Consider the following 115,343-nt stretch of genomic DNA (forward strand, 5'->3'; position numbering starts at 1 on the left):
TGGCAGCCCTCGTTCATCGCGAAGTAACTTAGATTCATCTAAAATCCAGTGGTAAATATTTTTGCTGTCCCTTATTCGGTAACGACGGCTAATTGAGCCTGTGCGTAACAGCTCTTTTAATCCCTTATAATAACCTTCACTATCATCTGGATGAACAAGCGCACCTAGCGGCATCGCTTGTAGCTGCTCATAAGTCCAACCCAACATTGGCTCAAGGCTAGCGCTACAAAAGCTCAGATGAAAAGTCTCATCTTGATAGCCTAAAATGTACACAATCGCAGGTGCGTTATAGATCAACCCTTCTAACCGCTGCCAAGCATCATCAACAGCTGTTTCCATCTGCTTTAAGTCATTAATATTCATCGCATAGCCGAACAAGCGTTGGTTATCGCCATCACCCTCAATACGCTCAGCCATCATCCGATACCATGTGCTATGACCATTGACTCGAATACGCAATGCCATATTAAGCTTAGTACCAGTACTCATCGCCTGCGCTAACTGATCCCTATACTCAGGCAGGTCTAAGGGGTCAACGGCCTGCATCGCCGCTTCAAAACTGATACAGCCATCATCGCTTAGCAACAATCCTAAAATATTTGCAAGATTGGCATCCATGTATACTTTATTTAGATTGGGATAATACTCCCACCAGCCCGATGCCAAGATCTTCTGCAGATAAGTCTTGCGCTCGATCACCCGTTGCATATTTTTTTGGCTTAATGCTAAATGTAAGGGACAGCTAAACAAATAAAGAATGGCAGTCCAATCGGTATGATCTAGACCGTAAAGTTTATTCTTATCCTCACTAGCTGGCATCATCAGCCAAAGATACACACCATCATGCTCAGCATAAGGGAGTAACACTACCGACGTCTGATGTACGCCTATTACCAATGGAATGGGACTACTTGTTCTCGGATTTAGCCCTTGAAGAACATCTCGAGCCTCTTCAACAACACCGGCAATCGAGCTCGCTTCCGGTAAGGATGCTTGCGCATATTGCTGCCACTGCTTCGTCTGTCGTGTGAGCAATAAAACCCAAGGCAAGCGCAAACGTAACATCAGTCCTTCCAGCCATTCCTCGGTAAGATCTTTTAATGACGTAGAAGATGAAGCACGCAGCTGAGTAGACTTCAGAATGGTAAAATCCAAAATTTTGCGTCGTAGCGCCTCTTCTGCGCTACGCATCACAAGCGTTGTATTATCAATCAAAACAATATGCCAATGCGGGGTCTGCGCAAATAACGCACCTTGCATATGCAGAGAGCGGCCATCTCGACCAAGAAACACCAAGGATAACTGGTTGGGCCACTCATCTACCGGCAAGCTTATTTCAAAAAATGGCTGACACAAAAAAGCTGACAGCGCTAAGGGTAATTGCGCTTTAGAAATAGCGAGCAAAGATTTTAATTCTTGACTGATGCAAACAACCTGTCCTTTTTTATCAACCTCTAAGCTCAAACCTACTAGCGCCTTCTGAGCGGGCAGGTCTAGAGCTATTTCCTTTTTTGAAGTATCTCGTTTACGCCAAAATATTTTCATTAAAATCTCACATTGCAATAATTATCTGAATATAATCAAGAGAGCTTTTATGTAAAACGCGCCATCTGAGCATATAAATATAATCAATTGTGAGCCTCCGCAAGCATAGAGGCTTCAGTGTTGTATTTGACGCATACCCACACAGAACGAATACATTGTAGACTTTATAGCAACAACTGCAAAAACATAATTAATATATAAATAACCAAGAATCATAACGGTACTTACATGTCTTATTTGTTAATATCAATTGGCTTGCTGATATGGGGTTTAATATGCGCCATTCAAGATATGCGCAGAAAGAAAATAAACAATCTACTTACACTCGGATTATTTTTTATTGCTCTTTCTTATATTTTCATTACAGGTAATACACTAACGCAATCAAGCATAGGACAAGCTATATTCGGTCTATTTTTAGCAATAGCCTTAAGCTTACCAGGCTATATCACTGGAAATATGGGCGCCGCCGATGTAAAAATGTTATCGGCAATAGCAATAGCAACTAACAGTAACTATGTACTTATATGCTTTATCGGAGCAGCAGTCTCAATAGCGATTTGGACATTATCAAAACCACTGTGGCCAAAACTACCTAGTGGCGTGCATAAAGCAGTTCCTCTGATGAATCCGACCACAGGAAAAGCACTACCTTATGCACCATTTTTATTTATAGGTATGTTAATGGCAACTTTATCAAAAGCGTTATTGACTAGCGCTTAAACTTACCACCATCAGCTTCGCCATAATACTCTGGAATGGGATGTTTATAACTGTCTAACAACCGCTGCATCGCTAGCTCTCGCTCAGCGGGTGTTGCAGTTTGCACTTTTTTAGAGGCGGTATTACCCTCTCGCTGCAATTGCAGCCACATTTCAGTTTTTAATTCTGGACTATCTAATATTAATGGTTGTGCAGAGCCAGCGAAAACATGAGTTCCAGCTAAACTTAATATAACAGCCGTATAAAGTACCTTTATGTTCATAACACTCTCCAATGTAAATACTCTTAGCTATTAATAACCAGTGATGGGCTCAATACGTCTAGGACCTGAAGAAGGCGCTCTTTTAACGCCACGAACGGCACTACTACCCGTAGAGTTAATAGGCGGCTGACTGACTTGAACTGGAGTTGGCTGTGCCGCTACAGCACTGGGACGAGACACTGGCGCACTGGGCTGTGCCGCTACAGGGCTAGGACGAGACACTGGCGCACTGGGTTGTGTCGCTACAGGGCTAGGCCGCGATACTGGCGTACTGGGCTGTGCCGCTACAGGGCTAGGACGAGACACTGGCGTACTGGGCTGTGCCGCTACAGGGCTAGGACGAGACACTGGCGCACTGGGCTGTGCCGCTACAGCACTAGGCCGAGACACTGGCGTACTGGGCTGTGCCGCTACAGGGCTAGGACGAGACACTGGCGCACTGGGCTGTGCCGCTACAGGACTAGGCCGCGATACTGGCGCACTGGGTTGTGCCGCTACAGGACTGGGACGCGATACTGATACGCGAGGTTTTACAGGCGCCGGCCGAGGAGTAGAGACAGAGGCATTTACATTTTTTTGTTGCGACTGAGCTTTTTTCGCAACCTTAGCTGCTGTTTCTTTATTTAAGCCACTAGTATCTGCAGCAATAGCTTCTTGTTCATTGTTTTCAGCTAACAACGTACGGGCTCTTTGCTCCGCTGCACGGAAATGAGCAGTCGTTAGCTTTTTTCGTGCAACTAAGTCTCGTGCATGTTGCCATTTATCTTGATAGATCAATAGAGTCAGCATATTTTGCGCAGCTCGAGTATCCGTCTCATTAAGCTCCATAGCCGTCATCAGCTCAAAGTGAGCTTCCGGTAATAACCGTAAATTGAGGTAGGCAACACCTAAATCATTGCGCATGGCATCATTGGCCGGTGATAGACGAGTTGCTATACGCAAATGGTGAAGTGCTTCATTATAGTTTTTACGTGCCACTTCAATTTGGCCTAAACCATGATGGGCATCGGCAGCTAAACAGCTGTTAACAAGGTCGGCATACAACTGCTCGGCTTCACTACGGCCCAACATACGTAACAGCTGAGCTTTACGTAAACGTGCTTCAGGCAGATTCTCAGGAAGTCGCTCAAGATTGGCCAAAGCAGCATGCAGACGGCCTGAGCTGGCTATTTCTTGCGATAAGCCAAGCACTAACTCTTGGTCACTGGTTAACGGCTGACAACTTTTCGGCTTGCTATTTTCACGCTTCACAAGCCAGGGTGAAGATGCTTGTCCCGCACACCCAACTAAACTTCCAGCGAGTAACATTATCACTGCGATATGTTTCATCCCATATCTCCCAAGGCTTGAATAATTGCAATAAAACCCGGGCCTGCTAAAACAATTAACAGCGCCGGAAAAAGAAAAAGCATCATAACGATAGACATTTTTGCTGACATTTTTGAAACTTTCTCTTGGAGAGACGTCATACGTCTATCATCAAGAAGCTCCTTCAAAGAGAGTAACGAACTCATTCCGCCGCCGCCTTGATGTATCAACTGTTCAAGGATAGTAAAACAATCTGTCAGCTCATCAACCTGCATCAAAAAAGCAGTATCACGCAACTCATAACCCAGCTCTAGACCTGCATCAACACGCTGTAAAATAAGCTTTAGTTCATGGGCCAACTCAGGCAACATTTTTTCACCACCAGTAGCCAGCACACGCAAAGCTTGCTCAACGGTCATACCCACTTCAAACAGCATGCGCAACAAAGGTATCATCGTTGATACCTCAACCGCGAGCCGCTCTTGTCTTGCCTTAGCCATTTTTGCAAGCACGCGCTTAGGGATTAAATAACCGATCCCCACAGCAAAAATTAAAGCAACCCAAGGCACACTCGCCTCTGCTTGTTTGCTAAGAAATGACTGCATTAATATTACAGCGAACGCTAACACTATCGGCAACGCGATTTGTATTAGAAAGAAAACAGTCCGATGCTGAGCACTGCGCCAGCCTAATTGGTTTAAAAGCTGAACGGCCTCGCTATCAAAATACTTACTATCTGATCGTATGACATGACTCGTGAGCGCATTAAAAGTATGCAAGCGCATATCACCACCTAAGCGGCCAATCACACTACGCATCGCCATCTTCTGGCGTATCACTAAGCTTAATAACAATCCAGCAGTAGCCAATAACAGGAGAGCAGCAATTATCAAAGGATTCATATTTAAATACTCCTCATCATACGCCAGAGCAAAATGCTGCCAATCAACTGCAAAGCAAAGGCCGCTAACAATGTCCACTGACCACTGCTTTGCTGCCACATACCCAGCAGTAACTCAGGACTTGTTATAAACATATATCCAGCCATAGCCACTGGCAAACCACCCAGCACTAACGCGCTCACACGTGTTTCACCGGTTAAGGCGCGCAGTTGTCTTGAGGCATGATCACGATCACGAATCAGTCCTATAAGGTTCTCAAGCACGTTGCTGGCATTACCACCATAACGATCATTAACTGCTATCGATAACGCTAACATATGAAATTCTTCGCGATCATACAGATTAGCAAAATCGTTAACAGCATCAGGTAATGACATCCCGCGCTGAATACTATTGCGTGTACGTAGCAAAGCACCATGCAAAGGTTCCTGAGCATTCTCAATCGCCAATAAAAAACCATCGCCTAAGGTGCGGCCAGATTTTAAACTACGAATCATATGATCAAGAAGCTGAGGCAACTGACTAATCATACGCTGTAAGCGACGATGGAACCTTATGACTAAGTAAATACGCACCAGTATAATGGAGCCCACAGTTACCGCTAAAAACAACAACCAACCACCGATAAAAAAACACAATGCTAGCGCTATAAACCAGCCCGAGAGTAAGAGGACTACTTGCCAAAAAGCCAGATTAACGCCCGCTCTAAGCAACTCACGTTGCAAGAAACTAATATTAACTTTTTCATCAGCGATAAACTCATTACTCAAACGCCCTATAACTTTTTCAGAAGCGCCTTCACGTGCACTACGCCGCAAGAAATAAAATCCTGCAGCAAGCAACAAAATTGAGAAAATAATTGGGAGATTTATCATCTCAGCTCACCTTTCATCCATGATGTTGGAATTTCGACCCACCAGTAGCAGAGATATGGTTAAAAGAGTTACGTAATTTCTCATTTCGTAACTTATCACCTGCCATATTATTAGACTCACGTATAAAACCAATCTGCGTGCCCGGCTCAGAGCGAAACAAAGTGTTTGTTATATAATGGCCATCTCGTAAGCCAACAACTTCTAAAATTTCTGATACATGGCGACGGCCTTCGGAGTTACGAGTGAGCTGAACGATAATATCAATTGCCGAACATATCGTTTCCCGTAAAGTACTGGCTTGTATTTGCATACCAGTAAAGCCGACTAAAGTTTCCAGACGCAACAAAGCATCCGATGCGGTATTCGCATGCACAGTCGTCATCGAGCCATCATGCCCAGTGTTCATCGCCGTAAGAACATCGAGCACTTCCATGCCGCGTATCTCACCCAAAATCAAACGGTCTGGACGCATACGTAGAGCATTGCGAACGAGGTCACGGGCATTTACTTCACCATGGCCATCAGCGTTTGGCGGTCTCGTTTCTAGACGAACCACATGCGTGTGCTTTAGCTGTAATTCCGCAGTGTCCTCAATAGTGACAATACGCTCGCGCTCATTAATCAATCGACTGAGCATATTGAGCATGGTTGTTTTACCCGTGCCGGTACCGCCGCTTATCACCACATTGCAACGTTTCTTTACCATCAAAGTAAAGAATTCAAGAATATTATGGTCAATAGAACCTGAAGCAATAAGGTCATTACTGCTCATCATATCTTGACTAAACTTACGTACAGATAGGCACGGACCATCCAGAGCAACGGGAGGAATAACAGCATTGACACGACTGCCATCCGGCAGACGTGCATCAACCATGGGAGATGATTGATCGAGCCTCCGGCCTAAGGGCGCCAAAATACGTTGAATCACCCGTAATAGGTGATTGTCATCCATAAAGCGTAGCTCGCTTTGATATAGAACGCCGTGACGCTCAATAAAAATACGATGTGGACCATTAACTAATATTTCAGTGATCGTTGGGTCACGTAACAGAACTTCTAATGGACCAAAACCGATCAATTCGTCGACCAGCTCTTCAGTCAAGCGGTCCACTTCATAACGCGATATAGGCATTTGCCGCTGGCGCGTATAATCATGAACTTTATCGCCAACAAAATGAACTAATTGCGCTCGAGGACCTTCTAGGAGATTATCTCCATCATCTTCTAGAGCATCAATAATGTACCGATGCAGCACAGATTTAAGATCTGTGTCTACGCCGCCAACTTTTATGGTCATTGACTGACGCTTCACTTCGTTAACTCCAAGAGACGTGAGAATAAACCTGTAGGGGACGACGTTTTATGACTGACGCCGACCTCCAACAAACTCATTAACTCTTTACTTAAGGAATCACGCGGCGCAAGTACAAATATTGACTTACCTTGATTGATTGACTTTAAGCGCAGCTCAGGATTGTGCGATAAAGTCCCGCGCAAACTCATGCCAAAGGTTTTACTGAGTGTTCGCGCATCAGGGGCAACTTGCGCAACATAGCGGTCAACGATTAAACGCGCTTGATCAAGCTTCATGCCGCTATCACGCCAATGCGCTAATAAATCAAGGTTGCGACGGCAAGTCGAGATACTGGTATTCGAGTACCAGTTAATATCGTCGGCATAGCCAACCAAGGTACGCAAAGCCTCGCAATCAGTCTGACCGCAAATATTAACAATAACTTTCTCAAAGTTCTGTCGCAAAGCTGACATCAGTAGAAAAAGCTCAGAAGAGTTATAGTGATCTAAGCTTGCCCCAATATTGCCAATAGGCAGAACAGTCAACCCAGTTTCTTCATGTTTAATAAAAGCATTATCAATTAGGCTGCGATCAATTCGGCGTAAGTTACGCATCGCATCATCAAAGGTAAAGCCTGGTTCCAAGCCTAAAATATCAAGACTTTCACCATTAGGAATACCAAGATCCACTAAGAGGACTCGATCACCTTGTTTTTGCATTAATAAAGCTAAATGTACTGCGACAAATGCGGCATCAGCATCAGGTTGATTACCGACAATAACACTGAGCTCGCCTCGCTCGCGGCGAGAAGGCAGTTGAGGTAACCGATCAGTTATGCGTCGGACTAGACCCAGAACTTCACTGCTGCGCTGCCCATAAGTAATAAAATCTCTTGCCCCTGCTCGCATTGCGGAAATAACAAGCTCATTATCAAAACCATCACCCACCACCACCACAGCAGTTAATGGCCGTGCTTCCAGCAAGCTTTCAATCAATGCACATTGACTCATCAAGTTAGTGCGATCAATATTTACGAATATAAGTGTTGCACCTGTTGCCTCAATTAATCCAATTAAGGAGTCTAGGTTTTGTGGCGTACGTAACACCTGGCCCATTGTCGAAAGGCTGCTTTGTAACCAGTTGATATCTTCATCATCGGCTACACAGGCGAGAAAAGTCTGTTCCATCATTTTTTAACCCTCACCATGACAATCCATTACGACGGTCAAAACTACCATCTTCTAGCAATAACATTTCGAATGCTGAAGGATCATATTCACGTAGTGCCTGACCCGGTAACTCAGGCAAATTTGCATCTGCTGCGAAGGGATTTACCAAATGCGGGGTCACAATCATTAACAGCTCACGCTCTTCAGTGCGATTTTCTGTATTACGGAAAAAAGCGCCAAGAATTGGAATATCACCTAAACCTGGAAGTTTATTTACCACAGCACTGTTACGTGTGCTCATGAGACCACTGATGACAAAACTTTCACCATCCGCTAAGGACACAGTGGTATCAGTGCGACGCACAGTAAATGACGGTACAGGAATACCATTAATGACAATACCATTACTCGGATTAGTGTCTATCTCACTCACTTCAGGAGCGACTTTTAGGTAAATGCGATTTTTGTCGATTACCGTAGGGGTTAGGTTTAGCTTTACACCATAAGGTTTGTATTCAATAGAAATAGAATCGCTGCTACCTGAAGGAACAGGCACTGGAAACTCACCGCCGGCTAAAAAGCTAGCCGTTTGACCACTCATGGCAACTAAGCTCGGACGCGATAAAGTATAAGCAAAACCACTCTTCTCAAGTGCATTCAATGCGCCTAAATATTTTTTACTGCCACCACCCCAAGCGATGTTAAAACCATCACCTAATACATTTGAGCCAAGTATCGAACCGGTTGCGGCATCAACAATAGCGCTGCCAGGACTTGTGATTACTTTACTATTAGATCCTTTACCATACAGCGATATACCAATTTCTTTCAGCTTGGTGCGGTTCACCTCAACAAAACGAATATCCGTCTGTACCTGACTTGGCAAAGGTGCTTGAGCATCATTCACACCAACAGGCTTAGTCAATGCTGTTAATGCTTCACCTTCAATAAACAACATACTTTGCCGTGGTGCTTTTGCGCACTGCGTCCAGACGCTTATATTAGTTACGCCACTGGCTAACCCTAAAACAAGAAAGCTATTACGGCTGGTCACTTTAACATCAGCTATTTCAGGATTGCCGACCGCAAGCCTGCGAATCGGCACAGGTAAATTAAACTCTTGATGAACGCCTTGGCGTAACTCTAATACAGCGGGGGCAGGCTCTAATGTAGAGCAAAGCGATGCTGCAAAAAGCGCTGGGGATACCAGCAAGCTAAGCGCTGCAAGCAGCGCTGCGCAGCCTAGATTGTGGGTGATCTTACACTTCATGATCTGCTACCTTGCAATTCAGGGATTTTGACGGGACATGGAACGGCCACTATAAACAGGTATACCTGCTGCTTGACGCGACGGCGAAGCGGCTAATCCTGACTGAGGACGCTTTCCCTGTCGAACCGCTATTTTTTCAAATTGAAATAATTGGCGCTTAAGCTCTTCAACCTTGGCGCTAGGTGCTTCGCCACTTTGATAAGCTGCCAGTAACTTCTCATCAACACTACGAACGGCTAGACGTAAGGTGCCGGCCTGCGTAGCCAGCATAAAACGCGTTAACAAGCTTTCAGGGATAGCCAACACCACCGTACGCGGGAGATCAACCCGTCTTGAGCGTGCGGTTTTATTACTCTCGTCGTCAGTCTCAGGCAAAGTAAGCGGTTCACCTTGCGTTGATGCACCTAAAGTACTACCAACACTTAATACCCGCAGTGCCGGTATCACAACCTGCGCGGTACGATCACTATTGAGATTATCATCACGCAAGAATAATAATGCATCAACGTAGTCACCGGGCTGCAAATGCCCACCCGCAGAGGTCACTTCATCAATATTAATCGCTAAAGCACGTTCATCTGGTCTGATCATTCGCCCTAGCGGACCACCCACGGCAAAACTGGCTTCATTGAGCACAGTCCCAGCACTAAGATCGCGCCATACAACCGAACCTTCTAATTCCTTAGCATTAGTAAAACTACCAGGAGGCGCGATTCTAAGCATCTCTTCAGCAAGATCATCTGCTTCAATTTTAGCCATTGCTTTCACATCGCGTACCAACACCACCACCGGTACACGTTGCACCTCATCAGCTCTGCTATTCAAGAGCTCATTGAGCGCTTCATTTTTGGCAATACTGGCAAGCAGCTCAGCCTGGGTGTTAGACGCCGTTTGATCAGTCGCAACTACGTGCTCAGCAGCAGGCTTACTCATCATTACGCCCCAGTACCCAGCAGCGATTGCCGCAAAAAACAAAACGACCGCCAAGATCATGGTTAAACGACTACTCATGTGCCGCTCTCCTTAGCCCTAGATTTAAGTTAAAAAAATATTTTACACTCATTATAAAAATCAGGCACATCAGCCAAAATAAGCCTTGAATACTAGCACGCAAAAACCACTCAAGAAACACCTATAACTACTTAGCCTGACTATACAGTTATTACTAACACTTAATGTATATAGACAAGGATAAAGGTTATCTTTACTATAAAATCATAACATGATCATTAAGAGAGGGATCCTACGATGTTAAGTAAATTAATTTTATTACAACTAAAAATCAGCTCATTTTTCAAACGCGAAGATGGTGCTACGGCAATTGAGTATGCGATTATTGCGGGATTGATTGCCGTGGTTATTATTGCTGGTGCAACAGCTCTTGGGGGAGGGATAGATAAACTATTCACAGATATAGCTAATAAACTTGGATTAATTTCAGTTGATTAAACAAAATAATCCATAAAAACCAGTAACAAAGTCAGAACCCACCAGACTTGGAATGCTCCGAGGTTGTTAGGAACAATTGATTTTAGCCTAGCTCCAAAAGAGTAGAGTGACGACATAACTTGATAGCACGCATACTTAGTATGCTACAAGCAGATGATACTTAGCCAATCTTTTAAATAGTTGTCCCGCTCAAGCTTAATTAGAAAAAACAATCCAAACAAAAAGGACCTTATATAAGGTCCTTTTTTATTACATATAATTTTGATAAAACCTACTAGCCAAATAATGTAAAACACAGAACTAAGACAGCAAGCTTTATCCAAATAACAATCAGTCCAGGCGCGATCAGTTAAAGACTATAACTCATTATCACGCCATAACGCATGCTTCGATCTTTACTATCAATCGCAGCTTCACCAAGCGGACGCGCGACTTCAAGACCCAGATTATAGAACTTCTGATCAGCTAAGCGCACACCCATCGCCGCAGAAGACAAGTTTGAGGAAGCACCGCTGAGGTTATACCAAGAACGCGCAGCATCAACCGCAGCATACGGCTGCACCAAGCGTAGCCAGTCTTCATCAAGCTTAATACTGTAGTTTAGCTCATAACCAATACCCCAACCTTTATCACCATAAGCTTGGTCACTGGGGTAGCCTCGGCCAAAGTTGCGATCACCAAAGACCACTTGCTCACTTTCAGGCAACGTATCTTCTGACCAATATAAGGCACCAGACGCCACACCCTGCCAAGCCTCAGCAAATCTATTACTCTGCATACCACTCAAGCGTACACGGGTGAAATCAATATCAGTTGGATCTTTAAGTTGAGTGCCAAGCGCATTCAAGCTAGTTTTTGCACCGAGCGCATTTAAGCCTTGATAAATACCGGCACTTAACAAGCGCATTTGCTGCTTTTCAGCTTGGCGCCAGTCACCCTCTAAAGCGAGCGCCCTAATCTTGCTGGTTTGATGATAGGCATTCTTAAAGACACCCACCACCGGCAACGTAGACAGCAGATTATACTTACGCTCATCATCAACAGCATAAAGCCTTGCAGAACCGGTAATAATTTCTTTACTGGATATTCTAAATGGATGCGTCAACCCTATAGAAGCACGATCATTTTTACGCGAAGAATAATCTAACGCATTATTAGGTGTTAATTGAATAAGGCGCTGCGTAGGATCGCTACGATAACCTGACGCATAAGCCTCAAGTCGAGTGCCATTATTTGTCACATATTGGCTGTAATCTACACGGACATAACGCTCATTATCCTTGCCCGGCGGCAGCAAAGCGGTTACCGCAACCTGCTCACCCACAGACGTCTGTGAGTTACTGATAGCTGAAGCAATAATTTGAAAATCATCACCCTTATCTTTCACTAAACTCGCAGTAGCATCAAAAGGTCGACGACGCGCTTCAGTAATAAGAGTCACCGCACCATCCGTTGTGTCCGGCGGTGCCACATTCGCCACCAAAGACACACCAGGAATCTGCGACATCAAAGAGGTATAGCGTTCAAACGTTTCACGTTTTAACGGACGCTCATTCAATAATGGCTGCACCATAGCGGTAATACGCTTTTCAACGGGCCCCACTGCACCTAGCATTTCGTGCTGGCTGATATAGCCTTCAACTAAAACAATAGTTATGTCGCCACTTAAAAGATTCTGTTGCGGTAAGTAAGCATACGACAACGCATAACCATCTGATTGATAGCGCCTGGTGATCTGCTCAGTAATAGTCAGAATATCTTTTAACGTCACTGTACGATTAATTAAACTAGAAAATAATTCAGCGATCTCATCAAACTCATAAACAGTACCACCCTCAATCTGCACACCTTGTAAATAAATCAGCGAGGCGAGGGGTAGTTGCTGCTGACGAGGCATTGAAATGTTCGTCTGAGTGACTACTGGTTTATAAGAGTCTGCGGGTAAATTAGGTTGTGGCAATGCGTTATCAACGTCGTTGCTATTTAGAAAAGCTGGCATTTGCGCCGAGACTGGAAGTGACAACAGCATAAGCATCGGAAGGACCTTGTTACGCATTCCCTTCTACTCCGTTTTAAATATCATTGGTATTAGCAAGGTAGTATTAACCAAAACTATAATTAACTAAAGAGTTAACATTGAAATCTTTAGCACACCATATAAAAAACGCCCACTTTCGTGGGCGCTTGACAGAAATTTATTCTGCTTTAGGAGTGCGCTGACCGCCCAGCAAGCCACCACCCAGTAGGCCGCCTAGCAAGCCGTTGTTAGCCGCGCCGGTCTGCCCAGCCGCGGTACCACCGGTTAATCCACCCAGCAAACCACCTTCGCCACCGACCAAACCACCGGTTAACCCAACGACTAAGCCATTAACAGTGCCCACTACTGGCGTAAGCACACCATTTTGACCCAGTAAACCATTAGTTAATTGACCGACTGGTGCTAACGGACCACCCGCACCCGTCAAACCATCCACCAAGCCTGTGACGGGGGCAAGTACACCCACCTGTGGATCAACTAAACCATTGACTAAACCACCAACAGGCGCCAAAGCTGTACCATTCACTAATGTGCCCACTGTACCTTGAACATGAGTGATAGTGCCGTCTACAGATCCTTCGCCACCACCCAGTAGGCCACCTTGACCACCGGTCAAACCGCCGAGTAAGCCACCTTCACCACCAGTCAAACCGCCGAGCAAGCCACCTTCGCCACCAGTCAAACCGCCCAGTAGACCGCCTTCACCACCGGTTAAACCACCGAGCAAGCCACCTTCGCCACCCGCTAAACCGCCTGTTAGGCCGCCGACCAAGCCATTAACAGTGCCCACTACTGGCGTAAGCACACCATTTTGACCCAGTAAACCATTAGTTAATTGACCGACTGGTGCTAACGGACCACCCGCACCCGTCAAACCATCCACCAAGCCTGTGACGGGGGCAAGGACACCCACCTGTGGATCAACTAAGCCATTGACTAAACCACCAACAGGCGCCAAAGCAGTACCATTCACTAATGTGCTCACGGTCCCTTGAACATGAGTGATAGTGCCGTCTACAGATCCTTCGCCACCACCCAGTAGGCCACCTTGACCGCCGGTTAAACCGCCGAGTAAGCCACCTTCACCGCCGGTCAAACCGCCGAGCAAGCCGCCTTCACCACCGGTTAAACCGCCCAATAGTCCACCGTTACCACCAGTCAAACCACCGAGCAATCCACCTTCGCCACCGACTAAGCCACCCGTTAGGCCGCCCAACAGGCCATTAACAGTACCCACTACTGGAGTAAGTACGCCTTCTTGGCCTAACAAACCATCAGTCAGCTGACCCACTGGCGCTAATGGACCACCCGCACCCGTTAGACCTTCAACCAAACCTGTTACCGGCGCAAGAACTCCGCTCTGCGGATCCACTAAGCCATTGACCAAACCACCGACAGGTGCCAAAGCGGTACCATTCACTAATGTGCCCACGGTCCCTTGAACATGAGTGATGGTGCCGTCTTCCGAGCCTTCACCACCCAATAGACCGCCACCGGTTAAACCACCCAGCAAGCCACCTTGGCCGCCAGTTAAGCCGCCAAGCAAACCACCTTCGCCACCAACTAAACCGCCCAACAAGCCGCTTTCACCACCGGTTAAGCCACCCAGCAGTCCACCTTCGCCGCCTACCAGTCCGCCAAGCAAGCCACTTTCTGGGCCAACTAGACCAACCAAAAGAGTATTGGTCACATTCACTACAGGAGCAATTAAGCCTTGCTCGCCGATCAACCCATTCGTTAATTGACCCACGGGTTGAAGCGCACCACCATGACCGGTTAAGCCATCAACTAGACTCGTCACAGGCTGTAAAAAACCATCTTTAGGATCAACGAGACCATTCACTAAGCCGCCGACTGGTTCTAAAATCGTACCGCCAACCAATGCTCCAACAGTACCTTGCACCTCATTAATGGTTCCAGTACCAAGCTCACCGCCAGCTAATCCTGTAGTGACGCCAGCAACCAATGAATTAACACCACCCACAACAGCACCAACACCATCAGTCACCGGTGCTAAACCAAGTTCACCTACCACTTGATTAACCAAGCCTACAACCGGTCGCAATGCACCGTCATCACCAAGCAACGCACCCGTTAACTCGCCAACAGGTCTTAAAACACCTGACTCACCGGTTACACCATCAAGTAATCCACTAACAGGTGATAATAAACCTGTTGCTGGATCAATAAGGGTGCCTACCAACTCGCTAACTGGCGCCAGTCCGCCCTCAGTACCCGTTATCGCACTAACGGTTCCTTGTAGGTCAGTCACCGTACCTGTTCCTACTTCACCGCCCACTAAGACGCCATTCAAAAGACCAGTGACAGGGGCTATCGCGCCACCAGAACCCAGCAATCCGTTCAATAAACCGCCAACAGGAGCAAGCGTACCTTGCTGTCCTGTCAGGCTGTCAACAAGACCGGTAACTGGGGCCAAAAGCCCAGTCGAAGGATCAACGACATTGTTAATAAGGTCAGCACCTGGCTGCAAAATAGTATTACCAGCAACATGACCTACAGTTTCTTGAACCGCACTGACTACACCACTGCTAGCACCAATACTGCCGCCCGTACTACCTGTAGCGCCGCCAACAGATCCAGTACCAGTACCGCCGCCACCAACACTTCCGGTACCAGTGCCAGCCCCAGTCCCAGTGCCGCCCGTAACACCACCAATACCGCCAGTAGCATCATTAGTGCCGCCAGTACTAGGATTGTTTGGTAAGACAGGATTGCTGGGTAGCGATGGCCCGCCTGACATATAGTATTTTTTGCCTGATCCGCTGCAACCAGCAGCAATAGACAAAGACACCACTAGTGCCAGCGCTGTTAAGCTATGCACTACTTTCTTTTGCGTTTTCATGATCTAGATATCCCTTAGAGCAGTGATATTAATTTTGTGTTCAGGTACTTTCTTTTCTTACTGGTTATTATATTTAATAGAAGTAAAAAAAAATTCACAACGCTCTAATTAGTACTAGGCTTTACTTTATAAAAATATTCACAGGGTATTAGCTTTAGATTAAAGCATACTAAAGGATGAGAATATACGAACAAACTACATACAAGTATATATAGTTCAAAATCACTAAATAAGCTAAAATACTAGATTCTTTAGTATCTCATGGAAAGGTTTACTTAATGCCTATAAGCACTAAAAGACAAGAAGGAGCAGCAAGCATCGAGTTTGTGATTGTTTTTGTTCTTTTTTTTATGCTGTTTTACGGCATGGTAACTCTAGCCTTTCCACTGCTGTTAAGCGCCACCTATGAAGAGCTGTCCGCAGAAGCTCTGCGTGAAGCTATAACATTTCACCCTTATGAAGACACTCCAAACCTTGAAGAAACAGTAAATAGCGCAGTCAATGCAGTTATTGAAAATAGCTGGCTACCGAGTCAGTGGGCTCAACATTGTAAAGAATCTGATAGCTTTATAAAAATAAACGGTCCTGTTTGGAGTGTATGCATCAGTCATAATAATCCATCGAGCATACTGCCAAAAATATCATTGCTTGGTTTTGATATAGTCAATTTACCCGCTGAAATACGCGGCGAAGCTATTATATCTTTTTAAATGTTTATATATCTGCAAACAAGGACAGGTGATCATTATGAGGCTTTCTTTAAGCTCTAGCAGACAAAGTCAGCACGGTGCCTTTAGCATTATGGCCGCGGCAACATTACTGATGTCTCTACTTTTCCTTGTTCTCGTCCTTGATAGTGGCCGGCTTTATCTAGAGCAGCGTCACTTACAAAAAATAGCAGATACTGCAGCACTAGAAACTATAGCGAAAGTAACCAACGGCAATTGCTCCAGTGATGACATCAGTGTTGTGCAAGGATATGCTAAAGACAATGCCAATCGCTATGGTTCTAGTGGCGAAACACCTCTTGTCCAATGCGTAACAGTTTCCAGTATCAATGGTTTACGACAAGCACAGCTGGATAGTGCAAATGGTCGCGCTGTAAAAGTCACCACAGCCAAAACTGTTCCAGCAAGCTTGGTGATCAAGGCACAAAGCCTCGTCGGCAACATTCCCTCTACAATTAGATTACAGGCCACTGCTGTTGCAGAACGCGGAGAGCCAACGGCGAGCTTTACTGTTGGCTCGCAACTTTTGCGCCTAGAAAATAGCAAGCTGCTTGGGCAACTGCTAAAAGCTGTCGGAGTCAATCCTGAGCGCCTGACTGTTCTAGATGCTGATGGCTTAGCCAATGCAACCATCACGCCTGCCGGGTTACTCAAAGCATTGGGTGTTAACCTAGGTATTCATGAACTTAAAGCATTAACTCCGCAAGGCTTGATAGACCTCGTTGACACTAAAGTCGGGTTGCTGGGTATTGATGAGATTCTAAAAGTATCAGCAGAGGTTGTTAGCGACTCAATACTTCGTGCCGATCTAGACATACTTCGTCAAGAAATTCTGGCAGCGCCCTTATTGAAAGATATAAATATCAACTTATTTGGTGATGAAAATAGCGCTGGACTAGTGAGCCTTATGTCAAGCACTGATGGATCATTAGGATCGGCTCTTGATGCAAGCATTAACCTTGGTGATCTTATTTCAACGTCTATATTGCTTGGTGTCCACGAGACAGGGCAAGGCTTATTGATACCGGGATTAAATTTACTCGGACAAACAGTTGAATTAGGTATCGTTGAGCCACCCTCAATCGGGGTCGGCCCGGTTGGTACTCAGGCTTACAATGCACAAGTTAGGCTCTACCTTGGCGTAGATACAAGCAATCTTCTAGGTGGTGCACTGAAGTGGCTCACTGAAACAATACTTGGTACTCGTATTAATCTACCCATCTGGATTGATCTAGTCTCTGGGCATGGTACTTTAGAAAAAATAAGCTGTAACGTTCAGCCACCCTCTGTAGATATTGCAGTCGAATCAAAAATTTTAAATGTGTGTATTGGTAAGCTGCCGGATGAATTAAAATGGTCTGGTTCAGCAAGTTGCGAATCCAATCTGCAAAATGATGAACTTATTAAACTACTACATATTCCTATTCTTAGTGGTAAAACACATATTCCTGCATTACAACACGATGTCCTACTGACCGACATGCTTGCCGGAAGCATGGAATCAACATCACCCAATAAATTAGCTCTGGGTAATACTGTTGAAGGTGTAGTCAGCGGACTACTTGATCTGCTCAGCGGATTATTTCGTCGACCTGATGCTGTGAACAATTCTAATCTAGACTACAGCCAAGCAGGACAAGATAGGTTGATAGAAAGCCTTGCAATACAGTACCTAGAAGAAACCGCATTGCCAGGCGGGTTATATCATATTGAAAACGTGACTAATTTAATATTATATGGTGAAAGTGAAAATGATATTAACGGTCAAAAAGTCATCCCCCCTTTAGTAGATCACGATTGGTTTATACCCAACAGCATACCTCGATCCTGCCTATTAACCACATGTCCAACCAGTATGTGGAAAGATGGGACATTTACAGAAGCCTTTAAAGCTTATAGTGAGCCACATGGTCTTCTGAATTTGTTATTACCCTCTCAACGTGGCGGCTACCGTTTTTGTGGTAATTTAATAGATGCTCTTGTTGATTGGAACCCATGCGTTAAACATAACTTAACTAAGCTTTTACAAGAAAAGCCAGGTGGCATAAATATGAGCAGTAGTATTGATGGTGATAGTATTGCGAGCTCTAGTAGTACTGTAAAGTGCAGCGGTATTTTGTGCATATTACTAAAGCCCGTTATCCTGCTTCTTAAACCTATCCTTAATGGTGTTGGTGGTTTACTTAACACTATTCTTAATGATGTCTTAGGCATTGAACTTGGTCGCACCGATGTTACTGTCAGTTCAATTAACTGTAATAACCCTGTGTTAGTGAGGTAATCTCTCTTGTTCGGAAACTTAACTCAACAAGCAGGACGCTTGTCCAAAGGGAGAAGTGCAGCAACAATGAAAAAACAACAGGGCGCTATTGCTATAGAATTTGCAGTGCTTTTTGTGGTGTTCTTTGTGACATTGTATGCAATTATTGCCTATAGCATTCCACTATTACTGACCTTAACCTTTAAACAGCTAAGCAGCGATGCGGGACGGGCGGCAATTAAAGTTGACCCAAGCCTCGCTGATGATGAATATGCTCGAGTGATCAGTGCGGAAGTCGCGCGGGTTATCAACGCCAGCTGGCTTCCTAGCGATTGGAGGACAGGCTGCACAGAGGCTAAAGGTACAGCAAGTTTGCCTTGGGAAAAATTATCAGGCAGTTTAGGATCAACATCCTATGGTTTTCTCGCTAAAGAAATGTTAGATGAAAAATCTAATAATTATCGATATGTGTTGCAGATTTGTTTAGAACGAAAAAGAGAAATTATTCCAACGCTTAATATTATGGGGATACAGGTTCCGAACTTACCTAAAGAAAACGGAGAAGTCGTTATAAGAAGTTATACCACTGTTAGACTATAATTAATAACTCGATTACTAAAGCACCCACACTAACAACTCTCATATTTATTAACACTCTAAATAATTAAAAGTTGTTAGTTTGAAGTGAAACCAGCGCCCAATGCGATAGCCAGCTTAGTTCGGCTTGGCATACTTGTTGCCTTAAGCACTTGGGAGACATAAAGTTTAACTGTATTTTCAGAAATACCCAGTTCACATGCAATCTGATAATTAGTCATGCCCTTTGCGATAAGCAGTGCGACTTCGACCTGCCGCGGTGATAATAACGATAACCCAAGCAGTTGCGACTGTTGCTCAGCAAGCTCTTGACTGCCTGAGGTCGTATCATTTTTATCAGTATTCCACTTATCAACACCTGCCTGTAATTCCTGAAGGGTTGAAGTCATCTCTGACAACCTTTCAGTAATCAATTGCGCACTCAATACTTTACGTTGACTAGCAAGGTTTAACTGTAATTTCTTTACGCCTTCAAGTAACAAATTAAGATCTAGCGGTTTAGAGTAATAATCAGAAATTCCGGCACGAAGCGCTGCCACTATATCTTCTTTATCGGCATCACCAGTAAATAAGACACTGCCAAGAATACGCTCCTTGCGTTTCGATCTATTGAGCATTTCAATCAGCTGAATTCCATTTATCTCTGGCATTCTATAGTCACTAAGAACAATAATGATATTCTCATCTTCGTGAAAAAGTCTTATCGCCTCGCTTGAGCTTGTGCAGCCAATACAGGACAATCCAGCATTATCAAAAAATTCAACAAGCTCTTCAATAATAAAAGGCTCATCATCTACAATTAATATTTTATCCATATTTAAAAAGCACCCCTTTAATAGATAATAAAATTATTAAGACAGAAAAATTTATATTGTATTTTCAATAGTTTTAGCCGTCTAAACGCTGTATTACTCTATGCTAATGAAAAGAATAAATCACACAGTAGATGAAACTGCATTACCAAGTATTGATCCCATGCAACAATAGCAAATTTAAGCTGTCTTTGCTTGTAGAAAATTGAAATAAACAACGGAATCAAGCATCTACGCTTAGCTAATCAATAAAAATAGATTTAGCGCAACTCTACTATCGGCTTTACGAACACAACCTAAGGTGTAAGCAGATCAATCCACTATCAACGCAATAGGTTGATAGATTTGCAAGTCATTGAAAATGATCCATAAATTCACTTAGGTTTGAGTCAATGATTATTACTCATCACACTGTAATTTATTCATCGAGATGCACTAAAGCCTGATATTCGGATGCTTTTTTAGCAATGACGTAACACTCTTCAATGTGCGCTTGGCCAATCAAAAGTATTGCGCTAGCACTTAACGCTGCTGCTGCAGCTTGCCCAGCCAAAGGAATAAATTTTAAGGCTTGCTTAGCCGTTAGACGCACGCCCACTTTCTGTAACAGCATAAATACAACTTGCTTAGTCACCAGCTGACCTATCACTCGCGTACCCGTGGTTTTAATCACCCCATAAAGAAAGCTTTTAAACTGCGGATCTAGACGATTAATCTGTTCGGGCGTTAAGTTAAATTGACGGTTGATGGCGGGTAATAATTCAAGCAGCAGCGCCACATCGGCGGCGATATCGACGCCAGGTAGCGGTAGTAAAACCAATCCACCAGAGGCTAATGCACGCTTTCTCACCATGTTTTTACAGCGTAAGCGTACCGCGTCTAATTCTTCTATAGATGTGAGCAAAACAAACGACCTCTCTACCGACCCAGTGATCCTTCTTATCTAAACGACTGGCGCACCAGCCGTTAGATTGGCATATACCAAACGAGTGACTTAATGCAGCTTCATTCGTGGATGCGTACGCTTGCCAATACGGTCACTTAGCATGATTAATGCAGTACGAAATACACCATAGAGTACAACTTGATGCATGCGATATAAAGAAATGTAGAACATGCGTGCCATCCAACCTTCAACGCTAACCGTGCGCATAAAGCCACCCATGATATTACCTACCGCACTGTATTGCGACAGTGACACCAGTGAGCCGTAATCCCGGTACTGATAGTTGGGCAGTGCTTTACCTTGTAATTTCAGCGCTAAGGTCTTACTTAAAAATCCAGCTTGCTGATGAGCAGACTGCGCACGTGGAGGCACATTTTTATCGCTGCCTTCACTCATTGGACAGGCAGCACAATCACCTAAAGCAAAAATATTATCATCTAAGGTTGTTTGTAATGTCGTCCGCACCACCAGCTGATTAATGCGATTAGTCACCAAACCATCCAATTCGGTTAAAAACTTAGGTCCACGCACACCTGCTGCCCATACTTTTAAAGACGCCGGAATAAACCCACCATCTTTGGTATGCATACCTTCAGCAGTAATTTCTTGCACCGCTGCAGAAAGCTTAACTTGCACACCCAGTTTAAGCAGTTGCTGATGCACTTCAGCAGCAATTTTCTCGGATAATGCTGGCAAAACACGTGGCCCTGCTTCAATAAGAGTAATGCACATATTTTCAGGCTGAATATTATCCAAGCCATAAGCAGATAATTGCTGCGATGCATGACGTAATTCAGCAGCCAACTCAACCCCTGTCGCCCCAGCACCGACGATAGCAATATTGATCGTATTATTATCGTTCTCGTTAGCATGCGCACTTAAATACTCACCCAGTAAACGCCGGTGAAAATTGAGAGCATGCTGCGGGCTATCTAAGAAAATACAGTGCTCAGCAGCACCCTTAGTACCGAAATCATTAGTTAAACTGCCCACGGCAACAACTAGGGTGTCATAGTTAAGACTACGTGCAGGTACCAACTGATGGCCTTTTTCATCCAAAGTAGCGCTCAGTTCGATAGTTTTAGCCTGGCGATCTATGCCAGAAAACTTACCAATTTGAAACTCAAAGTGATTCCATTTGGCTTGTGCAACATAATTTAGCTCATTATCGGTACTGTTCAATGAGCCGGTGGCCACCTCATGCAATAGCGGCTTCCAAATATGAGTTAGGTTGGCATCGACTAAGGTTATTTTAGCCTGCTTACGTTTACCTAACGTACGCCCTAAACGTGTCGCCAATTCGAGTCCGCCGGCACCACCACCCACGACAACAATGCGATGTAACATGCTGTTCAGCCTATAAAGCAAAAAATAATTGCATCTACTATACGATGAAAGTCGCAGACAAAGCAGTGTTCTTTATGGCCCACACTAAAGCAGCACAAACACCGTCCTCCCTATACCTTGGACAGCATTGTGCTATAGAAGCCAGTCAGGGGATGACAGCAACCACTAAGTGCAGCGGTAACACCACTCACTTTTATTGTCGAGTTTCCACGGCGGTATTTAACGTACCTTAATCACAAGCTTACCCACTGCTTTACGCGCAGCCAGTGTCTTAATCGCTTTGCCGGTATCCTGTAACGCGAAGGTTTTCGACACCAAAGGCTTAAGCTTGCCTTGCGCATACCAAGTAAACAATTGTTGGAAGTTATCCACATTATCTTGCGGCTGACGCTGAGCAAACGAACCCCAGAAGACACCGATGACTGCAGCACCTTTTAATAATGGTAAATTAACCGGCAAGGTAGGAATAGTGCCACTGGCAAAGCCAATCACCAACATGCGGCCATTCCAAGCAATCGAGCGAAAAACTGTTTCAAATAAGTCACCACCCACTGGGTCAATAATCACATCGACACCCTGGCCTTTGGTTAAGGTTTTCAAGCGCTCGCGAATATCTTCGGTTTGATAATTAATCAACTCATCAGCACCCGCCTGACGCGCCACCTCTAACTTTTCTGCGCTACTTGCTGCAGCGATCACCCGCGCGCCCATCGCCTTACCAATTTCAACGGCGGCCAAACCAACACCACCCGCAGCACCCAGCACTAATAAAGTTTCCCCAGCCTGTAAAGCACCACGTTGTTGTAAAGCATGAATTGCCGTGCCGTAAGTCATACTAAAAGCGGCGGCTGTGGTGAAATCCATTAAGTCAGGCATAGGTAAAACATTATAAGCAGGCACCGCGACTTGCTCAGCACAACTGCCCCAACCGGTCAAAGCCATCACCCGATCACCGACTTTGAAATCGCTGACTTTTTCACCAACAGCACTGACCACTCCAGAAGCTTCTCCACCTGGAGAAAACGGAAAGGGCGGCTTAAATTGATATTTACCCTCAATAATCAGCGTATCGGGAAAGTTAATCCCCACTGCATGCACATCCAGCAGCACTTCATTTTTCTTAATTTCAGGGCTGCTCAACTCCTCAACCACTAAGGTCTCTGCAGGACCAAAGGCTTTGCACAATACCGCTTTCATAACGCACCTCACTTGTTGTTTTCTTGAGTCTAGGGCACAAAATACAGAGTTCAATCTGTATGCCTATAAGTGATAGTGCATTATTGATGAGCATAACCTTTAATCCAGAGCACGCTTTTATAGTCTAACGGCCTACGACCTGATCACTATGATTTGTAGCTGTTTTAAAAAACACTTAATCGATAAGGTACGGGTCTTGATAGTCTAAAAATATTAGGACGATAACAGCTCACCACTGCCGCCCATTTCGCTCGGTACATCACGCATTTTAGGTAGGCCATCATCCATACGTAACACTGTTTCTTGGTAATGCACATGCACACTGGGCTGAAACAGTAAATCAGGAAGAATAGCGGCATACACATCGGTTAAGCCCATCTCAGGATGTTCAGTTAACACATGCCCTCCGCATAACGAGCACCAACTGCGCGTGCTTTGTGGGGTCTGGTTATAGCGAGTTAAATGCTCGCTGCCTTTATTAATCTGTACCGCGTCTGGTTTCCATAGAGTAAAAGCATTCACCGGTCCAGCTGACCAATGTCGACACGATTGGCAATGACAATAGCCCATGGCTTGTGGTTCACCCGTGACCGTTAAACTTACCGCGCCACAAAAACACTGTCCGTTATACACCGCTGTATTTGTCATAATTCACCCCATCAATTAGCTAATCAATCATTACGCCGCAATATGACCCACCAGCACAGTGACGCCACCACTGGCAAAATTAGCAATATCGGCAACAAGAATCTGACCCGCAGCCGAGCACATGGCTGTATCCATCTGTGCTTGCGTTTCAAAGTAGAGCTCTGCCATGCGGTAGTAGGCAGGCAAAGAGCCATCTGCCTCGGCATTGAACACTGTGAGCTCTGCACGCTGGATCCCTTGTACATCAGTTACTAAAGGTAAATGCGTCGTGGTGTAATAACTTTCGAAGACTTCAGGATGGGTCGGGTGTCCGTATAAAACCGTCAACTTAATCATATTCAGTCCTGACAAAAGGAGCATAGATAGACTTAGCAGCAGAGAAAGATCTTGGAGTTCAACTTTTGCTACTGATAAATACAATGAATACTCTTTTTAACACTGGAGCTGACGCGGCAGCAATAGGCCGAATAGGGCTTAAAAGCTATCCAATAGTAGGGCAATACAAAGTACCTACAAGATAAAAAAGGGGCGTTAGGCTCGTGTATCAAACTGCAAAAAATACGTAAAAACAACTTAAACTGCAAAATAGGACACACATCCTATACCCTAGACAGAGCATCCATAGGGGAGAAAATATGGAGCATATTTATACTTTAGGTGGGAGCTGTCACTGTGAAATATTTATCATTTTTATTGCTGGTTTTATCACTCAGTAATGCAGCGTTTGCTCAAGAAGCAGCGCCAGCCATCGCTGCACAAACGGCCTACGTCAACTTAGTGCCAGCGTTAGTCGGTAATTACGGCGCAGGCACAAAATTGAAATACTATAAGGCCGACATTGCTCTACGGGTTAAGGCTGAGAACGTTGCGACAGTGGAGTACCATGAACCGTTGATTCGTGACCAACTGATCCAACTGTTTGCCCTGCAAACGGATGAAGACATGCAAGAGCAAGCGGGTAAAGAAGCAGTAAGAAAAGCGGCATTAAAACAAGTACAACAGATTCTGCATCAAGAAGAAGGGCAGGATCTGGTTGAGGATTTACTGTTTAATAACTTAGTAGTGCAGCCTTAGCGATAGAGCAGATCTGTCGTTATTAAAGTGACAGATCTGTATCACTATTTAGAATTTGTAGCGGATACCAACGGATGCAAAGTCGACGTTGTAGTCATCAGCAACATCTTTATAACGCTCATACTCAGCAATAACGTCAAGCTCCGTACTGAGCGCATAACCGGCGCCGACACCAACGGAAGGAACCCACTCACGCTCTTTTGCTGAACCTTTACCAAGACCAATAATATTGATCTTAACCTTGGTTTCCATTCTGTGGTAACCAACTTTCGCAAATAACTTAAAATCATCTAATGGTAAAGTACCTACCAAATTAGCACCTAAGCCTCTTGTTTGGGCGGTACCTTTTGCATTAAACGCATTGCCACGGCTATCAATTGCCAGAAAATTATCTTTAGGCTTGCCCAAGTCAGTATATTGTGCTTCAAGACCGACATATTGGTTTGCTTGCAAGCCGACAATAGCTTTGTGGCCAAATTTCTTATTGGTACTGAAGCCTTTTGAATCAGTCTCGCCTAAGCTATAGGCCGCATAGCCAGATACTTCATCAGCCTGAACTGCTGTCGTTGTAAATCCGAGTACAACTGCAGCTAATAATGTTTTCTTCAACATGGTAAAACTCCCTGAATAATACTTTTTATAAGCGATATTTAGTATACGCCAACAAGACATTATATCCAGTTATCAGCTGTACAACAGCTGATAAATTTTATTTATAAATACTTTATGTCCCAGTACACTTTGATCTCATATCTAGCGTAATGACAGGACTGCCGCTATTACAGCGACAGATCTGTATAAGACTTAGAATTTATAGCGTAAGCCAACTGAAACGAAATCGACATCATGCTTTAAGTTGTCACCGCTGACTTTTTTGTTAGCAACACCCTTATACAGCTCATACTCAGCAACTACAGCAAGCTCTTTAGTCATGTCATATGAAGCACCGATGCCTACGGAAGGTGCCCACTTGGTAACAGTTTTTCTCTCTGAAATATCAGCGATACTAGCGACGTTTGAGTGAAACGTGGACGAGGCTTTGGTTCTCATTGCGTGATAACCGGCTTTCGCAAAGACAGTAAAGTCGTCAATTGGATAGATTCCAACTACGTTTCCACCAAAACCCTGCGTTTTCAAATTAATTTTACTGTTTGCATTCACAGGAGGCTCTGAGAATGAAGCCTTATAATTTGATGAACCTAAATCAATATATTGTGCTTCAAGAGCAATATAAGGGTGTACTTTAAAACCGACTACAACTTTATGACCGGTACTTGAACGATCTGCAGAGGTTTGACCACCAATGCTTTTAACAATACTTTCAATTTCTTTAACTGTTTTTGGCTTATCCGCCATTGCATGCCCGATACTATAGGTCGCATAACCTGATATATCATTAGCCTGAACTGCAGTCGCTGCTAGTCCTAGTACTGCTCCAGCCAATAGTGCTTTCTTCAACATAGCCAATTTCCCTGAATAATAGCGTTTTATAATCGGCAGATAGTGTACAAAAATAAAGTCTTATATCTAGTTGTAAGATGTATATAAGCCCTCAGTAAACTCAATATAGACTCAAGTGATCTAGTTAAATCATTAGGATTTACGAATAAAAAACCTAGACATGAGCAAAGCAGGAATATTCGTGCGTAACTCGAAAAAACCACAGATGTTAGGTATGAAAAGACTTGCAGAAATCAAGCCAAAGAAGGTGATCCTCAGCCTAATTGAGCAAGGATCACCTAAGAGTATTAAGCGTTGAGCGTGCTACGTTTCCAAACTAATTTCGACACTCGAGCTTCAGATGTCCCTGCCTCTAAAGGCGCGGTGGTCAGCGACAGTGTATCGCCATCGAGCTCAGCATGGCGATGTTGCGTGCCATCGACCCAATTAGGAAAAATACTGTAATGCACATGGTGAGTGATGGTATTGCCCTCAACATCATAATCACCGGCATAGGTTAAATAGCTACTGTAGGCAGCGGCTTTCTCAGCATCATTGGCAGACCACTGACCACCACTGGTAAAGCTGTCTCGATTCTTTTTAGCAACAACACAAAACATGCCGAAGTCGCTGTACTCAATAAAGCCCTCAAGCTCAGTGCCCATCGGTAAAACGACACGACCATCGTCATACAGCTGTTCCCAGGAGACGACAGCCCAACGGCCCTTAATGGTTTCGCGATTCATCTTTATGCTCCTGTAGTGACGGATTGTTCGATTAGAAAGTTGACAAGTAACTGAGTAAACTCTTGGGCTTTTTCAATCTGCACCCAGTGGCCGCACTGACCGAAGACATGCAATTGTGAGCGTGGAATCAAGCGCAACATACGCTCGGAGGAATCAAGAGGAATAACCTGATCATCACGACCATGAATAAGCAGTGTCTCGTGTGGCAGCGAGCGCAAATCATCTTCGCTGAGCGCCAGCATTTCCACGCCTTGCTGGCGTGGCTCAGGAAAGAGTGCCGCAAAGCGTGTTTGTACATCGTCACGGATACTGGCTTGATAGCGCATTTTGACTAAATCGTCAGTGATGATGCTGTGATTAAAGTTAAACACTTCCATCAAATCACGCATGGCTTGCAAAGAAGGCTGATAGCCCCACACTTTGTCTAAACCATCAGTGATAGGGAATGACAAACCCGCTGAACCCATCAGCACCAGTCGACTCACACGCTCGGGATGCGCTTTAGCAAACGCTAAAGCAATAGCACCACCAAAGGAGTTGCCGACAATAGCAACACGCTGAATATCTAGCGCATCTAACAGTCCCACCAGAGAGTCAACCCAAGTCGCTGGATTCAGTTTTAAATCGGCAGGGCAACTGGTGTAGCCGAAGCCCAGCATATCAGGGGCAATAACCCGCGCCTGCTTTGATAGAACAGGAATCACCCCACGCCAGTTGGCCCAGCCGGTCACGCCAGGACCTGAGCCGTGGATTAAAAGAATGACATCGCCTTGACCTTGGTCGTGATAATTCAGGCTGTAATCACCAATTTGGATGCTGTTAGCAATTTCGGATGGAGCAGTCGTCGATAAAGTCATAATTGAGCCTTAGTAGTAGCAGTTTGAGTAGTGGTCACAACCGGAGCGCGTACACCTTTCTGCGCTAAACGTTTTAATATTTGCCGCGCTTCTTCACGCTTGTCATCGGGTAACCAAGTGCGGTCATGGCCCCACAAGCTCATTCCTTCCAGCTCTTCTGCCTCCCAATCAGGACCCACGGTGCGGCTGGCCCAGCCCAACTCAAACATCCAACCATCGGGATTTTTTAAATAAAATGAAGTGACATGGTCATTGATATGTCGACCCAAGGTCACACCAATGCTGTCAGGGTTGGTCAGCGCCATATCATAGGCGCGGCCTACATCGTCAAAATCATTGTATTCAAGCATCAGATGATAGATTTTTGCTGGGCCACCGGTATGCGCGATACCGATGGTGTGGTGACGTGGATTGCAGTGTAAAAACTCCACACGAAACGGTGCAAAGGTATGATCACTGACCTTAAAACCAAAAATATTTCGATACAGATGGCTTAACTTATCAAAGTGCTCAGTGATTAAAGCTACATGCCCTAAGCCCATATCACCGGTACGAAAGCCGCCAATCGGGCGACCCGGTACAAATGGCGTGCCTGCATCAGCGAGGCCATAACAGATCTCAATACGTACACCATCGGGGTCATGGAAAAACATCATATCCTCCACGCCACGAAAACTTAACTCAGCCTTGCTGCCTTGGGTAATTGGGTAGCCTTCACTTTCAAGGGCTTGTCTCAGGCGCGCTAACTCTGCGGCATCGGGCACTTCAAAACCCATACCCATGGTGGCTAGGCCATCAATTTTAGTCACCACAAAGCGTTGGAATTTCTCATCCGCACGCAAACGTATACGGTGATTGGCCTCAACCTCGTCGACATGCAAGCCAACATGGTGGCGAGATTGCTCAATCCATGCGTCCAGATGCGGTGTTTCAACAACGATATAACTTAAGGCTTGTATCATTATTATTCTCCTTTGAGCCTGCGCCAATGGCAGCAAAGCCCATTATTCTGCAGACATACCACCATCGACCGACAATGCTGTACCGGTGACATACGACGCTTGCTTGGATAACAACCAGAGCACGGCGTTGGTCACTTCGGCAGGACGACCAATGCGATGCATCGGTACGCCATCGTCATACATATGCTCATCGCCACCGGTGACACGATCAAAACTTGGCGTTTTGATCGGCCCCGGACAAATCGCATTAACGCGAATGTCTTGCGTTGCATAGTCGAGTGCAACAGCGCGTGTCGCGCCGATCACACCATGCTTAGCGGCAATGTAATACGCGGTATTAGGCATGCCTTTTAAGCCAAAGATAGAGGCGTTATTGACGATAGATCCCCCTCCAGTTTTCAGCATAGCGGCGGCTTCATACTTCATCATGTAGAGCACACCTTTAAGGTTAATATCGATCGTCTCCGACAAGTCCTCAATCGGAGTTTCATGTATGGGATTAAATTCCCGCTGCAGACCAGCATTATTAAAAGCAGCATCCAGGCGACCGTAATGATCCACGGCAAATTGCACCAGCGCCTCGCAGTCTGTAGCACAGGCAACATCGGTGGCTTTAAAAATTGCTTGGCCACCGGCACTGATAATTTCATCCACCACCGCTTGCCCTGCGGCAGGGCTACGATTACCAATCACCACCCGAGCACCTTCACGCCCAAGGGCGAGACAGGCATCACGACCAATACCGCTACCACCACCGGTGACCAATACCACTGTGTTATGCCATTGCTTATCTTGACTCATAAAATATCTCCAGCCACTGCTATGAGCTTACCGCTCAAGGGGTTAAGCACGCGCAAGGCGGCCAAATATGCTTTCTAGCGCTTGTCCAATAGCCAGCAAGCGGCGATCACTGCCGGCCGGCCCATCTAACTCAACGCCCACCGGCAAACCGCTCAGCTCACCTAAACCGACAGGCAACTGAATACTCGGGATACCAGCACTTGCCGACGGCTCAGTGTTTTGAATCAAGCGTTCAAAATTTTCGGGTAAATAAATATCTTCATTGGCCAGCGGTGCGACAATAGCGGTGGTCGGAAAGAATAAAGCATCCAATTTATGTTCTTCGAAGAGTTCTTGATAACGCTCGCGCAGCGCTTGTCGGCCGCCACTCTGAGCGGCGTCATAGGCGGGCTTAACATCAATTAAGCCATCGCCAGAGGGCATTTTGCGTGGTAAGACCCAGTTGTCATAAATCCAACGTACATCTGGGCTAGCAATTTTAGTTGCCAGTTGCTCAATAGTCATGGCATGGCCATACTCGCGCAAATAATCAACCATGCAGTCATAGGCTTCATAAATCACCACGGGGAAACCCACAGGATCATTCAGTGCTTGTAAACCCGCATCATTGATCGGCACTAACGTCACACCATGTTTACGCAAAGTCGCTAAAGCAGCATCAGCCTGCTCTTGTGTGTCGGCATCAAGGTTGCGCCAAAACTCGCTGGGTACACCTAAACGTAGCTCGCTGAGCGTAATCGATGGCAACGCATACTCATCAGTAATGATGCTATCAAGCAGCGCCAAGTCAGACATACATAACGCGATTGGCCCAACGGTATCGCGGCTGCGTGCAATTGGAATGACACCACGATCTGAATAACGATCAGCACTCGGGCGCAGTCCAACACAGCCATTCAGTGCCGGCGGAATACGTAATGAGCCGCCGGTATCCGTACCCAGAGCACCTAAAGCCATACGCGCACCTAACGCGGCGGCGCTGCCCGAAGATGAACCTCCGGCAATATGTGAGCTGTCATAGGGATTACGCACGCCCACACCACTGCCGGTATTAAAGGCTGGGTTATACCCAGTCGCACCGAAAGCTAATTCGTGCATATTAGTTTTACCCAAAATAATCGCACCGGCTTCACGTAATTTGCGCACAGTTGGTGCATCTTCAACAGGGATATACCCTGCAAAAGCTGGCGAACCCGATGCGCATTGCAGTCCTGCCGTGTGAATATTGTCCTTAATCACAATCGGAATACCACTCAGCGGCTTGAGGGCTTCACCATTTTTGCGTTGCGCATCAGCTAATTTTGCCGCCTGAAGCGCGCCTGCGCTGTCCAGGGTGACATAGACATTCAGCTCTTTGCCTTCTTCTGCACGCTCAAGGCACGCTTGTACCAGCTCAGTGCTGGACAAAACGCCATCACGAAAAGCGATCAATGCCTCGGCAATCGTTAAATCGGTTGGCGTAAACACATTCGCAGGTTGAAAAAGCTTCATTTTAAATCTCCTTAATACGCTCTCAATGGCTGAAAGCGTTATCCTTAATCTGTTCCGGACTTGGATAGGCAACTTTGCTATGGCGCAGTCCAAGGTCGAGCAATAATTCACATTGTTTGTAAGCAATCACCCCGGGATTAAGGACTGGTACCGGTAAATGCTCAGCTAAGTAGGCATGCGATTGATGCATGGTGGTTGAGCCGAGAACAATCACATCAGCGCCATCCTCTTCGATCGCACGCCGACCGGCCTCTAATAACTTGGCAAAGACCACGTCTTCCTTACCTTGCAATAACGCTTGGGTATCAGGGCGTACATCAATCGAACGAATTGAGGCCAGACGCGACTCAAGCCCATATTCTTTTATGGTTTTCCGATACAACGGATACCACTGCGGCCACATGGTCAGGATGCTAAACTTATGACCCAACATACAGGCGGTATGAAAAGCGGTAATGGCCGGAGCGACAACGGGGATAGATAAACGTGAACGCAATGCCGCCAACCCAGAATCACTCACGGTATTGACACACACCGCATCAAAACCCTCGGCCTCAGCCGTCATCCCCGCTTCGATGACTGCCACTTCCATAATGGCCATATCGTAGTAACTGTCCGCCAAGGTCATGACGTGACCAGCACCAACAAAGACCACTTCAATATCATCGCGAACTAAACCTGGCGGCAATTGCGACTCAACTAAGGGCCGTGTGGCGTCACTCATCGGTACGGGGAAAATCATTTTTATACGCTTTTTCATAGGTTAACCTTATATTTAAAGATCAAGCTCGTGACGAGGACGGGTTAGCGTATCGATCAAGGCGTAAAGGATTTTTTCTGCGCACGGCATCAAGTCAGGAATGTAGGTGGCACCCATGCCACCAAGACCTTCAGCGACCGGCAGGGGCGCACCCGTTGCTGGCCACGGCCAACCAATACGCGCAGTGGGTACGCCATAGCGACGTAAAGCAGCACCATCAGTTTGCCCTGCCAGTAAATCCGGCATGCCATGTGGGCGCTGCTCAATAAATTCCCAACCGCGCTTACATGACTGAATAATCCAGTTGTCTGGGTCAGTAGTACCGCCGGGCACAGAACCGTACTGCTCCCAATCAAGATCAAGATCAGGGAAACGGCGTTTGAGGTCGTCAACAAAATTAGCGAACTGAGCTTTTACATCAGCAGGGCTGACACGAGGGTTAACCCGTATATCAAAGAAAATTTCGGTCACAGCGCTTGGAAAAGATGGACGTTCAACATCACCACCACGTACCCCAGCAATCCAACCATGCGGCTGAATCACGCCACTGGTATTACGCTCGGTGTACTCTACAATCCACTGTTGTAACTCGGTAATCACCTGAGCGGCAGGCACGACTGAGCTGCGAAAATTTGGAAGGTTATGCGGTACACCAGCGTAACCAAGGGTTCCATAAACTTTTAACTTAAACCACGCCATACCGGGCTCTTCATGAAATACCCAGTTCCATGGTTTCATAATGATGGCAAAGTCTGGATACATGCCTCGATTGAGCATGTGTATCACGCCATTCGACATACCCGCATGACGCGCACTGATATCCACCGGCATACCGCCATCGGCCATACCGAGGATCAGGTCACCCACCAGTGGTATATCCGCATCTAATAGAGCAGTAGCCACTTCGGTCAGGGTCGCCACCATTGCCTTCGGATTTGAAGAGCCCAGACCAAATACCCAATCGTCTACTTGTTGTGCATAAGGCTGTAGATCAGCCTCTTGGCCATCACCAGTAAGAATCTCTTCACCGGGAACACGATCAAGGTGCGTATCGATCGGTGCGTATAACAATACGGTGGCACCGCCACCGCTACCACGCTGCTCAGCCATGACATTACCGGTGATATTGCTCATCGGGTAATAACGCGACTTCATACCAATTTGCTGTAAATGCTGAGCCATAAACTCACTGGCTTCACGGGTGGCTCCGGTTGGACTATGAATATTGGTTAGATCAAATAACAGCTTTTGCAAACGCTGAGGATTGAGCTTAGCGCGAGCCTCTTCGTACCATTGCGTCTGCTCAGCAGAAAACGGTAATTTTTTAGTCAGTTTCATATTCAAGTCCTTAGTTACTGGCAACAAAGTGCTCAGCAAATATATTTTCTGCTTTTACCCCAAGCTCTAGCAGACGCGAAGTTGCAGCATCAATCATTGGCTGCGGACCACACAAATACGCTACGGTATTCGGATCTTTAACATCGTCATCTCTTAAAGCACTGACTGGGTTTCCTGGGTGCTGGCCTTCTACTGCACCGTTACTCGCACAAATTCGTGCCTCAAGGGTCGGCAACCATTGCTCACGCAATTGAATATCTTCAAGTGCGAAGAGTGTTTCAGCGTGTGCGCTGCCAAAGCTCAGCAACATCGGTGGTTTACGTCCACTGCTTTGGTGAAGCGTATCTATCATCGATAGAATCGGAGATAGGCCAGTGCCACCTGCGACAAAAATATGCGGTGAACGTCGATGTTCTTCACGCAGGAAGAAAGCTCCATACGGGCCTGTTAGCGTTAATACGTCGTCAGCGGCGGCTACTTCCTCAAGATATTTAGACATCACCCCATCAGGCAATAGGCGTATCAGAAACTCCATTTTAGGTAGAGTTTTCTGCGTGCTAGAAGGTGAGTAACTACGCACAACGCCAACCCCAGGTACAGCAATTTGCATAAACTGACCGGGTCTAAAGTCCATCCATTCGTCATCGGCTAACTCAACAGTTAAGCGAACAGCATTAATAGCAATACGCTCAATCGAATCAATAAACACATTGACTTCGTGAGCAGCATTGGAGCCCACTTCGCTGCTGTATGGTAATTCAAAGCTACAGTCGGTCTCTGCCTGGCTAACACATAGCAAACGTTGACCTGCACCGTATTCACTAGGAAGAAGTGTTGAGCTCGCTCCCGCTAGGGTGTTGGCATCACCGTCTTTTAGCGTGCAAATACAGCTCGAACAACTGCCTGAACGACACTGAAACAGGACTGGCATATCCTGCTCAAGCGCGGCGTCAAGAATATTTTCACCCGGTGCCACACTAAAAACTCGTGTTTCACCATCAGAAAAATTAAGAGTAACTTGGCGCTTAGGTTCGCTCACAATGGGCATCTCCTGCTCAGTCATAGCATCAAGAACATGTGTATTAGGGACAACACTCAAGCCACGCGTAGCGTCATCAGAAAAATTAGGGGTAACTTGGCGCATAGAGTTATTCATAAGCTGGATCCCATCGAGGTACCGAATACAAATTGAGCCGCAACACTTCATTAATAATGAAGAAAACCAAGCTGCTCATTTATCGGTTTGTTTATTATTTATCTCGATAGTAGGAAACATTCACACCTGAACGCGCTCCATTAAATTACGCGCCTATCCTATGAGCGCAGCTTCTTGATCTATATCAAACGCGAAAAATCTCATAGCAAGCGGTATTGCGGTACCGCTTGCTATGAGATTTATTAAAATAAATAAGATCAGGCTTCTTGAATAAGAAACCTGAGAGGGTATTACTACTGACTAAACAGCAAGACCTGCTTTCTCTGCGACGTACTGCATAACCGGTGGACGCAAGCGGTGCCAATCACTCACCTGTTGCACAGCCATACCGGCACGGCACAAGGTCGCGTCACCCCCTTTACGACCAATAAACTGTCCGCCAATTGGCAGACCGCTTTCCGTCAGACCGATGGGGAAGCTAAGGCATGGATGACCGGTTACGTTGAAGGGGGCAGTAAACTGAATTAAGTGTCGATTGGCTTCAGGATCTTGAGCCAAGTTAGCCAGTTGCTGATGGCTTGGCGCGGCATACGGCTGTACTGGAGCAAGGATAATATCGACATCATAAAGCAGCGCATCCATGGCTCCATTAAAACGCTGCGCTTCAAGTAAGATACGCTGATAATCCATACCGCTAAGCTGGCGTCCGCCATCGATTAATCTGCTCAATGCTGGGCCATACTGTGCGGCATACTTAGGGTACATTGCTTGGTGTGCGACAGCGCTTTGCACCCCACAATGCGCTTCCCAATTGCTACTGATTTGATGCGTATCCGGCATCTGTATTTTTTTTACTTTACCGCCACCGGCAAAAATAATACTTATTATTTGCTCGAGCGCCTTCTGAATGACAGGGTCAACCCCAGCACTTATCCAGCTGAGATCAACACCAACACATAAGCCCTTAAAGCTCGCATCAACACTGGGTACTTCAAGACAGACACTCGGTGTAGAAGTCGGATCTAAAGGATCATACCCAGCGATGGTCGACAGTAAGAAAAGCGTATCACGCGCGCTACGGGTAATGGGCCCGATATGATCGAGACTTGCTGCCATTTCAAAGGCACCATAGCGACTGACACGCCCCCATGTTGGCTTTAAGCCAGTCAAGCCATTGGCGGCACAGGGGAAACGAATTGAACCACCAGAGTCACTGCCTATCGATGCGTAACAGAGGCCCGCAGCGGTAGCAACACCACAACCACTCGATGAAGCACCAGCCCAATAATTGGCACCCCAAGGATTACTCGGCGCAACAATATCTGGGTGATGTACGGCAAAAGCCCCTTCTGTCATTTGCAGCTTGCCGAGCATCACAGCTCCCGCTTCACGCAACCGAGCAACTACAGTCGCATCATGCTGAGGAATGCGCGCCGCATGCAATGGCATCCCAGCTGCGGTTATCACACCAGCGGTATCCAGCAGATCCTTATAAGCAACAGGTATACCGTGTAATGGACTACGACAGATACCTTTTGCTAGCTCATCCTCTGCCTCTTGAGCTTGCTGCAAAGCAATATCTGCAGTCACGCGAGCATAACTATGTAAGTCATTATCTAAAGCATCGATACGTGCCAGCTGGGCTTTGGTGACCTCGATAGGTGATAGTTTACGACTTCGTATTAGCTGCGATAACTCATGCATTTCTAAGTAGTGAATATCGCTAGGCATGTTCATTTATGAGCTCCAATAAAACTTAAAGCAAGGCCGTTAAACTCATCCGAGCACTCACTTTGCAAATGGTGAGCAGCCTTGCCAAATATATGCAGGGACGCATTAGGTAAACGATTAAGCATCATCATCGGTACATCAATGCCGCCGAACCAATCATGCAGCCCCCAACACATCAAGACCGGCACATCAATCTGCTTTAAAATTGGCAAGAGGTTTTCCCACTCACCAAATGCGTTCGGAGTGTGTAACAGCTGGATATAATCAGGATTATTACTGGCTGCAAACCTCAACAGTAAAGCCTCTTCATCAAGCTTTGCATCGTTAAATAGCTCGTACTTTTGCAATAAAATGCGCATTTTATTTAAGCTCGGGCCACCATCGGCTAGATAGTAGTCACTCATTAAGCTCGCAGCATGTTTGCTAAAAAGAGGGAGTGGCTGCAACGCACCTTGATCAACAGGCTGAGAGCCAATTGTAATCAGGCGAGCCACCCGCTCAGGGTTATCTGCAGCAAAACGCAAAGCGACGCAGCCGCCAAACGATTGATTCACTAAATGCGCTTGCTTAAGCCCGAGAGCATCCATAAAAGCGCGCAACGTCTGTGCATGCCAAGTAAATACGGGGCCTTCTACAGCGACCATTTGTGACTGACCAAACTGGGCAAAATCAACAAAGTAGCACTGATGGTCTGCAGAAAATGCTTGCGCACTCAGGCGGAAGTTACTCCAAGCAGTACTACCAGGGCCACCACCATGCGTGAAAATAACAGGTAACCGCTCAGTCGCCTTACCTAAGACCTGATAATGCAAACGCACACCATCAAGTAAGACAAATTGACTCGCAGGTATAACTAAATCAGACATAACAGATCCTCCAAAAAATAAGCCAGCACCTTTTTTAGGTACTGGCTGGAGTTAAATCACTCTTCTGGTATTTTTCTGACTTGGTAACCTGGGCGATGCCCGTCAGCGGTATCCTTAAAGATCAAACTGGTATCTTTAACAGAACCTGCAACACCTCGACCCGGTTTAGCAATCCCGCGATTCCAACGCGAGGCGAGTTTACGCCAAGTAATAGGTGAAACATCGGTTGAAACCAGTTGTTCGTCATCCCAACCCGTGCCATCAGTATAGAAGTTCTGCATCGCTTCGCGAGCATACAAGTCACAGTCATTAAATCCATGCAGGCATAACGGCTTGTAAACCACATTAAAACGATGCTGGTTTTTCTCGCGCTCTTCTTCTGTGTTACAAACGCGAACCAGAACTTCCCAGTATTCGTGAGTATCATCAGTAATCGGAACATACCACTCATACTGGGTCATATGCTCTTGCGGCCAGTTTTCCACCATCAGAACACCAGGCAAGACAACAGAGGTTCGATAGAAACGCCCTTTCAAACCCTCTACTTTAAGGTCGAGGACTTTGTTTTCCATCACTGGCTTCCACTTGTCAGTGAACATCCACTGCATCAATCCTTTAGGACCCGTATCATTTTCAACAACCGCGATACAATCATCCGCTGTTGGTAGTAAACCTAATGGCAGAACCCAATCCATTGCGTGAACAATAGTGTTGTCTTTGTGAACCAAAATATGGGCGTTATCAAAGCCGTTTTCACAGGCAATACGCCAGTTGCCGTAACCTGTGCGGTGCATACCAAGATTCATCGCATTATCATCGAGGACACTGGGTGACGCGGGCCACAAAGGGTGCGGGAAAATTTCGCTATTTTCTGGGAAGCGAAATGGCAAGTCATCCGCTAAAGGAGGAACATCAGCGTCTGGATAATCATCTTCGCGAACAAAAACGAAAATCATACCATTGACTTCATGAATGGGGTAAGACGTCAGTCCAGTTGTACCTATGAGTTTATCATCTGGGTTAGCAACGATAGTGACTAACTCACCAGACTCTAAATCGAAGGTAAAACCGTGGTACCAGCAAGTAATCGTACTTTTATTAAAGCACATTGGCTTTTCAGACAAACGTACGCCACGGTGTAAGCACTGATCTTTCAATGCATAGACTTTGCCATTAACACGGCGCAAAACAATCGGCACACCACAAATTTGAATGCCTTCAACTTGGTCTTCAGCCAACTCATGGCTAAACAGGGCAGGATACCAATGATTGATAAAACCCCAAGCAGCATCTTTATAAGGCTGGTATTGGCTTTGGGTTTTAGCATTATTCGTACGAGAATCACTAATTCCGGTTTTTACGACACGACGACGGATGATAGGCTGTTCAGACATTTTTATTCTACCTATTGGCTGGATCAACGCCGCCCTATGCGGCGCGTTTAGAGTCATCCTATGGCGTCTTAGTCAATATGACTGCCCTTAAAATGTTAGGACTATCCATCCAGCGCAAAAGATATACTTATTTTAAATAAAACTAACGTACTTAGCGTGCCAATGTTTCAGAAGGACTTTCACCAAAGCGGCGTTTATAGTCGGTAGTAAAATGACCTAGATGACTAAAGCCCCATTTAAAAGCAACGGCAGTGACTGTTTCAGAACCCGTAGCTCCGCGTTGTAATTCTTCATTAACATAGCGCAAGCGTACTTCTTTTAAGTAGCGCATAGGCGAAGTATTTCGATAACGTCGGAAGCTTGTGAATAATGAGCGGCTACTTACACCTGCATGCTCAGCCATATCATTAATCGTAATAGGTTCATGCGCGTTATCTTCAATATAACGCTCCACCCTCTTAATGAAAAAGGGTGCTAATGATGGCGTATCATTCAAGAGCTCGGCAGAGTAATTATGCGGTTGATTACTCAATAGCATATTGACTAAGTTACTTTCAATCTGAGCAACCATTAAGGGTGGTAAGTCTTCATCTTCAGAAAGATAGTCATAAATCCAACTAACCATTCGTAACCAACGAGCGCCGGCTTGAGTATTTAAAGGCATCGCTGCATCAAACTCAAGATTATCACGTAATGTACGGCCTAATATTTGCTGGCAAGTGCTTTCAAGTAAACTATGTTCAATACGAATAATTAATTTTTCAGTACCTGCACTGTGATTAATAATAGATTTAATATACGGATTTATCACAACCCCTGATTGGGGCGTACACAGAACTTTATCATTGCCTAGCTCAATCTTTTCTTCACCGCGAATTGGCATTTGGATTAGTGAAAAATTCTCAAAACAACCTGGTTTAATCGTGACGTCACCACCATAACTCATGCGTCCAATACCGATACCGCCAATACGCCGATAATAAATACTCGTATTCAATAAGCCAGTGGTATCAAGATTGTATAAATTATTTTGGCATAAGATTTTTGCAGCGCCATGACGAGCTTCTTCTAGGTCGTTAGTGCGACACACTTCGTAGCGAGCCAGTACAGCATTAGGGGGCGTTACTGATCCAAAATTTAACTGTTCCATGAACATACCTCAACTTTTTCAGCTGATCAGCTAAAAAGCTCTATTTACACGATTTTATCCAACCTAAAGTACATGCCCTAGGTCTGTTTTTTATTATCGCAATCGCTAGATAAGTGATGATTGATTAGATCGAAAAATTCTATCAACCAAAACAAGGCAGGCGTATTGATCATATACAAGCGAGTGATCGCTCATCGTATCCCTACCCTATATAATTAACATATATCAATTTTTCTATCAAATAGACAAATAGCTTAGACCCTTGTTGCGCCGACCATCACGAACATGACTCGAGCGGGGCGGCTGCTAGTATTAAGCCAAGCATGTCGAGTACCATTTTGCACAATAACATCACCGGCTTTTAAGTGAGTACTTTCGCCATTATCTAATAATAGCGTCAGCTCACCCTCAATAAGTACTGCATAATCAATAGTATCTGTACGATGAAAGCCGGGCGCATCAGGTTCAAAGACTTGAGAAAAACCTGGAAGCCGCTCTTCCAGTTCACTAGCAATATCTTCTGGTGCTATATTTTGACGTACTTCTTCGGCCAATACAGGTGGAAAAGTAACCATTAATGCCGTAGTACCAGCAACAACCGGCAACACATTCGTTATCGGTAATAACCGAGGTCTCACATTCGAACCTACAATAGGCTCTGCGCCGGTCTGCCCAAAAACAGCAGCACTAAAGCCCGGCTGATAAGTGAATGGTTCATTACTGAGAAGAGGACCGACATAAATAACACATGAACAACCTTGATCATCATGACCCGTCACAATACTTTGTGCATTCACTTTATGTTCTCCTTCAAGCTCACTATAAAGATGCTGTAACGCTGTATAAATTATTAAATTATTCGTGAAGAATGTGGAAGTTAGTAAAACCGTTGCCTTGTGCTTGGATATCTTCAAGCGCTTGATTAAGCTTTTCTAGTGGATAGCTATGCTGCTCAAGCAAGGAAAAATCTAGAATACCGGATTCAAACAAGGCCACCATTTCGGCACCTTCAGATGGGGTAAACCATAATGACCCAATATATTGCAACTGCGCGCACATAAACGGGTGCGGATCTATGGGTATCGGCCCAGCGACGCCGCCAATTTGCACGATGCGACCACCACGACTCACCGCCCGCATAGCCTCAACCGATAACTGTGCTGGTGCCTTGGCACCTAAGGTGTCCAGCATCACATCAACACCACTAGCAATATAAGCACGTATTTGCTGATCTATCGGCTGTTCATTGATTTGTATTGCGATAATACGATGCGGATCCAGTGCCCGGAGACGCTCTAACGCCTCAGTATCACGCGCCACCACAACAACGCGAGAAGCACCAAAGGCAAGGGCCAGAAGAGTTGCGCCAACGCCCAGCGTTCCACTAGCACCCAAAATCATAATGCTCTGTGAAGGGCGCAACTGTGACTTACGAATCGCTGAATAAGCAGTACCCAAATAGCCTAAACGCGTTGCATTGGCAAAACTTAAACAATCAGGTAAGCGCACTAAACTGGTGCATGGTGCCGTCATATATTGACCATAACCCGCGTAAGGGTAGCGTTTAAATATATCTTTTGAACCAGCGCCAAAGCCAAAATAGCCCATAAATGTGTAGGCATTGCAGCGGGTCGCATCACCTTGGTTGCAAAACCGACACTGGCCACAACCTATACCAGGGTTCACATAAACTCGATCGCCAGGCTGAAATGAGTTCACGGCTGAACCCACTGATTCAACAACACCAGCAGAATCCAAGCCAAAAATAGCTGGCAACTCAGGCAAAGGTAAAAATGGATACCACTCGGGAAAGTGTGTTGTTACATTTTTCAGATTAGGGATTACAGCGCTAGCAACGACTCTAATTAAGACATCATGTGAGCCAGGCTCAGGTATAGGAAGCTGGTCAATGGTAAACTGACCACCAATCTTATGAAGACGTGCAGCTTGCATAAAAGACATGCGGTTCTCCTACGGCTACCAACATACAAAGCGTTGAAGTTACGCAACCGAACTAGATGATGCTCGGCACTCAACAAGTGCCGAGCAATAAAGAACATACGAGTAATGACTACGTTTTAACGACTACCTGCCTGCAACGCTTGCAGTGAGAAGTCAGCCGCCTTAGCAGGGAAATTTGTCCGCCAGGTGGACGTATCAATCATCGAAACTGTTGCATGATTGCGCTGGAAATCAATCACTGCACCCGCTGTCGTGCGAATGTCGCCATCGGCTACGTTAGAGTAGGAATGAAACTCCATAAATTTCCAGAACTCACCTTTGCGATCATAGGCTTCACCGTAATGGATACGCGGATACTGCGTATCCACATACAATACTTTTTTACTGTAAGGGTGAATGGATGGTGTAATCGCTTCAATTACAAATACTTCACGTACCTCGTAATTATTACCATTAATATTCCAATAGGGCGGCTCTGAATCTAAAACAGGATAACGTTCAGCAAATCCTTTAGCATCCTTATTCCATATGTCTTTGCCTATCTTACTTGCAGATACTGCTAAAACTTTACGCTTACCTAGCATCTTATATTCAGGGTACCAACATGGGCGCGCATTAAAGATTTCTAGGTCATCTTGCAATTGGTCAGAAGAACCAACGGGGTCCATCCAAGCGCCACCTGATAACTGGCGAACCCGACGTACCGCTGGAATATAAGCCCAAACACTATTCACTTTTTCAGAATCGTAGTTAACGCTATATGTTCCAAGCCCCTTCATATCTGAAGGTGACTTAAAATATAATAATTGACGTCCACGCTCACTGCCATCGCCTTCTACCGTAGAGTCACCCGTTAAGCGTCCTTTCATCGCATAACGAGTGAACTCAGCAACAGGTTCCGCGTGCATACCTTTTTTACCATCAATTAATACTTGAGTGTAATTTGGAACTTGTGATACATCACCTACAAGTTGGCCTAAGTGCCAGTTCCACATAACTTTCTCAGCTGCTTGTGGATCATTAACATCAATATTTGGGAACGGAGCACCAGCTCCCCAACCATCAATACGGCACGCTTCTTTATTAATAGTGGCACGACCCGCATTTTCGTTAGACGCTTTCACCCAGCGTGGATCAAGCGGTACTTCTTTAGATGCTGCTAAAGGAATTTTCATACCACTGGTTCGAATTCGCCACTCGATCTTCTCAGTCAGCAGGCTGGCAATGGTGTTACCTTCAAACGTATCATTTTTAATTTGATCAATATTCGCAGCCGAAATAACAGTCCCCACTGGTACTTCGGCTGCTGTTGATAACCCAGCCATACTACTGGAGACAATAATGACTGCAGTTACAAGCGGTGCACGTAAAGCATGATTTAAATTCATCATAATATAATCTCTTATTATAGTTAGAATAAATAAGTCAGACTGGTATACAGCTGATCACGGTGATGTAAGTAGCCAAATAGAGTGGTTTCTTCACAGGTTGCTTTATTAGCTGTAGGCGCTCCACACTTTTTATTACTGTGGTAGTTATTATCCCAGAACGCATCATATTCAACTTTCCAGCGCACTTTACTAGAGAGTTCAAATGTCACAGACGGCACAGCAAAGCCACCACCATTACTTAAGTCGGCACCCAGTACTAAGTTAGGCTTAATACGACCATTGTTATAGCTCAAGTCAAAAATAGCAGTACCAATAACAGAGTGTTCTTTAGCTTTACCACCCCAGCCTACGCTGTAAAGTAATTGATCGTCCTTATCATAATTTTGTATCCATTTATCAAACACTTGCACAGAGAAGAACATTGGTTTTTCTGTGCCTAACCATTTTTGGGTAGCCGTAATGTTTTTATCCATCCGCAACATCAATGCAACAACATCTTTTTTGGTATAGCCATCAAATCCAGCGGCGACAACAGTGCTTGGAAATGATTGGGTTGCGCCTTGGAAGTTGTAAGGCGCATCTTTTATGTAAGCAACTTCTGTACTAAATACAGCATCGGCTAATGATGAGTAGCGACTCGCAGTAACGCCAAAAACATCAATAGTTGGGTAAATAATTTCACCAAATACACCACGTGTTGGTTTATCACCATTAGGGGCAGTACCCGGAGCAAACATAGCAGGCGAAACATTCATGATTGGCGAATTATGATAGGTTTTCATATACGAAACAGAGTAATTAGTACTGCCGTATAAACCCGTCCAACGCAAACCACCTGTTACATCACGGCGATCACCGTCTTTATGCCTAAAGTTATAAGGTGTGATATTTCGGAAGTCTACACCAGCGTAAGGCTGACTCGACCAGCGACCACCATAGATATCAATTTCAGTGCCGATATCTTTTTTGCGATCTAAGCCAGGACGTACAAATATCTCAAGACCACCATCATACTCAGGTACGTCAATATTGACTTTCGCCATTATATTAGTTTTACGTAACTCTTCGTTGGCCGGTTCGAGGAATGAACGCCAAGTATTATCAAAGCCATGGACCAGGTCATTGGCAGCAAAGAAGTCTGTTTCTCCCCAGGCAATTTGCTGCTTACCCAAACGGAACCAAGTACGGTCGCCAACAGGGAAATCAACATAGAGCTCGCGAATTTCATTTTTATCATATAGGTCAGTAATATCACCACGGCCATCTGATTCGTGATAATTATTCGCGCCCATTTTTTCTAAATGCTTAAGAAAGTTGGTTTTAACTTCGCGTACGCCAAGCAGCTTAGCGACGACATAAAAGTTATCCGCTGGTTTCCAGTTCAAATTAATATGAGCAGAACTACGCATCATAGAAAGTTTGCCGCTGTCTTGATAGCCTGGCGTATCCGCCCAATTTTTCATATTCCACGACATTTCTTGTCGTAAATAACCATCATAATTAAATGTATCATCGGCACATACAGGCGCGCTCATCACACCAAGTCCAGCGATAATTACAAACTTATTTAACACTGTATGCTTACGCATACTCCTAGCTATTTGCTTCATGTGTGCTCTCCAGTTTTTATTTTTGCACTTTTTGTTGTTGTCACATCTGAAACCACTTAAACGAAAGCGTGTGATGACTGAACAACCGGCTCCTTCTGGTAGTCACCAAAGATAAATTTAGGTCGAAAGACATAAATAAGAGACGGCATGACGAATAGTGCTGAAAAAGCCGATACGGTCAGCCAAATAGCCATCAGTAAGCCCATTTCTGCCTGAAAGCGTAATGACGATCCCCACCACAGTAGGGTTGCTAAAATTAGAACGGTCGCGGTGACGATGACACCCATACCTGCGGAGTGCAGAGAGATACGCACAGCCTCTTCAGCAGTTTTACCGATAGCGATTTCTTCTTTAATTCGGTCAGCAATATAGAAGGCATAGTCCACACCCAAACCGATACCTAAAGCGGCAACCGGCACAGTGTTGATATTCATACCGATACCTTGCCAAGTCATGAAAGCAAACGTCAGCATGTTAGAAATCAGCACCGGTACCATAAACACCATACCGGCCATCGACGAGCGGTACACCACGGTACAGATCAGCGCTAGGACCAATAAAGCTAATGCGATTGCTTCAATTTGACTGGCGAGAATAATTTCATTCACCGCCGCCATAACTCCGATTAATCCGCCAGCCAGCTGCCATTTCCCTTCACTCAACGGATTATCAGCAATAAACTCTTTGATGCGGGCTACAGCGGTACGAATCGTTTCACCTTGGCGATCACGGAACATTAGTGTTACTGCGCCGTTCGCATACTGATTATCAGTAAAGCGCGACATATCACCGGGCTCCGAGACAGAGTCGAGTATGGCAACCAAGCTGCCATTAATTGCGCTGCTCTCACCTAACTCCAAATAACGCGGATTACCCTCACGCAAACTTACATTCACCTGTGGCAATACATCTGCCAGTGATACTGAGCCACCGACTTCTGGCTGAGCTTCAATAAAGCGCTGAAACTTGTTCATTGCATGTAGCGCTTCGTTGCTCTTTATCAGCCCTTCATTACCGTCCTCACCCAGTACCACAAACATGCGATCGGTGCCTTCGAAACGCTGATTAATCGCACTTGAGTCGACGTTATAGATAGAGTCAGGCCAAAGGATCGGTGATCCAGGATTGGCATCACCGATCTTAAGATTGAGTGCATATAAACCGGCGCCCATTACAGCAATAAAGCTGCCTGCCAACACAACATAACGAGCACGCGATAAAGTCACAGCAGTGGCTAAATCAAGCACCTTTGTCAGGATAGGAATACAGTTTATTGGATGTGCTGTGCCGTGCGGTTTACGGATAAAGGATAGTAATACAGGGGTTAAAATCACCGCACTGACGGTGAGCGTCAACACCCAGACCACAGCTAACACCGTCAGTTTTTGCAGCATAGGGATTGGGCTTAGAGCGACTACTGACATACACGCAGCATCAGCAATTACACCCAACATGCCCGGACGAAATAAGTCTGACAGTGAGACTCGCGCAGCTATTTTTGAAGTATCCGCATTGGCCGGTAAGAGCTTAATCTCATCATCAAAGCGATTAACAATTTGTACTGAATGCGACACTGCTCGAGAGGTAATTAACATCGCCACAACAATAACTAATGGCTCAAAGTTAATATTTAGAAGATTACAAATCCCTAATGCCCAAGCGGCACTCACAACGCCGGCAAGGAATGGCAAAGTAACGCCACGCCAGGTTCTTAAAAACAAGAATAATAAAGCGAGAGTGACAAAGAGTGCTAAAGCGACTAGCTGCATTGTTTCGGGTAAAAAGTGCCCTACCCAGCCATACAGAATAGGATCGCCAACCGCCCTAATATGAACGTTATCGCCTTCAACTTTTTTAATTAAATCACGTATTTGATGAAAAACAGTACTGTAATCGACTTGATCATCATTAAAATCGACAGTAATTAATGTTGCTTGTAAGTCCTTAGATACATATGAGCCATAGACCAGCGGATTACGTAGAACGGCTTGTTTAAGCTCATTCATAGCGTCAGTGGTCGTCGGTAAATCAGGCCACATCAACGGTATACTTTCAATACCAGTAGTTGAAGCGCGAACTTCTTTTAGTTTTTTTGATGCTATGGAAGTAATCTGATACTGGTTAACAGCTGATACTTCTCGCAAACCTAAAGTTACTTCTCTAACTTTTTGTAAGACGGGTATCTGAAAAATATCACCCTCATCAACTTCAAACATGATAGTAACCATATTTGAGCCACCGAAAGTATCTTTAAACTTTTCATGCGTTTTAACATATTCATGCTTTGAAGGAAGCATATCTTCGAAGATAGTTCGCACTTCAATATGTAACGCAAACCAGCCCAACACTAAAGTTAAGATTAATAATAAACTAGCAACCCAGGCGGCACGCCGGATGCAAAATTCTGCTATACGTTCAATCATGGGATATTCTCGCTTGCATTAGGCTAAATATGTTCAGGGACGCAACTGAGACCAGCGCTCGCCGTCCCATGTACCAATGTTTGCACCGACCAACCACAGCGTGTTGCCAACGGGTAATGCACGGACGTGCCAAGATAAGTTGCGCTTATCTAGAATACCGTTCTCCCACTCTCCGCCTTTTCCGACGGCCCAACGTCCTAAAGAACCCGTTACAAACCACTGCTTTTGTTCTGCCAACCACACGACATCAAAAAGGTGGTCAGTCAGTCCTACCTCCATGGCGTTCCAGTTATGCCCGCCATCTTCTGTTTCCAATACAAGTCCTTCTAGACCCACTGCTAGACCATGTAGCTGATCTCGAAAATTAACTGACATCAACGAACTGGCTTGAAGTGAATCAACCTCCTGCCACTCTTCACTCCCCACACGGCCTAACAAAATCCGGCCAAACTCACCGACTAAAATCAGTTGACCATCATCTAGAATCGCGACATCGTTCCACGCAACATCTTCCTCTTCACGGACACGCTGCCACTTTTCTCCAAAATCATAGCTCGCTAAAACAGCGCCCATTTCACCGGTAGCAATAGCAAATCCATCGTTACCCACACGTACACGATTAAGTTTATTAGCAACTTCCGAACGAGGAACATCGACAGCTTGCTGCCAAGTAAGCCCCGCATCACCACTAAAAATAATCACCCCATCATTACCCACAGCAACAGCATGAGTAGAATCCCAAACGGCTATATCTTGTAAAGTTTTACGGGTCGGCGTGTCTAAGCGACTCACCTTTCCATCTTTATTAATAGAAAGAACTTTCCCATAGGAACCACTCACTAAAACAGAGCCGTCTTTTAGCTCAGCAAGACCATAGAATTGATCTCTGCGCTCAAGAGCTGATGGAATAATAGTGCTACCCACTGATTGTGGTTTTATAAAAATAGCAGCGCAAAGTAATGCGGCAATTATGGCCCAAGGCATCAGAGCCATAATTACATTCACTAGTTTTCTTAAAAACCTAAGAGGCAATTTTCGTTGAGCATGTTGTTCACTAGTCATAATATTCGACATAATAATTACCCACATTTAAATACTTTTCACAAAGCAAGATTAATATTTATCTAATTAATAATTTAATTAAAATAAATCACTTACTTATATCGCCACTTAAATTTTTAAGTTTGACGATAAGAATTAATTTCTGTTTGGATAATTACATTGTATAAATTTGATTTTTTTCATAATTATTCTTTTTATAATTGATTTTTGGATTGATTCTTATTATCGCCAATAAAAATGACTGATCAGTCAAATTCAAATTGGATAACAGACAACTACTAAACTATAGGTATTGCTTACTATCGGACTATCCGCCAAGAGCTACCACTTACCGAACAGCGCAGATGATTGATCAATGTCAATAGAGCCGTAATTTTCCTGTAAAAAATTGTGCTTATGCTGGCGAGGAGTTGTAGCAGGACGAACGATGGATAATGAACAGACCAAGCAGATTTGTTTGGTCTAAGCATAAGAAAACGGCCGCGGTAGATCGCGGCCGTTGCAGTTAAGCGCGTGTTATCAGGTGCGCTGTCTGAGTAAATCTAAAGCAACATCAACGATCATGTCTTCTTGGCCACCCACCATGCGGCGGCGGCCCAGTTCCACCAGAATATCCATGGCTTTTAAACCATATTTTTCTGCTGCAACTTCAGCATGACGCAAGAAGCTTGAATAAACACCGGCATAGCCTAAGGCCAAGGTTTCACGATCAACACGCACTGGACGATCCTGTAAAGGTCGCACTAAATCATCAGCCGCATCCATCAAGCGATACAGATCAGTGCCGTGATTCCAGCCGAGACGTTCAGCCGCCGCAATAAATACTTCCAGTGGCGCATTACCAGCGCCTGCCCCCATGCCGGCTAAACTCGCATCAATACGATCACAGCCTTCTTCCACGGCAACAATAGAGTTCGCCACACCAAGACTTAGATTATGATGCGCATGCATACCTGTTTGCGTTTCCGGCTTTAAGGTCGCTTTAAAGGCGCGCATACGATCACGAATATCGTTCATATTCATTGCCCCGCCAGAGTCAGCCATATATACACAGCCCGCACCATATGATTCCATAAGCTGCGCTTGTTCAGCCAGTTGTTGCGGCGAAACCATATGGCTCATCATTAAAAAGCCAACAGTATCCATGCCTAAATCACGTGCAAATTCAATATGCTGTTTAGAAACATCTGCTTCTGTACAGTGCGTGGCAATACGCACTGAGCGCGCACCGGCATTATAGGCATCTTTCAGATCGTGCACTGAGCCAATACCGGGGATTAGCAGTACTGTAATCTTGGCTTTTTCGATAACATCCGCCGCGGCCTCAATCCACTCTAAGTCAGTGTGTGCACCGAAACCATAGTTAAAGCTTGAACCCTGCAGACCATCACCATGGGTGACTTCGATCGCATCAACATTCGCCTTATCCAAAGCACTAGCAATATCTTGCACGTTCTTTATTGAATACTGATGACGCACAGCATGACTACCATCGCGCAATGTTACATCAGAGATATAGAGCTTTTTATCTGCAATACTCATCTTCTTAAGCCTCTTCACTTAACATTTTTTCAGCCATACGCTCGGCAGTCGCCATGCCAGCAGAAGTCATGATGTCTAGATTACCGGCATACTCAGGCAGGTAGTGCGCCGCGCCTTCAACTTCTAAATAAATAGAGGTTTTCAAGCCTGAAAACTTACCGTGGCCAGGAATATTTAATGGCTGGTCTTCTGGGATCACATCAAACTGGACAGTTTGCTTGAGTCTATAACCGGGCACATAGGCATTAACCGCTTTTTCCATTTCTAAAATAGAGGCTTCAACTGCACTTTGATCAGCTGCTTCAGACAGCACAAAAACCGTGTCGCGCATAATCAACGGCGGCTCTGCAGGGTTCATAATAATGATCGCCTTGCCTTTTGCAGCCTTACCAATCACTTCAATTGCCTTACTGGTGGTTTCAGTAAACTCATCAATATTGGCACGGGTACCAGGTCCTGCTGACTTTGAAGAAATTGAGGCAACAATTTCCGCATAATGCACCTTAGCAACGCGTGACACAGCAGCAACCATAGGTATTGTTGCTTGGCCGCCACAGGTCACCATATTGACGTTTAACTCATCAATGTGTTCTTCGCCATTGATCACAGGTATACAGTACGGACCAATCGCCGCAGGCGTCAGATCAATCAGACGAATATTGGGTTTGATTGAACGTAACAACTTGTCATTTTCTATATGCGCGGAGGCTGATGTTGCATCAAAAACAAATTCAATATCCTTGAACACATCCATCCTAGTGAGTCCTACAACACCTTCATGTGTTGTAGCGACACCTAAACGAGTAGCACGAGCTAAGCCATCCGACTTAGGATCAATACCAACCATCGCACCCATTTCTAAGTGCTTACCATGCCGCATGATCTTGATCATAAGATCAGTGCCAATATTGCCCGAGCCAATAATAGCTACCTTGATTTTTTTCATATTAAAATGCTCTTAGAGTTGGGCTGATCAATCACTCAGCTGAAAAATTTACTGCCACTTGGCCAATGCCTTCAATTATTGCTTCAAAGCGATCACCTGCGCTGACCTCGACCATAGGGCCAAGTGCTCCAGTTAAAATGATATCTCCGGCTTTTAAGGGTTCGCCTAAACGCGCCATGGTTTGTGCTAACCAGGCTGCTGCATTGAGGGGATGACCTAAACATTCCGCACCACTACCACTAGAAACATGATCACCATTGCGCGTCATACTCATGACAGCCTTACGCATGTCCGTTGCTTCCAAGCGAATCGCAGGCCCACCTAAGACAAAACAACCACTCGACGCATTATCTGCAACAGTATCGACAAAACCTATATTCCAGTTTGCAATCCTCGATCCCACAATTTCTAACGCCGGTAATACCCAGCCCGTAGCGCCAAGCACCTCAGCAAAAGTGGTATCGATATTGGGCAAATCCTTATCAAGAATAAGAGCAATTTCTGCTTCTACTTTTGGCTGCAACACCGAAGAAAACGCAACAGTCTGATTATCGCCGTGGCACATATCTGCAAACAGAGTACCGAAGTCCGGTTGATCAACACCGAGCTGTACTTGTACCTTAGGATTGGTTAAACCGATCTTGCGCCCAACGACACGACGACCGCTCGCAACTGCGTGAGCGACATTGAGACGCTGAATAGCATAAGCAGCCTCATCGTCATCTTCACCGATCTCCTCGCGCAAAGGAGAAATTGCTACTCTGCTTGCTTCTGCTTCACGCAGCTTCGCAGCCCATTGTTCTATTTGTTTTTGGGTCACACTCATATATACCTCTGAGCTTGATAAACCTTTGAACTGAGTCAAAAGTTTATTTTTTATAAGTCGACCCAATGCTAGAAGTACACACACCCAGCAGCGCTCCATTGCGTTACTCAATTATCCCGCAAGCGCTTATATTTGATATAGATCAAGAGTTCATCAAAGTCATTAGCTAAGTCAAATACAGAGTATAAATATACAAATAAAATACTTTAATTAATTTTTAGATAATCCAACACCAAAGTATTAAATCGATCCGCATATTCCCACTGTACCCAATGCCCACAGTTATTAAAAATATGTAACTCGCTGTTCGGAATATTAGCGAGCAAACGTAAACCTAAATCCATTGGTACGAAACGGTCGTTACGCCCCCAAATTATTAACGTTGGCGCACTGATACTACTTAAACAGTCAGTTACATCAGGAAACTGGCGCGGATTGAGTTCTAAACTTTTAATAAAGTTTTTTAAGTGTTCTTGATTAATTAAAATATTTTCTAATCGACCGACAATAAGCTCTGGCGTTAAATCCTTAGGATCGTAAACAAAAACATCCATCATTTTTTGTACATTTTCCTGACTTGGGTGACGATAAACGCTCTGCAGTAACTTAATACCTTCTGTTGGCATGGGCACAAAAGGACTTGCTCCTCCTGTTCCACCACCCATTAAGATAATTCGATTGGCTGCTTGTGGATACGCTAACGCAAATGCTACTGCGCTATGGCCGCCCATAGAGTTACCAATGAGGTGCACTCGGGTTATATTTAACTTATCTAAAAGTCCTTTTAGAACTCTGGAATTAAGTTTAGAGCGCGATTCAGTACAAATAATACTATCGCTTTTACCCCATCCTGGGCAGTCCATCAATATCACCCGATAGCCACTCGTGACTAAGGGTTCAATATTACGATTAAAGTTAGACCAACCACTGGCACCAGGACCCGAGCCGTGCAACATAACCACAACGTCATCGCTCTCACCACAATCATGGTAGTGAATATTTAGATTAACGCCTTTATCTTCAACGTTGGCAAAGCAACTTGTATTATTATCATTATATTTATACACAGTATTCTCTTACTCTAATTAACACTTAGATAAAGGATAAGCACTTAAAGAGCCAAAACCTGCTATCCACTCTGGAATGGGCCGATAATATTTATCAGTCGTCTGGTAAGAACCAAAACTTGATAATGCTGCAAATGCGGCAACCCAGGTTTTTATCTCGTGAGTGGACTTACCAGCCCGATCTGATAACTCTTGATTGATAACACTATCTAATATTTGCAGATCTCCCTTCTCCAACACCGAGAGAAAGTATTGATCCCATCCAGGATTTAACGGATGTAATGAACTTTGATCTTGGCTAAATATTTTTGCCGCATTGATAACTCTTTGCGTGCGGGCCTCACGCTCATCCGCAGGCAAGTGTCGACCGCTACCTTTTAACCTGTCAGCCATCAAGCCATCAACTTTTGCTAGCTCCGGTACCGGTGGTTGATGTGAAAGTCCACCCGATCCTAAGAACAGTACCCGTTTATCCAGCAAACTGGCCCATTGCCCAATAGCTTCACCCAGTAAACGCGCGCGCTGAAAGCTCGGTAATGGCGTCGCTACCGAGTTTATAAAGACTGGAATCACTGGGATTTTTTGTAAACCACCAATTAAAAACTCCAAAGGCTGGGTGGCGCCATGATCAAGTTGCATACGATATGACACAGCGCTATCGATACCACGCTCTAGAACAGCGGTAGCACATGACTCAGCCAAAGCTTGCGGCACTAATAATGGCCCCGCTAGCGTGCCAAAATCGCCGATCGCATGCGCTACTGTGCCAATACAAAACGATGGCATCACGTCGTAGAAAAAACCATTGTAGTGATCGGGGGCAAACAGAATAATTAAATCAGGCGCAAAAGCAGCAATGCGCTGACGTGCGTCGCTAATCACTGTATTGACCTCTTCAAGTACGCTTTGCTCAGGATCCACATGCCCAAATAAAGGCGAGTGAGACATGCAATGCAGATACGCTTTCATCTTTAAATACTCGCGTGGCTATTCAATTTTTTATAAGAATTATTGCTTGAGAATAAGTCACACAATGAGAAAAGACGTACCAATGACTGGCGTAGCTATCCATCTAGCGCATTTAAATAAAGTCTAGAGAGAAATTATTTTCACTAAAAAAAAGCGTTATTCGACGTACTTATAGTCACTTAGCAGTGTCATTAATTAAGTACAAGCACGCCTGTTGCAGATATACAGCGATATATTCCGCACTAGCAATTGGCAAGTGTGGCACTTCTGCTAAGCACGGTGCTGGCATATGCAGCCGTAAAGTCGCGAGGTTTTCGGTGAGACGCGCGCAGTTCGGGTCCACCACATTAGCCACCCAACCGGCCAGCTCCAGTCCATCATTGAGAATGGCTTGCGCACTTAACAGGGCATGGTTAATGCAACCTAGTTTAACGCCGACCACCAAGACGACCGGCAGCTGCAGAGCGATCGCAAGATCTGATAAAAACTCAGTCGCAGAAATGGGTACACGCCAACCACCGGCACCTTCAATCAAGGTGAAATCGGCTTGCTCCTGCAGGATCACCTGCGCAGCACGGTATAAATCGCTTACACTGAGTTCAACATCGGCTTCCTCTGCAGCAATATGCGGAGCAATCGCTGGAGCAAAGGCATAGGGATTAACCTCAGAATAGGGCAGCTGCACTGTACTTTGCGCGATTAATGCCAAAGCATCACTATTACGCAAGCCTTCCGCCGTCATCTCTGAACCGGACGCTATCGGTTTCATCGCTAAGGTGCTGCGCTGTTGCTGTTTGGCTGCATATAACAAGCCGGCAGCAATACTGGTTTTACCGGCATCAGTATCAGTACCGGTAATAAAATAAGCTTGCGCCATAGTTAATTCTCTTTGCGTAATACGCCATAGATAACCTGCCAAGTAGCCGGCAAGCCTTGAGTCTGGCGATAGCCTTCATAAGTATCTAATAAGCGTTGAAAACCTTGCCGGCTGACTAAGCCTTGCGCCCGTCCAGCTTGCAGATGATCCGCGCCTAAATGCTTCAGTTCATGGGTTAGATCACGCACTTTGGCGTAATGGTAGGTATGCGTATGGCAATGCAGATCCAGCACCGGTAAACCACTACTGAGGGTTAAGTCTTGATACTGGCTCAGCGCTCTGAATTGATTGACGTGTGAGGCGTTATCCACCGCTTGCCAACTGTTGCGCAACTCAATCAGCGAGCCGTCCGCCAGACTGCTAAATAACAACACGCCACCGGGTTTGAGCACCCGTTTTATTTCACTCAGCACACTGGAAAAATCGCTACACCATTGCAAAGCAAGACTACTAAACACCAGATCTTGGCTATTATCTTGCAACGGTAACTGCTCAGCATCCGCACAGATATAGCTGAGTGTCGGGCAACGTTTACGGGCAACATTTAACATGCCCTCAGCCAGGTCTAGGCCAAGACCCTGTGCGTTCGGCCAACGTTGTTGTAACTGCTCGCAGAAATGTCCTGTGCCACAGCCGATATCCAGCCACTGCGATACGGGGACCTGGGCCTGTTGCCGAGGTAACAGGCTTAATAACCGTGCTCCGACCGCGCGTTGAAATTCGGCAACGCTGTCATAGGTTGCTGCAGCCCTTGAAAAGGCCGCTGCCACCTGTTGCTTGCATTGCGGTGCAGCAGGGCGCTCAAGCATGCTGGCCACTTATGATAAAAGAAACGATACGTTGCGCCAGCAACTGTGGTTGATCAAATACACTGGCATGACTCTGTCCCAATAACTCAACGGTTGCGTACGGATTTAGATCAGCCAAGCTCGCGCTAGCAGCGGGCGGTAACAACGCATCAGCGTCCGCCAATAAATGCAACTGCGGACCGGCAAAGGCGCTAATAGCGGCACGATTATCGAGCTCAGCCAGCAGATCTAAACCCGCTAAAGCACCGGCTGAGTCAGCCAACAGAGCCATCTCTAGCAACTGCCGTGAGAGTTGCCGTGGTTGCTTTGCACCTTGACTACAGAGCAGCGTAAAGCGTTGTAACCCAGCAGCAAAATCAGTACGACACAGCTCGTGAAACGCGCTGAAAGTAGCCTCAGTCATCGCCATTGGCCACGTATCACGTGCGACAAAGCAGGCATTACTGGCATAACTGATCAAGCCAGCGCAGCCTGATTGGCGCTGTGCCGCCAAAGCGGTGGCTAACATACCGCCCAGCGACCAGCCCAGCAGCCAGCAGTCATTCGGCAATTGTTGATCCAATTGCTCGATCACCGCCGCCGCCTCTTTACCGCTCATATCCGGCAGCGCTTGAATCTGTACGGTAAAGTCCGGCAGTGCTGCATATAGCTCTTCAGCCAACGCCTGCAACGGCACTACACCTAAGCCCCAGCCCGGGAGCAAGACAATCTGCTTACTCATCATCTGCCTCCAATTGACAGGCAGCCAAGCCATCGAGTAATTGCTGCACCTGCTCTGCGCTATGCCCTGCAGTTAGGGTAATCCGTAAACGTGCACTACCAGCAGGCACGGTCGGCGGACGAATCGCTCCGACGAGAATCCCCTGCTCTCGCAACTGCGCCGCTACCGCCATCGCGTGAGCGCTGTCACCAATAATAATCGGCTGAATTGGCGTGGGACTGTCCATTAAGTTCAAGCCTAAGGCCTGCGCGCCCTGACGAAACTGCGCAATCAACTGCTGCAGGTGCTCACGACGCCACTGCTCGTTTTGCAGCAACTCTAGGCTGGCCAGCGTCGCGCATGCGACAGCCGGCGGGGAACTGGTGGTGTAAATATACGGCCGAGCAAATTGGATCAAAGTTTCAATTAATTCTGCACTACCCGCCACAAAAGCTCCGGAGGTGCCAAAAGATTTGCCTAAGGTGCCGACCAATACCGGCACATCCTCTGCACTCAAGCCATAGTGCTCAAGCAAACCACCACCTGTTGCGCCCAACACGCCAAAACCATGGGCATCGTCTACCATTAGCCATGCATCATGGGCTTTGGCCTGCGCCGCCAACTCAGGTAGCGGCGCAAGATCACCATCCATACTAAACACGCCATCAGTGACCAGCAGAATATTGCCCTGGGCACGCTGCAAGCGCTGCTTCAAACTATTTAGATCATTATGTAAATAACGACTAAAACGCGCGCCCGATAACAGCCCGCCATCCAATAAAGAGGCATGGTTTAACCGATCATGCAATACGCTATCGCCTTGGCCAACCAATGCGGTAATCACCGCCAAATTGGCCATATAACCGCTGCTCATTAACAGCACGCGCTCACGGCCAGTAAACGTAGCTAAGGCCAGCTCAAGTTGATGATGGGGTTCGCTATGGCCTAGCACTAAATGCGACGCACCACCACCTACACCCCAACGCGCAGCGCCTTGTTGCATAGCCTCCACGACTGCAGGGTGATTGGCTAAACCTAGGTAATCATTGGATGAAAAAGCCAAATAGTCTTTGCCATCCATCTGTACCACAGGCCCCTGTGGGCTTTGCAGTAATGGCCGTTGACGGTAAAGATTATCGGCCTGCCGGGCAGCCAAGCGTGCAGCAAGATCAAAGCTCATGACAATCCAAAATAAAGAGAGTGGGTAGTGGCCACAGTAATGAGCGGCAAGCTGTTAAGCCTGCACGCCCAAGCAGTCATTTAATGGGTGGCAGCATCGTAAAACAGCTTAGAATCACGCTGCTCAATAATCGCGTGTTCAATCGCCGCCTGATGCACCTCATCAGCATATTCTTCACGGGCTTCTGGTTTGATGCCGAGACGGGCAAATAACTGCATGTCCTTATCTGCTTGTGGATTGGCGGTGGTCAGAAGTTTTTCACCGTAGAAAATCGAGTTGGCCCCGGCTAAAAACGCCAGTGATTGCATCTGCTCGTTCATTTGCTCACGGCCTGCGGACAAACGCACATGGGATTTAGGCATCATAATCCGCGCTACGGCGAGCATACGGATAAAATCAAATGGATCGACATCTTCCGCATTTTCCAACGGCGTGCCTGCAACTTTAACCAGCATATTGATCGGCACACTTTCTGGGTGCTCTGGCAAATTAGCCAATTGAATCAATAAGCCGGCACGGTCAGCAATGGACTCGCCCATACCCAAAATACCACCCGAACAGATTTTCATCCCAGCATCGCGCACATAACTGAGGGTCTGTAAGCGTTCCGCATAGGTACGTGTGGTAATAATATTGCCGTAAAACTCAGGCGAGGTATCGAGGTTATGGTTGTAATAATCCAAACCGGCATCCGCCAAAGCCTTAGTTTGTGCTTCATCCAGCTTACCGAGAGTCATGCAGGTTTCCATGCCCATGGCCTTAACGCCCTTAACCATTTCCAAGACATAGGGCAGGTCTTTAGCCGAGGGATGCTTCCACGCTGCGCCCATGCAAAAGCGCGTTGAGCCAATGTCTTTGGCGCGCTTGGCTTCTTCTAAAACCTTCTGCACCTCCATCAGCTTTTCTTTATCCAGCCCAGTGTTGTAGTGCCCAGACTGCGGACAATATTTGCAGTCTTCTGGACACGCACCGGTTTTAATCGACAGCAAGGTCGAAACCTGCACACGATTGGCATTAAAATGCCTACGGTGTACGGTTTGCGCATGGAAAATCAGGTCGTTAAAAGGCTGTTGTAATAAAGCAGTGACTTCGGCAAGTGTCCAGTCGTGGCGGGTCACAGCGTTAGGGCTGGTGTTCATGGATTATCCTTTTTATCGGCCGTTAACTTTTTATTAGCAGTTAAGCGGCGGGCTGCTAAACTTCAGGCATGCAGGATGCATTAGCAATAATATTCAAGGAGACGCCATGAGTTGTCAACCAGATCTTCTTTCTAAGGTTTACCATTGGCTAAAAAACAAACAACCCTGTTTGCTCTGTGATGCGCCAAGCCAGCGGTTAATTGCTCTATGCGACGACTGTGAAGCGGAACTCCCTTGGCTCGAGTGGCGCTGCTCACAATGTGCACTACCGATGCCCAATCATCAGGCGCTTTGCGCTGATTGCACACATAATCCGCCATTATTTAGCAAAGTTATTACTCCACTGCAGTTTAGCTTTCCAGTCGATACCCTCATCAGCCGCTTTAAGTATCAAGAAAACTGGCCTTACGGACAACTACTCAGCACCTTACTGGTGCAGTATTTAGAGTATTACTTTGATGAGGGCGGGCAGCGGCCTGATCTCATATTAGCGGTGCCACTCGCTCAACGTCGGCAACGTCAGCGTGGTTATAACCAAGCACAAATGATCTGTGATTGCTTATCGAAAGCGCTACGTTTGGAGAATCCGCGACAGCTCTTATTACGTACGCGCGAGACCATCAGCCAACAAGGTCTGAATGCTAAGGCTCGGCGCGACAATCTACATAATGCGTTTGCTCTAAGTGAGCCAGAGCAGGTGAAAAATAAACATATTGTTTTGGTCGATGATGTACTGACCACAGGGACCACATGCTCAATCATCAGCAGTCTATTACTGAAGCATGGCGCTGCACGGGTTGAGGTCTATTGTTTAGCTCGAACCGGTAAGCCACACACCGTAGAGCTGTAGCAGGTCATGACAACACCACCTACCAGCTCTACGCTTAAGCGCAACGACTCAGTAACCACACTCCGCGGCGTCTTCTTCACAGCGCTGCGCATACTGTTGCGCCATCACGGCACAGACCATCAATTGGATCTGATGAAAGACCATTAACGGTAAAATTGCTGGCCCTATCGCCCCGCCGGCAAATAACACCGAAGCCATCGGAATGCCGGTGGCCATACTTTTTTTCGAGCCACAAAACACGATAGTGATTTCATCTTCTTTATTAAACTTAAAGCGCCGCGCGAGCCAAGTGGTACTGAACAAGACAACAGCCAAGATGACGCAACAAATCACCCCGAGCATGATTAATGATGATGGCGGTACCGCACGCCACAAACCACCTATCACCGCTGCGCTAAAGGCAGTGTAGACCACCAATAAAATCGAGCTTTGGTCAACACTCTTCAACCAGCGGGCATTACGATCAATCCAGCTACCAATCCAGCGGCGCATATAGTGACCTAAGAGGAAAGGCAGCAACAATTGCAGACTGATTTTAATCACCGCTTCCAGCATACCCGTGGTGCCTGCATCGGCATCGAGCATCATCTTCACCAGCAACGGAGTGACTAAGATACCGACCAAACTGGACGCAGAAGCAGCGCAGACCGCCGCAGGGATATTGCCGCGTGCCATTGAGGTAAAGGCAATCGCAGACTGTACCGTGCCGGGTAAAGCGGCTAAATACAGCATACCCACCCACAGTTCATCGCCTAACACAGGTCGAATCAGCGGTTGCAGGGATAACATCAACAGCGGAAACAAAATAAAAGTGCAGGCAAACACCAACAGGTGTAAACGCCAATGCATCACCCCAGCAATAATGGCGTGGCGTGACAGCTTGGCACCATGCAAAAAGAACAACAAGGCAATGGCAAAATTAGTCAACCATTGGAAAATGGTCGCCCCCACACCATGCGCAGGAATAAAGGTTGCCGCCAGCACCACGGCAATTAAAATCAGAGTGAAATTATCAAACAAAATACGTAGGCGGAACATAATAAATCATACCATTCAATCAATATGGTGCGACTCTACTGGATATGAAATAATCCGGCTAACGCCAGTCAGCCAAAGAGTATCGGTTAACGGACATGCAAACAGCGCTTGAACAACATCTTCGCGACTTAAAGCACTTGCCACGTCCGCTCTATGGACAGACTGAAGCACTGCCCAACAAGGTCTTAGGTTATCGTCACAGCCATCCTTGGGTGCAGTTTTCCTATGCGATCAGTGGCGTGTTAGAGGTGCTTACTGCACAGGGCCGCTTTATTGCACCACCGCAACGTGCAGTATGGATTCCAGCCGGCGTTAAGCATCGCGTACAATGTTCAGCACACACGCAAATCCGTAGTTTATATATCGATATTCACGTTTTACATGACTCGCCCAGCAGCTGCCAAGTGGTTGAAGTCAGCCCACTGCTAAAAGAACTGATTCGTGCTTTTGGTGAGTTACCGGTTGAATACGATGAGCAGAGTGCCGAAGGGCGTCTAGCCGATGTACTTTTAGACCAGCTGACCCATGCCCCAGATAGGGGTCTGATGTTGCCATTGCCTGCAGATAAGCGTTTACAGAAAATTGCCACGCAGTTGCAAAAACACCCAGAGGCGACAGATACGTTAAAGCAATGGGCACAACGCTTACAGGTTTCGGAGAAGACCTTAAGTCGATTATTTATTCAGCAAACAGGGTTGACCTTTCGCCTCTGGCGGCAACGTCTGCGCTTGCTCAGTGCATTACCTTTGTTAGAACAGAAGCAAGCAGTCACCGAAGTGGCTTTGACTTGTGGCTACGAATCCACCTCAGCTTTTATTGCGGCATTTGGCGAACATTTTGGTAGTACACCAGGTGAGTTTTTTAAACGCTGAGCGACGTTTTTCGCGCCTTGTCCAGGGTGCTTAGCCAGGGTTGTTATATTCTCGATGCAGCAGCCCGCATCAATCTTTCCAGGCTCGCACAGGCCGACTGTTTCGCGCTAGACTCAGAGCTTATTCGATACATTAGGGAGACGCTGCAATGCTGAACTTCGTTGTCATCTCAGGCTCTGGCCGCCCACAAAGTGAGTCTGCACGGGTCGGCGAATACATTCGTCAACGCTTGATTGATTTGCAACTGAGCGACGACAGCAATTGCTCACTCATCGATTTAGGCACCAGCCCTTTACCCTTATGGCCAGAGCGCAACGATGGCTTGTGGCATGACTATGCGACACGTTTACAAGCGGCTAACGCCCTCATTGTCATTACTCCAGAATGGCATGGGATGGCGAGTCCTGCGTTAAAAAACCTGTTCATTCTCGCCAGTAAAGAAGAGCTGGCGCATAAACCGGCCTTACTGGTTGGGGTTTCATCCGGCCTAGGTGGCTCGTACCCCATCAGCGAACTGCGCAGCTCAAGCTTTAAAAACAACCGTCTGTGCTATATCCCAGAACAGCTTATCGTGCGCCACGTCAACTCGATGCTGCATCCAGACCCAGTGATCGACGATAATGACCGACGTTTAAGACCACGCATTGACTATGCTCTAGGTGTCCTCGGTCACTACGCCACAGCGCTGCGCACAGTACAGGCAGCGGTCGATATGAGTAACTCCGAGTTTGCTAACGGTATGTAGAGGTGTCGCTCAGCCGTTCAAGCGCAAGCGAACCGCTGAGCGTCGGCACCGTGACAACTAATTCCAAAACGGCAGCGACGTAATGGTTGATAAAATCGTCGCATTGAGAATATCAACAAAAAACGCGCCCACCATCGGCACGATTAAAAATGCTTTATGCGAAGCACCAAAACGATCAGTCACCGCCTGCATATTGGCCACTGCAGTAGGCGTCGCGCCCATACCAAAACCACAAAAACCACCAGCCAACACCGCGGCATCGTAGTCTTTACCCATCACTCGAAACACGACAAAAATTGCAAACAACACCAATAACAAGGCCTGTACACTGAGAATAATAACCAACGGCACAGCTAAATCTTTAATCACCCACAGCTCTAAACTGAGCAATGCCATGGCTAAAAACAGTGATAAAGAAACATTACCAAAGACATCAACGCAGCGATCAAAAATACTCACTTTAAAAACACTAGAGAGCACATTGCGCACCACGACACCCGAGGCCAGCGCCCAGACGAAGGTGGGAATAACAAAGTTCGACTCACTGAAGTGTTCCGCCATAAAGCTGGACAAATACGAGGCGCTGGCTAAGCACACGGCAAATAGCGCCAAAGTCTCAATGGCACTGTCGGCGGTGATTAAGCGTTTATGCTGCGGCTGTTCAAAGGTTACTCGTGGCCCTTCATCAGTACCTTCAGTCGGTGCCTGCACTTTTTTCATTAAGCGCCGCGCCACTGGCCCGCCAATCAAGCCACCACAGACCAAGCCAAAGGTGGCACAGGCCATCCCTAAAGCAACCGCACCTTGGATAGCAAAGTCTTTTTCAAAAATTTGTCCCCAACCAGCAGCAGTACCGTGGCCACCGACTAACGTCACCGAACCTGTAATCAAACCGGTCAAAGGCTTTAAACCCAACATCGTCGCTAAGCTGATACCGACGATATTTTGCACAAGAATAAAACCGGCCACCACTGCAGTAAATAAAATCAAAGGTACGCCGCCGGCTTTAAGTCGGCCAAAATCAGCACTTAAACCAATTGAGGCGAAGAACATCAACATAAAACCATCTTGCAGGCCTTTTTCGATTTGAATCGAAAAACCATTAAACTGATGTAATGCCAAGACCAATAACGCAGCAATCAGACCACCAACCACCGGTTCAGGAATATTAAAGTCATTTAATACGCGTACACGCTTAACCAAAACACGACCGACCAAGAGCACTACGGTGGCGGCAATTAAGGTGTAATAACTGTTTAAAATTACGGTAAAACCATCACTCATAAAAACTCCGCACTGATCATTCAACTGCTATATCGGCTAACCATGACAACGTTAACAACCTCTCAAACAACAAGACTGCATGGCGCGGGGTATAGCAAAACGGTGCACAGCTTAAGTGGCAAAGTCCTTAGTGGGAACCTTTTAACCGATTTAGATAAAAATATTTGTGGTGCTTACAGCGCGATAAACACCGACAACAACGCTGAGCGAGTCGCTTGCCTATCACTAAGCGCAGAACAACGAGTCTATTATTGGCTCTCTTGAGCAGCAAGGGGCTCAACAAACCAAGCTAATATTTCATCCCATAACGGCTGCGCCACAGGCCGAAAGTAGCCCATATGACCAATCGCACCAAAATTTAAATTAAACGCTTGCGGATCAATATCACGGGTAATCAACTGAGCATTGCTGTAATAATCCATAAAAGCATCACGCGAGACCGGTAGTGCCCACAAATCATCCAGTGCTACGGCAGCAGTAATCGGCGTGCGCACTTGTGCATACTGCTGCTTTTTTGCTTCAGCCACTAAAGGATCATCAAAGAAATAGTGCGGCATACCACACCAACGCTTCCACTGGCGATATACAGCGAGCGGCATATCTTCGCCCATACCGAGCATTTTCCAGGGCAAATAGCCTTTCCACGCGACCAGAGCAGGGAACAGCAGATTCCACATAAACTGAACTTTTAAGCGCTCAGTCAACGGCATCCAGCCATGCCAGCCGGCGCCCGTGCCTAAGGTATAGCAGCGACTGACTTTGTCATGATTAGGCAACAGACCCAGCGCGTGACCGCCATAAGAGTGGCCGACTAGAAATAACGGCAGATCATCACGATGCATAAACTCGACAGCCGCCGCCAGATCCAGTTGCCCCCAATCTTCAAAGTTCATTTGAAAGCCTTTCAGCTGTGTTGGTGCCGATTGACCAACGCCGCGATAATCCAAGGTCAGCACGTTAAAACCTTGCTCACGAGCATACTCGGCAAAGCGGCGATAAAACTGCTGGCCAACACCGGTTGCACCCGCAATCAGCAGCTGTCCTTTAACCTTGTCTGTGGTCGCATATAAATAGGCGCTCAGTGGGTAGCCGTCGGCGGCGTGTAAAGTCAGTGCTTGCGTAGCGTTGTCAGCCTGACGCATAAAAACTCCTGGTTTTATTATTCAGCAAGCAGTTGATGGCCGCATCACGATCAGCAAAGTCAGCCAAGGTGCGGTGAGTAAGCGGTTTTCTGCGTGACAGTCTCAGCCGCTAAGCAGTCTGCCGCTTGCGCCTGCTCCAGCAAGATGTGCAGCGCCGTATCAACGTTTAACACGCTCACTTAACTGCGTCCTGTACAAGCCGTTTTTTTACCCAAATGTGCCACAAAGTTACAAGGTTTATGGGTCGCATCCAACTGATCAGCTAAAATACCCTGCCATGCCGTGCGGCACGCATTGGTCGAGCCAGGCATGCAGCAAATCAACGTGTGATTAGACAAGCCCGCCAGCGCTCTCGATTGAATTGTCGAGGTAGCTATTTCGGTGTAAGAAAGCTGCCGGAACAACTCACCAAAGCCTTCGACATGCTGATCAAACAAGCAGCCCACGGCCTCTGGCGTGCTATCGCGATCGGTAAAGCCAGTACCACCGGTGATCAAAACCACCTGAGTAGTGTCACTGGCAATCCAGTTCGCCACCTGTGCGCGGATTTGATATAGGTTATCCTTCAGAATCACTCGTTCAACCACGGTATGACCGGCATTGGTGAGTTGTTCGAACAAGTAGTGTCCTGATGTATCAGTTTCTGTTGTGCGTGTATCACTGACGGTTAGGACAGCAACATTCAAGGATACAAATTGACTGCTAACGTGGCTCATACGATGACCTATCTGGAAAAATTTAGGCCAAGATATAGCACAAAAAACCTCAAAAAATGAGTTATGTCTGTCCAACTACCCCTTATTTTCCAACTGCTGGAAAAGCTCGGCGGGAAATCCGGTCACTACCAACTCAACCCCAGCACACAGAGCTGCTAATAGCTTATTTTGGAGAACAACGATCATCCTAACCGTACAATTTCTAGCCCGTTACCGTGAAGCATTAAACTGCGAAGCTGAGCACAAAAAAGCGCTCTCCACTGAAAGAAAGCGCCTTTCCTGCAGACTAGAGCTATCAGTAAGCCCAGACGATCACCAGCAGTAAAACCCAAGCCAACAAGGCAGCTGCAATGATGGTGTAGGTTGCCGACATGTTCGCCATCTCATTACCACTCTCACCGCTCAAAGCCTTACAGCCTCGATACACTAGAGCAGTAGAGACCACCAGCGCCAGCGCCACCACCAGCACATTAAACAACAGTACCGGCACCAATAACGCCAACGCGGACAGCCATAACGGCAAGGGCGCAATAGCCGCTACAAGATAAGCATCATGGTAGCTAACATTTAGCTTATGCCCTTCTAAGACAGAATGAATTAACCATCCCATCACAAAGAAAGTCAGTAGCTCTGCTAAAAACAGCGTGGTAGTAATAAAGCGCCAGTCTTTATCGGCAAAGCCAGGCAGAAAACTATCGTCATAGTGCGTCCCCGCATAGTACATAAGCACTGGAGGTATAAAGGATAAAGGCACCACCAATAACCAAGCGAGAAAAGGAATCGATAGGTTTTTTTGCTGCAATTGCGACCAACTTCTTATAGAAAAAGGCAGTCCCAAAATCAATGACATATTCATGATGACCTCCAGATATATCACGCCATGATGTATCTGTTATAATCCAATCCCTCAGCGCTTACAAGTGAAGTTTAAAAACTGCAGGGACAATACAATGAGTCAACTGAGCAAGCAGAATTTCCAAGACCTTTCAGATTTTCGTTTTCGCTTAAGAGCCTTTCAAAAGCACAGTGAAGATATTTGCAAAAGCCAAGGCATTACCGGACTGCAATACCTACTCTTACTACATTTGAAAGGTTTTGCTCATCGAGAATGGGCAACAATAAGTGAATTATCGACGAGGTTGCAGTCACGACATCACGCTACGGTAATGCTGATTGACCGTTGCTGCGAGCTTGGCTTAGTGAAACGATGTGAGTCGCTGAAAGATAAGCGCTGCATCGAAATACATTTACTCGCGAAGGGAGATGCTCTCGTTGAAGCCATCGCTTGGCTCCATCGCCCTGAACTCAATCACTTACAACAAGACTTCCCTGTCTCGCCTTAAAAGCCTTAATAGGCTGGCACACTGATCTAGCCTGAGCGTCTAGCGTTTACAATGGGCAGCCGACAATCACACTCGACGCTTTAAAGATCGCCGTCACTACACTGCCCTCGGTTAACTCTAAGTTCTCGGCACTGCCATTGGTAATCATCACTGCCAAACTACTATCACCAACAGTGACGACCACTTCAGTATTCACGGCGCCTGTTTGCACTCGTGCAACGCTGCCGGTGAATTGGTTACGCGCAGAAAAGCGCACGTCTGCAGCATCGCTGACCAAAATAATAGATGAAGCCTTGATCAATGCAAAGACTTCGCTGCCAACTTTTAGACCCAACTCTTGGGTACTTTCACAGGTGACGGTAGCAACAATTGTGTGTCCGCCGCTGATGGCAATTTCCACGGCATCATTGGTTGCGCCAACTTGGATGGATTTTACGGTGCCAAAGAACTGGTTACGCGCGCTCGTTTTCATCGATAGCCTCTTCAAAATAAATAAATCATCAATAATGTTACCGGTATCTTGGCTCAGTTCTGCAAGAAAACGTTGATGCACCTGCTCAATACGCTGAAAGTTGCTAATTAATTGCTGACCGCGCTCAGTGAGGGTGGTCGAGCCACCGCCTTTGCCGCCAGTGGTGCGATGCAATAAAGGTTCGCCGGCGAGATTATTCATATGATTCACAGCATCCCACGCCGCTTTATAGCTCATTTTCATCGACTTAGCGGCTTGCGAAATCGAGCCCAGTTCAGCAATTTTCGACAGTAAATGGATACGCCCGTGACCGCCCATGCTCTCATCGCCTGCGGTAATCCAGATTTGTCCCTGCAGTCCAAACTCTGTGCTATCAACCATAATCTCTCGCCCCTTTTAAACAATCTTCGACTGCTTGCATAGATCAACCGTTGCATCAATCAGCTCAGCAAGAGCACAGCATAGCGATGTTTCCTCAATAGCTAAATCTTTAGCACGCTCCATTTGCTTTCCATTTAAATTATTGTGCAGGCGGTGTCCAGCTGATAAAGGCCCAACGCATCGGCTCGCCGCCCTGTTGGGCATACTCAGGATCACGCTGATACCAAGCACTAATTTTTTCTTCGTCGTCGTGGCTCAGTTCGCCAAAACTCCAACGCACCTTATCAATCAACTCCTCTAAACTGCTACCTCCAGCTAAGCGGCTGGCTGACTCAATATAATCCAGGTTTGGATAAATATTACGCTGATAGAGCATGTTGATAATATAGATGTGGTCGGGGAAACTGCGGTCTTCACGGCCGAGTAGCTCAGCAATTTCTCGACTGACAAAGCGTCCGCCAACCAACTGCGTCATATAAACTTTTTTACGCGCGTGTTGGTTGAGCTTATCCAGAGCAGCATCCATATCAGCGACGATACTGGCGCGCGAGACCACGGCAATATCACATACGGGCACTTCACTCCAGTCATCCTCCCATGAGGCTAAAATCGGCTGAACATTATTAACCTGTAGCTGCGCGGCATTTTCCAGCATGGCATCGAGCATGCCCTGACTGTAATCCAAACCGTAAACCTGTTTAACCTTCTCTGCTAAGGCCAAACCAATGGTGCCAGGACCGCAACCAATATCCAGCACAGTATCCTCGCCAGAGAACTGCATACGACTGACAAACTCTGTGCGGTAGCTGCTATCGAGCACTTTAGTGCGCATTTCGGCCGCTTTCGCATCCCACTCACTGGCCGGTTTAAATACGCGACCGCTGCGGGCTAAATGCTCACGGTACAGCTGGCCAAAATCAATCGCTTTAATCATTTCACTAAATCTCTTTTTAATTGCGCATAGACATGTTCAATGCTGACGTTATACAACCAAGCTAAATTCTCGGCGTGCCCCACCTGCGCCACTGTGCCAATTTTTTCAATGCGGCCGTGTTTAAAGAGCGCTAAACGATCCGCGACTTGCAAAGCATGCTCGGGCTGATGAGTGCACAGCAATACGCTCAAACCTTGTGCACGTAAACGTTGGATTTGCTCAAGCACTAAAATCTGGTTAGCAAAGTCGAGACTGGCGGTTGGCTCATCTAGCACCAACACTTTGGGTTGCTGTAATAGCGCACGAGCAATCAAGGTGAGTTGCCGCTCGCCGCCACTGATATGCGGATAAGTACAGGCCGCCAAGTGCGCAATGCCAAGCTCGGTTAAAATGTGCAGCGCCAACTGCTGATCACTTTGACTGGGTTGCGCAAATAAACTCAAATGTGCGGCGCGCCCCATCAGCACCATCTCTAGCACAGTAAAGGCGAACTGACCCTCTTGTGCTTGCGGCACATACCCTACCTGCTGAGCGATCGTACGACGACAGTGTTGCTTTAAAGGTTGCCCATGTAAAAAAACCTGCCCCGCTAATGGCGCTAATAAGCCCAGCAAGGTTTTGAACAAGGTTGATTTACCACTGCCATTGGGGCCCAGTAAAGCCAAAATCTCATTGCCATAGAGACTGACATCAATCCGCTCGCCGACAACTTTTTTGCCGTAGCCAATACTCAAATCCTGCGCACTTAATAAAGCCTTCATGTGCGACCACCACGCGCTAATAAGTAGATAAAAAACGGCGCACCGACTAAGGCGGTTAAAATACCCAGCGGCAATTCAATACTTGCGATGTTGCGCGCCAGCGTATCAGTCAATAACAAAAAAGTGGCGCCCAACAGCAGCGCCACCGGCAATAAGCGTGAAAAATGCGGGCCGACTAATAAGCGTGCAACATGCGGAATTACTAAGCCGACCCAGCCAATAATGCCGGTAAACGAGACTGCACTGGCAGTCATCAAGGTCGCAGCAATAATTAATAATAGGCGTGTACGCGTTAGATTAACCCCCAGTGCGGCTGCTTCATCATCACTTAAACTGAGCAAATTGATGCGCCAACGCAACAACACTAACGGCGTTAAACCAAGCAGCATCAAGGGGGCGCTGTAGGCTAAATCTGCTAGGCTAACGCTGTGCAAACCACCGAGCAGCCAAAAGGTGATGGTGGGTAATTGTGTATAAGGATCAGCTAGAATTTTTAATAAAGAAATCCCTGCACCCAGTAACGCACCTAAAGCAATCCCCGCCAGCACCAACACTAAGACTGGATCATGCCGACGCACCAACGAGGCCAAGGCATAGACGGCCGCTACAGCAAACAAGCCGCCGACAAAAGCAAACAGCTGCACCAGCAGCATCGGTAAATTGAAGAAAATGGCGCAAATCGCGCCCAAGCCTGCACCGGCTGAAACACCGAGAATATCCGGCGATACCAAAGGATTACGAAACATACCTTGGTAGGCTGCACCAGCCACCGCCAAGCTCGCGCCCACTAAAATAGCGGCCAGTATTCTAGGTAAACGTAACTGCCAAATCACCGTATCAGCGCTACCTTGCAATGGCTCACCACTGATACGTGCGACGAGCACCTGCCATAATTCAGCAAGACTTAACGGAAACTTACCGATTAACAAGCTCAAAACAATTGCCGCCAGCAACGCCGCCACCAACATCAGCATAACTTTCACATAGGCAGGTAACGAGCGATTAACATCGATGCTAGCAGGTTGAGGCATGATTAAACCTTACAGAGAAAGGGCTGTGCTGACGCTTGATACAGCACGATTATACAGCGCGAGGCTAATCTAATACCTGAGTTGGCTCAAGCGCTGACAAAAGACGCGCCGAGCTATTTGGACTGCGATAAAACAGACTGAAAAACTCAGCAACTTCTTGTTTTAATTGTGGCCCGTCTAAGCGCCCTTCTAATAAGGCCATCAGCCATAACACGCCCAACAGACGATTCACTCCAGGAGGGCCATCAAGCCAACCAAAGGGTAGTTTCGGTGCACAGTACACACGTCCTGTTTGCACTGCACTCAAGCTTTGCCATGCTGATGCAGTCGTTGCCAATTCGACGAACTCTGGGTCTTGAGTCAGTAGATAATCGGGTTGCCAGTTCAACAACTGTTCAAGAGAAACTTGACCAATACCCGTATGACCGCTTTGTTTCGCCACATTTTCACAGCCCAGCAGCTCCAGCACTTCACTATGAATGGAGCCAGCTAAACCCGTTTCTAAGCCGTCATAACTGCGCGCAAAATACAGCTTAGGTGGCTTTTGCGCGTGTTTATCAGCAAAGCGTAGCGCCCGCGCCAGCAGCTGTTCGCTATACAGTGCCAGCTCTTCGGCACGCTGACGGGCACCCAATAGAGCACCTGCTTGGCGTAACTGTTGCGGAGTATGGGCGAGCAACCCTTCGATTTGCACAGTAGCGATGCCGGTTTGTTGCGTCAGCCGTTGTGCCGCGGAACGCTGGGTGGCACCGGCATTGCCCAGATCAACAATCACATCCGGTGCCAGCAGCAATAAGCTTTCTAAGGAGACCGTGCTACCACGCCCCGCTAGACGGCCGACAAAAGGTAAATGTTGTTGCTCTGGATGGATAAACGCTAAGTTAGCTGGCGCTAAATGCATTGGCCAGCCCAGCAGTTTTTCCGGCACCAACACATATAAAAATACTGCGGCAGGAGGGCCAGCGGCAAACACACGCTCAATAGCGGCAGGCGCAGGTAACGTACCGTTATGTTCCAGCAGGGTTTTAGCGACAACGCGCGCCAGCGGCGTCAGTAAAAAAGCGCCAGCCACCAGACCTTGTAGTAGCTCACGACGTTTCATAAGCGCTCCGGCTTAATGCTAGCCAGCCACTGTTCAATCGCACTGCTCTGTAACGGCAAGGTTTGAGCCAGTCCCGCCGAAAACGCATGCCATCCTTCGAGGTATTTCTCACTGACTAGGGTTAACACCGGAATGCCCGCACTGATCAATTGTGAAAACTCTTGGCTTAAGCCACGGCCTTGGGTTTCACCGTAACCAAAGCGATTAATAAAAACCAAATCAGGTTGCTCATGCAACGCTTGGCGCAACACTTTACCGGCTTCAGCTAAACCGCCCATATCTAAATTACAGCCTCGTGAATCGCGACCTAAATTCTGGGAAATCACAAAAGTTTCGCCTGAATTTAGGTCGCGCAACTCCATCGGCAACAACCCATTAGGGTCTTTACCCTGCTGCGTCACTAACCCGCGTACACGCCAGCCTTGTTGCTGACACTCAGCCAAGACAGTAGCGAGTAAAGCATCACCATCGCCATCGCCGGAGTGGACTATTGCTGCTACGGGTAACTGCATAGGACTGCCTCTTGGTTAACTCAGATTAAAAACTATAGTTCGCGCCAGCAAACCACGTACGGCCCGGCATTGGATAGCCATCAGAGTACTCATAGTTTTTATTATTGATGTTGCGTATGCCTGCCTCAACGCTTAAGCCGTCTTGGATCGTATAGGTCGACTTAAAGCCGGCCACAGCGAAACCAGATAAGGTTGGATAGCTGTCAGGGGTGCCTTTAGCTTCACGGTAGCCAATGGTACGACCTTTTTCAGCATCCAGATTAACCTGTAATTCCAGACGCTCGATCGGCAACCAACTGGCATGCGCAAACAGCTTATGAGTGGGCGTATCGGTCAATTTAACCGAACTGTCACTTAAATTATCACGCTTCAGATAAGTGTATGCCCCACCTAAACGCCATTGTTCGCCAAAGCTTTGCTCAAGTGACAACTCAATTCCGCGATGCCGAGTTTTGCCAATATTTTGTGCTTGCTCGCAGGCATCTTTGCCTTTTTTACCGCAGGTCAACACATGAGTGGTCGCTGTTTGTATCTCATCGCGAATGCCACTGTAAAACACAGTTGCTTCACCGTATGCATCTTGCCAAGGCGTACCACGCAATCCAAGCTCAGCATGGCGTGCTACTTCTGGTTTTAAATCAGGATTGGGCAAAGCACGACCCAAACGCGCTGAATAGCGATCTTTTAAAGTTGGCAGACGGGTTTTCTTGGCGATGCTCGCGAACACTTCCACCTTATCATTCAGATCATGAATGATTTCTAGCAAGCCATTGGTGGCGCGTGTTGTACCTTTATCGTACAAATAAACTTTACGTGCTTCCCGCTCTTCATGACTCGCACCAATACGCACACGCCAAGTGTCAGCCACAGTAATCATGTCTTCCAAAGCAATCGACTGAGTGACATCACGGTACTTTTTCAGTCCATCATTATGACGATCATCTTTGTGATGTATGGCTAAATGCAGTTCATGTTGATCAATTGCGGTATTGACCCACTCTATCGCAGCACCATAGGTTTTATCGTCGTAAGGACTGTGTTCATCGCGGATTTTATAGTGACTGTCACTGTACATATCCAGCGCATTTTCATACTTATCTTGATAAGCACGCAACTTAATGGTGTTGTTGTCATCCAGAGCCGTGCTGCTTAAGAAGTAAATACTCTCTTTATCCCAGGTCGGCCATTGCCAGTAGCGTAAACTCTCATTGGTGTTTTTGCCGACATAGACAGGATTACCCTTCTCGCCTTCTTGCTTGGTATAACCCAAAGCATATTCATCGCTATCATTGGGCGTGAAACCCAGCTTGAACGAGCCTTTCTGATCAGTGCGGTAAGCGTTATCACGGCGCTGACGGGTATCGGTCGGTGTTGCTTTACCATCATCAAAACCTCGACCTAATTTAAAACTATCCGCTTCAAGATATGACAAACCGGCTTGTAAATACCACAAGCCTTGGTTAGTGCCAACGTTGGCAGCAACCAAACGCTCGCTACCAGTGGCAATGCCAACGCGCACGTTACCTTCCAGCTCTTTACTCGGTTTACGTGTGACTAAGTTAATCGCACCACCCATAATATTAGGGCCATACAATAATGAGGCAGCACCTTTCGCGACACGGATCTCAGACAGATCAAAGGTAGTGAAGCGTGCTAAGTCGACGTTACCATCGTAGGGCACATACTGCGGGATACCATCAATAAACACTGGCACTTGGCGCGAATCAAAACCACGCACGCTGACAGTTTGCTCATTACGCGGGCCACCTTCGCGCAAGCTAACGCCGGGCAGCATATTCACTGCTTGACCAACATTGTCGCGATTAAAACGTTGTAGAACCTCGCTACTGATCACTTTTTCAGTGGCGGTCTTTTGATCATAAGAGGCCCCAGTAACAATCACGTTGCCGAGATTAAAAACGTTATCAGCCGCTTGCGCCAACCCTATCCCACTGAGTAATGGCGCGCCGATCAGCGCACATTTGACTGCCAGCGCTAACGCGCTTTTAGTATTCCCTCGATGCATATAAGCCCCCAAACAGCGTTATATAAATTAAGATACAACGATACTTGAAATCCTTATGTAAATGAATCAACTTTAACGAAGTACCTCTTTAGGGATAATTTCTACAATTTATCCACAGCATCGGGGAGATAGCGGAAAAAACAGTTTAAAGCCTATCAAAACACGCACAAAATCCTGCTCGGTTTACCAAGACATATGACAATCGTGACTCAAGCAGCTACGCCAGATCCTGCGTACAGCATGACAGAGTCATTACGCTGCAAGCGTCATACTTAATTCAGCTCGTTCTCCACCACCCAAACGGCGGCCTCGGTGCGCGAGCGCATACCCAACTTATTCAATAGACGTTTAACATGCACTTTCACGGTGCCCTCGGCGATATCCAAATGACGCGCAATCATCTTATTGCTATGTCCTTTAGCAATAAGCTTTAACACATCTTTCTCACGTTTGGTTAGCATTGATGGGTGTGCTTGAGTACTGCTTGAGCGACCGCGAATGGCTTGTGCAAGCACCTGAGTTAACTCAGAGCTTAAGGCCAGTTTGCCTTGCGCAGCCAAACGAATTTGCTCAATCAACTCTTCAGGTTCCATGTCTTTTAATAGATAACCGTCGGCACCTTCGCGTAAAGCTTCTAATACATTTTCATGGTCATCAGAGACACTAAAAATCACAATCCGCGCGTCTACTCCAGCATTGCGTAACGCTCGAATCGTTTCAATGCCATCCATACCCGGCATATTCAGATCGAGTAAAATCAAATCCAGCTCATGCTTCAGCGCCAACTCTACTGCTTCTTGTCCTGAACCCGCTTGAGCAACCGGTAATAGGTCATCTTCCATGGAGAGCAAATCACTCAAGCCTCGGCGCAACATCGGGTGATCATCAACCAACATGATCCGTGTGCTATGACTGTGCAAATTATTCAAAATCAATCTCCCGCGCTAACTGACTGCGTTTATATTGCGGCAAAAACTGTACATGCACACGTGTACCCGGCTGCAAAACACCAATATGTATCTTTCCAGACAGACTGTGTGCACGCTCGGTTAGAATGTTCAGCCCGTAGTGACCGGTAGGGCTGCTCGTAGTATTGATACCGATACCATCATCATCAATGCAAATATGAATGAGTCCTGTGGCATCTTGGTGCAACGACAACGTGCATTGACTGGCATGGGCATGTTTAACCACATTGCTTAATGCTTCTCGAATAATCTGTAAACAATGAATTTCTTCATTTGGCGTTAATGGGCAATGTTCTAAAGCGTAGCTAAGCTTTATCTCTACACCTGAATGCCCACCAAACTCTTGCACTGTCGCTTGTACCGCTGCAGACAAGCCGGGCGTGTCGAGTTTTATCCGGAACGTCACCAGTAATTCGCGTAACTGCCGGTAAGCCGTACTTAAACCTGTTTGGATTTCCGTCAAAGTCAGATTGATGTCTTCCTTAGAAAAATCAGCAGCCATTTGCTTTTTGAGTCGAACCAATTGAATTTTCTGATAAGACAACGCTTGCGCGAGCGAGTCATGCAGTTCCCTAGCAATCACCGCACGCTCTTCCATTAAGGCCATCCGTGCTTGATTTTGCCCCATTTGCTTTAGACTCAAAGAGGCCGAAAACAGTTCTGCAAGGGCATTCATCAACAACGTTTGCCATTCCTGCATTTGCATATCAACCGGCACTTCCACACGCAAATCACCTAAGCTCTCGCGCTCCGTACAGAGCGCAAAACTGACCACGCGAGCACCGCTGGGAATAACGCCTTTATTGATAAACACTGGACATTGCGCGCAATTGGGTAGTGTGCAATAAGAAGGAACGTGCTGTTGTTTAGAAGTAAATGCACTGTGTGCTTCATGCTTAGGATTGTCTAAGGAAGAGGTCAAGCATAATGACACCGCTCCCAGACCTAAAGTCTGTTCAATCGGCTCAAGTAAATCTGCCAAAACAGGCAAAGGATCAGCGCTGGTTTTATACAAGCTGCGAGCGCTGTTAAACAATAACGCTAAAGAGCGGTTACTGCGCTGTAACTGCGCAGTTTTTTCATCCACCTTGTTCTCAAGGTTCTCATACAAATCAGATAGCTCACTGCTCATTTGATTGAGTGTTTCAGCCAACACCCCCAACTCATTTTGCGCAATAAACTTAACTCGACCTTCAAAGGAGCCTCGACCAATATTTTTAGCCAGCTCAACCAACCCTTGTAGCGGCATCAATAACGAGTTGTGCACGCCTAAAATCACGATAAAACCAATCAACACCGTGACAAATAAGGCACTGACCTGCAGCGCTCGAATAACAGATAACTTACGTTCTGTCTCAGCCTGTAAGGCACCGACAAAGCCATCTAAAAGATCAACAAAGATTGGCACTTCTAAGCGGAATGCACGCTTTTGTGGAGGTACTTGCTGTAATAAAGGCAGCATCAATTGACGCCATTGGCGCTCAGCCTGAGCATATTTTTGAAAGCGTATCGCTTGCGTATTTTTGCCAATCGCAGCCCTTAACGAATGAGTTTCTAAGGTGTCTTCGAACTCAGTAATATACTCAGATAAATCCTGTCCCCCAGCCTCACTGGTTAATAACGCCAAACGGTAAGCTTGCATACGCAAACTACCGGCTTTATTCAACGCTTCCGCATCGCCACGAATTGAGTCCGACAAGCCCATGCCAGCTAACATGCTGAGCAACATCACTGCGACAATTAAGGTAAACGCCAATAATGTGCGCACCGCCAGTGAGTGATGTAAACGGACAAGAGGAAACTCAGTCATCAATGTAAATCGTCCTATGAATCTGCCGAACGGGCAGTGTCTATACGAATTATTGAGCAGTAGGCGACCTCAGACTAGCCTCATACCTCTTTATATCCAAGTGTTGCTATTTTCTAAAATAACATCGTATTTAAAACACAAACCACTGATATTAAAGAAATTAATAAAGATTTATCGAGTATCTAAAAGTAGGTATATAGCTCATATAGGGCACATCTTGCCCAGCACAATACTGACCTAAATCAATTGAATTAGAGCAGCGTTCTCCTAGAGTTCAGCCCAGAACAGAGTTGTCCTTTTTGCAACACGTGTGTCTGGGAGCATCATATCATGAGCAACAATATCGAAAAGTGGGACGTGGAAGACCCCGAGTTCTGGGAGTCGACTGGTAAAAAAATCGCCAACCGCAACCTTTGGTTATCGATTCCAAACTTACTGCTTGGCTTCGCTATCTGGCTGATGTGGGGAATTATTACCGTTCAGATGCTCAACTTAGGCTTTCCTTTTACCCCAGTTGAGTTGTTCACTTTAACTGCTATTTCTGGTTTGGCAGGTGCAACTTTTCGTATTCCCGCCTCATTTATGATCCGCATTGCCGGCGGACGTAACACCATTGTGCTCACCACTATTTTGTTGATGATCCCAGCCTTTGGCACTGGGATGGCCTTACAAGACACCAACACACCGTTATGGGTGTTTCAGCTGTTGGCACTGCTCTCGGGGATTGGTGGCGGTAAATTTGCCTGCTCAATGAGCAACATCAGCGGTTTTTTCCCGAAAAGCCAGCAGGGCTTAGCATTGGGCTTAAACGCTGGTTTAGGTAACTTCGGTGTGACCACCATGCAAATCGTCATTCCTTTAGTAATGACCATGGGGATCTTTGGTGCGTTGGGTGGTGGCTCGATGGAGCTGATGAAGGACAGCGGCACGCTGATTGGTCGTATCCCTGCAGGCTCCGACACTTGGATTCAAAATGCTGGTTGGATTTGGTTGGTGTTCCTGATTCCGTTGATTGGCGTGAGCTGGTTCGGCATGAACAACTTACTGCCCATTACGCCAGAGCCCGGCTCAGTGCTCGGTGCGTTCAGTAAGGTGTTCGGTTTATACGGCATTAGCTTTATCACTTCAGTGATTGGTCTTTATCTCTACTTACCCAAGCCAATGGGTTTGGGCGTATTGAATATGTGGTTGGCCATGCCGCTGATCATGTTGAGCACGCTAGGCTTGCTACGCCTGATTCCCGGCAGTATCAAACCCAATATTAAACGTCAGTTTGCGATCTTTACGGATAAACACACCTGGTCCATGAGTGTGCTTTACATTCTGACCTTTGGCTCGTTTATCGGCTTCTCAATGGCCTTGCCCTTATCGATCACGGTGATCTTTGGCTACATGAACGAAGTGGCCGCTGACGGCACCATCAGCCGCGTGGTCAATCCCAATGCACCGAGCGCTCTAACTTATGCTTGGATTGGACCTTTCCTTGGCGCGCTGACCCGTCCGATTGGCGGCTGGATTTCAGACAAAGTTGGTGGCTCTTTAGTTACGCAAATTATCACTCTGATCATGGTTGTCGCCTCTGTTGCCTTGGGTTACATCCTGCAACTGGCCTACAGCTCAGTACAGCCTGAAAGCTTTTTTTTCGCCTTTATTAGCTTGTTCTTAATTCTCTTTGCCGCCTCTGGCATTGGTAACGGTTCAACTTTCCGCACCATTGGGGTGATTTATAACCGCGAACAAGCCGGACCGGTTTTAGGCTGGACTTCAGCGATTGCCGCCTACGGCTCCTTTGTGGCACCGGTCGTCATCGGTGAACAAATTAAAGCGGGCACACCAGAAGTTGCGATGTATGGCTTTGCGGTGTTTTACGCGCTGTGTTTAGTCCTCAACTGGTGGTTCTACCTACGTAAAGATGCCTACGTGAAGAATCCTTAAACAGCGTGCTTATGTGAATATTGGGAGTTTCTGATGAACATCATGATTGCTTACGACAATTCAACAAACGCTAAACATGCTTTGGAAAAAACCTTGCAGATGTTTGCTGCGCTAAAACCAAAAATCACCTTGGTGGGCGTGGTTGAAGATGTATTGGGATCCAGTGGCGTCAATGAAGATCGCTATCTGGAGTACAAATATGATTTTTCCGAAGGCGTCCGTGAAGCCGCACAAACCTTAAACGAGCTGGGTATCAGCACGGAAGTCATGATTGCTGAAGGTGATCCGCGAAAAATGATTTTGCAGGCCGTAAAGAACAAGCAGCCTGACCTGTTAGTCCTTGCTCGACACAGTGAAAAAGCCGACAGCAACATCATTGGTAAAACTTTGGATGCGTGGGTTGAGGAATTTAACTTCATGACCTTTGGCGATGTCAGTTCGTTCCTGACGCGACGCGCACCCTGCCCAGTATTGATTCAATCATGTCAATAAACACGCAATGGATGACGGAGCGTTAACATGAAAGTGTCTGATTTATTCCACTACAAAAGACCAGAGATCAAAGCCCTGCATTTGACGTGGATTGCGTTTTATATCTGCTTCTTTGTTTGGTTCAATATGGCGCCACTGGCGACCAGCATGCTGAAAAGCGTGGGTTGGTTGAGCAGTGATGATTTGCGTCTGTTTGCTATTGCCAACGTGGCGCTGACCATTCCGGCGCGCATCCTCGTCGGCATGGGCTTGGATAAATGGGGTCCACGCCGCGTCTTCTCCATACTGATGGTCAGCATGGCAATTCCAGCGATCACCTTTGCCTTTGGTGAAACACGGACACAACTGCTGGTCTCGCGCTTGGTACTCAGCTCAATTGGCGCCAGCTTTGTGGTGGGCATTCATATGACCGCCATGTGGTTTAAGCCACGTGATATTGGCTTTGCCGAAGGTTTTTACGCGGGCTGGGGTAACTTTGGTTCTGCCGCCGCAGCCATGACTCTACCCATGATTGCTTTGAACGTCTTCGGTGGTGATGATGGCTGGCGCTACGCCATTGCGTCAACCGCAATTCTGATGGCCATGTATGGTGTCTATTACTGGTTTGCAATCACCGATGGTCCCGTCGGCTCAGTGCATCATAAGCCGCGTAAAGTTAGCGCGATGGAAGTCAGTACATGGGCCGATATGATCAAACTGATCCTTTGGACCATCCCGATGGTCGGTATTTTATCAGTACTGGTCTGGCGCATTGAAAAAATGGGCTACCTCGACGCGCAATGGGCGTGGGTCTGCCATGCGGTGATTGCCTTCATCGTCATCTACCAAATTATCCAGATATTCAAGGTCAATTTACCCATTTTGCGTAAAGGTGTGCCTGAGGATGACAAGTATCACTTCAACTCAGTCGCTGCTCTGAACTCCACCTACTTTGCCAACTTTGGCGCAGAGCTGGCGGTGGTATCAATGCTGCCGATGTTCTTTGAAATGACCTGGGGGCTAACACCTACCACCGCGGGCATGATCGCCGCCTCGTTTGCCTTTGTAAACTTAATTGCCCGCCCCATTGGTGGGCTGGTGTCTGACCGCTTTGGTAACCGCCGTTTCGTGATGCTGGCGTACATGATTGGTATCGCTATCGGCTTTGCCTTAATGGGCTTAATGGGTGGCACTTGGCCGTTATTCGTGGCCGTCGCAGTCACCATTTTATGCTCAGTATTTGTACAAGGCGCAGAAGGCGCAACGTTCGGCATTATTCCTTCCATCAAGCGCCGTATCACTGGACAAATCTCAGGTATGGCAGGCGCCTACGGTAACGTCGGAGCTGTGTTCTATCTGACCCTGTACACCTTTGTAACACCCTCACAATTCTTCTTCATTATCGCTGCCGGCGCACTACTGAGCTTTATCGTCTGCTTTTTCTGGCTGAAAGAGCCCGAGGGCGCCTTTGCCGAAGAATACATTGTTTCATCAGTAGATCTTGCGCTCGCAGCTGACCAGCAGGCAGGTAAGTAATGACGCTCTTTTTCTACAGACATATGCGTGCAATCAGCTGCCAAGCTTCACTGCACAGCAGCTTTTCAAGAGGATAAAAACTATGAGTCGCATCTTAGACCAACTGCATTTTTTAAAAAGAAAACAAGGTGAATTTGCTGACGGCCATGGCGAAACCCGGAAAGAATCCCGTGAATGGGAAGACGGTTATCGCGCGCGCTGGCAGTATGACAAGATCGTTCGTTCCACGCATGGGGTGAACTGCACGGGTTCATGCTCATGGAAGATCTATGTCAAAAATGGGCTCATCACTTGGGAAACCCAACAGACTGACTATCCGCGTACCCGCCCTGACCTACCTAACCATGAGCCTCGCGGCTGTCCACGTGGTGCTAGTTATAGTTGGTACATCTACAGTGCGAACCGGGTCAAATACCCGAAAGTGCGTAAATCCTTACTGAAGCTGTGGCGCGACGCGCGTAAATCTTTAGCACCTGTCGATGCGTGGCAGAGCATTGTTGAAGACCCCGTCAAAGCCAAATCGTACAAAAGCAAACGTGGTTTAGGTGGTTTTATTCGTTCCAACTGGGATGAAGTCAATGAAATCATCGCGGCGGCTAACGTGTACACCACCAAGGCTTACGGTCCTGACCGCGTGGTAGGTTTCTCACCGATTCCGGCAATGTCGATGATCAGCTACGCAGCGGGTTCACGTTACCTATCCCTGATGGGTGGTGTGTGCTTAAGTTTCTATGACTGGTACTGTGACTTGCCACCGGCCTCACCGATGGTGTGGGGTGAGCAAACTGACGTGCCTGAGTCGGCTGACTGGTACAACTCCAACTACATTATTGCTTGGGGCTCTAACGTGCCACAAACACGTACCCCAGATGCACACTTCTTTACCGAAGTGCGTTACAAAGGCACGAAAACAGTTGCAATTACGCCTGACTACGCTGAAGTCGCTAAGCTGACTGACTTATGGCTCAACCCAAAACAAGGTACTGATGCCGCCTTAGCACAAGCATTTTGTCATGTGATTTTCAAAGAGTTTCACCTTGAAAAACCCAGTGCGTACTTTACCGATTATGTCCGTCGCTACTCTGACTTCCCGATGCTGGTGATGCTCGAAGACTTCGAAACAGGCTTTAAGCCCACCCGCTTCTTACGTGCGTCTGATTTGGCTGGCAATCTTGGTCAAGAAAACAATCCTGAGTGGAAAACCATTGCGCTGGATAGCCTTTCTAATCAACTCGTCTCACCACTAGGTTCGATCGGTTACCGTTGGAATGAGAAGGGCAAATGGAACATTGAAGCCCGTGAAGGCACCGATGGTAAAGATGTTGAACTACAGTTGTCCTTGATCGATGAAGGCAATGCGGTAGAAGTTGCATTCCCTTACTTTGGCGGCGATTTACACGATCACTTCCAGCACGTTGAAGGCGAAGGCGTACAATTCCGCCGGGTTCCTAGCCGTGAGATCACTTTAGCTGATGGCACTACAGCGCGTGTTGCTACGGTCTTTGATATCAGCGCCGCCGGTTTAGCAGTTGATCGTGGCTTGGGTGGCGGCAACGTAGCCAGCAGCTACGATCAAGCGGATATTCCAGGCACTCCAGCTTGGCAAGAAGCGATTACCGGCGTGAGCCGTGAGAAAGTGATTCAAGTCGCCCGTGAGTTTGCTGACAACGCCGATAAAACCAAAGGTAAATCCATGATTATCGTGGGTGCCGGTATGAACCACTGGTACCACATGGACATGAACTACCGTGGTCTGATCAATATGCTGATCATGTGTGGTTGTGTCGGTAAAAGTGGTGGGGGTTGGGCACACTACGTTGGCCAAGAAAAGCTGCGCCCACAAACCGGCTGGTTGCCTGTAGCCTTTGGTTTGGATTGGAGCCGTCCACCACGTCATATGAACGGTACCAGCTTCTTCTACAACCACAGCTCGCAATGGCGCCATGAAACCATGGACATGCACGAGATTCTTTCGCCCATGGCGGATCGATCTAAGTTCCCTAAACATGCCTTAGATTACAACATCCAAGCCGAGCGTGGCGGTTGGTTACCGAGTGCTCCACAGCTCAATCGCAACCCGCTAGACGTGTGCCGTGAAGCCAAAGCGGCCGGTATGGATCCAAAAGACTACGTGGTTAAATCCCTCGAAGATGGCTCATTGCGTTTTGCTTGTGAGCAACCGGATAATCCAGATAACTTCCCGCGCAACATGTTTATTTGGCGCTCGAACCTACTTGGCTCATCCGGTAAAGGGCATGAATACATGCTCAAATACTTGCTGGGCACCCCTAAACACGGGGTGATGAACGAAGACACTGGCAGCATTGACTACAAGCCCACTGAAGTGGAGTGGGCTGAAGAAGCAGCGATTGGCAAGGTTGACTTGGTGACCACGCTAGACTTCCGCATGTCCTCGACTTGCGTGTACTCCGATATCGTTTTACCAACGGCAACTTGGTACGAAAAAGACGATATGAATACCTCGGATATGCACCCATTCATTCACCCGCTATCAGCGGCGATTGATCCCGCCTGGGAATCCAGAACTGACTGGGATATTTTCAAAGGCATCGCAAAGAAATTCTCTGAGCTGACAGAAGGTCATCTCGGCGTTGAAAACGATATCGTCACCATTCCAACACAGCACGACAGTCCAGGTGAGTTGGCGCAGCCCTACGGCGGTACCGACTGGAAAACCTCTGGCGAGCCATTAGTACCGGGTAAAAATGCCCCCAACATGGTCGTGGTTGAGCGCGATTTCCCCAACACTTACAAAAAGTTCACCTCTCTGGGCCCATTACTCAACACCCAAGGTAACGGCGGTAAAGGTATCAGCTGGAACACCGATGCCGAGGTCGAGTTCTTAGGCCAACTCAATCATCAAGTGCTGGAGGAAGGCATCAGTAAAGGTCGTCCACAGATTGATTCAGCGATTGATGCCTGTGAAGTGGTGCTCTCACTGGCGCCGGAAACCAACGGTCATGTAGCGGTAAAAGCTTGGGCGGCACTCTCAGAGTTCACCGGTCGTGATCACTCGCACTTAGCCGTCGGTAAGGAACACGAGTCGATTCGCTTTAAAGACATTCAAGCGCAACCACGCAAAATCATCTCCAGTCCAACTTGGTCGGGCCTTGAAGATGAGCATGTCAGTTATAACGCCTGTTACACCAACGTGCACGAGATGATCCCATGGCGCACCATCACTGGTCGTCAGCAGTTCTATCAAGATCACCCGTGGATGCAGGCCTTTGGCGAACAACTGATGAGCTACCGTCCACCGATTAACACTCGCACCATTGATCAGGTGAAAGGTAAGCGCGTCAACGGTAACACCGAGATCGTCTTGAACTGGATTACTCCGCACCAGAAATGGGGCATTCACAGTACCTATTCCGACAACCTACTGATGCTGACTTTAAGCCGCGGCGGCCCAATTATTTGGCTGTCAGAAACAGATGCACGCAAAGCCGGTATCGAAGATAACGATTGGGTCGAATGCTTTAACGCCAACGGCGCCCTCACCGCGCGTGCAGTGGTTAGCCAACGGGTTAAAGAAGGCATGGTGATGATGTACCACGCCCAGGAACGTATCGTGAACGTCCCCGGTTCTGAAACCACCAAGACGCGCGGTGGCCACCACAACTCGGTCACTCGTGTGGTGCTAAAACCCACTCACATGATTGGTTCTTACGCGCAACAATCCTACGGCTTCAACTACTACGGCACTGTAGGTTGTAACCGTGATGAATTTGTTGTGGTACGGAAAATGAGCAAAGTCGATTGGCTCGATGGCTCAGATACCGATGCTCTTCCACAGCCATTACCACAAGATCTTTAAGGAGAACGCCATGAAGATTCGCTCACAAGTTGCCATGGTGCTGAACCTCGACAAGTGCATTGGATGCCACACCTGTTCAGTCACCTGTAAAAACGTTTGGACCAGCCGTGAAGGTATGGAATACGCGTGGTTCAACAACGTCGAAAGTAAGCCTGGGATTGGCTATCCGAAAGATTGGGAAAACCAAAACAAATGGAAAGGTGGCTGGGTACGTAACAGCGACGGCTCTATTCGTCCAAGAATTGGCGGTAAATTCCGCGTGTTAGCGAATATTTTTGCTAACCCTGACCTGCCAGAAATTGACGATTATTACGAGCCGTTTGATTTCGACTACCAGCACCTGCACACCGCGCCAGAAGTCGCACACCAACCGACCGCCCGTCCACGCTCGGTGATTACCGGCAAGCGTATGGAAAAAATCGAATGGGGTCCCAACTGGGAAGAAATTCTCGGCGGAGAGTTCATTAAACGCCGCAAAGATAAAAACTTTGACAATATCCAGGCAGATATTTACGGCCAATACGAAAACACCTTTATGATGTACTTGCCACGTTTGTGTGAGCACTGCCTCAACCCAACCTGTGCCGCAGCCTGCCCAAGTGGTGCCATCTATAAGCGTGAAGAAGACGGTATCGTCTTGATTGACCAAGATAAGTGCCGCGGCTGGCGGATGTGCATCAGTGGTTGCCCATACAAAAAAATCTACTACAACTGGAAAAGTGGAAAATCTGAAAAATGTATTTTCTGTTACCCACGCATTGAAGCAGGCATGCCAACCGTCTGCTCAGAAACCTGTGTCGGACGTATTCGTTATTTAGGCGTATTGCTGTATGACGCCGATAAAATTCACGAAGTGGCTAGCACCCCCAACGAGCACGACCTGTATCCAAAACAGCTCGCAATGTTCTTGGATCCTAATGATCCTAAAGTGATCGCCCAAGCACGCAAAGACGGCATTGCAGACTCAGTGATTACTGCGGCGCAAAAATCGCCTGTCTACAAGCTGGCAGTTGATTGGAAGCTGGCATTACCACTGCACCCAGAATACCGCACCTTACCTATGGTGTGGTACGTACCACCCTTGTCACCGATTCAAAACGCTGCTGAAAGTGGAAAAATCGGCATGAATGGTGTGCTGCCTGATGTGGATAGTTTGCGTATTCCCTTGCGTTACTTGGCCAACCTGCTCACTGCTGGTGATGAAAAGCCGGTTAAGTTAGCGCTTAAGCGTCTTTTGGCCATGCGTGTGTATAAGCGTGCACAACAAGTGGATGGCATTGAGGATTTAACCGCACTCCAGGATGTGGGGCTAAGCCAAGCACAGGCTGAAGAAATGTACCGTTACTTAGCCATCGCTGATTACGAGGACCGCTTTGTCATCCCAACCGCCCACCGTGAAGAGGCCATGAGTGATGCCTTTGCTGAACGCAATGGTTGCGGCTTTAGCTTTGGCAGTGGCTGCAGCGGCGATGACAGCGCCAATATGTTTGGTGGTAAAAAGCATACCAAGCGTGAAGTTATGAAAACTGTGCAAGTGTGGGAGGACTAAGTATGCAAATCTTAAAAGTTATCTCGCTATTGTTAGATTACCCAGCACAAGCCGTTGTTGACGCTCATGACGAGTTGACTGCAGCCATTACCGCTACACGCGTCATTAGCCCAGAGCAGCGTAGTGCTGTTCAGGCGCTACTGAATAAATTGACGACGACTGAACTGCTCGACACCCAAGAAAACTACCACAGCCAGTTCAATCGTGGCCGTCATTTTTCTTTGCTGTTGTTTGAGCATGTGCATGGCGAATCAAGGGACCGCGGTCAAGCCATGGTCGACTTGATGGCTCAGTATGAAAATGATGGTTTCAATATCGGCGTCAAAGAGTTGCCTGATTATATTCCGCTGTACTTGGAATATTTATCCTACTGTGATGAACCCACAGCACGTGCAGGCTTGGCCGATGTTGAACACTTATTGGCATTACTGGCTGCTCGCCTAGAGGAACAGAAGAGTCCTTACGCAGCCTGCTTTACCGCACTGTTACAAATTGCCGGTTTTGAACCTGAACTGGCAGTGGCTGAAGTGCGCGAGCAAGTCAGTAAAGAGGTGTATGACGACAGCCTAGAAGCGCTTGATGCGCTCTGGGAAGAAGAAGCGGTGACCTTTATGGCGGGCGATCAAGCTGCAAGTTGTGGTGTCAGCAGTGCACCGCAAAAAGCACGTGAAGAATCGGCTGTTCCGCTGCATTGGGTCGATTTCGGCCATGACGCTACCGCTGCTAATAAAGTATAGGAGAACACTATGTCTAACTTTAACCTGTTACTTTTTGGCGTGTACCCGTATATCGCGCTAGCGATCTGTTTGATTGGTAGCTGGGCACGCTTCGATTGGTCGCAATACACCTGGCGCGCAGGCTCGAGCCAAATGCTCGATGGCAAAGGCATGCGCATGGCGAGTAATCTGTTCCACGTCGGGATTATCTTCGTACTAGCTGGCCACTTTGTTGGCTTGCTAACACCCCATGCGCTCTACCATCATGTTATCAGTACCGAACACAAACAATTACTGGCGATGGTCTCCGGTGGTGTTTTCGGTGTTCTCTGCCTGATCGGTTTGATCATGTTGATTAAACGCCGCTTAAATAACCCACGCATTCGCGCGACATCGAGCACTTCAGACATTATGATTTTGTTTGTGTTGTTGGCGCAGCTGATTCTAGGTTTGCTAACCATTGTTGCTTCAACCCAACATTTAGATGGTTCAGTGATGGTGATGCTGGGTGATTGGGCACAGAGTGTTGTGACTCTACAACCGCTTAAAGCGGCTCAAGCAATTGCGCCTGTAGGCATTATCTACAAACTGCACGTCTTCCTTGGCGTGACTTTGTTTGTGCTCTTCCCATTTACTCGCTTAGTACACATTGTCAGCGCACCCATCTGGTATCTCGGTCGTCGCTACCAAATTGTTCGTCAAAAAGGTTAAGGAGTGCATTGTTATGCAACATTCATCTAACCCTCTAGTTACGGCTGCTGCTCAACCAGCAGCCGTAACAGCCAGTGCCTCGCCTCTGTTGATCGCTACCAGCAATCAGGACTTACCGATTGTGCGCGTCAATGGCGTAGAAATCAGCAGCACTGCGATTGCTCAAGAAATGCAATACCACCCCGCTGACTCGCAGCGCGAGGTGGTGTTTCTTGCTGCACAGGCTTTGGTTTTACAAGAACTATTAAAGCAACGTGCCGCAGAAATAAACCTCACCGTCACAGTAAAAGATAGCGAAAGCCTAGAAGAGGCAACCATTCGCTGTTTACTCGATCACGAAATCAGTACCCCAAGTATTGGCGATAGCGAGCTGGAAACCTTCTATAATCACAACCCTCGTAGTTTCACCACACCACCGTTGGTCTCAGCAAAACATATTTTAATCGCTGCCGACCCTGAGGATGATTTAGAGCGCAGTACTCAGCAGGAAGTGGCACAAAACATCATTGAGCAACTCAAAGCCGGTGCTGATTTTGCCACAATGGCAATGACCCACTCAGCCTGTCCGTCGAAGCAACAACAAGGCGCCTTAGGGCAACTCTCGAAAGGGCAGACGGTGCCAGAGTTCGAGCGTCAGCTGCTACGTTTACCACTCGGCTTAGCCACGCAACCCATCGAATCACGTTATGGTTTTCACATTGTCGTGGTTGAACAACGTGTCGAGGGTGAACTGCTACCTTTGCATATGGTTAAAGAGCGGATTGCTGCACAATTGAGCCAGCGCGTTTGGCAAAAAAGCGTCACTCAATACCTGCAAATGTTAGCTGGAGAAGCTACAATCGAGGGCATTACCTTGCGGGGTGCGGCGTCGCCGCTTCTGCAATAGTTCGCCATAGGAGTATCGTCATGTCGTCAACATTGATAGATGGCTTTGGTCGAAAAATAGATTACGTGCGTTTATCGGTCACTGATCGTTGTGATTTTCGCTGCATCTATTGTATGGCTGAGGACATGACGTTCTTACCCCGTCAACGCATCTTGACCCTAGAAGAAATTCATCGTTGTGCTGAGTTATTTGTTGCCAATGGCGTACGTAAAATCCGTCTGACCGGCGGTGAGCCGTTAACTCGTAAGGGTATTATTGGTCTGTGTGAAAAAATCAGTGCCATCCCAGGTTTAGATGAACTGGTGATGACCACCAATGGCTCGCAATTAGTTAAGTACGCTCAACCGCTCGCTGATGCAGGGGTTAAACGCCTCAACATCAGCCTCGACTCTCTATGCCCTGCTAAATTTAAAGCCATGACCCGCGTGGGTGATTTGCAGCACGTACTGGATGGCATTCAAGCCGCTCGCCAAGCCGGCTTTAAAAACTTAAAAATCAACAGTGTGGTCATTCAAGGCCACAATGATGATGAGATTCTTGCTCTAACCGATTACGCGATTGAGAACCAACTGGATATCACTTTTATTGAAGAGATGCCCTTAGGCCATGTCGGCCGTGCACGGGAGCTGTTTAGTAGTGATCAGGTGCGCGATAGCATTGCCGAGCGTTATAGCATGCTCAATAGCACCGAAAGCAGTGGTGGCCCAGCGCGCTATATGCGCTTAAAAGACTACAGTCAGACCCGCATTGGTTTTATCTCACCGCACAGCCATAACTTTTGCAGCACCTGTAACCGCATCCGCCTCACCGTCGAAGGAAAATTATTACTGTGCTTAGGTAATGAACACTCGTTGGATTTACTGGCCCTCCTGCGTCGTTACCCATTAAGCGATGAGCCAATCTTGGCCAGTATCCATAAAGCCTTACACAACAAGCCTGAGCAACACCATTTCAGCTCTGATGGCGAGGTACAAATTGTGCGTTTTATGAACACCAGTGGCGGTTAATTACGAGCCCTACAGCATCCAAAACTCTAGAGAGCACCTATGACTATTGCAAATTATGATGACTTGTTACAGGCCGCAAAGACACAAGCAGAGCCACAATTGCTGCTCTTTGTGTTTACCAAAGCCGAACTGCCAGAAGACGCCTCTGAACTGGAAAAAGAAAACTTCGCCCAAGGCCTCGGCGGCACATTAACCCCTGTGGTCTGTGTCGATAAAAGTCCGGATGAGCTCAGTAGCTTTTCTGCTCTCTTGGAAGAGTCGAAGAAGACGGAGAAAGACTGGGATGTCGTGTTTGTCAGCAGTCTGTCTGGGCACGGCGGTATCGCACCAAACTCCGATCAAGCTGAGCAGCCGTTACAAATGATGGTGCAGGCGATTCAGGCCGGTGGTATTGGTAGTTTTCTAGCATTCAGCAACACTGGGGACATTTTAGATATCCGTTAAAACACACAGCAATAATCTCTGCTCACTGCCTGTGGTAGCAGTGAGCCTGAGCATGCGTCTAGGGATACGGCGCATGCTCTAGTAACGATGCTTGCCAACCCATCACACCACACTTAAGCATGCTCCATTGCGGAAAACGACAGGCCAATAACGCTTGCAATTGCAATGCATTAGCCAACTCCATGCTCTCCCATAACGCTTGCTCGCCATAAGCCGCCGAAGCTATTGCGTGCGCCAGCCATTGCGTCAACTGCGGATTCTCAGCGTCAGCACATAAGCTTAAAATTTTATCGAGTACCCTAGAAAAATCAGCAGGCATGTTGGCTTGTAACAGTGTAAAACGTGCTTCGGAGCATTCGTCATCAGCGAGGTGCTCAGGGAAATAATACGCCATCATGGCTAGATATTGGTCAAAAGGTAAGCCCAGAGTACAGGCAAACAACGGCAAATCACCGCTTTGCGCACGGCGTATCACCCCGCGCACGGCTCTGAACATTAAAAAAGAGAGTGCTTTACTATCCATTATACCGCTCCCATCAGTTGCCCTCAGTGCAACTGTATCTTGCTGCACCGAACCCATCGCTCAGCTCACCTGCAAACAAAACCTAAGCTTTACAAGCCTCTCTCAGCAGCGCAAAGCAGCCAGACTGATCACGCTCAATGCTGGACACCGGCAGTCTTTATATCTGGCTGTACTCAACAATAAATCGCTATATATTTATAGATATAGCGATTTTAGCACTTTTATTAAGCCTCAGGTGCAGTAGTTTTGCCGTCTACTTACATGTATTCCCAGCTTGGATTTGGAAGAATACTCTGCCTGAGCCAGCAGCAAACCATGCTGTATTAACAGGTTGATGTAAAACGGGACCGCGAAGGTCCCGTTATCGTTACACATAAGCACGCAGCTCGTTACACGACTGAGACAGTAAATGCGATCAACTTTCAGTCGCGGATTTCTGCGTCAGCGCAACGGCTTACAGTAAATAGCTAACCGCAAATACACCAAGGAAACCTACGCTGTAAGCCAACAGCAAGTAACCAAAATAACGCAAGTAAGCAACAAATGTGAGTGCCGAGATTTTACTCATGGCCACCACACCTGCGGCAGAACCAATTGCTAACAAGGAACCGCCGACGCCGACAGAATAGGTCAAGGTCAGCCATTGCCCTTCGCTCATCTCAATGCCTGATTTCAACAAGGCAGCAGTCAATGGCACGTTATCAATCAACGCAGAGAACAAGCCCACTGAATAGTTAGCCATTACAATCGGTAATTTTTCGTATAGAGTAGGGAAGTGCTCCAGTACATGCAGCTCTTTTAACATGCCGACGAGCAATAATACGCCTAAGAAAAACAGCAGGGTATCAAACTCAATTTTGCGGATATATTCGAGCACTGCCTCATCTTTGTTAAGAAAATGCACGGCCATAAACATCACGGCTAAACCAAACAAAAACGACAAGACCGGAGGAATACCAAAAGCAACGTTAGCGCCAATCGTGCCGATAATAGTGGCGAGAAACAGTCCAGCGATAATTTGATCACCTTTGGCAATATCGGTCTGGCGTTTTACCAAGACGACATCGCCAGTTAAGCTACGCGACAAGATAAAGGCTAAAAAAAGCACTGCCAATAACGCAGGCACACTGAGTAAAATCAGGTCGGCAATTCTTACTTTACCGGCTAAAAAAATCATCAAAGTTGTTACATCACCGGTAATCAACGCGGCACCACCGGAGTTGACCGCAAAGACCACCAACACAATGTAGCGCAGTAGTTTCTCAGTGCTTAGGTTTAAGCTCAGCAACACGGTAATACACACCAAAGTGGCGGTAATATTATCGGCCATTGATGAAAAGACAAAAGCAAATAAACCGGTAACCAGCATCAGTCGACGCTCAGTCATGCGCGTAGGCATGACTTTATTGACGATGCCATCGATCACGCCTTTGTGCGACACATAGGCCACGAAGGTCATTGCTGCCATTAAAAACAGCCATAGAGTGGCAATTTCTAACAGATTTTCATTCAGCGCATGCATCAATTGTTCGGTGCTAAGATCACCGGGCGGTGCAATAAAGTACAGCACCCAAACCAGCGTGCCAAAAAACAGCGTTGTTTTGGCCTTATCAATTTTAGTAAAATCTTCAGCAACAATTGATAGAAAGCCCAAGAACGATAAAACCAGTAGCACAGTTGTCATTTTAGTCCCCAGTGAGCAGATGAAAAAGGTGCAAAAGTGTAGTCCTTTTTCCTAGGGAAAACCTATAGCTAAGATCAAGTATCATCGTCGATAAATACAGTAGATGTCATCAGCCAAATAAGCCTAGATTATCAGTCAATCTGCATATTGCATCCTTGGTAAAGTAAGCCTCCAAGAGAGACTGCAGAATTAACGTAACTGGCTGTCTTTACTACCACGACGGTTGTAACCGCTAAAGCTAGCCTGCTTATCTTCTAGGGTTTGACAGGCGATGCAGAGTTGCACACCTGGAATGGCTTGACGACGACCTTCGGCGATCAACTGATCACAGTTTTGACAATACTCAGCACTCGGCCCTTGCGGCAACTGTTGACGAACGCGCTCTACAGCATCGTCAATGGTGCTATCAATCTGCTCTTGTACGGCGCCATCATGCGCCCAACCGGTTGCCATAACAGTCTCCTTACAATTTAGGAGTGACATTATCCAGCGCTATCTGCATCCTTAGCCGTCTGCTCTGCAGTGTTTTTTAACTCTGCTTGCTCGGCGCGCCATTGATCCATTTCATCGTAGTAGATATCCCAGACACAAGGCGAACACGCACTTTCGCAGCACTCATAATCTTCTGGTGGTGTTGGTTTTTCACGCATAATCACTCTCGGCCTCAATCAAGATAAAAACAAGTCGCCGAAACTGATCAGTTCAAGCGTCATTGCTATTTTAGCTTAATCGCTAGCGACTTGGCAGCCCTCAAGTAGCAGGGTTTATGTGTTGGGTAAGTAGGCGGCCAAACGCTGGGCCATTTCCTCTGCCAGCGCTTGCAACGCATTGAGCGGACGAATCATCACTTCAAATTCAACAATTTTACCTGTCTCATCGAAACGAATCATATCAATACCTTTCAGTTGCTTACCATTCACTTTAGCGCTAAATTCCAGCACCACACTGAGTCCATCTGCAGTAGCTAATTCACGCAAGTAGACAAACTCAGTAAAGACCTGCGCTACTGTCGTTAAAATCAAAGTAACAACCGGCGCACCCGAATAAGGCGTATGTGCGACAGGAGAGCGAAACACCGCCTGCGCATGCAAGATGCTCGACAATGTTGTTAAGTCACCTTGCTGCACCATGCTGTGCCAGTGTGCTAAGGATTGGGTAACTGCTGCCGGTTGAGTAACTAATGTCATACGATCGCCTCGTTTTTATTATTGTGGATGGCGCAGTTGTGCACGTAAAATTTTGCCAACCGGCGACTTCGGTAACTGCTCACGAAATTCAATGTGTTTGGGCACTTTATAAGCGGTCAACTGCTGACGACAGTGTTCGATAATCGCAGCGGCAGTGAGCGCGCCAGTGCGCACGCAAATATAAGCGTAAACCGCTTCACCAGTGTTGTCATCGGGTCGACCAATCACTGCCACCTCCAGCACATCAGGATGCTCAGCAATCACTCCCTCAACCTCATTGGGATAAACATTAAAGCCTGAAACTAAAATAATATCTTTTTTACGATCAACAATTTGTAAAAAACCTTGCTCGTCCATCACCGCCATATCACCGGTAAAGAACCAGCCAGCACGTAAGCTGTCTTGACTTTCTTGCGGCTGATTTAAGTACTCAGTAATCACGTGTGGGCCACGTACCGCTAACTCGCCGGCCTCGCCAAAGGCTAAGTCTTGACCATCCTCACCAACAATACGCACCTCACAAGCAGGCAAGGGTAGACCGACATAACCTAATTTGACCTGATCAGTTGGCGGGTTAAGCGATACAAAACAACTGGTTTCAGTCAGACCATAACCTTCCAAAATTGGACAAATGCGCTGCTGCCATTGCGTTGCCGTACTGGACCTTAATGCTGTGCCACCCGACACCACATACTTAAGGTGCAGCGGCGTTTCAGTAAACCAAGGCTCAGCCAATAAACCTGCATACAAGGTGTCGACACCCGTCATCCAGCCTATTTTAAAGTGAGCAAACGCCGGCTTAAGATTGCTTAAAGGCCGTGGATTAGGCACCAATACATTGCAGGCACCTAACTTAAAAAACAGTAAGAAATTAAAGTTAAAAGCAAAAATATGGTACAGAGGTAGTGCTGTAAGGATCATCTCACCAGGCTCTATAGCAATCTCATAGGCATTAACATAGACCTGAGCCATTTCTACCACGGCCAGTAAGTTAGCATGAGTTAACGGCGCGCCTTTACTGCGGCCGGTGGTGCCGCCGGTGTATTGATACAAAGCAATCGGATATGCGTCACGCTGCACCTCAGGTAGCTGCTCACCGAGGTGCAGGGCATCAGTAAAAGTATGATACTGAATCGAAGCCAACTCTAATTGAATACCTAAATGCTGGCGAATCGCACTGGCAAACGGTTCGGCAAAAAAATCACTGATCGAAGTCAGCACCAATTGCAAGCCGTACTCTTCAACCACAGGCTTCACAGTGTTGGCAAATAGGTCTGCAGCAATTAATAGCTTGGCATTGCTATCTTGAATTTGCAGAGCAACTTCACGAGCAGTGTACAGCGGATTCATATTGGTAATGATCAAGCCTGCTTTCCAAGCGCCCATTACTGCAATGGGATAATGCAAGCTGGTGGGCAGCTGGATCGCTACGACATCACCACGCTGTAAACCTTGCGCGACTAAAAAGCGCGCAAAAGCACTGGATAAATCATCCACCTGCTTAAACGTTAAGCTCTGTTGTAAGCCGTTGGGTAACACCATAGTGAAAGCGTGACGCTCAGGATGTTGTCTAGCACCTTGTACGGCAAACTGAGCCACACTGCCTTGCGTAACATCCGCCTGCATTTGATAGTCGCGTAAAGAGACTGGATAGCTTTTCAGCCATGGATTAACTGCCGTCATCTTGATACTCCACAGAATATTATTGTTATTAACAGCTGAGCTATTTACTGAGGTTATAATTGAATCTTAACACTGTCAAGATTATAAGCAGTGCTAAGATACAACTATTCTTAAATCGTTTTATGCAGGCTAAGGGGCTTTCTGTGAGCATAAACCAACGCCATTCTCGTCAGCATTACCACGTAGGCAATTTAGCTGAGCAACTGTTATCTAGCGCACGCACAATGTTAGAAGAGGTGGGTGCCGCAAAGTTGTCAATGCGCGCACTTTGCAATGCTCTAGGAGTCACACCTACTGCGGCTTATCATCACTTTAGCAATCGTGCTGAATTGCTCGCACAACTGGCGACAGAAGGGTACTTAGAGCTGGCAGAGGTACTTAATGAAAAAAGTGCGACGCTGTCTATAGCAGAAAAAATGCGTGGTTTTTGTTTAATTTATCTTGGTTTTGCACGCCGTAATACCGCGCTCTATCAACTGATGTTTGGGCCGCAGTTAGCGCTTGAAAACATGCCCGAACACCTGAGTAGCGCACGCCAACTTGCCTTTTCCAGATTGGAAATGATGGTTGCAGATTTGCTTCAGCAACCACATGACAGCATAGAGGTACGCAGCGCGGCACTGGCCAGCTGGTCCTATATTCATGGTCTCACCTCATTACTGCTGCATGATGTTTTACAGCAACCTGCTGGGGTGTCTGATCAACGTATTATTGAGCGAACTTTAGCGGCTTTTGAGGTATTGTTCAGAGGGCATGCTGCATCCATCAACACCGTTTAATCGCCTTATACAAGGAGTTTGTATGCCGAAGCAACCAGAAAATATCATTGAGTTCTCTAGCTTTAAAACGCCTTTTGCTACGATTTTATTAGCCCGCAGTGAGCGCGGCGTATGCACTATTTTATTGGGCGATACGCCAGCAGAACTGTACGCTGACTTACAACAGCGCTTACCCAAAGCTCAGTTAATCAAAAACGATCAGGCACTCGCACCCTTATTAAAATCGATCACTGATTTTTTAGCTGCGCCACAGACACCACTGGATTTCCCTCTGGATATCCAAGGCAGTGACTTTCAGAAAAGTGTTTGGGCGGTGTTGCAGAGTATTCCAGTCGGGCAAACCTTGAGCTATAGCGAAGTTGCCGAGCGGTTACAGAAACCTAAGGCGGTCCGCGCGGTGGCTAATGCGTGCGCCGCTAACCCTTTGGCACTGGTGATCCCATGCCATCGTATTTTACGTGCCGATGGCGCAATCTCGGGTTATCGCTGGGGCGTCGAACGTAAGCGCGCGTTACTGGCTAAAGAGCAACAAGCCGGCCAATAGATGCTGCGCTTTAATACTAAATTAGGCGTCAGCGCGTGGCGCGTAGCTAAATACATCCGCGTGCATTTGCTCAGGTTGCATGCCGGCGGCCACCAATGCATCAAAAGTGCCATAGACCATCGCTGGTGAGCCGCTAACAATCACCCGATAGTCACCGAGGTGCTGAATATCGCTGCACACTGCTTGATAGAGCAGACCGACGCGTCCATTCCAACCGCTATCGTCACTGACGATCTGGTGAAAATGTAGATTGCTCATACTCTGCCACGCCGGTAAATCCTGCAGAGTATAAAAATCGTTAGCCACTCGGGCGCCCCAATACACATGAATCGGTTGGCTAAAACCAGTGGCACGGCAATGCTCAACTAAGCTGCGCACTTGCGCCATTCCTGTACCTGCGGCAATCAACAGTAAAGGGCGCGGGTCAGCAACGGCTAAATGCACATCACCAAAAGGCATTTGCACGCGAGCCATACGTTCTTTTTGCAGATACTTGAGTAAATCCACCGCCACATTATCACGGGCGAGAATATGCAACTCCAAATCGCGGCCTTGCTGCGGGGCAGAAGCGATGGAAAACGCGCTGGACTCGCCGTTCTCACGCTCAAGCAACAAGTACTGACCAGAATGATAACGTACGACTTTGCCAGCGGGCAGACGCAAATGCACGGAAAATACATCAGCACCCAAGGGCGTGACACTAACCAGCTGGCAGGCCACTTTGCACAAAGGCAACTCATGAGCAGCAAGAACACCGTCCCACTGCAATTCACAATCACTTAACGGTTCCGCCAAGCAGGTAAATAACTCACCGGACTGGAAAATATCATCGCCTTGGCGCACGCTACCGCTGATTAAGTTGGCTGCGCAAATATGACAATTACCATTACGGCAACTTTGTGGCGCATCAAAACCTAAGCGCCGCGCCGCATCAATAATTTTTTCACCAGGCAACAACTCAATAACATGCCCTGACGGTTGTAACATCACTTTCATGCGTAACCTACTTCCTTTGTATGCATTGCATCGTTCTGACTCAAATGCATCAATCAATACCCAGCTCAGACCACATTTCATCAACTCGTGCTTTAATGACGGGATCTTGCTCGATCACCGTGCCCCACTCACGCGAGGTTTCACCTGGCCACTTGTTCGTTGCATCCAAGCCCATTTTGCTGCCTAAACCTGAGACAGGAGAAGCAAAATCGAGATAATCAATCGGCGTATTATCAATTAATACGGTATCGCGACTGGGGTCCATACGCGTGGTAATCGCCCAAATCACATCATTCCAATCACGCGTATTAATATCGTCATCCACCACAATAACGAACTTGGTATACATAAACTGGCGTAAGAAACTCCACACACCGAGCATCACGCGCTTGGCATGACCAGGGTATTGTTTCTTAATGCTAACCACGGCCATCCGGTAGGAACAGCCTTCAGGCGGCAGGTAAAAATCAATAATTTCCGGGAATTGCTTTTGCAAGATAGGCACAAATACTTCATTGAGTGCCACACCCAAAATGGCGGGCTCATCCGGTGGACGACCGGTGTAAGTACTGTGGTAAATCGGGTTTTTACGATGGGTAATGCGCTCCACAGTAAAGACTGGGAAGCTATCCACTTCATTGTAATAGCCGGTGTGATCACCGTAAGGGCCTTCATCAGCCATTTCGCCAGGGTAAATATGCCCTTCTAAAATCATTTCGGCTTGTGCTGGAACCTGTAAATCACTGCCAATGGCTTTCACCAACTCGGTACGCGAACCACGCAGTAAGCCGGCAAAGGCATACTCAGATAAAGTGTCTGGAACTGGCGTCACTGCACCCAAAATAGTTGCCGGATCTGCACCTAAAGCCACAGCAACAGGGTAGGGACGATCAGGGTACTTCTGGCACCATTCCCGGAAATCCAACGCACCGCCGCGGTGGCTGAGCCAACGCATAATCACTTTATTGCGACCCAACACTTGCTGACGATAAATACCGAGATTCTGTCGTTCTTTATTTGGGCCTTTAGTGATGGTTAAACCCCAGGTAATCAGCGGAGCAGCATCACCCGGCCAACAGGTCTGGATCGGCAAGGCGGTCAAATCGACATCCTCACCTTCAATAATGACTTCTTGGCAGGCTCCGTCTTTACGTACTTTAGGCGCCATCGCCAAGACTTTTTTAAACATCGGCAGCTTATTCCACGCGTCCTTAAAGCCTTTTGGTGGTTCAGGTTCTTTAAGGGCTGCGAGCAACTTACCAATCTCACGCAATTCAGACGTACTCTCAGCGCCCATACCTAAGGCAACGCGTTGCGGAGTACCAAAGAGGTTACCCAGCACCGGCATGGAAAAGCCAGTAGGATTTTCAAACAGTAGCGCCGGTCCAGCTTTACGCAAAGTACGGTCGCAGATTTCTGTCATTTCTAAAACGGGGGAGACGGGGACTTGAATGCGTTTGAGCTCACCACGCTGTTCAAGGCCGCGAATGAAGTCTCGAAGATCAGTATATTGCATGATGGTATCCGTAGCAGATCAAGCGCTGAACGGGGGCTTATGCTGCAAGCAGGCACCCGTTCATAGCTTTCGATACTAAAACTAAGATTATTTGCTGCGCTTCATCGACATAAAAAACTCTTCGTTAGTTTTTGTGTCTTTGAGTTTATCGAGCAAAAATTCGATAGCTGCAGTTTCATCCATAGGATGTAACAACTTGCGCAAAATCCACATGCGCTGCAGCTCATCTTCGCTGGTTAATAGCTCTTCACGACGGGTACCTGAGCGATTGATATTGATCGCAGGGAACACGCGTTTTTCAGCAATACGGCGCTCAAGTTGCAGCTCCATATTACCGGTACCTTTAAACTCTTCGTAAATCACTTCATCCATTTTCGAACCGGTCTCAACTAGAGCGGTAGCGATAATAGTTAATGATCCACCTTCTTCGATATTACGTGCAGCACCAAAGAAACGCTTAGGCTTTTCGAGTGCGTGTGCATCCACACCACCGGTGAGTACTTTACCGGAGCTAGGAATAACAGTGTTGTAAGCACGCGCTAAACGGGTGATGGAATCGAGCAAAATCACCACATCTTTTTTGTGCTCAACCAAACGCTTGGCTTTTTCGATGACCATTTCCGCCACTTGTACGTGACGTGTAGGTGGCTCATCAAAGGTTGAAGCAACCACTTCGCCGCGCACGGTGCGCTGCATTTCGGTCACTTCTTCAGGGCGCTCATCAATCAGCAAAACGATAAGGTGGCACTCTGGATTATTACGCGTGATATTGGAGGCAATATTTTGCAGCATAATTGTTTTACCGGCTTTTGGCGGTGCAACAATTAAACCGCGCTGGCCTTTACCAATCGGTGCAGCCAAATCAATCACGCGTCCGGTCAAGTCTTCAGTCGAGCCATTACCGATTTCCATCATTAAGCGCTTAGTCGGAAATAGCGGCGTCAGGTTTTCAAACAGAATTTTATTGCGTGCATTCTCTGGACGATCAAAGTTGATCGAGTCCACTTTTAGTAATGCAAAATAACGTTCACCTTCTTTAGGTGGGCGAATTTTACCAATAATGGTGTCGCCTGTTCTTAAGTTAAAACGGCGAATTTGGCTCGGTGATACATAAATATCATCCGGCCCTGCGAGGTAAGACGAGTCTGCTGAGCGCAGAAAGCCAAAGCCATCTTGCAGAATTTCAAGTACGCCATCGCCAGAAATTTCTTCACCACTGCGCGCATGACGCTTAAGCAATGAGAAAATAATATCTTGCTTACGTGAACGAGCCATATTATCGAGGCCCATTTGTTCAGCGAGTTCTAGCAATTCAGCAACAGGTTTTTGTTTTAGTTCGGTCAGATTCATAGGGAATGACGATGATATAATTTAGAAGGAATGAGCAAGCACTTAGCTTGGGAAGCGTACCGCGAGGAGAACATTCGATTGTTTGTTCAGAACCGTAAAGATTTCGGCGACGGCAACGCAGATTTCGTAACGGTTTGGACGCTACGTTTATGGAATCTACCACTTGCAAAGGCTTACGTCTAGTATGTGTATCAACAAAGTACAGACTAGACGTCAGCCTATTTGAGCGATTGACGCTGCAATTAGATGTGGCTTTCCAAGAAAGCGACTAATTGGCTTTTTGATAATGCACCCACTTTAGTTGCTTCAACGTTGCCGTTTTTAAACAACATCAAAGTTGGGATACCACGCACACCATATTTTGGTGGGGTGGCTTGGTTATCATCGATATTCAATTTGCAAATTTTAACTTTGCCAGCAAACTCAGCGGCAACATCTTCTAAGACAGGAGCAATCATTTTGCAAGGACCGCACCACTCCGCCCAGTAGTCAACTAGCACAGGGCCGTCAGCTTGCAATACATCTTGATCAAAACTCGAATCGCTAATATTGGTAATGTGATCGCTCATGAAACCTCTCCGTAACGCGGATGCAAAATAAAGTGTCAACAATAATAGCCTGAGTTAGCCCTTAACGAAAGTAACCCTGCATAACGCTGCAGTAATTTTCCTTTTATTTTATCTTTGTACCTTGCGTTGCTTATTTAAATTGGCGAATCTGCCATGGCATGGCAGGATAGCTGTATTATTTTTTTGGAATAGTGGTATGCCCAACTCTGCTCCTAAGCACTTCCCACTGATTGCCGCCATTGATCTGGGTTCTAATAGCTTCCATATGGTGCTGGCCAAAACGGATCAACGGGAAATCCGTATTCTTGAACGTATTGGCGAAAAGGTACAGTTGGCTGCAGGCATCAGTGCAGAGCTGGAGTTACAAGATGACGCCATAGAGCGCGGTCTTGACTGCCTGCGCCGTTTCGCCCAGCTGATCAATGGCTTGCCACAGGGCGCAGTCCGTATTGTCGGGACCAGTTCGTTGCGGGTTGCGCACAACCGGCAAGCGTTTATTCAGCGCGCGGAAGAGATTCTAGGTCACGATGTTGATGTTATTTCCGGTCGTGAAGAAGCCCGTCTTATTTATCTTGGCGTTTCTCATACGTTGGCGGATGCTCCAGGTAAGCGCCTCGTGATTGATATTGGCGGTGGTAGTACTGAATTTATCATTGGCCAGCAGTTTGAATCGCAATTGCGCGGCAGTTTACAGATGGGCTGTGTGAGCTTTACCCAGCGCTTCTTTAAAGACGGCAAAGTCACTCCCTCGCGCTATGCACAAGCCTATACAGCCGCCCGTCTTGAGTTGATGGAGCTTGAGCAAAGCCTACGCCGTATGGGCTGGCAAGATACCGTCGGTGCGTCAGGTACGATTCGCTCTATTGGCCAAGCATTGGCTGCGGCAAACCTAACCAACGGTGAAATCACCAGTCAAGGACTGACATGGCTAAAGCGTAAAGTGCTTAAAATTGCGGATATCAGCAAGATTGATATTGCTGGCGTTAAGCCTGAACGTAGTGCAATTTTGCCCGCTGGCCTAGCGATTATGGAGGCTATCTTTGATGCGTTAGGCCTTGAGCAAATGATGCCTTGTGATGGCGCTTTGCGTGAAGGTGTGCTCTACGACTTATTGGGCCGTCATCAGCATGAGGATGTTCGTGAGCGCTCAATTCAAGCGCTGATGGAACGTAGCCATGTTGATCTTGAGCATGCCAGAAAAGTTGAGTGTAAAGCCTTGCAAGCGCTTGAGCAGGTGGCCGAGGCCTGGCAACTCAAAGAAGAGTGGCACAGCGACATCCTCAGCTGGGCAGCACGAGTACACGAAGTGGGTCTCGATATTGCCCATTACCATTACCACAAGCACGGCGCCTATTTAGTAGAGCATTCTGACTTAGCCGGTTTCTCACGACAAGACCAACAAATGCTCGCTCTATTGGTGCGCGGTCATCGACGTAATATTCCCAAAGAGCGTTTTATCGAATTCGCTGAAGAAGGCCAGCAGCTGTTACGTTTATGTATTCTGCTGCGTTTTTCTATTCTTTTACACCATATTCGTGGTTCGCAAGAAGTGCCTGATCTACAACTGATTGCCGGAGAAAACAGCTTACAAATCCGTTTCCCAGAGCTCTGGCTGGAGAACAACCCATTAACCGCTGCTGACTTTGAAAAAGAAGCCGACTGGTTAAAGCGTATCGATTTCACCTTGGAAGCTGAGTAGTTTTTCAGCCGCACGGTGGTGAGCAGCGTTACATTCTAGCGTTCATCACCACTGTGCTTATTATTTTGCCAATGATGCAAGTCAACCACATTATTATTTGGCATATCGCGACAAGATTGTGTTTCTACAACAATTGCGCCGTGGGCATCATGGCGACTACTAGGCATAGGATAGGCCTGCAGTTCAATTTGCGCTAAATGCTGGCCAAACATAGCTACAGTGCCCGCAAGACGCTCTTGACTGGTCACGGTAAACTCAAAACCATAGACTCGAGCTAAGCGCTTCTGGCCTTTACCATCGCGGATTATTCGCCAACCTTTTAACGCAACATTACCGTCGAGTAACTGCACCTGCTGCTTGTCACAATGCTGGCGTACAAAACTTAAAGCGCGCTCACGCACACCATGTCCGCGCCATAGCCATGCGATAGCTAAGGCCACTAATAGCCAAGCAAATAGCTCTCCCAGTGTAATCATGTGCATCACCGTAATTATGTCTTTTTAATATTGACTAGTGGAGCTGTGCGCGAGGGTGTGCATCACCAATAAACAGACAGCTATTTTTATTGGCCCTGTGGATAACTTTTCCTCTGACAGCTACAATAGCAGATCGTAACTTCTATGTTTTACTTGAGGGATCTCTGTGTCTGTCGAACTTTGGCTACAGTCTGTCGATTTTTTACGCGATGAACTGCCTGCTCAGCATTTCAACACCTGGATCCGTCCATTACAAGTTGAAGCCGTCGGTGATGAGCTGCATATTTTTGCACCGAACCGCTTTGTATTAGATTGGGTCAACGATAAATATATCAACCGTCTACTCGAACTGATGGCCGAGCGTAATAATGGTAACGCGCCCTCTATTTCGCTACTTATTGGTAGTAAGGCTAAGACACGCACCAGCAGCAACACGCCGGTCAGCTCAGCACCTGCAGTGAGCGCACCTGTGAGTACTCAGGAGCCGTTCCAGACACATTTACCGATACATCCTGTTGTCACTGAAGCGCCCGCAGCGCCTGTGCCGATAATGTCAGTACCCAGCAGTAATCCGCCACCAAGAGTTAGCGTAGAGCCTGCTACAGCAGTAAAGGGCGCTATTAAGCATGTTAGTGCCTTAAACCGTTCCTTTACCTTTGATAGCTTTGTTGAAGGCAAATCCAACCAATTGGCACGTGCCGCCGCATGGCAAGTGGCTGATAACCCAAAGCATGGCTACAACCCACTATTTTTATACGGTGGTGTCGGTTTAGGTAAAACGCACTTAATGCATGCAGTTGGCAATCATTTACTACAGAAAAATCCTAACGCTAAAGTGATTTACTTGCACTCTGAGCGTTTTGTCGCCGATATGGTTCGCGCCTTACAAAACAATGCGATTAATGAGTTTAAAAACTATTATCGCTCTGTTGATGCCCTATTGATTGATGATATTCAGTTTTTTGCCAAAAAAGAGCGCTCGCAAGAAGAATTTTTCCATACCTTTAACGCACTACTTGAAGGTAATCAGCAGGTTATTTTAACCAGCGATCGCTATCCAAAAGAAATTGATGGGCTAGAAGAGCGCTTGAAATCACGCTTTGGTTGGGGTCTCACCGTTGCCGTTGAGCCGCCAGAGTTAGAAACGCGTGTGGCAATTTTGATGAAAAAAGCCGAACAGAGCAGGGTACAACTCTCACATGACTGCGCGTTCTTTATTGCTCAACGTATCCGCTCCAACGTGCGCGAGCTAGAAGGCGCTTTAAAGCGGGTGATTGCTCATTCACACTTCACCAATGAGCCAATCACCGTAGAACTGATTCGAGAATCACTCAAAGACCTGTTAGCTCTACAAGACAAATTGGTCAGTATTGACAATATTCAGCGCACCGTTGCTGAGTACTATAAAATTAAAATTTCAGATATTTTATCCAAGCGCCGTTCACGCTCGGTCGCCCGTCCTCGCCAGGTGGCGATGGCGTTAGCCAAAGAAATTACCAATCACAGCTTACCTGAGATTGGTGACGCATTTGGTGGTCGAGACCATACAACGGTTTTGCACGCTTGCCGCAAAATTGCCGAGCTTAGCGAAACCGATGCAGATATTCGCGAAGACTATAAAAACCTACTGCGCACGTTAACTACCTAACCGCAGTATCAGCAAATTTAAGCAAGGATCTAACCATGCACTTCACCATCCAACGCGAAGCTTTGTTAAAACCGCTGCAACTGGTGGCCGGTGTTGTTGAACGCAAGCAAACTATGCCTGTGTTATCCAACGTACTGCTGGTCATCGAAGGCCAAAATCTATCCATGACAGGTACAGACACCGAAGTCGAACTGGTCGCGCGAATCACCCTAGACGAGCCTGCTCAATCTGGGGAAATTACCGTACCAGCGCGTAAACTTATGGATATCTGCAAGAACTTACCGGCTGATGCTTTAATTGACTTTAAGGTAGACGAGCAAAAAGTGTTAATTAAAGCCGGCCGCAGCCGCTTTACGTTAACCACTCTTCCGGCCTCTGACTTCCCCTCTTCAGAAGAAAGCGCAGGTTCATTGACCTTCACTTTAGAGCAGGGTCATGTCCGTCGTTTAATTGAACGCACCAGTTTTGCTATGGCACAACAAGATGTGCGTTATTATTTAAATGGCCTGCTACTTGAAGCGAAACAAGGTCAGCTAAGGGCCGTTGCTACAGACGGTCACCGTTTAGCTCTGTGTTCAGTTCCTGCGCAAATTATGGACAGTATCCAGCACCAAGTGATTGTTCCGCGTAAAGGTGTACTCGAGCTGGCACGACTGATGACGGAAGAAAGCGCTGAAGTAACAGTGGTGTTCGGTAGCAACTATATTCGCGCAACAACCGCTGAGTTCACATTTATATCTAAACTGGTCGATGGTAAGTTCCCTGATTACGAGCGTGTACTACCGCGCGGTGGCGATAAAACAGTCATAGCTGATCGCCAAAATTTACGTGAAGCCTTGAATCGTGCCTCTATCTTATCCAATGAAAAATACCGCGGTATTCGTTGGCAGCTGGAATCAGGGTTGTTAAAAATCCAAGCAAACAACCCTGAGCAAGAAGTTGCCGAAGATGAAGTAACGGTTGATTACACTGGCGAGGCCTTGGAAATTGGTTTTAACGTCACCTATCTACTTGACGTGCTCAGCGCCACTTCGTCTGAACAAATCAGTATTGTTTTATCTGACTCCAATAGTAGCGCACTGATTCAAGAGGCTGACAACGACGGTGCATCTTATGTTGTTATGCCCATGCGTCTGTAGTTGCCCTTAGCATGGCGATCAGCCAGCTACAAATCACCGGCATCCGTAACCTGTTGCCGGTGACCTTGATCACATCCCCGCGCATTAATATTCTCTACGGCGACAATGGCAGCGGCAAAACTAGCGTACTCGAAGCCATTCATCTATTAGCCATGGCGCGTTCTTTTCGCAGCACACGCCTACAGCCGATGATTCAGTACGAACAAAGTAGCTGTACTGTCTTTGCTCAAATCAATCACAACGATGGCAGTCAAAGTAACCTCGGCATCAGTCGTGATCGACAGTCGGAGCTACGCATCCGTATTGATGGTCAAAACGCTCGTAGCGCAGCACAGCTGGCTCAGCTACTGCCTTTACAACTGATTAACCCAGATAGTTTCCGCTTACTGGAAGGCGCACCAAAAATACGCCGACAGTTCTTAGACTGGGGGGTGTTCCACGTGGAACATCAGTTTATTTCAGCATGGCAACGCTTACAGACGAGCCTAAGACAAAGAAACTCATGCCTGCGTCATGGTATAATGGACAAATCTATTATCGCCGCATGGGATCACGAACTCTGTCTTGCCAGTAATGAAATTGATCAGTTACGTCGTGCCTATATTGTTAAGTTAAAACCTGTCTTTGAAGAGACGCTGGCCAAACTACTCGATCTCCCAGGTTTAACATTGAGTTATTTTCGAGGCTGGGATAAAACCAATGATTTACAAGAAGTGCTCAATAAAAATATCGATCGTGATCGAACACTGGGCTACACACAAGCAGGACCACAGCGCGCAGATCTTAGAGTTCGTATAGACAAAAACAATGCTGTCGATATTCTTTCAAGAGGGCAGCAGAAGTTAGTTATCTGTGCGTTACGAATTGCTCAAGGCTACTTGCTCTCTCAAGCTAGACGCAACGAGTGTATCTACCTTGTCGATGACTTGCCTTCAGAGTTGGATGAGCAACATCGTTTAGCATTATGCCAACTGTTAGATGATTTAGAGTGTCAGGTGTTTATCACCTGCGTAGATAAACAATTAATGAGTTCGGGTTGGCGAACGGATACGCCAGTCTCTTTGTTCCACGTGGAACAAGGCCAAATTACACCATCGGGAGTGACCGCATGAGCGAAGAACAATCGTACGATTCCAGTAGTATTAAAGTCCTTAAGGGCCTGGATGCAGTACGCAAACGCCCTGGCATGTATATCGGAGATACTGATGACGGCACAGGGCTGCACCACATGGTTTTTGAAGCCGTGGACAACTCCATCGACGAGGCCTTAGCGGGCCATTGCGATGAGATCACTATTACCATTCACCCTGACGAATCCATCACCGTACAGGACAATGGTCGCGGCATTCCTGTCGATATCCATAAAGAAGAAGGGGTATCTGCCGCAGAAGTGATTATGACGATACTGCACGCTGGCGGTAAGTTTGACGATAACAGCTATAAAGTATCTGGCGGATTACACGGTGTCGGTATTTCTGTGGTTAACGCACTATCGCGTGTGCTGATTATGACCATTCGCCGTCAAGGCAAAGTCTGGGAGCAAACCTATCACCACGGTGTGCCACAAGCGCCTATGACTGCGATTGGCGACACCACGGCAACCGGTACTCGTATTCATTTCAAGCCGTCACCAGAGACCTTTGCCAATATTCAGTTCAGCTGGGAAATTCTAGCTAAACGTTTACGCGAACTATCATTTCTTAACTCAGGTGTTGGTATTCATTTAAAAGATGAGCGCACCGGTAAGGAAGAGTTATTCCAATATGAAGGCGGTCTAAAAGCCTTTGTTGAATACCTAAACACCAACAAAACCACCGTGAATAAAATATTTCACTTTTCCATGCAACGTGAAGAAGATGGCATTGGTGTTGAAGTTGCAATGCAGTGGAACGATGGCTTTAATGAAAACCTCCAGTGTTTCACTAACAATATTCCTCAACGTGATGGCGGAGCCCACTTAGTAGGTTTCCGTACAGCACTGACACGCCACCTAAACAACTATATCGAAGCCGAAGGTTTAGGTAAAAAAGACAAAGTCAGCACCACCGGTGATGATGCTCGCGAAGGCTTAACTGCAATTATTTCAGTCAAAGTACCTGATCCTAAATTCAGCTCGCAAACCAAAGACAAACTGGTTTCTTCAGAAGTGAAAACTGCGGTTGAGCAAGAAATGGGCAAATATTTAGCTGATTATTTGTTAGAAAATCCCGGTGAAGCTAGAGCGATTGTCGGCAAAATGATTGACGCAGCGCGCGCGCGTGAAGCGGCTCGTAAAGCTCGAGAGATGACGCGTCGTAAAGGTGCTCTGGATATTGCAGGCCTACCTGGTAAGCTCGCCGATTGCCAAGAGAAAGACCCTGCATTGTCTGAACTTTATATTGTGGAAGGGGACTCTGCTGGCGGTTCAGCCAAGCAGGGACGTAACCGTAAAACCCAAGCCATCTTACCGCTCAAAGGTAAAATCCTTAACGTTGAAAAAGCGCGTTTCGATAAGATGATTTCATCGCAAGAAGTCGGTACGTTAATCACTGCTCTCGGCTGTGGTATTGGCCGTGATGAGTACAATATCGATAAACTGCGCTATCACAATATTATTATCATGACCGATGCTGACGTGGATGGTTCTCACATTCGTACACTGCTGCTGACCTTCTTCTTCCGTCAACTGCCAGAACTGATTGAGCGCGGCTATATTTATATTGCTCAACCTCCACTGTATAAAGTTAAACGTGGTAAGCAAGAGCAATATATTAAAGACGATGAGGCGATGGAAGAGTACCTCACTAATGCAGCACTGGAAGACGCCAGCTTGCATGTCAATGCCAGTGCTCCGGGTTTATCAGGTGCAGCATTAGAGGAACTGGTGCATGAGTACCGCTCAGTACTGAAAACCCTAGATCGCCTGTCACGCTTGTACCCGAAAGAAATCACTGAGCACTTTATTTATCTGCCGCGCGTTGAGCCTGAGCAGTTAAGCGATAAAGTGGCCATGCAAGCATGGTTAGACGCATTGCAAACACGCATGTCATCCGTGGAAAAATCGGGAGAGGTGTATACCGTCGGTCTACGTCACGACAGCGAAAGAAACTACTGGCTACCAGAAATCCAAATTAAAGCGCATGGTTTAACCAACCATATTCTGTTTAATCATGATTTCTACTCCAGTAACGACTACCGCACCGTGACTGAGCTTGGCAATAAGTTGAATAACTTACTCGAAGATGATGCTTATGCATTGCGCGGTGAGCGTAAACAACCGGTCAACACCTTTAAGGAAGCCTTGGATTGGTTACTTGCCGAAGGCAGCCGCCGTCTAGGTGTACAGCGCTATAAAGGTCTAGGTGAGATGAACCCTGATCAACTATGGGAAACTACCATGGACCCAAGCCAGCGTCGTATGCTGCAAGTGACTATTGATGATGCGATTGCTGCGGATCAGATTTTCAATACACTGATGGGGGATCATGTTGAGCCTCGTCGTGCCTTTATTGAAGAAAACGCTTTAGCAGTCTCTAACTTAGACTTCTAATCTAAGCTAAACCGCCGTGCCTGCAATGGGTGCGGCGGCTTTATGCTTTATCTGTACAAGACAACGCTACAGTCTCTATCCCTCGCGATTCATTGTTCATATATACTGCGTTGAATATTAAAAGCAGCCTGTAATCACCCACAATCTATTCATATCTTGTAATGAAAAACAGCACCCTTATCTAAGGTTCTGTGAATTTATTGTGCCAATATACTGTCTAGGTTCTCTTAACTGCAAGGAAGGCAGGCATCCTACGCATCACAGCGTAAAACTATTTTATTTGAGTATCATCTGTGAATATTTCTAATCTGATTAAAGCAGGATTATTGGCCACCTGTGTCATTGTTGGCCAAACCTATGCAGCCAATGCACCGATTAAAACCAGCGCACAACAAGATCTTGCCGCAGGCAGTGCGTTGTTAATGGACTTAAAAACCAATGAGGTTCTTTACTCCAGCAATCCTAATTTTGTTGCGCCCATTGCCTCAGTCACTAAACTGATGACAGCGATGGTCGCTCTTGATGCCAAACAATCACTCGATGAAAAACTGTCTATCGTTATTAAAGACACCAAAGAAATGCAGGGTGTGTTTTCACGAGTCCGTCTTGGCAGTGAACTCAGCCGCCATGACGTCTTACTGATTACCTTAATGTCCTCAGAAAACCGTGCTGCAGCGAGCCTGGCTCATCACTATAGCGGTGGTCACACGGCCTTTATTCAGGCTATGAATGCCAAAGCTCAAGCGCTGGGCATGTATAACACGCGCTTTGTTGAACCTACTGGACTCTCAGAAAAGAACGTATCGAGCGCACATGACTTAGTGCTGATGATTAAAGCGGCGCAAGGTTATCCATTGATTCGTCAATTTAGCACCCTGGGTGAAAAAACCGTGGCCTTTAGCAAGCCTAATTACACCTTAGGCTTTCGTAACACCAATGCCTTGGTGCGTAAAGACAACTGGAATATTCAACTGAGTAAAACTGGCTTCACTAACAGTGCAGGGCATTGCTTGGTGATGAGTACAGAAATGAATAAGCGTCCAGTCGCGTTCGTCGTACTCGACGCCTTTGGTAAATATACCCACATGGCGGATGCCAACCGTCTAAAAAAATGGCTAGAAACGGGCGCCATTACGCCAGTACCAGCCGCGGCACTCAGCTATAAAAAAGCGAAGCAACAAGAACGCCAACAAACCTTAGCCAGTCAATAACAGGCTTACCTCTGACCTAGAGGCAAATAAAGTAACGCATCTAAACCGCCGGTGGGGACCGCTTGCAAGCGCAGCTCTCCACCATAGCGTTCAGTCACTGCTTGTACGATCGCCAAACCTAAGCCGCTGCCACTGTGTGCATTTGCCGTGCGCCAAAAGCGTTGTTTAGCCTGTTCAATCTGCGTAACCGATAAACCTGCGCCAGCATCGCGAACCCGTAACAACAAACGCTGTTGATCCATCGCCATATACAACTCAACACGGCTCTCTGCTGGGCTATAGCGCAAAGCGTTATCCAATAAGTTACGCAACGATGCCACCGCCAACGATTCCGGTACTGCCACGTACACTTCATCAGTTAACTCATTAACGACGTCAATACGCTGATAGCCTGGCACAGCGATTAAATCAGCTAAAGCATGCCGAGCTAAGCTCTGCGCACTGACTTGACCATCCTTATCAAAATCTTGCGCACTTTCAACGCGGGCCAATAATAACAACTGTTCAAGGCTACTTTGCATTCTATCCACAGCCTTTTCTGCTTGCTGTAAAGCATGTTGAGCCATATCCCCAGAACTCATTTGTGCGACTTGTAAATGCGTCTTCACGGCGGTTAAAGGGGTACGCAACTCATGTGCAGCATCATTGGTAAAACGTCTTTCACGTTCCAATGCAGCAGAAATTCTAGCAAACAGTTGATTCAGAGTGGCCACTAAAGGTTGTAAATCTTTAGGTAAACGTCGTACATAGACCGGTTGCAAATCCTCTGCATCACGTTGTGCTAACACAGAACGCAAGCTTTGCAGCGGTGATAGACCACGACCAATACCAAACCAAATCAGCACTAAGCTACCAAGTAGGGCTAAGGCAACAGGCAAAGCAGCCGCTATTAAAATAGCCGATTGGAGGGTTTCTCGCTCATCAACGCGGTCAGCAGTCGTCACCCATAAGTGCTGACGTTTTAAAGTAAAACTGCGCCAACGCTCATTGCCAATACTGACCTCATGAAAGCCCACTCCATGCTCAGCTAGCGTGGCCTGTGGAGTATTGGGAGTACGTACTAAAACTTCGCCTCGTAAAGAGCGCACTTGGCACACCAAGCCACTTTGTAAACCCAATTCAACAACGCTCAATCGATTGGTATTATGAGGTGGCAATGGCTGCGGCAACTGCTCTAAGAGACCGGCCACCATACGTGCAGAGGAGGCGAGGCGTTCGTCCAAGGCCACAGTGACTTCGCGGCGCAAGTCACCGAGCAGCCATACAGCCGCCAAGCTCCATAATAAAATGAACGTGCCGCCGAGGATCAATAACAATCGATTACGCAGGCTCATGCGGCACTCCGATTCGGTAGCCTAAGCCACGTACAGTTTTCACGACATCACTGCCTAATTTACGGCGCAGATTATAAATATGCACATTAATGGCATTACTCTCGACGCCATCGCCTAGCCCATAAAGACTGTCTTGCAATTGTTCAGCACTTAAAATATGCCCCGGATTTTGTAGTAATGCAGCCAGTAACGCCTGTTCACGCCGAGATAGGCTCACCTCCTGATCATGCAAAGTCACTTCTCGCGTGCTCGGATCAAAGGTCAAGCCATGATGCTCAATCAGATGCGTACTACGGCCACTGCTACGTCTTAACAAACTGTGTAAACGGGCAGCCAACTCACGTAAATCAAAGGGCTTCAACAGATAATCATCAGCGCCCGCTTGCAAGCCTGCGACCCGTTGCAGTACTGAATCACGCGCACTTAAAATCAACACAGGCAAGTCTTTACCCTGACTGCGCATGCGGGTTAATAACTGCAAGCCATCTTCATCCGGTAAGCCAAGGTCTAGAATCATGGCATCAAAATGCCCTAGCTGCAGCGCTTGTTCAGCGGCGGCAGCATGCTCCATATGATCCACTGTAAAGCCTTGTAGCTGCAAACCGGCCAGCACGCCTTGGGCAATTAAAAAATCATCTTCGACCAACAAAACATGCATAACTCAGTCAACCTTCAAGAGAAACAAAACAATAACGCTACACCGCACAATAGCGCAGTATCAACAGCCTACAACACTTTAAGCCGATCTTAACTGTTAATGCTGTCTTAATAGAGTCAGCGCATAGTGGCAACAAATCTAATAGGAAGAACACCTATGCGCTCTATGTTTATTGCCTTACTGCTATTGTTCAGTAGCGTAACCCAAGCCTTTACCAGTAATCAGCAGGATTTCTTAGCCGTTGAAGAAGCCTTTCGCTTTGAATACATGGACGATGTTGAACCCAATGTTTTAGTTTGGCAGATTGCTGATAAGCATTATTTGTATAAAGATAAAGTTACCGTCACCGACGCGAATGGCCAAGCACTGCCTATTGAGTACCCTCAAGGTATTGAGCATTCCGATGAGTTTTTTGGCGAGACTCAAGTGTATCGGCAACTTCTTCAGCTACCTTTAGATCAACAAGCTCAGCAGCCTTTACAAGTGACCTGGCAAGGTTGTGCAGATGCTGGCTTATGTTATCCGCCGCAAACAGTCACAGTCGGCGGTGAAGCCCTCGCAGGCGATAGCAGTGGATCCATAGCATCGTCAAATGCAGTATTAGCTGAAGATCAATCGATTGCTGAGCGCTTAGCCGGCTCAGGACTGCTGCTGAATATGGCCGTCTTCTTTATGATGGGTCTGTTACTGGCCTTTACTCCATGCATGCTACCGATGTTGCCAATCTTAACCAGCGTCATCAGCGGCTCAAAAAGTGGTGGTTGGCAGGGCGCACGTTTAGGGTTGGCCTTTATTCTACCCATGGCGCTGGTTTATGCAGCACTGGGTGTAGTCGCTGCCAGTCTCGGCAATAACCTCTCCGCAGCACTGCAACAACCGTGGTTATTAATCCCTTTTGCTGGTGTTTTTATTCTCTTAGCACTGGCGCAGTTCGGTGTCTTCACCTTACAACTGCCAGCATTTATCCGCGAACGCTTGCAAGGCGCGGATCAAAAGCTTGAAGGCGGCAGCTTAGTCGGTGCAGCCAGTTTAGGTGCAGTATCAGCTTTACTGGTCGGCCCCTGCATGACTGCACCCCTGGCTGGAGCATTACTCTATATCGCCCAAAGTGGTGACGGTGTCCGTGGAGGTTTAGCTTTATTTTCACTCGGCCTAGGGAGTGGCTTACCGTTATTGTTGGCTATTAGTATCGGTATGCGCTGGTTACCCAAGCCCGGTCATTGGATGCAAAGCGTTAACCGTGTGTTTGGCTACGCATTATTAGCCACTGCTATTATTGTTGTCCGTCCGATTGTAATCGGCCCAGTCTTTTTAGCGTTATGGGGCGCTTGGCTCCTTGCGATTGCGGTACAGGTTGGCAATATTGAACGACCGACTTGGCGTTTTTCTAGCCGTTATATTAGCTTACTACTAGGAATTTGGAGTGGTGCGATGTTGTTAGGCTCAGCAGTCGGTGGGGATGATCCACTGCAACCATTAACCCATTTTGGTGTACAAGCGAGTGAGCGATCCAGCTCGCACAGCATGCAGCGCTTTGCTGATATAAAACAATTGCAAGAACAGCTTAATCAAGCCCAACAAGACGAAAAATGGGTACTGCTGGATTTTTATGCAGACTGGTGTGTCTCATGTAAAATAATGGAGAAAACAGTATTTTCGAAAACCAATGTTCAACAAGCTTTAACTGATTTTCGCGTATTACAAGTTGATGTGACCTTAAACACTGCAGAGCAACAACAGCTTATGCAAGACTTACAGATTATGGGTCCACCCACTATTTTATTTATCGATCCTCAAGGCTCGGAGCAACGCACACAGCGTATCACCGGCGAAGTGTCTGCTAATGATTTTTTACAGCACTTAACCCGCGCACAAAAGGACAGTTAATGTTGAGTTTAAACTTAGGCCCCTTGGCCATCCCAATAGATTTAGCACTCCTCTACGCGGCATTTTTTATTGCATGGCTAACGGGCTGGTTAATCGGTAGAAAACGTGGGAGTAACCCCGAGTCAGCCTTATTTAGCATGCTAGTTAGCGGCGTTTTAGTGGCACGCCTAGCATTCATAATGCAATACTTTCAACAATACACGGGTAACCTTTGGCAAATGATTGATATCCGCGATGGCGGTTTTTTATTGTTACCAGGCGTTATTGCAGCAGTATTAGTGGGAATATATAAAGCATGGCGACAAGCCCCCTTACGCGTACCTTTAGCAATCGGAGTATGCGTTGGACTACTGGTTTGGGGCGCTAGTTTTTCAGTACTCAATGCCTTACAAAGCAGTCAAAAAATACCTGATCTAGCCGTGCGTGATATTGCTGGTGAGCCGGTTTTACTGCAAGACTTAACAGGTAAGCCACTGGTGATTAATTTATGGGCCACCTGGTGCCCACCATGCCGTCGCGAAATGCCGGTACTGGCTGCAGCGCAACAGGCCAATCCAGATATCCGCTTTGTCTTTATCAATCAAGGAGAAGGTCAGCGTCTAGTGGAGAAATTCTTAGCGCAGCAGCAGCTAAGCTTAGATAATAATTTACTCGATAGTGGTGGCCGTGTCGGTCAAGCTATAGGCTCATTATCTTTACCCACCACACTGTTCTACAGTGCCGACGGGCTATTAAAAAACAATCATTTAGGTGAACTATCGCATGCCAGTTTAAAACATGCGTTACGCCATATCAGTACAGAAACTCATCCAGTCAATATAGAGGAATAACCATGCTATTAAAGAAAATTTTACCGACTCTGGCTCTACTGACCTTACCTGTTATTGCTCAAGCTGAAGATTATCCAGCACCTGTAGAAGCCATGCGTGAGCGCGGTATACAAGTGCTGGAGCGCTTTGATGCGCCAAGTGGTTTAACCGGTTATACCGCCCTCTATAATGGTCGTCCTTTAGCGCTGTATGTTACCGAGGACAAGCAACACGCTATTATTGGCAGCTTACTCAATGCAAAAGGTGAAGATTTAACCGGTACGATACTGGAAGAAAAAGTCAGTCGTCCACAAAGCAAAGTGATGTGGGGAAAACTGCAAGATAGTGCTTGGATTGCTGACGGTTCTGATAAAGCCGAAAAAATCATCTATGTCTTTACTGACCCCAACTGCCCGTACTGCAAACGCTTATGGCAAGATGCGCGTCCATGGGTTGATGCAGGTAAAATACAGTTACGCCACGTGATGGTGGGTACACTCGGTGAGAACAGTCAAAAGAAAGCTGCTTTTATGCTAG

General features: G+C 46.9%; 105 protein-coding genes (2 of these 105 running past the window's edge). 31 read left to right on the top strand and 74 right to left on the bottom strand.

Annotation, left to right across the window (positions count from 1 at the left end; translation table 11 throughout):
* Nucleotides 1-1,545, bottom strand: partial view of a PAS domain-containing sensor histidine kinase gene (locus JYJ62_RS12905; RefSeq protein ID WP_205342644.1) — the 5' portion only. 1,158 nt of this gene lie to the left of the window's left edge; only the first 1,545 of its 2,703 coding nucleotides appear in the window; it begins with the start codon at nucleotides 1,543-1,545; its stop codon lies off the left edge, out of view.
* Nucleotides 1,546-1,773: 228 nt separating this feature from the next.
* Between JYJ62_RS12905 and JYJ62_RS12910 the strand changes: the two genes are divergently transcribed.
* Entirely contained in the window at nucleotides 1,774-2,268 is a 495-nt protein-coding gene (locus tag JYJ62_RS12910) for a prepilin peptidase (RefSeq protein WP_205342645.1), read from the top strand.
* Here JYJ62_RS12910 and JYJ62_RS12915 read toward each other — a convergent pair.
* From JYJ62_RS12915 to cpaB, 8 genes are read right to left on the bottom strand one after another with little or no spacing between them, the layout of a single operon-like run.
* A complete protein-coding gene (locus JYJ62_RS12915) occupies nucleotides 2,258-2,530 on the bottom strand; it encodes a DUF3613 domain-containing protein (RefSeq protein WP_205342646.1) in 273 nt (90 codons plus the stop codon). The two genes, JYJ62_RS12910 and JYJ62_RS12915, sit on opposite strands and share 11 nt — an antisense overlap.
* 30 nt (nucleotides 2,531-2,560) lie before the next feature.
* Nucleotides 2,561-3,859 carry a hypothetical protein gene (locus JYJ62_RS12920; protein WP_205342647.1) on the bottom strand — a complete coding sequence of 433 codons (1,299 nt, stop codon included), beginning with the start codon at nucleotides 3,857-3,859 and terminating at the stop codon, nucleotides 2,561-2,563.
* Nucleotides 3,856-4,740, bottom strand: a complete 885-nt coding sequence (locus JYJ62_RS12925) for a type II secretion system F family protein (protein WP_205342648.1) — start codon at nucleotides 4,738-4,740, stop codon at nucleotides 3,856-3,858. The genes JYJ62_RS12920 and JYJ62_RS12925 overlap by 4 nt, the downstream gene beginning before the upstream one ends.
* A gap of 2 nt (nucleotides 4,741-4,742) precedes the next feature.
* On the bottom strand, nucleotides 4,743-5,615 hold the full coding sequence (locus JYJ62_RS12930) for a type II secretion system F family protein (protein WP_205342652.1): 873 nt from the start codon (nucleotides 5,613-5,615) through the stop codon (nucleotides 4,743-4,745).
* A 13-nt stretch (nucleotides 5,616-5,628) separates the two neighbouring features.
* On the bottom strand, nucleotides 5,629-6,915 hold the full coding sequence (locus JYJ62_RS12935) for a CpaF family protein (protein WP_205342653.1): 1,287 nt from the start codon (nucleotides 6,913-6,915) through the stop codon (nucleotides 5,629-5,631).
* An 11-nt stretch (nucleotides 6,916-6,926) separates the two neighbouring features.
* A complete protein-coding gene (locus JYJ62_RS12940) occupies nucleotides 6,927-8,102 on the bottom strand; it encodes a pilus assembly protein (protein ID WP_205342654.1) in 1,176 nt (391 codons plus the stop codon).
* 10 nt (nucleotides 8,103-8,112) lie between these two features.
* Nucleotides 8,113-9,351 (bottom strand): type II and III secretion system protein family protein, encoded by a 1,239-nt coding sequence (locus JYJ62_RS12945; protein ID WP_205342655.1) that lies wholly within the window; start codon nucleotides 9,349-9,351, stop codon nucleotides 8,113-8,115.
* An 18-nt stretch (nucleotides 9,352-9,369) separates the two neighbouring features.
* Nucleotides 9,370-10,362, bottom strand: coding sequence for a Flp pilus assembly protein CpaB (gene cpaB, locus JYJ62_RS12950; protein ID WP_205342656.1), 993 nt, complete (start codon nucleotides 10,360-10,362; stop codon nucleotides 9,370-9,372).
* Between the two features lie 237 nt (nucleotides 10,363-10,599).
* Between cpaB and JYJ62_RS12955 the strand changes: the two genes are divergently transcribed.
* On the top strand, nucleotides 10,600-10,800 hold the full coding sequence (locus JYJ62_RS12955; RefSeq protein WP_205342657.1) for a Flp family type IVb pilin: 201 nt from the start codon (nucleotides 10,600-10,602) through the stop codon (nucleotides 10,798-10,800).
* Between the two features lie 349 nt (nucleotides 10,801-11,149).
* Here JYJ62_RS12955 and JYJ62_RS12960 read toward each other — a convergent pair whose 3' ends face one another.
* Entirely contained in the window at nucleotides 11,150-12,856 is a 1,707-nt protein-coding gene (locus tag JYJ62_RS12960) for a ShlB/FhaC/HecB family hemolysin secretion/activation protein (RefSeq protein WP_232365790.1), read from the bottom strand.
* A 139-nt stretch (nucleotides 12,857-12,995) separates the two neighbouring features.
* Complete coding sequence (locus JYJ62_RS12965) at nucleotides 12,996-15,701, bottom strand: hypothetical protein (RefSeq protein WP_205342658.1); 2,706 nt, start codon at nucleotides 15,699-15,701, stop codon at nucleotides 12,996-12,998.
* A gap of 278 nt (nucleotides 15,702-15,979) precedes the next feature.
* On the opposite strand from JYJ62_RS12965, the gene JYJ62_RS12970 reads away from it, so the two are divergent.
* The 3 genes from JYJ62_RS12970 to JYJ62_RS12980 all read left to right on the top strand — a co-directional run bounded on the left by JYJ62_RS12970 (nucleotide 15,980) and on the right by JYJ62_RS12980 (nucleotide 19,289).
* Complete coding sequence (locus JYJ62_RS12970; protein ID WP_205342659.1) at nucleotides 15,980-16,411, top strand: TadE family protein; 432 nt, start codon at nucleotides 15,980-15,982, stop codon at nucleotides 16,409-16,411.
* A gap of 37 nt (nucleotides 16,412-16,448) precedes the next feature.
* Nucleotides 16,449-18,710 (top strand): pilus assembly protein TadG-related protein, encoded by a 2,262-nt coding sequence (locus JYJ62_RS12975; RefSeq protein ID WP_205342660.1) that lies wholly within the window; start codon nucleotides 16,449-16,451, stop codon nucleotides 18,708-18,710.
* A gap of 66 nt (nucleotides 18,711-18,776) precedes the next feature.
* Nucleotides 18,777-19,289, top strand: coding sequence for a TadE/TadG family type IV pilus assembly protein (locus tag JYJ62_RS12980; RefSeq protein WP_205342661.1), 513 nt, complete (start codon nucleotides 18,777-18,779; stop codon nucleotides 19,287-19,289).
* Between the two features lie 74 nt (nucleotides 19,290-19,363).
* Here the strand turns inward: JYJ62_RS12980 and JYJ62_RS12985 are convergent, their stop codons facing one another.
* The 6 genes from JYJ62_RS12985 to JYJ62_RS13010 all read right to left on the bottom strand — a co-directional run bounded on the left by JYJ62_RS12985 (nucleotide 19,364) and on the right by JYJ62_RS13010 (nucleotide 24,572).
* Complete coding sequence (locus JYJ62_RS12985) at nucleotides 19,364-20,101, bottom strand: response regulator transcription factor (RefSeq protein WP_205342662.1); 738 nt, start codon at nucleotides 20,099-20,101, stop codon at nucleotides 19,364-19,366.
* Between the two features lie 415 nt (nucleotides 20,102-20,516).
* Nucleotides 20,517-21,002: a hypothetical protein gene (locus JYJ62_RS12990; protein ID WP_205342663.1), complete on the bottom strand. Its 486-nt coding sequence runs from the start codon at nucleotides 21,000-21,002 to the stop codon at nucleotides 20,517-20,519.
* A gap of 90 nt (nucleotides 21,003-21,092) precedes the next feature.
* Entirely contained in the window at nucleotides 21,093-22,391 is a 1,299-nt protein-coding gene (locus JYJ62_RS12995) for an NAD(P)/FAD-dependent oxidoreductase (RefSeq protein ID WP_205342664.1), read from the bottom strand.
* A gap of 219 nt (nucleotides 22,392-22,610) precedes the next feature.
* Nucleotides 22,611-23,588 carry an NADPH:quinone oxidoreductase family protein gene (locus JYJ62_RS13000; protein WP_205342665.1) on the bottom strand — a complete coding sequence of 326 codons (978 nt, stop codon included), beginning with the start codon at nucleotides 23,586-23,588 and terminating at the stop codon, nucleotides 22,611-22,613.
* A gap of 213 nt (nucleotides 23,589-23,801) precedes the next feature.
* On the bottom strand, nucleotides 23,802-24,236 hold the full coding sequence (locus JYJ62_RS13005) for a GFA family protein (protein ID WP_205342666.1): 435 nt from the start codon (nucleotides 24,234-24,236) through the stop codon (nucleotides 23,802-23,804).
* Nucleotides 24,237-24,266: 30 nt separating this feature from the next.
* Entirely contained in the window at nucleotides 24,267-24,572 is a 306-nt protein-coding gene (locus JYJ62_RS13010; RefSeq protein ID WP_205342667.1) for an EthD family reductase, read from the bottom strand.
* 336 nt (nucleotides 24,573-24,908) lie between these two features.
* Here JYJ62_RS13010 and JYJ62_RS13015 point away from each other — a divergent pair, with 336 nt between their 5' ends.
* Nucleotides 24,909-25,310 carry a flagellar basal body-associated FliL family protein gene (locus JYJ62_RS13015; RefSeq protein WP_205342668.1) on the top strand — a complete coding sequence of 134 codons (402 nt, stop codon included), beginning with the start codon at nucleotides 24,909-24,911 and terminating at the stop codon, nucleotides 25,308-25,310.
* A 48-nt stretch (nucleotides 25,311-25,358) separates the two neighbouring features.
* Here the strand turns inward: JYJ62_RS13015 and JYJ62_RS13020 are convergent, their stop codons facing one another.
* From JYJ62_RS13020 to bioB, 30 genes are all read right to left on the bottom strand, one after another.
* The gene (locus tag JYJ62_RS13020) at nucleotides 25,359-25,922 is read right to left on the bottom strand and encodes a porin family protein (RefSeq protein ID WP_205342669.1); all 564 of its coding nucleotides are present in this window, start codon (nucleotides 25,920-25,922) and stop codon (nucleotides 25,359-25,361) included.
* 192 nt (nucleotides 25,923-26,114) lie between these two features.
* The gene (locus JYJ62_RS13025; RefSeq protein ID WP_205342670.1) at nucleotides 26,115-26,771 is read right to left on the bottom strand and encodes an outer membrane beta-barrel protein; all 657 of its coding nucleotides are present in this window, start codon (nucleotides 26,769-26,771) and stop codon (nucleotides 26,115-26,117) included.
* A gap of 287 nt (nucleotides 26,772-27,058) precedes the next feature.
* Entirely contained in the window at nucleotides 27,059-27,496 is a 438-nt protein-coding gene (locus JYJ62_RS13030) for a lipocalin-like domain-containing protein (RefSeq protein ID WP_205342671.1), read from the bottom strand.
* Between the two features lie 2 nt (nucleotides 27,497-27,498).
* Complete coding sequence (locus tag JYJ62_RS13035) at nucleotides 27,499-28,353, bottom strand: alpha/beta fold hydrolase (RefSeq protein ID WP_205342672.1); 855 nt, start codon at nucleotides 28,351-28,353, stop codon at nucleotides 27,499-27,501.
* Nucleotides 28,350-29,315 carry a VOC family protein gene (locus tag JYJ62_RS13040; protein ID WP_205342673.1) on the bottom strand — a complete coding sequence of 322 codons (966 nt, stop codon included), beginning with the start codon at nucleotides 29,313-29,315 and terminating at the stop codon, nucleotides 28,350-28,352. The genes JYJ62_RS13035 and JYJ62_RS13040 overlap by 4 nt, the downstream gene beginning before the upstream one ends.
* A gap of 42 nt (nucleotides 29,316-29,357) precedes the next feature.
* Entirely contained in the window at nucleotides 29,358-30,116 is a 759-nt protein-coding gene (locus JYJ62_RS13045; RefSeq protein WP_205342674.1) for an SDR family NAD(P)-dependent oxidoreductase, read from the bottom strand.
* A gap of 42 nt (nucleotides 30,117-30,158) precedes the next feature.
* Nucleotides 30,159-31,607, bottom strand: coding sequence for an indoleacetamide hydrolase (gene iaaH / locus JYJ62_RS13050; protein ID WP_205342675.1), 1,449 nt, complete (start codon nucleotides 31,605-31,607; stop codon nucleotides 30,159-30,161).
* Between the two features lie 22 nt (nucleotides 31,608-31,629).
* A complete protein-coding gene (locus JYJ62_RS13055; RefSeq protein WP_205342676.1) occupies nucleotides 31,630-32,367 on the bottom strand; it encodes an aspartate/glutamate racemase family protein in 738 nt (245 codons plus the stop codon).
* Between the two features lie 15 nt (nucleotides 32,368-32,382).
* On the bottom strand, nucleotides 32,383-33,705 hold the full coding sequence (locus JYJ62_RS13060; protein ID WP_205342677.1) for a M20 family metallopeptidase: 1,323 nt from the start codon (nucleotides 33,703-33,705) through the stop codon (nucleotides 32,383-32,385).
* A 10-nt stretch (nucleotides 33,706-33,715) separates the two neighbouring features.
* A complete protein-coding gene (locus JYJ62_RS13065; protein ID WP_232365791.1) occupies nucleotides 33,716-34,861 on the bottom strand; it encodes an FAD-binding oxidoreductase in 1,146 nt (381 codons plus the stop codon).
* Between the two features lie 300 nt (nucleotides 34,862-35,161).
* Nucleotides 35,162-36,598, bottom strand: a complete 1,437-nt coding sequence (locus JYJ62_RS13070) for an amidase (RefSeq protein WP_205342678.1) — start codon at nucleotides 36,596-36,598, stop codon at nucleotides 35,162-35,164.
* Nucleotides 36,595-37,458 carry an alpha/beta fold hydrolase gene (locus JYJ62_RS13075; RefSeq protein WP_205342679.1) on the bottom strand — a complete coding sequence of 288 codons (864 nt, stop codon included), beginning with the start codon at nucleotides 37,456-37,458 and terminating at the stop codon, nucleotides 36,595-36,597. The genes JYJ62_RS13070 and JYJ62_RS13075 overlap by 4 nt, the downstream gene beginning before the upstream one ends.
* Before the next feature lie 56 nt (nucleotides 37,459-37,514).
* Nucleotides 37,515-38,852, bottom strand: coding sequence for a Rieske 2Fe-2S domain-containing protein (locus tag JYJ62_RS13080; protein WP_205342680.1), 1,338 nt, complete (start codon nucleotides 38,850-38,852; stop codon nucleotides 37,515-37,517).
* A gap of 151 nt (nucleotides 38,853-39,003) precedes the next feature.
* Complete coding sequence (locus JYJ62_RS13085; RefSeq protein ID WP_205342681.1) at nucleotides 39,004-40,002, bottom strand: AraC family transcriptional regulator; 999 nt, start codon at nucleotides 40,000-40,002, stop codon at nucleotides 39,004-39,006.
* Nucleotides 40,003-40,256: 254 nt separating this feature from the next.
* Nucleotides 40,257-40,799, bottom strand: a complete 543-nt coding sequence (locus JYJ62_RS13090) for a cupin domain-containing protein (protein WP_232365792.1) — start codon at nucleotides 40,797-40,799, stop codon at nucleotides 40,257-40,259.
* Nucleotides 40,800-40,857: 58 nt separating this feature from the next.
* On the bottom strand, nucleotides 40,858-41,964 hold the full coding sequence (locus JYJ62_RS13095) for an alcohol dehydrogenase catalytic domain-containing protein (RefSeq protein ID WP_205342682.1): 1,107 nt from the start codon (nucleotides 41,962-41,964) through the stop codon (nucleotides 40,858-40,860).
* 116 nt (nucleotides 41,965-42,080) lie between these two features.
* On the bottom strand, nucleotides 42,081-43,355 hold the full coding sequence (locus JYJ62_RS13100) for a DUF1329 domain-containing protein (protein WP_205342683.1): 1,275 nt from the start codon (nucleotides 43,353-43,355) through the stop codon (nucleotides 42,081-42,083).
* 20 nt (nucleotides 43,356-43,375) lie between these two features.
* Nucleotides 43,376-44,965 (bottom strand): DUF1302 family protein, encoded by a 1,590-nt coding sequence (locus tag JYJ62_RS13105; RefSeq protein ID WP_232365793.1) that lies wholly within the window; start codon nucleotides 44,963-44,965, stop codon nucleotides 43,376-43,378.
* Between the two features lie 56 nt (nucleotides 44,966-45,021).
* Nucleotides 45,022-47,388, bottom strand: a complete 2,367-nt coding sequence (locus JYJ62_RS13110; RefSeq protein WP_205342684.1) for an efflux RND transporter permease subunit — start codon at nucleotides 47,386-47,388, stop codon at nucleotides 45,022-45,024.
* A gap of 33 nt (nucleotides 47,389-47,421) precedes the next feature.
* Complete coding sequence (locus JYJ62_RS13115) at nucleotides 47,422-48,393, bottom strand: WD40/YVTN/BNR-like repeat-containing protein (protein ID WP_232365794.1); 972 nt, start codon at nucleotides 48,391-48,393, stop codon at nucleotides 47,422-47,424.
* 576 nt (nucleotides 48,394-48,969) lie between these two features.
* Nucleotides 48,970-49,992, bottom strand: a complete 1,023-nt coding sequence (gene dmpG, locus JYJ62_RS13120) for a 4-hydroxy-2-oxovalerate aldolase (RefSeq protein ID WP_205342685.1) — start codon at nucleotides 49,990-49,992, stop codon at nucleotides 48,970-48,972.
* A 4-nt stretch (nucleotides 49,993-49,996) separates the two neighbouring features.
* On the bottom strand, nucleotides 49,997-50,938 hold the full coding sequence (locus JYJ62_RS13125) for an acetaldehyde dehydrogenase (acetylating) (protein WP_205342686.1): 942 nt from the start codon (nucleotides 50,936-50,938) through the stop codon (nucleotides 49,997-49,999).
* Nucleotides 50,939-50,969: 31 nt separating this feature from the next.
* Entirely contained in the window at nucleotides 50,970-51,764 is a 795-nt protein-coding gene (gene mhpD, locus JYJ62_RS13130) for a 2-keto-4-pentenoate hydratase (RefSeq protein WP_205342687.1), read from the bottom strand.
* 206 nt (nucleotides 51,765-51,970) lie between these two features.
* On the bottom strand, nucleotides 51,971-52,831 hold the full coding sequence (locus JYJ62_RS13135; RefSeq protein WP_205342688.1) for an alpha/beta fold hydrolase: 861 nt from the start codon (nucleotides 52,829-52,831) through the stop codon (nucleotides 51,971-51,973).
* A gap of 18 nt (nucleotides 52,832-52,849) precedes the next feature.
* A complete protein-coding gene (locus JYJ62_RS13140; protein ID WP_205342689.1) occupies nucleotides 52,850-53,800 on the bottom strand; it encodes a 3-carboxyethylcatechol 2,3-dioxygenase in 951 nt (316 codons plus the stop codon).
* Between the two features lie 175 nt (nucleotides 53,801-53,975).
* Nucleotides 53,976-54,677: a dethiobiotin synthase gene (gene bioD, locus JYJ62_RS13145; protein WP_205342690.1), complete on the bottom strand. Its 702-nt coding sequence runs from the start codon at nucleotides 54,675-54,677 to the stop codon at nucleotides 53,976-53,978.
* 2 nt (nucleotides 54,678-54,679) lie between these two features.
* Nucleotides 54,680-55,486, bottom strand: coding sequence for a malonyl-ACP O-methyltransferase BioC (gene bioC / locus JYJ62_RS13150; RefSeq protein WP_205342691.1), 807 nt, complete (start codon nucleotides 55,484-55,486; stop codon nucleotides 54,680-54,682).
* Nucleotides 55,479-56,207: an alpha/beta fold hydrolase gene (locus tag JYJ62_RS13155; RefSeq protein WP_205342692.1), complete on the bottom strand. Its 729-nt coding sequence runs from the start codon at nucleotides 56,205-56,207 to the stop codon at nucleotides 55,479-55,481. The genes bioC and JYJ62_RS13155 overlap by 8 nt, the downstream gene beginning before the upstream one ends.
* Entirely contained in the window at nucleotides 56,200-57,366 is a 1,167-nt protein-coding gene (gene bioF / locus JYJ62_RS13160) for an 8-amino-7-oxononanoate synthase (RefSeq protein ID WP_205342693.1), read from the bottom strand. Before bioF ends, JYJ62_RS13155 begins: the two co-directional genes overlap by 8 nt.
* 80 nt (nucleotides 57,367-57,446) lie before the next feature.
* Nucleotides 57,447-58,505 carry a biotin synthase BioB gene (gene bioB / locus JYJ62_RS13165; protein ID WP_205342694.1) on the bottom strand — a complete coding sequence of 353 codons (1,059 nt, stop codon included), beginning with the start codon at nucleotides 58,503-58,505 and terminating at the stop codon, nucleotides 57,447-57,449.
* Nucleotides 58,506-58,611: 106 nt separating this feature from the next.
* On the opposite strand from bioB, the gene JYJ62_RS13170 reads away from it, so the two are divergent.
* A complete protein-coding gene (locus tag JYJ62_RS13170) occupies nucleotides 58,612-59,355 on the top strand; it encodes a ComF family protein (RefSeq protein WP_205342695.1) in 744 nt (247 codons plus the stop codon).
* A gap of 48 nt (nucleotides 59,356-59,403) precedes the next feature.
* On the opposite strand, the gene JYJ62_RS13175 is transcribed toward JYJ62_RS13170, so the two are convergent.
* Nucleotides 59,404-60,393, bottom strand: a complete 990-nt coding sequence (locus JYJ62_RS13175; RefSeq protein ID WP_205342696.1) for a bile acid:sodium symporter family protein — start codon at nucleotides 60,391-60,393, stop codon at nucleotides 59,404-59,406.
* Between the two features lie 95 nt (nucleotides 60,394-60,488).
* On the opposite strand from JYJ62_RS13175, the gene JYJ62_RS13180 reads away from it, so the two are divergent.
* Both JYJ62_RS13180 and JYJ62_RS13185 read left to right on the top strand, forming a co-directional pair.
* Nucleotides 60,489-61,265 (top strand): AraC family transcriptional regulator, encoded by a 777-nt coding sequence (locus tag JYJ62_RS13180; protein ID WP_205342697.1) that lies wholly within the window; start codon nucleotides 60,489-60,491, stop codon nucleotides 61,263-61,265.
* Nucleotides 61,266-61,413: 148 nt separating this feature from the next.
* Nucleotides 61,414-62,010: an NADPH-dependent FMN reductase gene (locus JYJ62_RS13185; RefSeq protein WP_205342698.1), complete on the top strand. Its 597-nt coding sequence runs from the start codon at nucleotides 61,414-61,416 to the stop codon at nucleotides 62,008-62,010.
* 57 nt (nucleotides 62,011-62,067) lie between these two features.
* On the opposite strand, the gene gltS is transcribed toward JYJ62_RS13185, so the two are convergent.
* The 4 genes from gltS to JYJ62_RS13205 form a co-directional block, all read right to left on the bottom strand.
* Complete coding sequence (gene gltS, locus JYJ62_RS13190; protein ID WP_205342699.1) at nucleotides 62,068-63,294, bottom strand: sodium/glutamate symporter; 1,227 nt, start codon at nucleotides 63,292-63,294, stop codon at nucleotides 62,068-62,070.
* A gap of 248 nt (nucleotides 63,295-63,542) precedes the next feature.
* Nucleotides 63,543-64,436 (bottom strand): alpha/beta fold hydrolase, encoded by an 894-nt coding sequence (locus JYJ62_RS13195; RefSeq protein WP_205342700.1) that lies wholly within the window; start codon nucleotides 64,434-64,436, stop codon nucleotides 63,543-63,545.
* Between the two features lie 179 nt (nucleotides 64,437-64,615).
* Nucleotides 64,616-65,152, bottom strand: a complete 537-nt coding sequence (gene moaB / locus JYJ62_RS13200) for a molybdenum cofactor biosynthesis protein B (RefSeq protein ID WP_205342701.1) — start codon at nucleotides 65,150-65,152, stop codon at nucleotides 64,616-64,618.
* Nucleotides 65,153-65,447: 295 nt separating this feature from the next.
* A complete protein-coding gene (locus JYJ62_RS13205; RefSeq protein ID WP_205342702.1) occupies nucleotides 65,448-66,008 on the bottom strand; it encodes a YIP1 family protein in 561 nt (186 codons plus the stop codon).
* 94 nt (nucleotides 66,009-66,102) lie between these two features.
* Here JYJ62_RS13205 and JYJ62_RS13210 point away from each other — a divergent pair, with 94 nt between their 5' ends.
* Nucleotides 66,103-66,495, top strand: coding sequence for a MarR family winged helix-turn-helix transcriptional regulator (locus tag JYJ62_RS13210; RefSeq protein ID WP_205342703.1), 393 nt, complete (start codon nucleotides 66,103-66,105; stop codon nucleotides 66,493-66,495).
* 46 nt (nucleotides 66,496-66,541) lie between these two features.
* Here the strand turns inward: JYJ62_RS13210 and JYJ62_RS13215 are convergent, their stop codons facing one another.
* From JYJ62_RS13215 to JYJ62_RS13255, 9 genes are all read right to left on the bottom strand, one after another.
* Nucleotides 66,542-67,348, bottom strand: coding sequence for a TOBE domain-containing protein (locus JYJ62_RS13215; protein ID WP_205342704.1), 807 nt, complete (start codon nucleotides 67,346-67,348; stop codon nucleotides 66,542-66,544).
* A 139-nt stretch (nucleotides 67,349-67,487) separates the two neighbouring features.
* A complete protein-coding gene (locus tag JYJ62_RS13220; RefSeq protein ID WP_205342705.1) occupies nucleotides 67,488-68,282 on the bottom strand; it encodes a class I SAM-dependent methyltransferase in 795 nt (264 codons plus the stop codon).
* Nucleotides 68,279-69,043, bottom strand: coding sequence for an ABC transporter ATP-binding protein (locus JYJ62_RS13225; RefSeq protein ID WP_205342706.1), 765 nt, complete (start codon nucleotides 69,041-69,043; stop codon nucleotides 68,279-68,281). Before JYJ62_RS13225 ends, JYJ62_RS13220 begins: the two co-directional genes overlap by 4 nt.
* Nucleotides 69,040-70,074, bottom strand: coding sequence for a FecCD family ABC transporter permease (locus JYJ62_RS13230; protein ID WP_232365795.1), 1,035 nt, complete (start codon nucleotides 70,072-70,074; stop codon nucleotides 69,040-69,042). The genes JYJ62_RS13225 and JYJ62_RS13230 overlap by 4 nt, the downstream gene beginning before the upstream one ends.
* Nucleotides 70,075-70,138: 64 nt before the next feature.
* Nucleotides 70,139-71,176, bottom strand: coding sequence for an ABC transporter substrate-binding protein (locus JYJ62_RS13235; protein WP_205342707.1), 1,038 nt, complete (start codon nucleotides 71,174-71,176; stop codon nucleotides 70,139-70,141).
* Nucleotides 71,173-71,688, bottom strand: a complete 516-nt coding sequence (locus JYJ62_RS13240) for a DUF2478 domain-containing protein (protein WP_205342708.1) — start codon at nucleotides 71,686-71,688, stop codon at nucleotides 71,173-71,175. The genes JYJ62_RS13235 and JYJ62_RS13240 overlap by 4 nt, the downstream gene beginning before the upstream one ends.
* A 25-nt stretch (nucleotides 71,689-71,713) precedes the next feature.
* Nucleotides 71,714-73,714 carry a TonB-dependent receptor plug domain-containing protein gene (locus tag JYJ62_RS13245; protein WP_205342709.1) on the bottom strand — a complete coding sequence of 667 codons (2,001 nt, stop codon included), beginning with the start codon at nucleotides 73,712-73,714 and terminating at the stop codon, nucleotides 71,714-71,716.
* Nucleotides 73,715-73,986: 272 nt separating this feature from the next.
* The gene (gene narL / locus JYJ62_RS13250; RefSeq protein ID WP_269751426.1) at nucleotides 73,987-74,643 is read right to left on the bottom strand and encodes a two-component system response regulator NarL; all 657 of its coding nucleotides are present in this window, start codon (nucleotides 74,641-74,643) and stop codon (nucleotides 73,987-73,989) included.
* The gene (locus JYJ62_RS13255) at nucleotides 74,636-76,492 is read right to left on the bottom strand and encodes a histidine kinase (RefSeq protein ID WP_232365796.1); all 1,857 of its coding nucleotides are present in this window, start codon (nucleotides 76,490-76,492) and stop codon (nucleotides 74,636-74,638) included. Before JYJ62_RS13255 ends, narL begins: the two co-directional genes overlap by 8 nt.
* Before the next feature lie 330 nt (nucleotides 76,493-76,822).
* Between JYJ62_RS13255 and JYJ62_RS13260 the strand changes: the two genes are divergently transcribed.
* From JYJ62_RS13260 to JYJ62_RS13305, 10 genes are all read left to right on the top strand, one after another.
* Complete coding sequence (locus JYJ62_RS13260; protein ID WP_205342710.1) at nucleotides 76,823-78,427, top strand: antiporter; 1,605 nt, start codon at nucleotides 76,823-76,825, stop codon at nucleotides 78,425-78,427.
* Between the two features lie 33 nt (nucleotides 78,428-78,460).
* Nucleotides 78,461-78,919 (top strand): universal stress protein, encoded by a 459-nt coding sequence (locus JYJ62_RS13265; protein ID WP_205342711.1) that lies wholly within the window; start codon nucleotides 78,461-78,463, stop codon nucleotides 78,917-78,919.
* 27 nt (nucleotides 78,920-78,946) lie between these two features.
* Nucleotides 78,947-80,434: an MFS transporter gene (locus JYJ62_RS13270; RefSeq protein WP_205342712.1), complete on the top strand. Its 1,488-nt coding sequence runs from the start codon at nucleotides 78,947-78,949 to the stop codon at nucleotides 80,432-80,434.
* A gap of 82 nt (nucleotides 80,435-80,516) precedes the next feature.
* The gene (locus tag JYJ62_RS13275; protein WP_205342713.1) at nucleotides 80,517-84,272 is read left to right on the top strand and encodes a nitrate reductase subunit alpha; all 3,756 of its coding nucleotides are present in this window, start codon (nucleotides 80,517-80,519) and stop codon (nucleotides 84,270-84,272) included.
* A gap of 10 nt (nucleotides 84,273-84,282) precedes the next feature.
* Nucleotides 84,283-85,821, top strand: a complete 1,539-nt coding sequence (gene narH, locus JYJ62_RS13280) for a nitrate reductase subunit beta (RefSeq protein ID WP_205342714.1) — start codon at nucleotides 84,283-84,285, stop codon at nucleotides 85,819-85,821.
* Between the two features lie 2 nt (nucleotides 85,822-85,823).
* The gene (gene narJ, locus JYJ62_RS13285) at nucleotides 85,824-86,558 is read left to right on the top strand and encodes a nitrate reductase molybdenum cofactor assembly chaperone (protein ID WP_205342715.1); all 735 of its coding nucleotides are present in this window, start codon (nucleotides 85,824-85,826) and stop codon (nucleotides 86,556-86,558) included.
* A gap of 9 nt (nucleotides 86,559-86,567) precedes the next feature.
* Complete coding sequence (narI, locus tag JYJ62_RS13290; protein ID WP_205342716.1) at nucleotides 86,568-87,248, top strand: respiratory nitrate reductase subunit gamma; 681 nt, start codon at nucleotides 86,568-86,570, stop codon at nucleotides 87,246-87,248.
* Nucleotides 87,249-87,261: 13 nt separating this feature from the next.
* Nucleotides 87,262-88,134, top strand: a complete 873-nt coding sequence (locus JYJ62_RS13295; RefSeq protein WP_205342717.1) for a peptidylprolyl isomerase — start codon at nucleotides 87,262-87,264, stop codon at nucleotides 88,132-88,134.
* Nucleotides 88,135-88,154: 20 nt separating this feature from the next.
* Complete coding sequence (gene moaA, locus JYJ62_RS13300; protein WP_205342718.1) at nucleotides 88,155-89,141, top strand: GTP 3',8-cyclase MoaA; 987 nt, start codon at nucleotides 88,155-88,157, stop codon at nucleotides 89,139-89,141.
* 39 nt (nucleotides 89,142-89,180) lie between these two features.
* Nucleotides 89,181-89,585 carry a ribonucleotide reductase subunit alpha gene (locus JYJ62_RS13305; protein ID WP_205342719.1) on the top strand — a complete coding sequence of 135 codons (405 nt, stop codon included), beginning with the start codon at nucleotides 89,181-89,183 and terminating at the stop codon, nucleotides 89,583-89,585.
* Nucleotides 89,586-89,643: 58 nt separating this feature from the next.
* Here the strand turns inward: JYJ62_RS13305 and JYJ62_RS13310 are convergent, their stop codons facing one another.
* From JYJ62_RS13310 to JYJ62_RS13335, 6 genes are all read right to left on the bottom strand, one after another.
* On the bottom strand, nucleotides 89,644-90,108 hold the full coding sequence (locus JYJ62_RS13310; protein ID WP_205342720.1) for a nitrogen fixation protein NifQ: 465 nt from the start codon (nucleotides 90,106-90,108) through the stop codon (nucleotides 89,644-89,646).
* Between the two features lie 454 nt (nucleotides 90,109-90,562).
* Nucleotides 90,563-91,792, bottom strand: coding sequence for a sodium:proton antiporter NhaD (nhaD, locus tag JYJ62_RS13315; RefSeq protein WP_232365797.1), 1,230 nt, complete (start codon nucleotides 91,790-91,792; stop codon nucleotides 90,563-90,565).
* A 189-nt stretch (nucleotides 91,793-91,981) separates the two neighbouring features.
* A complete protein-coding gene (locus JYJ62_RS13320; protein WP_205342721.1) occupies nucleotides 91,982-92,245 on the bottom strand; it encodes a DksA/TraR family C4-type zinc finger protein in 264 nt (87 codons plus the stop codon).
* A gap of 29 nt (nucleotides 92,246-92,274) precedes the next feature.
* Nucleotides 92,275-92,442 carry an oxidoreductase-like domain-containing protein gene (locus JYJ62_RS13325; RefSeq protein ID WP_205342722.1) on the bottom strand — a complete coding sequence of 56 codons (168 nt, stop codon included), beginning with the start codon at nucleotides 92,440-92,442 and terminating at the stop codon, nucleotides 92,275-92,277.
* 114 nt (nucleotides 92,443-92,556) lie between these two features.
* Nucleotides 92,557-92,979: a nuclear transport factor 2 family protein gene (locus tag JYJ62_RS13330; RefSeq protein ID WP_205342723.1), complete on the bottom strand. Its 423-nt coding sequence runs from the start codon at nucleotides 92,977-92,979 to the stop codon at nucleotides 92,557-92,559.
* An 18-nt stretch (nucleotides 92,980-92,997) separates the two neighbouring features.
* Nucleotides 92,998-94,662, bottom strand: a complete 1,665-nt coding sequence (locus JYJ62_RS13335) for an AMP-binding protein (RefSeq protein WP_205342724.1) — start codon at nucleotides 94,660-94,662, stop codon at nucleotides 92,998-93,000.
* Nucleotides 94,663-94,805: 143 nt separating this feature from the next.
* Between JYJ62_RS13335 and JYJ62_RS13340 the strand changes: the two genes are divergently transcribed.
* Nucleotides 94,806-95,441: a TetR/AcrR family transcriptional regulator gene (locus JYJ62_RS13340; RefSeq protein WP_232365798.1), complete on the top strand. Its 636-nt coding sequence runs from the start codon at nucleotides 94,806-94,808 to the stop codon at nucleotides 95,439-95,441.
* 22 nt (nucleotides 95,442-95,463) lie between these two features.
* On the top strand, nucleotides 95,464-95,985 hold the full coding sequence (locus tag JYJ62_RS13345) for a methylated-DNA--[protein]-cysteine S-methyltransferase (RefSeq protein ID WP_205342726.1): 522 nt from the start codon (nucleotides 95,464-95,466) through the stop codon (nucleotides 95,983-95,985).
* A gap of 21 nt (nucleotides 95,986-96,006) precedes the next feature.
* On the opposite strand, the gene JYJ62_RS13350 is transcribed toward JYJ62_RS13345, so the two are convergent.
* From JYJ62_RS13350 to trxA, 4 genes are all read right to left on the bottom strand, one after another.
* Complete coding sequence (locus JYJ62_RS13350; protein ID WP_205342727.1) at nucleotides 96,007-96,981, bottom strand: 2Fe-2S iron-sulfur cluster-binding protein; 975 nt, start codon at nucleotides 96,979-96,981, stop codon at nucleotides 96,007-96,009.
* Between the two features lie 49 nt (nucleotides 96,982-97,030).
* Nucleotides 97,031-98,497, bottom strand: a complete 1,467-nt coding sequence (gene ubiD, locus JYJ62_RS13355) for a 4-hydroxy-3-polyprenylbenzoate decarboxylase (protein WP_205342728.1) — start codon at nucleotides 98,495-98,497, stop codon at nucleotides 97,031-97,033.
* An 87-nt stretch (nucleotides 98,498-98,584) separates the two neighbouring features.
* Nucleotides 98,585-99,847, bottom strand: a complete 1,263-nt coding sequence (rho, locus tag JYJ62_RS13360; protein WP_205342729.1) for a transcription termination factor Rho — start codon at nucleotides 99,845-99,847, stop codon at nucleotides 98,585-98,587.
* Nucleotides 99,848-100,089: 242 nt separating this feature from the next.
* Nucleotides 100,090-100,416, bottom strand: coding sequence for a thioredoxin TrxA (trxA, locus tag JYJ62_RS13365; RefSeq protein WP_205342730.1), 327 nt, complete (start codon nucleotides 100,414-100,416; stop codon nucleotides 100,090-100,092).
* Nucleotides 100,417-100,612: 196 nt separating this feature from the next.
* On the opposite strand from trxA, the gene ppx reads away from it, so the two are divergent.
* Complete coding sequence (gene ppx / locus JYJ62_RS13370) at nucleotides 100,613-102,115, top strand: exopolyphosphatase (RefSeq protein ID WP_205342731.1); 1,503 nt, start codon at nucleotides 100,613-100,615, stop codon at nucleotides 102,113-102,115.
* Between the two features lie 35 nt (nucleotides 102,116-102,150).
* Here ppx and JYJ62_RS13375 read toward each other — a convergent pair whose 3' ends face one another.
* Nucleotides 102,151-102,591, bottom strand: a complete 441-nt coding sequence (locus JYJ62_RS13375; RefSeq protein ID WP_205342732.1) for a DUF3301 domain-containing protein — start codon at nucleotides 102,589-102,591, stop codon at nucleotides 102,151-102,153.
* A 166-nt stretch (nucleotides 102,592-102,757) separates the two neighbouring features.
* Between JYJ62_RS13375 and dnaA the strand changes: the two genes are divergently transcribed.
* The 5 genes from dnaA to pbpG all read left to right on the top strand — a co-directional run bounded on the left by dnaA (nucleotide 102,758) and on the right by pbpG (nucleotide 110,118).
* Nucleotides 102,758-104,239, top strand: a complete 1,482-nt coding sequence (gene dnaA, locus JYJ62_RS13380; protein WP_205342733.1) for a chromosomal replication initiator protein DnaA — start codon at nucleotides 102,758-102,760, stop codon at nucleotides 104,237-104,239.
* Nucleotides 104,240-104,274: 35 nt separating this feature from the next.
* Nucleotides 104,275-105,378, top strand: coding sequence for a DNA polymerase III subunit beta (gene dnaN / locus JYJ62_RS13385; protein WP_205342734.1), 1,104 nt, complete (start codon nucleotides 104,275-104,277; stop codon nucleotides 105,376-105,378).
* Nucleotides 105,379-105,389: 11 nt separating this feature from the next.
* On the top strand, nucleotides 105,390-106,490 hold the full coding sequence (gene recF, locus JYJ62_RS13390) for a DNA replication/repair protein RecF (RefSeq protein WP_205342735.1): 1,101 nt from the start codon (nucleotides 105,390-105,392) through the stop codon (nucleotides 106,488-106,490).
* Nucleotides 106,487-108,907 (top strand): DNA topoisomerase (ATP-hydrolyzing) subunit B, encoded by a 2,421-nt coding sequence (gyrB, locus tag JYJ62_RS13395; RefSeq protein WP_205342736.1) that lies wholly within the window; start codon nucleotides 106,487-106,489, stop codon nucleotides 108,905-108,907. The genes recF and gyrB overlap by 4 nt, the downstream gene beginning before the upstream one ends.
* A 326-nt stretch (nucleotides 108,908-109,233) precedes the next feature.
* Nucleotides 109,234-110,118 carry a D-alanyl-D-alanine endopeptidase gene (pbpG, locus tag JYJ62_RS13400; RefSeq protein WP_420042849.1) on the top strand — a complete coding sequence of 295 codons (885 nt, stop codon included), beginning with the start codon at nucleotides 109,234-109,236 and terminating at the stop codon, nucleotides 110,116-110,118.
* Between the two features lie 5 nt (nucleotides 110,119-110,123).
* Here the strand turns inward: pbpG and JYJ62_RS13405 are convergent, their stop codons facing one another.
* Nucleotides 110,124-111,452 (bottom strand): sensor histidine kinase, encoded by a 1,329-nt coding sequence (locus JYJ62_RS13405; RefSeq protein ID WP_205342738.1) that lies wholly within the window; start codon nucleotides 111,450-111,452, stop codon nucleotides 110,124-110,126.
* The gene (locus tag JYJ62_RS13410) at nucleotides 111,439-112,110 is read right to left on the bottom strand and encodes a response regulator transcription factor (RefSeq protein ID WP_205342739.1); all 672 of its coding nucleotides are present in this window, start codon (nucleotides 112,108-112,110) and stop codon (nucleotides 111,439-111,441) included. The genes JYJ62_RS13405 and JYJ62_RS13410 overlap by 14 nt, the downstream gene beginning before the upstream one ends.
* 156 nt (nucleotides 112,111-112,266) lie before the next feature.
* Between JYJ62_RS13410 and dsbD the strand changes: the two genes are divergently transcribed.
* The 3 genes in view from dsbD to dsbG are tightly spaced (at most 2 nt apart) and all read left to right on the top strand, a layout consistent with a single transcriptional unit that may run on beyond the window.
* A complete protein-coding gene (dsbD, locus tag JYJ62_RS13415; protein ID WP_205342740.1) occupies nucleotides 112,267-113,997 on the top strand; it encodes a protein-disulfide reductase DsbD in 1,731 nt (576 codons plus the stop codon).
* A complete protein-coding gene (locus JYJ62_RS13420) occupies nucleotides 113,997-114,827 on the top strand; it encodes a TlpA disulfide reductase family protein (protein ID WP_205342741.1) in 831 nt (276 codons plus the stop codon). The genes dsbD and JYJ62_RS13420 overlap by 1 nt, the downstream gene beginning before the upstream one ends.
* A 2-nt stretch (nucleotides 114,828-114,829) precedes the next feature.
* Nucleotides 114,830-115,343, top strand: the 5' portion of a protein-coding gene (dsbG, locus tag JYJ62_RS13425) for a thiol:disulfide interchange protein DsbG (protein ID WP_205342742.1). The gene runs 242 nt beyond the window's last position; the window shows 514 of its 756 coding nt (coding positions 1-514); its start codon is at nucleotides 114,830-114,832; its stop codon lies beyond the right edge, outside the window.

The organism is Denitrificimonas caeni, assembly GCF_905120345.1.
Taxonomy (GTDB): domain Bacteria; phylum Pseudomonadota; class Gammaproteobacteria; order Pseudomonadales; family Pseudomonadaceae; genus Denitrificimonas; species Denitrificimonas caeni_A.

Excerpts from the sequence above, each read along its gene's own strand:
- JYJ62_RS13195 (WP_205342700.1), bottom strand. The coding sequence starts at position 64,436 with ATGCGTCAGGCTGACAACGCTACGCAAGCACTGACTTTACACGCCGCC.
- JYJ62_RS12935 (WP_205342653.1), bottom strand. The coding sequence starts at position 6,915 with ATGACCATAAAAGTTGGCGGCGTAGACACAGATCTTAAATCTGTGCTG.
- JYJ62_RS13375 (WP_205342732.1), bottom strand. The coding sequence starts at position 102,591 with ATGATTACACTGGGAGAGCTATTTGCTTGGCTATTAGTGGCCTTAGCT.
- JYJ62_RS13005 (WP_205342666.1), bottom strand. The coding sequence starts at position 24,236 with ATGACAAATACAGCGGTGTATAACGGACAGTGTTTTTGTGGCGCGGTA.
- JYJ62_RS12970 (WP_205342659.1), top strand. The coding sequence starts at position 15,980 with ATGCCTATAAGCACTAAAAGACAAGAAGGAGCAGCAAGCATCGAGTTT.
- bioC (WP_205342691.1), bottom strand. The coding sequence starts at position 55,486 with ATGCTTGAGCGCCCTGCTGCACCGCAATGCAAGCAACAGGTGGCAGCG.
- JYJ62_RS13405 (WP_205342738.1), bottom strand. The coding sequence starts at position 111,452 with ATGAGCCTGCGTAATCGATTGTTATTGATCCTCGGCGGCACGTTCATT.
- JYJ62_RS13100 (WP_205342683.1), bottom strand. The coding sequence starts at position 43,355 with ATGATGAATTTAAATCATGCTTTACGTGCACCGCTTGTAACTGCAGTC.
- moaA (WP_205342718.1), top strand. The coding sequence starts at position 88,155 with ATGTCGTCAACATTGATAGATGGCTTTGGTCGAAAAATAGATTACGTG.
- JYJ62_RS13265 (WP_205342711.1), top strand. The coding sequence starts at position 78,461 with ATGAACATCATGATTGCTTACGACAATTCAACAAACGCTAAACATGCT.
- JYJ62_RS13080 (WP_205342680.1), bottom strand. The coding sequence starts at position 38,852 with ATGTCTGAACAGCCTATCATCCGTCGTCGTGTCGTAAAAACCGGAATT.
- JYJ62_RS12985 (WP_205342662.1), bottom strand. The coding sequence starts at position 20,101 with ATGGATAAAATATTAATTGTAGATGATGAGCCTTTTATTATTGAAGAG.
- JYJ62_RS13350 (WP_205342727.1), bottom strand. The coding sequence starts at position 96,981 with ATGAAAGTGATGTTACAACCGTCAGGGCATGTTATTGAGTTGTTGCCT.
- trxA (WP_205342730.1), bottom strand. The coding sequence starts at position 100,416 with ATGAGCGATCACATTACCAATATTAGCGATTCGAGTTTTGATCAAGAT.
- JYJ62_RS13215 (WP_205342704.1), bottom strand. The coding sequence starts at position 67,348 with ATGGTTGATAGCACAGAGTTTGGACTGCAGGGACAAATCTGGATTACC.
- JYJ62_RS13185 (WP_205342698.1), top strand. The coding sequence starts at position 61,414 with ATGCTGAACTTCGTTGTCATCTCAGGCTCTGGCCGCCCACAAAGTGAG.
- JYJ62_RS13240 (WP_205342708.1), bottom strand. The coding sequence starts at position 71,688 with ATGCAGTTACCCGTAGCAGCAATAGTCCACTCCGGCGATGGCGATGGT.
- JYJ62_RS13320 (WP_205342721.1), bottom strand. The coding sequence starts at position 92,245 with ATGGCAACCGGTTGGGCGCATGATGGCGCCGTACAAGAGCAGATTGAT.
- ppx (WP_205342731.1), top strand. The coding sequence starts at position 100,613 with ATGCCCAACTCTGCTCCTAAGCACTTCCCACTGATTGCCGCCATTGAT.
- JYJ62_RS13055 (WP_205342676.1), bottom strand. The coding sequence starts at position 32,367 with ATGAAAAAGCGTATAAAAATGATTTTCCCCGTACCGATGAGTGACGCC.
- JYJ62_RS13065 (WP_232365791.1), bottom strand. The coding sequence starts at position 34,861 with ATGAATAACTCTATGCGCCAAGTTACCCCTAATTTTTCTGATGACGCT.
- JYJ62_RS12965 (WP_205342658.1), bottom strand. The coding sequence starts at position 15,701 with ATGAAAACGCAAAAGAAAGTAGTGCATAGCTTAACAGCGCTGGCACTA.
- recF (WP_205342735.1), top strand. The coding sequence starts at position 105,390 with ATGGCGATCAGCCAGCTACAAATCACCGGCATCCGTAACCTGTTGCCG.
- moaB (WP_205342701.1), bottom strand. The coding sequence starts at position 65,152 with ATGAGCCACGTTAGCAGTCAATTTGTATCCTTGAATGTTGCTGTCCTA.
- JYJ62_RS13260 (WP_205342710.1), top strand. The coding sequence starts at position 76,823 with ATGAGCAACAATATCGAAAAGTGGGACGTGGAAGACCCCGAGTTCTGG.
- narI (WP_205342716.1), top strand. The coding sequence starts at position 86,568 with ATGTCTAACTTTAACCTGTTACTTTTTGGCGTGTACCCGTATATCGCG.
- JYJ62_RS12925 (WP_205342648.1), bottom strand. The coding sequence starts at position 4,740 with ATGAATCCTTTGATAATTGCTGCTCTCCTGTTATTGGCTACTGCTGGA.
- JYJ62_RS13325 (WP_205342722.1), bottom strand. The coding sequence starts at position 92,442 with ATGCGTGAAAAACCAACACCACCAGAAGATTATGAGTGCTGCGAAAGT.
- JYJ62_RS13110 (WP_205342684.1), bottom strand. The coding sequence starts at position 47,388 with ATGATTGAACGTATAGCAGAATTTTGCATCCGGCGTGCCGCCTGGGTT.
- JYJ62_RS13040 (WP_205342673.1), bottom strand. The coding sequence starts at position 29,315 with ATGATACAAGCCTTAAGTTATATCGTTGTTGAAACACCGCATCTGGAC.
- JYJ62_RS12975 (WP_205342660.1), top strand. The coding sequence starts at position 16,449 with ATGAGGCTTTCTTTAAGCTCTAGCAGACAAAGTCAGCACGGTGCCTTT.
- narH (WP_205342714.1), top strand. The coding sequence starts at position 84,283 with ATGAAGATTCGCTCACAAGTTGCCATGGTGCTGAACCTCGACAAGTGC.
- JYJ62_RS12920 (WP_205342647.1), bottom strand. The coding sequence starts at position 3,859 with ATGAAACATATCGCAGTGATAATGTTACTCGCTGGAAGTTTAGTTGGG.
- JYJ62_RS12940 (WP_205342654.1), bottom strand. The coding sequence starts at position 8,102 with ATGATGGAACAGACTTTTCTCGCCTGTGTAGCCGATGATGAAGATATC.
- gyrB (WP_205342736.1), top strand. The coding sequence starts at position 106,487 with ATGAGCGAAGAACAATCGTACGATTCCAGTAGTATTAAAGTCCTTAAG.
- gltS (WP_205342699.1), bottom strand. The coding sequence starts at position 63,294 with ATGAGTGATGGTTTTACCGTAATTTTAAACAGTTATTACACCTTAATT.
- JYJ62_RS13170 (WP_205342695.1), top strand. The coding sequence starts at position 58,612 with ATGAGTTGTCAACCAGATCTTCTTTCTAAGGTTTACCATTGGCTAAAA.
- JYJ62_RS13230 (WP_232365795.1), bottom strand. The coding sequence starts at position 70,074 with ATGCCTCAACCTGCTAGCATCGATGTTAATCGCTCGTTACCTGCCTAT.
- JYJ62_RS13000 (WP_205342665.1), bottom strand. The coding sequence starts at position 23,588 with ATGAAAGCGGTATTGTGCAAAGCCTTTGGTCCTGCAGAGACCTTAGTG.
- JYJ62_RS13345 (WP_205342726.1), top strand. The coding sequence starts at position 95,464 with ATGCCGAAGCAACCAGAAAATATCATTGAGTTCTCTAGCTTTAAAACG.
- JYJ62_RS13270 (WP_205342712.1), top strand. The coding sequence starts at position 78,947 with ATGAAAGTGTCTGATTTATTCCACTACAAAAGACCAGAGATCAAAGCC.
- JYJ62_RS13045 (WP_205342674.1), bottom strand. The coding sequence starts at position 30,116 with ATGAGTCAAGATAAGCAATGGCATAACACAGTGGTATTGGTCACCGGT.
- rho (WP_205342729.1), bottom strand. The coding sequence starts at position 99,847 with ATGAATCTGACCGAACTAAAACAAAAACCTGTTGCTGAATTGCTAGAA.
- JYJ62_RS13330 (WP_205342723.1), bottom strand. The coding sequence starts at position 92,979 with ATGACATTAGTTACTCAACCGGCAGCAGTTACCCAATCCTTAGCACAC.
- JYJ62_RS13295 (WP_205342717.1), top strand. The coding sequence starts at position 87,262 with ATGCAACATTCATCTAACCCTCTAGTTACGGCTGCTGCTCAACCAGCA.
- bioF (WP_205342693.1), bottom strand. The coding sequence starts at position 57,366 with ATGAGCTTTGATCTTGCTGCACGCTTGGCTGCCCGGCAGGCCGATAAT.
- narJ (WP_205342715.1), top strand. The coding sequence starts at position 85,824 with ATGCAAATCTTAAAAGTTATCTCGCTATTGTTAGATTACCCAGCACAA.
- dsbD (WP_205342740.1), top strand. The coding sequence starts at position 112,267 with ATGCGCTCTATGTTTATTGCCTTACTGCTATTGTTCAGTAGCGTAACC.
- mhpD (WP_205342687.1), bottom strand. The coding sequence starts at position 51,764 with ATGAGTGTGACCCAAAAACAAATAGAACAATGGGCTGCGAAGCTGCGT.
- JYJ62_RS13155 (WP_205342692.1), bottom strand. The coding sequence starts at position 56,207 with ATGAGTAAGCAGATTGTCTTGCTCCCGGGCTGGGGCTTAGGTGTAGTG.
- JYJ62_RS13010 (WP_205342667.1), bottom strand. The coding sequence starts at position 24,572 with ATGATTAAGTTGACGGTTTTATACGGACACCCGACCCATCCTGAAGTC.
- dmpG (WP_205342685.1), bottom strand. The coding sequence starts at position 49,992 with ATGAGTATTGCAGATAAAAAGCTCTATATCTCTGATGTAACATTGCGC.
- JYJ62_RS13105 (WP_232365793.1), bottom strand. The coding sequence starts at position 44,965 with ATGAAGCAAATAGCTAGGAGTATGCGTAAGCATACAGTGTTAAATAAG.
- JYJ62_RS13235 (WP_205342707.1), bottom strand. The coding sequence starts at position 71,176 with ATGAAACGTCGTGAGCTACTACAAGGTCTGGTGGCTGGCGCTTTTTTA.
- JYJ62_RS13225 (WP_205342706.1), bottom strand. The coding sequence starts at position 69,043 with ATGAAGGCTTTATTAAGTGCGCAGGATTTGAGTATTGGCTACGGCAAA.
- JYJ62_RS13070 (WP_205342678.1), bottom strand. The coding sequence starts at position 36,598 with ATGAACATGCCTAGCGATATTCACTACTTAGAAATGCATGAGTTATCG.
- JYJ62_RS13095 (WP_205342682.1), bottom strand. The coding sequence starts at position 41,964 with ATGTCTTTTATGCAAGCTGCACGTCTTCATAAGATTGGTGGTCAGTTT.
- JYJ62_RS13275 (WP_205342713.1), top strand. The coding sequence starts at position 80,517 with ATGAGTCGCATCTTAGACCAACTGCATTTTTTAAAAAGAAAACAAGGT.
- iaaH (WP_205342675.1), bottom strand. The coding sequence starts at position 31,607 with ATGAAGCTTTTTCAACCTGCGAATGTGTTTACGCCAACCGATTTAACG.
- JYJ62_RS13125 (WP_205342686.1), bottom strand. The coding sequence starts at position 50,938 with ATGAAAAAAATCAAGGTAGCTATTATTGGCTCGGGCAATATTGGCACT.
- nhaD (WP_232365797.1), bottom strand. The coding sequence starts at position 91,792 with ATGACAACTGTGCTACTGGTTTTATCGTTCTTGGGCTTTCTATCAATT.
- JYJ62_RS13030 (WP_205342671.1), bottom strand. The coding sequence starts at position 27,496 with ATGAATCGCGAAACCATTAAGGGCCGTTGGGCTGTCGTCTCCTGGGAA.
- JYJ62_RS13205 (WP_205342702.1), bottom strand. The coding sequence starts at position 66,008 with ATGAATATGTCATTGATTTTGGGACTGCCTTTTTCTATAAGAAGTTGG.
- JYJ62_RS12960 (WP_232365790.1), bottom strand. The coding sequence starts at position 12,856 with ATGCGTAACAAGGTCCTTCCGATGCTTATGCTGTTGTCACTTCCAGTC.
- JYJ62_RS13305 (WP_205342719.1), top strand. The coding sequence starts at position 89,181 with ATGACTATTGCAAATTATGATGACTTGTTACAGGCCGCAAAGACACAA.
- JYJ62_RS13025 (WP_205342670.1), bottom strand. The coding sequence starts at position 26,771 with ATGTTGAAGAAAGCACTATTGGCTGGAGCAGTACTAGGACTAGCAGCG.
- JYJ62_RS13060 (WP_205342677.1), bottom strand. The coding sequence starts at position 33,705 with ATGAAACTGACTAAAAAATTACCGTTTTCTGCTGAGCAGACGCAATGG.
- bioD (WP_205342690.1), bottom strand. The coding sequence starts at position 54,677 with ATGGCGCAAGCTTATTTTATTACCGGTACTGATACTGATGCCGGTAAA.
- JYJ62_RS13410 (WP_205342739.1), bottom strand. The coding sequence starts at position 112,110 with ATGCATGTTTTGTTGGTCGAAGATGATTTTTTAATTGCCCAAGGCGTG.
- JYJ62_RS13335 (WP_205342724.1), bottom strand. The coding sequence starts at position 94,662 with ATGACGGCAGTTAATCCATGGCTGAAAAGCTATCCAGTCTCTTTACGC.
- bioB (WP_205342694.1), bottom strand. The coding sequence starts at position 58,505 with ATGAACACCAGCCCTAACGCTGTGACCCGCCACGACTGGACACTTGCC.
- JYJ62_RS12910 (WP_205342645.1), top strand. The coding sequence starts at position 1,774 with ATGTCTTATTTGTTAATATCAATTGGCTTGCTGATATGGGGTTTAATA.
- ubiD (WP_205342728.1), bottom strand. The coding sequence starts at position 98,497 with ATGCAATATACTGATCTTCGAGACTTCATTCGCGGCCTTGAACAGCGT.
- JYJ62_RS12980 (WP_205342661.1), top strand. The coding sequence starts at position 18,777 with ATGAAAAAACAACAGGGCGCTATTGCTATAGAATTTGCAGTGCTTTTT.
- JYJ62_RS12955 (WP_205342657.1), top strand. The coding sequence starts at position 10,600 with ATGTTAAGTAAATTAATTTTATTACAACTAAAAATCAGCTCATTTTTC.
- JYJ62_RS13220 (WP_205342705.1), bottom strand. The coding sequence starts at position 68,282 with ATGATTAAAGCGATTGATTTTGGCCAGCTGTACCGTGAGCATTTAGCC.
- JYJ62_RS12995 (WP_205342664.1), bottom strand. The coding sequence starts at position 22,391 with ATGTTACATCGCATTGTTGTCGTGGGTGGTGGTGCCGGCGGACTCGAA.
- JYJ62_RS13085 (WP_205342681.1), bottom strand. The coding sequence starts at position 40,002 with ATGGAACAGTTAAATTTTGGATCAGTAACGCCCCCTAATGCTGTACTG.
- JYJ62_RS13035 (WP_205342672.1), bottom strand. The coding sequence starts at position 28,353 with ATGACTTTATCGACGACTGCTCCATCCGAAATTGCTAACAGCATCCAA.
- JYJ62_RS13180 (WP_205342697.1), top strand. The coding sequence starts at position 60,489 with ATGCAAACAGCGCTTGAACAACATCTTCGCGACTTAAAGCACTTGCCA.
- JYJ62_RS13420 (WP_205342741.1), top strand. The coding sequence starts at position 113,997 with ATGTTGAGTTTAAACTTAGGCCCCTTGGCCATCCCAATAGATTTAGCA.
- JYJ62_RS13210 (WP_205342703.1), top strand. The coding sequence starts at position 66,103 with ATGAGTCAACTGAGCAAGCAGAATTTCCAAGACCTTTCAGATTTTCGT.
- JYJ62_RS13175 (WP_205342696.1), bottom strand. The coding sequence starts at position 60,393 with ATGTTCCGCCTACGTATTTTGTTTGATAATTTCACTCTGATTTTAATT.
- cpaB (WP_205342656.1), bottom strand. The coding sequence starts at position 10,362 with ATGAGTAGTCGTTTAACCATGATCTTGGCGGTCGTTTTGTTTTTTGCG.
- JYJ62_RS13310 (WP_205342720.1), bottom strand. The coding sequence starts at position 90,108 with ATGGATAGTAAAGCACTCTCTTTTTTAATGTTCAGAGCCGTGCGCGGG.
- JYJ62_RS13245 (WP_205342709.1), bottom strand. The coding sequence starts at position 73,714 with ATGCATCGAGGGAATACTAAAAGCGCGTTAGCGCTGGCAGTCAAATGT.
- JYJ62_RS13140 (WP_205342689.1), bottom strand. The coding sequence starts at position 53,800 with ATGAAAGCGTATCTGCATTGCATGTCTCACTCGCCTTTATTTGGGCAT.
- JYJ62_RS12930 (WP_205342652.1), bottom strand. The coding sequence starts at position 5,615 with ATGATAAATCTCCCAATTATTTTCTCAATTTTGTTGCTTGCTGCAGGA.
- JYJ62_RS12915 (WP_205342646.1), bottom strand. The coding sequence starts at position 2,530 with ATGAACATAAAGGTACTTTATACGGCTGTTATATTAAGTTTAGCTGGA.
- JYJ62_RS13075 (WP_205342679.1), bottom strand. The coding sequence starts at position 37,458 with ATGTCTGATTTAGTTATACCTGCGAGTCAATTTGTCTTACTTGATGGT.
- dnaN (WP_205342734.1), top strand. The coding sequence starts at position 104,275 with ATGCACTTCACCATCCAACGCGAAGCTTTGTTAAAACCGCTGCAACTG.
- JYJ62_RS12945 (WP_205342655.1), bottom strand. The coding sequence starts at position 9,351 with ATGAAGTGTAAGATCACCCACAATCTAGGCTGCGCAGCGCTGCTTGCA.
- JYJ62_RS13255 (WP_232365796.1), bottom strand. The coding sequence starts at position 76,492 with ATGACTGAGTTTCCTCTTGTCCGTTTACATCACTCACTGGCGGTGCGC.
- JYJ62_RS13020 (WP_205342669.1), bottom strand. The coding sequence starts at position 25,922 with ATGTTGAAGAAAACATTATTAGCTGCAGTTGTACTCGGATTTACAACG.